Raw genomic sequence first — 85,208 nt, 5'->3', positions numbered from 1 at the left:
TGATTCACGTTGAGCCATGATTTAGTTTTGAGAGAATCCTTCTCTTACACAGGTCCGGTGGCCATAGCAAAGAGGTCACACCCGTTCCCATGCCGAACACGGCCGTTAAGCTCTTTTGCGTCGATGGTAGTTGGGGGCTTCCCCCTGCGAGAGTAGAACGTTGCCGGGCTTACATATTTCGTTCCACAGTAGCTCAGTGGTAGAGCTATCGGCTGTTAACCGATCGGTCGCAGGTTCGAATCCTGCCTGTGGAGCCATTTTTTGTGCTTCCATAGCTCAGCCGGTAGAGCACTTCCATGGTAAGGAAGGGGTCAGCGGTTCAAGTCCGCTTGGAAGCTTAGCTGAAAACGTTGATACATAAGGGTTTCTCCGGTGATGGAGGAGCTTATTTTTTTGGTTAAAAAGAGGTTTGCAAACAAATTGCAAACCTTTACTGGGATAAAGTGTTGAAAGATTCTATCGCGCAATTAGGAACTGTGCGGTTATATTTAACTCAGGGGTCCTACCAACAAAACGCGGAAAATATACGCTAGTGGTGCGTCAAGAAAATGTAGATTTACAACGCTAAGGAAAATTGTAACAAAAAATCTATTCCCAAACGTAAAGAAATCGATTTTTTATCTAGCTTGTTTCGCTAACTAAGGAGTTTCCTTAAAATATTAAAAAACCGCCTCATTGGTATATCAAGCCTTATTTCATAGCATTAATAGACACGTTCAATATCGTATCTTTTTTCCTCCGAGTTCGCTTGGGATACTTGGATCAATCACAACGTGTAAAGATCCGACTATACAAAAATAGGTCTGTCCACTGTCATTTTGTAAGATTTCATCAAGTTTGTTTGCCATATTAATATTGCGAGTGTCGTTCATCTCTAGTCGGTATTCTTCATTTGTATTCTCGAAACTATCTGATATCTGGTTAACGCGTGAACCTGGATTGCTATTGCCGTGCACCCAGTTATATCCTAATTGGTTTAACCAATCAGCTTGCTCCTCATCTGTCTTTATATAAGCTTCTAGATTTTGAACTTGTGTGTCCATACTAAAGCCACTTAGGACTTCATATTGCTTCTCAACCGTTTCTAATTCAATGATTTCTTTATCTTCTTCTAAAGCCTTTGGCGATGTCGAGGCTAATAACGGGATTCATTGCTGATATTAGTTCCTTTTCTGTACTTGCCGGTGCCCCTAAAACTGCCTTGCCGTGTCATAGCTTCGCTTGTGATACGGGATCGCTGTCCCAACCAGCCTCAAACATGCTTGGACAAGTAGGGGGGGTGAACAGTATTGCGGACGGGGTCTATGCCCCACGGGCGCGAACGTTCTACCCCGGCTACCTCTTTCATTAAATGAACCTAAAAAGAGTTCAACCAGAAAGGATCTGGTGAACTCATAATACGAACGGGTGCGATTAGTGACTAAAGAATTGCAGTAATGAACTGACTTTTTTATGGTCTGTACCACAGGAACCAGAAGGGGAATTCCGAGTATGAATGGTTTTTTCAATTTGTTTTTTTATTATTAACCGTATATTCTACACACTATTCAAGAAGGTTTATGACTTCTTCGGTTGCTCTTGCAATGAGCTCATCGTTATAGTCGGCGTCCTCTTGGTCTTTATTAGAAAGAACAGAGAGAAAAATAGGGTCTTCGTTTGGTGGCCAAATAATTGCGATAGCATTTCGTGTCCCATACGATGCTGCACCCGTTCTATCACCAACTTCCCAATCCTCTGGTACGCCTGCTCGAATCAAAGGATCTCCGGTTGTATTTTGTTTCAGCCAATCCGTCAATAATTCCTGCTTCTCTTGTGGCAAGGCGTCTCCGATTGTGAACTTTTGTAAGCTGTGTGCAAGCGCCTCAGGGGTACTTGTGTCATGGGTCTCATCAGGTATAAATTCATTTAATTCGGGTTCTATTCTTTTAGGGTGGGTCACACCATCCCCCATATCACGAAGCGCTTCTTTAAAGCCTTCAGGACCACCTATCTGTTCCAGAATTAGGTTACCAGCAGTGTTATCACTATAACGCATCGAAGCTTCGCTCAGTTCCTTCAGTGTCATTTCTTCACCGACATAATTCTCGGTGATCGGATTATAATTCACAAGGTCATCTTTTGTGATACCGATTGTTTGATCTAGTTCATCGACATCATTCTGCTGCAACAGTACACCCGCGGCGAGCGCTTTATGTGTAGAAGCATAGGCGAAACGCTCATCCTCTCGATAGGAAATGATTTGATTTGTGCCGGTATTTAGTGCGTAAATACCGAGGTTGGCGTCGTATTCCTCCTCAAGTTGACTGAACACATTGTTCGTGTCTTCTATAGACTCGTCAACACTCGGATCTGATTCCTCTTGGTCTGCACAACCCATAAGAATAACAAAAGTAAAAAGAAAAGAACCAGCCATTTTCGTAATCCTTATCATATTCATAAAACCTCACATCATAATTTTGATTTGTTCGCCTAAACATCATTGGAAAATGGAAAAAGAATTACTTCATTGTCATTCACCTCTTTCTTGTCGTGTTATTATCGTGTAAAATCAGAAGTGAAAGATTAAGATTACACGTGTAGTTTAATATTACATATGTAGTCTTAATGTGTCAATGACAAATAATACTCTAGAAGATTTGATGATTTTTGGAGAGAGGGAGAGATCGCGTGTTTTTTTTACTTATGGTTCTGTCGTTTGTGTTTTCTACAGCTACGATAGCCATTATCCTGTTGATAAAAAAATTTTATGGAAGCAAATTAGATGTTAAGTGGAAGTATTATATGTGGTTTTTTCTTCTCTTCTCACTAACGGTCCCCTTTCTGCCCATCCAATATATAGATTGGAACCATTCGGTTCCTCAAGTTAATAATCAAGGCACGGGTACCTCCGGATTTTCAGAAACGAATACTTTGGTTAACAACGGGAACTGGTTGAATGACTTCAGTTACTCTGTCAACCGTCTAGACTTCACAATCATAAGTGATACTATATTCTATGGATGGGTGATAGGCACGGTTTTCTTCGGGGTTTTTACCGTTCTAGCGCTAGTCAGGCTGAATCGGATAAAAAATGCTTCTACAACCATTGATAATAAAGAAGTCCATCATTTGTTTGCCAGATGTAAGAGAAGTTTGGGTATTAACCAAGACTTAGTGATGAAAGAGTCCCCCTTCGTTACATCTCCGACTACGTTCGGATTCTTCAAAACGTATATTCTGTTGCCACAAGACCTTGATCAAAATGTTTCCCTAAGGGAAATCGAATTGATTTTGTTGCATGAATTGCATCATTTCAAAAGCAACCATGTACACGTTAATTATATATTTGTGGTGTATCAGATCGTGTATTGGTTTCATCCCTTTGTTTGGTGGGCTTTTAAAGAAATGAAACTGGATCGTGAAATCGCATGTGACGCTGCTGTCTTGCATTCACTGGACCGGCAATCGTACAAAGATTATGGCCATACACTGATAAATTTTGCTCATCGGAATGCGCGGTTTCCGTACTTCCATTTGACGAACCAATTCTTTGGTTCAAAACCTCATTTAAAGAAACGAATTGAAAATATTGCAGATTATAACGAGAAATATTTGCCGAAAAAAGGGAAGGGTATTATCACCTTTATACTTTTGAGTATACTTATTTCAATCCAAGTGCCCATTACAGCTGTAACGGCTGAACCTAATGACTATTATGATGTTGACCATGATCGAGCCGTCTATGAAGATTTGAGCGATTATTTTGGAGGATATGAAGGTAGTTTTGTGCTTTACAGTATGGAGAATGATAACTATTACATTCATAATGAAAAGAAAAGTACGCAAAGAATGTCCCCGAATTCCACTTACAAACCATTTAGCGCATTATTCGCTCTTGAGCAAAACATTATCAGCATCGATCAGTCAACGTTAAGCTGGAATGATCAACAATTTGCGTACAATGAATGGAACAGAGATCAAGACCTACCTTCGGCTATGCAACATTCTGTGACCTGGTATTTTCAGGAACTAGACAGACAAATGAATAAAGAGAATATCCAAGCCTATTTAGACAAAGTTGAATATGGGAACCGCGATCTTAGTGGGGGTGCTGAAGAGTACTGGTTAGAATCATCGCTTGAAATATCGTTAATTGAACAAGTGCAATTACTGCGAGATGTTTACACCAATCGGTTTGAATTTGAAGAAGAGCATATACAGTTTCTGAAAGATGTTATGATGCTTGAAGAGAATAGCAATGGGACATTGTACGGCAAAACGGGAACAGGTGCTATTAACGAAAAGCTCAGGAATGGGTTATTTATCGGATTTGTAGAGACTCCAAATGATACGTTTTTCTTTGCTACACATATAGAAGAAAACAATCATGCGACCGGGAGTAAAGCAGCAGAAATAACGTTGGAAATCTTAAATCAGAAAAAAGTATATTAACGAGGGAAGGGAGGACAATGAAATGACGCGTAAAGTACCAAGTATTTCTCAATCAGAATGGGAAGTGATGAAGATGCTTTGGGGAAATGCACCCCAAACAGCAAATGAAGTCATCGCCTCCATTCGTGAACAAACCGATTGGAGCCCTAAAACTATTCGCACATTATTAGATCGCCTTACGAAGAAAGAGGTTATTGATGTCAATAAGGAGAAGAAGGTTTATACCTTTTTCCCCTTATATTCTGAAGACGAATGCCAACGTGCTGAAACCCAGTCTTTAATCAAAAAAATACATGGTGGAACGATGAAGTCTATGCTGATTCAATTTATTGAGGAAGACTCTTTTTCAGAAGAAGAAATCCAAGAGTTACGATCCATTTTGGATAAAAAGGGTAAATAAGAGAAAAACGCTGATACATTAAAGTATCAAGATAGGCAAGATGTTCTGCACTGGACAGTGAAAAGTTCTCTCCTCTTGCAGGAAAAATAACCCTTTTAAAAGAAGATACTGAAGGGGCGGGGACGTCCTCGAAAAAAAGGGGGAAGCCGTCAAACTCATGGCGTTGTTTCAATCCCGTGCGGATGACTTTCAATCGGCTACGGTGAGGATGTACGGCGAGGAAGAAACCGTGCACTATCTATGTCTCGGTTTGTTGTAGGGGCAAGGGTTCTATCAAGCACTGCGCTTTGTCTTAGTTCAGTACGGCGATCAGTTGTACATTTTGGTAAGCACCGATCGAACCCTTACGGCAACGGATATCATCCACTTATACGGGCACCGCTTCTAGATCGAATGACCTTTTAGATTATGTTTGAAGCACGTGCTATCTTCCTGAAACGGACGCAATTTTGAAATAACATAGATTTGTACTCTCTTCAAGAATAGGAACATATTGTTGGTACGAAACGTTTCTGACTCAAATAAAATGAGGTCACACAATTTCGGTAAAGGTCAGGCAGTTAATCGTGCAAGGCAATTCTTTATCGGTTAATTAGGTTTCCGTAAGACTAAAAGAGGTTCACCTTCCACGGAAGGCTCCAACTTATTAAAACGGAAGGATTGAGGCACACTCACAAAATGCCGATGGTTAAATGGAATTGGATTCGTTGGCATGACGTATGCGGTGAAAGTCTTACGTGCGGTGTAAACAGGGGAAAAGGGAGCGATAACTTCAAGCCCTTACCTATTTGTATAAGAAAAACATGGGTGTTTATTTTTGGTCAATGTGCTGGGAAATATCAACGAAGTGATCATTTCCAGTTTTCAGGGAGATATTGAAATGGCAATCGTAAAGACCGACTATCTATGGATTATGTTTTATCCCTGTTTGTACTTTTTTGCGATGTGGGATGCTTACAACCCAGATTTCGCGGTGAGAGCATACATTCCACTAAATGCTATCCTATGAAGAGTTGTCTATGGGGGTAATTTCAGCGATCGTGATTCCATTTAACGAAAATTCGATGCCGTTCTCGTCCGTTCGACACGAAAAGCGCAAACGGATGCCCGGTTCAAGGTTACGGGCTATTCATTTCGACAGCTTTTGAGCTTCTTGGCTAGGTATAAATCCTTGCATCCATGCCTAACAATTCGAGAATGCGTGGCAATTGCGGCTCCACATCCTTCGGGAAGAACCGCTTCCGCTGGCCATCGATTTCCATTTGCATGATGTCGACCGTATCCAGCAGCTCCAGAACGGCTTCCCCTGTGGGACGAAAACTTTTTCGACCGCCGCCACCGACTAAATTCAGCGGTTCGGAGGCGCCTTCCATGTTTTGCGAATGAGGTATTCAAAGAGGCTGTACACCATAACACTGATCTTCATCACGCAGGCAAATGCCTCGACGCGATGGGGTTTTGACAGGAAGACCCGTCCGAAAAAGAAAAGATTCTTGAGAAAACGAAAGCGGTTTTCCACGGTCTGCTGCCCTTTATAAGCTTTTAACATTTCATCGACGGTCTCAAAGGAATCACCTCATGGCTTGGGTTCCTTTAACCTTTGATAAGCGAAGGACAAATCCCTGCCCAAAAATAAAAAATGTGCCTAAACAGGCGCGAAATATGGGTTTTATTGTGTAAGTAAAACAAATAAATTTTAAAGAGGGATAAAATGATATTTTTTGATATAGATGGTACCATACTTAATCATGATAAAGCGGAAGAATTAGGTTCTATAGACTTCTTTAACTTGTATGTAGAAGATATAAATTATAGCAAACAAGAGTTCATAAAAAAATGGAACTATTTATCGGTAAAGTATTTTAATAAATATCTAAGTAAGGAACTTTCATTTAGAGAACAAAGAAGAATGCGTATTCGAGAGTTATTTAATTATGACTTGAGTGGAGAACAAGCTGACGAAAAATTCAATGGTTATTTGGAGTTGTATAGAAATAGATGGAGAGTCTACGATGACGTCATTCCCTGCCTAGAATTTTTAAAAAGTAATGGGTATAGATTAGGGGTAATTAGCAATGGCGATCTTTCTCAACAGCTAGAAAAACTAAATAATATAGGGGTAAAAAAATACTTTAACAATATCTATGCTTCTAGTGAAATTGGTGTGTCTAAACCAAATCCAGAAATATTTCTTGAAGCTTGTAAACAAGCAAATGCAAAAGTAGGCGAATGTTAATATATAGGAGATAGGCTGGACACTGATGCAATAGGAAGTTCTAAAGCAGGCTTAAAGGGAGTTTGGTTAAATCGAAAAGATAAAAAAGTCCATAAAGATGTAAATGTTATACATAGCCTTAAAAAAGTAGAACGTCTATAACCAATGATTAAATAGAGTGGGGAACTCTGCGTAACTTTATCTGGAGTGGCAGGCATGATAGCCTGGTCGGCTCAGCCAGTTTTCCTAAAAACCTGGCTTCCTGGCTGGGGGTCATGCCTGCAGAGGCTCCATGTCAAGTTGCAAAACGCTCGCCTTCGAATCTTCGGTCATTTGTTTAAACGCTTAAGTGAGCTAGCTCCTCCTGGAAGTATTCTTCTGATGTTCGATACTTTTAAATGAAATAAAAGAAAACATTAGAAAAGTAAATAAGGAGAACCTATTCGATGAGGTAACAATTAGGAATAATATAGTAGAATCTGATTGGAACTTATTACTTCTGAAATTTGATTAAATTAAAAATGGAGGTTTAGGATGCTGATTAAGCACTATAAAGGAGTAGATATCGAATTAAGCGAGGACCATGATTTTTCTTGGTTGGATTATTATGACGATGTTTTTTGCGTTTTTGATAAACAAGACTCTGGTAATATTTCATTCGGGGTAAAGACAAATGGAGAAAAAAGATTTATTAAATATGCTGGTGCGAAAAATATGTTATTTAATGGAGATGTAAAAAAGGCAGTTATAAATCTAAAGAAATCGAAACAGGTTTATTATGATTTAAAAAAGCAATCATTAATAAAATTATACGATTCATTTGAAACCAAGAAAGGGTTTGGACTGGTTTTCGAGTGGTTTGATGGCATTAACCTGTATCCTCACTGGACTTTTGATGATTACGATAGATATAGAGATCCTAAATCATCTTATTATCAAAGTAGGCATTTGACTTTTAGAGAGAAATGTTCAATTTTTGATGTTATGTTTGATTTCTTGATTCATGTTGAAAACAAGGGATATACAGCTGTAGATTTCTATGATGGTAGTTTGATGTACAATGTAAAAAAAGGAATAACAAAGGTAATCGACATTGATTATTTCAAAGAAAGTAATATTCGAAATGATATAGGGGAGTCATTTTGGGGCTCTTCAAGAACAAAGGCTCCTGAAGAACGTATAATTGGAAGTGAAATTGATCAACGTACGACTGTTTATACTGCAGGTAAAATTATTATGGAAGTAATATCAACTCATGAGATTCCCGACTTAAATCAGTTGAATTTAAACAAACAAATGAGAGGGATTATAAATAAGGCAACTCAAAGCGAAAAAAGCAAAAGGTACCAAAGTGTAGAAGAATTTTATAAGGAGTGGAGTAAAGAAGTCAGGGTATAGAGTTTGTCGACTTATTATTTATGATTCAATAAGAGTGTGATAGTTAACATTACAAGATGAAAAAGAGCTTCTCGTAGAGCCTCGATTTTTTCAGGCACCAGAAAAAGCATCGCTTTCTTAACAAACAAGCGAAGATCAATCCCATTCTGAGCATCGGACAAGGAAGAGGTATGACAGTATGGTGTATGATGAAGCTAAAGAGGCGCTTTCTTGACATAAAGACTTGAGAATAAAGGAATTTTTTCGTTTACAAGAAGGCTGGATGGAGTTTGAGTGTTTACTTAAGCAGGTGCAAGAAAGATGTGTGTGTCAACCAACACGAATATTTTTTACTAAAAGTATGTTAGAATGAAAGTGTTCGGTTAAGTGCCCGCTCTAGTTTTCTCAACCGGTTGTAACTAACGCTAAGGAGTTTATGATTCATGAGAGGCACGTGCCGATTTTGTGCCGATGGCGTTTAAAACCTCTTAACATACCTTGAAAAGCTGATAGTCAGGAAAACTGATTAAACAAGGGTTTTAAAGATTGATGATGAATCTTGAAACCCTTGATTAATCAAGTTCGAAATGGAAGGTTCAATCGGGTAATGTATTTACGGAATCGGTTCTTCCTTATTGTATAGTCGGTAGCAATGAGAATTAAAGAATGGTCATGGTAACTGCAAACCAAATGCAAACACAATAAATACAACTGAGCGGAAACAAAGCAACTTGCGCACATCACTCCTTGGAATTTACCTTTACTTATAGACTATACGGAACACTTACTATTTACTAACGAGTACCACACAGAAATGGTAAGGAAGGGGTCAGCGGTTCAAGTCCGCTTGGAAGCTTAGCTGAAAACGTTGATACATAAGAGTTTCTCCGGTGGTGGGGAAGCTTATTTTTTGTTTAAATGGGCACTGTAGCACAGTTGTTAAGCTAATACCATCTATTTAAAAAGCTGACCTACATTGGGTCAGCTTTTTAGAAACCTATTGATGGTAAAAAGGAGATCTGAGTGGTTGCTTCTCAGGTTTTTCTCGTATGAACTCTTTACTTGCTCTTTTTAGATCACCCAATAAACGCTCCCTTAATCCTTTGCCTCTATCACTCTTATAATCCTTGCGGGGTTGCCGCCTATGATCACGTTGTCGGGGACGTCTTTTGTGACAACAGCCCCTGAGGCGATCACGACGTTGTTGCCAATCGTCACGCCGGGGTTAATAATGGCTCTTCCGCCAATCCATACATCGTTTCCGATGGTGACGGGTTTGCCAAATTCTACGCCAGATGACCGTTCCATTGGGTCAATGGGGTGTGTCGCTGTGTAAATGTGTACGCCTGGGGCGATGAAGCAGTTGTTGCCAATGCGAATGTCACATACATCTAAAAAGACAGCATCAAAATTCGCATAGAAATGTTCACCTACATGAATATTCGTGCCATAATCGCAGCGGAACGGGGGTTCCATCGACAAGTGTTGCCCGGTTGAACCAAATAACTCTTTTAACAAGTCCATTCTTTTTTCCGATTCTGTCTCGTCGGTTTGGTTGTATTGTCGTGTTAAGCTGCGGGCTTTTAATCTTCCTTTAACTAGCGTTGCATCTTCGGGGTTGTATAATTCGCCGTTTACCATTTTTTCTGTTTCTGTTTTCATTGGGATCTCCTCCTCTAGTAGTCATTTTTGCAGGTCACTCATTGGAATGGGTGAGTTCAATCGTCACGTTGTTTTGTTTTAGAAGGTCTTTATACTTATCGGAAGGCGCTTCGTTCATGATTAAGGTGTCGATGTCTTTGAAAGAAAACCCCTTATAGTGGCTGGGCTGATGAAATTTTTGAGCGTCGGTTAGTAAAAAAACCTTTCTCGCTCGCTTGGCGATGATTTGTTTGATCGAAGCATCTTCACGATTGACAAAGTACACGCCGTCCTCAGACACCCCTGCGGCTCCGAAAAAAGCTTTATCAAAGTAGATAGCACCTAGCTGCTGGGAAGAGAGCGTGAAGTCATGGAAAAAACGGTTGTTGTGATTTAACTTTCCTCCAAGCAAGTGGACGGTGATTTCCTTTTTTGTTGATAAGACCTCTGCGTTGTCGAGCGAATGGGTGTAGACGGTTAGAGGGCCTTTTAACGACTCGCATAGAAATTGGACAGTGGTGGACACATCAAGGAAGCACAGGTCATCGTCTTGAACGTATGCGAACGCTGCTTGCGCGATGGCTAACTTCTGTTTGGAAGCGGTCGTCAGCCGTTCTTTGTAGGCTTTCTCTTTATAAGCTTTGATTTCTTCCTTATAAGAAGGCGAGGCGATTCCGCCGTGTGTTCGGATGGCGGCCCCTTCTTCGACCAATTTAATAATGTCTCTTCTTGCGGTATCTCTTGATACATTCAACAATGTACATATGTTTTGATTAGAGATGGTGCTATGGCGGTCGAGGTAATCTAAAATTTTAACTAAACGTTCCTCTTGGTACATCGCAAACACCTGCCTTTTTAAAAGGATTGGCTTAAGTGGTTTTTGCATCTTTCTCTTGATCCGAAGCGTTTTTCTTTTTTGTTAACGTAAAAAAGGCGACAAAACCAATAGCAGAGGTACTAAACAATATGACCCCCATGGGGACGGCTGATTCCTCATTAATTCCGGCTAGCGGTGAGAAGATGGAACCCAGCAGCAGCGGGAGCATCCCTAACAAGGCACTTGCACTGCCCGCCCGGTGTTTTTGATTTTCCATGCCAAGCGTAAACGAACTAGTGACAATCATCCCCATGGATGTCATGTAGATGAAAATGGTGATGACGAGTGTAAACAAAGGCCCTTTAATGATGGTCATCAGAAGTAAAAGGGCCGTTGCAGATACGGCGGTAATAACGGCAGTTCGAAGCAGACTTCTTTCATGAATCTTCCCGCTAAGACGGCCGATCGAGTAACTCCCCATAATAATTGCGAGTCCATTAATACCGAAGAGGATACTAAAGGTTTGAGGAGAGACGTTGTAAATGTCTTGATACACAAAAGGGGTTCCGGATACATAGGCAAAGCTGCCTCCGTGGATAAACCCTACCACTAAGGCATACCCCAAAAAAGAGCGGTCTTTCAATAAATCGCCCATTGTGCGAATAGAATGGCCAATGGAGCTCGGCGTTCGTTTCTCTGGCGGCAACGTTTCTTGGAGGCGCATGCCAATAACCAATACAATAAGAAGACCAATGATAGCCAAAGCAAAGAAAATGGTGTGCCAACTTGCAAAAGGCAACAGCAAGATGCCTCCGCCTGCGATAGGAGCGGCCATTGGGGCGACCGCGTTAATAACCATGAGGAGAGCGAAGAATTTCGTCAGCTCTCGTCCACTAAACACATCGCTCACCACGGCCCTAGAAAGAACAACACCCGCTGAGGCCGTAAAGCCCTGTAAGAAGCGAGCGACGATCAGTGTAGTAATATTGGGGGCGAGGGCACATAAAAGCGACGATACAGCAAATAAAGAAATGGAAATAAGTAAAGGCTTTTTTCTGCCTTTAGCGTCACTGATCGGTCCAACCACAAGCTGGCCAATGGCAAGTCCTAGTAAAGTTGCTGTTAAACTGAGCTGGACGAGCGAGGCACTTGTATTTAAATCGCTTGCGATGTCAGGAAAGCTTGGCAAATACATATCAATGTTAAGCGGGCCTAGCATGGCAAGCAAACTAAGAAGAAGGACTAAGCCTAGACGCTCTTTTCCCTGTGGGTTATGAAGCACGACGTGATGATTTTTTTGTGAAATAGATAACACCTCCTTGCATTTGCTATTGTAAGCTTATTTGCATGGTTTGTTAAGTGGTTTTAAGTGATTTTTGTTTTCGTTCTCTTATTCAGATGTTGGTAACGGATTTTTGAATCATGTTTAAAGGCAAGCGGGATGAGGATGAAGAATAGGAGAAGAGCGGGGAGGAAAGGGTTATGTGGTTTATTTGGGCAATCGCTAGTGCACTTGTGTTTGGTCTCGCTTCCTTTTTTATGAAAGTGAACTCGTTCTGGTCGCTTCCCACGATGTCGTTTCTAACAGGACTTTATGCGAGCGGGACCGCCGGGTTTCTGCTGGTGGCCATCTTGGAACATAGCTTGGAGATCAACGTTTGGATTCTTATAGCGGGGGTCGTTATTGGGCTGGGCTCCACGTATGGCAATCTTCTTTTCATGAGGGCTCTTGAGTACGGACCGGCCAGCTTAACGTCGCCGCTTGTGAATACGAACATCCTGCTTATTGTGCTTTTTGGCGTCCTTCTTTATGGGGAGCAGCTGAGTGTCTGGCAGTATAGTGGAATTGCTCTTGTGTGTGTGGCAATTTTCACGTTGCCATTTGATCCGAATGAAGGGATATCGATTAAAGGGAATGTATGGTATGCATTGGTTTTCTTAGCGACAGCCCTTATGTTTTTGCGTAACGGAGGGTTAAAGGCGACGGAAGAGGCCAGTCTTGCGAATACTCCTATATTGATGGTGGCTTATGCGTTCGGGCTGCTGGTTTCAATTATATTGGTGAGGCAGTCTAAGGAAAAAAGCAGTGCTGGCAAAGGAAAAGGGTTTGCATGGGGGCTTGTGGCGGGCCTGTTTTCTTTTGGCGGCATGCAGCTGTATGCGATCGCTCTGCGAGACGGGCCTGTGAGTATTGTCTCGCCGCTTTTTGCTGCTCATGCGCTATTTGTTGCGGTATTATCGATGCTGTATTTAAAAGAAAGGATTTCGAAGTATCAGGCCGCATCGCTTGTCTTGGTGGTGATTGGCATTGTGTTGTTACGAGGGGAGGGATGATCTGAGGAGAAGCGGAGGGATATCCTGCGGTGGCTCGCATAATAAAGCCGCATCGTTGCCATTAGGCAACGATGCGGCTTTATGTCTAGCTCCGGCGGGTAGAACTAGCCTGCGCTTTTTACATTAATTCCGGATCAGGTAGTCAAACGCTCCAAGAGAAGCGGTGGCTCCTGAACCCATGGAAATCACGATTTGATTGTAGGCACTGTCTGTGCAGTCCCCGGCAGCAAAGAGCCCAGGAACGCTTGTCGCGCCTTGCTTATCCACAACGACCTCGCCGATGCGCGTACGTTCAACAGATTCATCCAACCACTCGGTGTTTGGAACAAGCCCAATTTGGACGAACACGCCTTCCAATGGGATATGACGCTCTTCGTCTGTCGCACGGTCTTTGTACGTAATGCCATTGACATTGTCCGTACCGGTAATTTCCGTTGTTTGTGCGTTGGTGATAATGGTTACATTTGGCAGGCTGTGTGCGCGATCTTGCAAGACGCCGTCTGCTTTTAGTTCTGGCGCAAATTCAAGCACAGTCACGTGTTTGACAATCCCTGCAAGGTCGATGGCCGCTTCAATCCCAGAGTTTCCTCCGCCGATCACCGCCACATCTCTTCCTTCAAACAACGGCCCATCACAGTGAGGGCAGTATGCAACGCCTTTGTTTTTTAATTCTTGTTCACCAGGTACGCCGACATTTCTCCAACGGGCACCGGTAGAGAGAATGATCGTTTTCGCTTTGAGAACCGCATCGTTCTCAAGCGTTAATTCAAAAAGGTCCTTTTTCTCTAATCTCTTAGCGGTCTGCAAGTTCATTACATCAACGTCGTACGTTTTCACATGTTCTTCAAGGCTCGCAGCGAGCTTAGGCCCTTCTGTACGTGGCACACTGATGAAGTTTTCGATGCTTAACGTATCAAGAACTTGTCCACCGAAGCGGTCAGCGACGACGCCTGTCCGAATGCCTTTACGTGCTGCATAAATGGCTGCGCTTGAGCCAGCTGGACCGCCGCCAACCACAAGAACGTCAAACGGGTCTTTGCTTGTAAGTTCCTCTGCATCGACGCCAATGCCCATTTTCCCAATGATTTCTTCGGTACTCATGCGGCCGCTTCCGAAAGGTTGGCCGTTTAAAAACACGGTTGGCACAGCCATGATGTTTTGGCCGTCGACTTCCTCTTTAAAGGACGCCCCATCAATCATGGTATGAGTGATATTGGGGTTGAGTACGCTCATCGTGTTCAGAGACTGGACCACGTCCGGACAGTTGTGACAGGTCAGGCTGATATAGGATTCAAAGTGGTACTCACCTTCAATGCCTTTGATTTGATCGATCAATGATTGATCGACTTTCGGTGGTCTGCCGCTCACTTGGAGCAACGCCAATACAAGTGAAGTGAACTCATGACCTAAAGGAACACCGGCGAATGTGACACCGGTGTCCTCTCCGACACGATTTACACTGAAGCTTGGCGTTCTTGGCAGAGCAGCTTTTTCAACCGTAATTTTAGAAGACATCGCTGTAAGCTCGTCAAGAAGAGCAAGCATATCGGTGGATACCTTGTCCTCACCTGCGTTGGCTTTAATGACGATGTCGTTCTCTAATAGCTGCATGTATTGCTGTAATTGTGACTTAATCTCTGCATCAAGAACCATTTCGTTGCACTCCTTAAATTTTACCTACTAGATCAAGGCTTGGTGTAAGTGTATCTGTTCCTTCTTCCCATTTTGCTGGGCAAACTTCACCAGGGTTGTTGCGAACGTATTGCGCTGCTTTGATTTTGTTTACAAGAATGCTTGCGTCACGGCCGATGCCATCCGCATTAATTTCAACCGTTTGGATCACACCGTCTGGGTCAATGATGAATGTGCCGCGGTCCGCAAGACCAGATGCTTCGTTAAGCACTTGGAAGTTGCGAGAGATGGTTTGAGAAGGGTCGCCAATCATCGCATACGTGATCTTGCCGATTTTCTCAGAAGCGTCGTGCCATCCTTTGTGTACGAAGTGGGTATCTGTAGAAACAGAGTATACTTCAGCCCCGAGTTCTTGTAAGCTTTCATATTGGCCTTGCAAGTCTTCAAGTTCTGTTGGGCATACAAAGCTGAAGTCAGCTGGGTAGAAGCAAACAACGCTCCACTTTCCTTTTAGGTTTTCTTCCGTGACTTCGATGAAATCACCGTTTTTGTACGCTTGTGCTGTGAATGGTTGTACTTCAGTACCGATTAGTGACATAAAAGAAATCCTCCTAGTGATTATTAAGCGAGTGCTTAATTTATAGTAATTATAATCATGTACCCATTATTAATTAATCATGAGTATTTGTCAATGCAGTTTCTAGGCAAATAGGGAAACGTCACGTTTTATTCATAAACGCTGCTTTACCTGTACCCTTTTTTGGTTTATCAAAACCTCCCTAACTTTCTCAATTAACTTCTGTCACTTCTTTAAGATCGATGTAATGATATGCTGTGAGTCCCATTGGCCATTTGAAAGCGTGATGATAGGGTATTTACGCGGAAAAAGACGCTGTTGAATTTCGTTGACTGTAAGGCCTTGTTGGTGGAAATGCCAAACGTCCGTGTCGATTTGTCTCAGGTAGTCGAGCTTATCGTGCAGGTGCTGTCTGCCATTCGGAAGATACCCTGCATGGCTACAAAAGACTTCAGTAAAATTGTAGGTTAGCAGGTGTTCAAGAGAATCAATGATTTCAGGAATCGATTCGCTTTCCATGATCACCTTTGTTTTTGTTTGAACATACAAATCACCGGAAAATAGCTGTCCGGTTGTTTGGTTTAAGAAAGCTGTATGGTCAGCGGAATGGCCAGGAGTGAATAGGCTGACCCAATCGCTATGGCGTGATTGGAAACGTTCGGGAAGAGGGGACGGCTGGAAAGCTTTTCTTGTTCCCCAGAAAAGCTTTCGATAGAGTGGATATCTTCCGTCCTTTAAGGCTTCTTTTATCGACGTTTCATTTAAGTAAACGGGCACGTTCAGTTGTTGGTGAAACCAATCGGCGCACCCCGTGTGGTCCTCGTGGATGTGGGTACAGTATAGGGCGTCCACAGGCTGCTCTTGCCAAAAGTCGAGAAACAGTTTCTTTAAAGATACGGCGCCCGCATCGATGACGATTCCGTCAGTAACGAAGCTATAGACATTCAGGTGGACCGACTGAAACCTGACTGAACCGTTGGCCATATGGACATCGCTGACAGTATTCTTCTCTAGATTCTTTTCAAGTAGCAAAGCAAGGCCTCCGTTCCATCTTATGAATGAACAACCATTCATTTAACGTTCCTTCATTATACATCACGTTTGCGGTTGCTGGCAAAAGGGAATCACGGCGTGAGCCTAGTGCCAAAACGATCACATTGCTTCAAGACATACTTGAGACGCGGCTTATAAAACCACTCCGTCCTGTTTGAATGGAGCAATTAGAACGGAAGCGGCTGGACGGTGTATGCTGGTAAGACGGTACTCGGCGGTGGGAGTGATTAACTATGTATACATGCTTTCAAGCTCGCGCAGCGTTGTGGTGCTGGTGAACGGATTGAAGGGGGAAAGTCTTTGGACAAGCCGAAAGAGCGCCTGCTTAAAAACAGGCACTTCCCAGCTGCATTTTACGCGTTGCTGCGGCTCGCATACCTCTATGGTGTGATTATCTCACATATGCGGCGCCGATGATGATAAGAAGGATGAATAGAACGACGATTAGCGCAAATCCGCCGCCAGCGCCGTAACCAGCGCCACCAACTGGACCGTAGCCATAGCCGCCGTAGCCGGCACCATAACCTCCTCCGTAGTAACCCATGTGTACACACCACCTTTATGCTAGGATTACTATACCCTATGCAAATCCGTGGGATTGGCGACAAAAGTGGGCGTCTCGTTGTGTATAATGAGCAAGCGTTTGCGTCTACAGGGGAATGGGCCGGACGTTGGAGATATTTCGGGCAAAGATCGCGAAAAAATTTGCAGCGTTTCTTACAAAAAGGCTTGCGTTTCAATTAGTCTTTTGTTAATATATTGGTTGTCAGTGAGAACGGCCCGTTGGTCAAGTGGTTAAGACACCGCCCTTTCACGGCGGTAACACGGGTTCGAATCCCGTACGGGTCATTTTTTCGTTGGTTGTTTTACTGACTCTTCGTCCGGTGGCAATAGCAAAGAGGTCACACCCGTTCCCATGCCGAACACGGCCGTTAAGTTCTTTTGCGTCGATGGTAGTTGGGGGCTTCCCCCTGTGAGAGTAGAACGTTGCCGGGCTCTTTCTCTTTAGGTGAAAGGGAGCCGATACATATTCATGTTACGAGAGGACATGCTACGGAGGATTAGCTCAGCTGGGAGAGCACCTGCCTTACAAGCAGGGGGTCGGCGGTTCGATCCCGTCATCCTCCACCATATCGACTTTCCATTCGTGGAGGGGTAGCGAAGTGGCTAAACGCGGCGGACTGTAAATCCGCTCCCTCCGGGTTCGGCGGTTCGAATCCGTCCCCCTCCACCATCTTTTGTGTTGGGCTATAGCCAAGCGGTAAGGCAACGGATTTTGATTCCGTCATGCGCTGGTTCGAATCCAGCTAGCCCAGCCATAGGAGCCATTAGCTCAGTTGGTAGAGCATCTGACTTTTAATCAGAGGGTCGAAGGTTCGAATCCTTCATGGCTCATACGATCAACGGAACAAGGAGTGTGCGAAAACCAATCGCACACTCCTTGTTTGTTTAGCTTCTGCGGGTAGGAGCTCGGGATTTTTCAGTCCTGGCCTAAAATCCAAAACCGGGATTTCTGGTCCAGGCCTTCCAAAATCCTCGCTCCTGACCAACCCGCCTGTGCTTTTCGGNGCGGGTAGGAGCTCGGGATTTTTCAGTCCTGGCCCAAAATCCAAAACCGGGATTTCTGGTCCAGGCCTTCCAAAATCCTCGCTCCTGACCAACCCGCCTGTGCTTTTCGGGTTGTCTAGCTCCGGCGGGTAGGAGCTCGGGATTTTTCAGTCCTGGCCTAAAATCCAAAACCGGGATTTCTGGTCCAGGCCTTCCAAAATCCTCGCTCCTAACCAACCCGCCTGCGCTTTTCGGGTTATATATTCATTTTTCTCGTCTCGGTTAGGGTTGTGTACTCGTTCAGCAAATGATCGAGCTCTCGGCTTAAAGAAATGACACGCTCTGAGCTTAATGGATGGGTAGAAGCAGCACTGTTCAACTGCATCCGAACAAGCTCAATGCAGTTTGATAAGCACTGGATGTTCTGTGAATGCGACATGACCCTACCTCCTTTTTGTTATAGTACGATACACGCCTTTAAAAACCCTTTATTTTTCTAGGGAAAAGTGGAAAAATCATGGTATGATAACAACCAAGATGAAACTTTGCGTGACTGTATTCGTAAGAAGAGTGTAGGTAGGGGAAATCGCATGGATGGCTTAACAAATCGATTGATAAAAGAAATTAAAAAAGGAGACGATCAAGCCTTTGCCGAACTGGTAGACCTATACAAGGATAAGGTCTACCAAGTGTCGTATCGGATGGTTGGTCACGCTCATGACGCACAGGACATCGCGCAGGAGGCTTTCCTGCGAGCCTATACGAACCTTGATAAATTTGATACGAAGCGCAAGTTTTCGACGTGGTTGTTTCGGATTGCAACGAATGTAGCGATTGACCGTTTGCGCAAGCGTAAGCCTGACTTCCATTTGCAGGATGTGGTGAAGGGCACGGACGGGGTGACGTATGAATCTCAATTGGAAGCAAATGAGGATCTGCCTGAGGAGCAGGTGATCACGCTTGAGCTGCAGGAATGGATTCAGGGCGAGATTATTAAGCTGCCGCCGAAGTACCGATCAGCCATTATTTTAAAATATATTGAAGACCTTTCTCTTAAGGAAATTAGCGACATTCTCGATTTGCCGGTCCCTACGGTGAAAACACGAATTCATCGCGGACGTGAGGCTTTGCGGAAGAGGATGCGCAATGTTTAAGATCGGAGGGACGAAGCATGAGTGATTGTCATTCTCACGACGACTTAATTCACCGTTATTTAGACGGGAATATCACCAAGGCTGAAAAAGAGCAATTATACGAGCATGTAGAAAGCTGTGAAGCGTGTGCCGATCATTTGCAGGAACTTAAAAAAGCGATCGCTTTTGTTCAGAGCTCCTCTCATATTGAAGCGCCTCAAGGCTTTTCCACGTCTGTAATGAGCAAGCTTCCACAAAGGAACTCGACTGCGAAATGGAAGCTCGCCCTACGAAGGCATCCTCTATTTGTTGCTGCGGCGATATTCGTTCTTATGATGGGCGCCGCTGTTCTGTCGGCGTGGAATGATAGTGGCCAGGTGACGGTAGATGGAAGCGGACACTTTGTGGTGGATCAGGAGTCGGGACAAGTTGTTGTTCCCGAGGGAGAGGTGATTCAGGGGGATTTGGTTGTTCGCAATGGCGAGCTCCACCTGGAAGGAGAAGTGGAGGGCGACGTACTTCTGCTTAATAGTGAGCCTTATTTTGCCTCCCCGCAGCGGGTATCAGGCGAGATTGAAGAGGTCAATCAGGCGCTTGAGTGGGTCTGGTACCATATCAAAGGCTTCTTTGGCGACGTGGTCTCTGTTTTTAATGAAGAGGATGAAGGCGCTACGTAGAGCTCTTGTGGAAGGCAAGGGCTCTCTTTAATTTTCTAATGATTTAATGGTATAATAGAGGACGTGTAATGTTTGGAAGCTCCTTTTTTTGGTAATCGTAAAAAAAGAGGTGGAGGCCCTGGAGGCGACCAACGATTTGTGGAGAATTGGCTCCGCTGAAGAAAGTTTTACGCTATGGAGGAACAATTATGTTTTCCTTTGAGTTTGAAGGACTGCCCTGGTTGACGTATGTCGGGCAAGTGATTGATATTTTGCTTGTGACATACGTGGTGTATAAACTCATGATGATTATACGGGGCACAAGAGCGGTTCAGTTGGTGAAAGGGATCGCGGTTATTTTTGTGATCTGGTTTGTTAGTAATTTCTTTGGTTTAAGCACGCTTGAATTTCTAGTGAGGCAAACAGCCACGTTTGGGTTGCTTGCCGTTATTATCATCTTCCAGCCAGAACTGCGTCGTGGCTTGGAACAGCTCGGTCGAAGCCGCTTATTCACAAGTCGTTCCGCACCTAAAAATAACAACGCCCAGTCAATGGTGGATGCCATTGTCAAGGCGGCTACATACATGGGAAAGCGTCGGATCGGGGCGCTGGTTTCGATTGAACGGGAAACAGGTCTGAACGATTATGCGGAAACTGGGATTAAGATGAATGCGGAGCTTTCCTCAGAGCTCTTGATCAATGTCTTTATCCCAAACACGCCGCTTCACGATGGAGCGGTGGTGTTAAGAGAGGACAAGATCGTCGCTGCAGGGTGCTACCTGCCCCTGTCGCAGGATTCAACGATTTCAAAAGACTTAGGGACACGCCACCGGGCAGCGCTTGGCGTCAGCGAGGTGACGGACTGTCTAACGTTAATTGTGTCCGAAGAGACGGGAAGCATCTCGGTTTCAAAAAACGGGACGCTCTACCGTGAGTTAACGGACACGCAGCTTCGAGAAATGCTGGAGCAAGACCTTGTTTCAGAGCCTCGCCAGGCGGGGACGCGCTGGCATTGGGGTGGGAAGAAAAATGGATAAACTGTTTAATAGCCGTTGGTTTGTGCGGATCATGGCCTTTTTCATTGCTCTGATGTTATTTGCGGCAGTCAACCAAGAAAACTTGGGATCTCCGTCCCTTCTGCCGCCTGCGAATGATGTCTCGTATACGCTAGAGGATGTTGAGCTTGAGGTGCATTACAACGAAGATCGGTATGAACTCATCGATCAACCGGAGACCGTGCGTGTGCAGCTAGAGGGCTCTCAAGTGGCGCTTGCGATATTTCAGGCCTCCTTTAGCCAGTCGTATGAAGTCTTTGTGGATGCAACGGAGGAAACGGAAGGAGAGCACGCCATTGCCATCCAAACCAGAGGCTTTCCGAGCGATTTGACCGTTAGCGTCGTTCCTCAGGTGGCCCGGATTGAACTGCAGGAAAAAGAGACGAGATCTTTGCCTGTGCGCGTGGAATTGATGAACACAGACGGCATTGAGGAAGGCTATACCGAAGGGTCACCGGTCGTGACACCTGTCAATGTTGATGTAACAGCAGGCCGAGATATCGTCGAACAAGTCGCCGAGGCCAAAGTGTTTGTCGATATGGACGGGGCAAGTGAAACGGTTGACGATGAGTACCCGGTCCGTTTGTTTAATGAATTAGGGGACGAAATGGAGCTCTCCCCAGAACCCGCTTTCGTTAATGTGAATGTGCCGGTCACAAGCCCCAATACGCTTGTTCCAGTGAGGATGATGAGGGAAGGCGAGATGCCGGATGGACTGGCGATTGACGAGGTAACGATTGAGCCGAGCGAAGTCACTGTCTACGGCCCAGCTGATGAATTAGAAGAGGTGGAATTCGTGGAGAGTGAGCCCGTTTCCCTTGAAGAGATCGAGGAATCTGGCGATGTGGACGTCCCGCTTACCGTGCCAGATGAAATGGAGCGAGTCGAGCCTGAAGAGGTGACGGCTAGCGTGAGCGTGGAGGATGAAGAGGAACGAACATTCCCGAACGTTCCCATTACGATCACAGGAGAGGGCAGCAATGAAAACGTTACGTTTTCAGAAGCATCGACGGTAACGGTGACCGCCTATGGTTCTTCGGCAAGACTCGAGCGTATGAACCCTAGCGACATCCAGGCTTATGCGGACGTTAGTGAAGAAGACAACGGGGAGGCCGATGTGCCGATTGAGTTCAATGGCCCCTCCCATATTCGATTTGAAGCAGAAGAAAATCAAGTGTCTCTCAGTATCGAGGAGAGCACACCATAAGGAGAGATGAACCATGGGTAAATATTTTGGTACCGACGGGGTCAGGGGGGTAGCAAATACCGAACTGACACCGGAACTTGCCTTTAAACTAGGGCGTGCTGGCGGGTATGTGTTGACCAAAGAGGCCGATCAGCCGCGCGTGCTCATTGGTCGTGATACGCGAATCTCTGGGGAGATGCTTGAAGCGGCGCTTGTCGCAGGTCTTTTGTCCATTGGTGTAGAAGTGATGCGCATCGGCGTGATTTCTACCCCCGGGGTCGCTTTTTTAACCAAAAAGCTAAGCGCCACGGCCGGCATTATGATCTCGGCCTCCCATAATCCAGTAGAGGACAACGGAATTAAATTCTTTGGCTCAGACGGATTTAAACTTGCGGATGCGCAGGAAGCAGAAATTGAGGCGCTGATTGATGGCGAGGATACGATGCCTCGTCCGGTGGCCGGCGACCTCGGCGTATTGAATGACTACTATGAGGGCGGGCAGAAGTACTTGCAATTCTTGAAACAAACGGTGGAAAGCGATTTTACAGGGATTCATGTCGCGCTTGACTGTGCGCACGGAGCGGCTTCTTCTCTTGCGACACACGTCTTTGCGGACTTAGAAGCGGATATCTCAAGCATTGGGTCCTCTCCAGATGGAACCAATATTAATGACAATTGTGGCTCTACGCACCCAGAGGAGCTGGCCAAATTTGTGGTGGAGAAAGAGGCCGATGTGGGCTTAGCCTTCGATGGCGATGCCGATCGCCTCATTGCCATTGATGAACAAGGCAATATCGTGGATGGCGATAAAATCATGTACATTATTGCGACGTACTGGAAGGAACAAGGACGGCTCAACAACAATACCGTGGTTTCCACAGTGATGAGCAATCTTGGTTTTTACAAGGCGCTGGAGGAAGAGTACATTGATACAAAGCAGACGGCTGTTGGCGACCGTTACGTGATGGAAGAGATGCGCAAGGGCAACTTCAATCTGGGTGGAGAGCAATCGGGCCATATTATTTTGCTCGACTATAACACCACAGGGGACGGTCTGCTTTCGGGATTGCAGCTGGTGAATATTATGAACGAAACCAAGAAGCCACTCTCAGAGCTGGCCGCCAAGATGCCAACCTATCCGCAGTCGCTTGTTAATGTCCGTGTTACCGATAGAAATGCCGTCACGACGAACGAGCAAGTAGCCGTAACCATCGCCAAGGTGGAGGCGGAGATGAACGGAGAAGGGCGTGTGCTCGTCCGTCCGTCGGGGACAGAGCCGCTTGTGCGTGTAATGGTGGAAGCCGCAACCGAAGAACTGTGTGAGGAGTACGTAAATCGGATCGTTGCTGTGGTGAAGAAAGAACTTGGAGCTTAAGGAGAAACGCCCAGAGTGCCGGAACACTCTGGGCGTTTTTTGTTCTGGAAGAGATGAGGTGCACATGAACGTCGCAGGTACATATACTGCACTAAGAACGTCACAGGATTTTCATTGACGCTCTTTCTTTCATCAGGTATGCTTATCCATGTATCTTGGAAAAAGATACGGCACGACCCACAGCGCCAGGGCTGACAGTGAGTCAGTTGACGAGGAGAGGGCTAATCGAAGTTTCGGCGGATTCCCTCCGGTTGCCGCATGACAGCCGTAAGATTCTGTAAAAAACAAAGGGGCGACCCTTTGCACAAAAGCAGAATGTTTCATGCATCAAAAACAAAGAGTGGGGGCAAGTCTGCCCCTGCGCACGCACTTGCCTCCACGTCCAGGAGGATACGACTATGTGTGGAATTGTTGGGTACATTGGAACAGAAGATGCGAAGGAGATTTTGCTTCGCGGTCTAGAGAAGCTTGAATACCGCGGCTACGACTCAGCTGGAATTGCCGTAAGAGCGGACGACGTGACGCACGTATTCAAGGAAAAGGGCCGCATTGCCACTCTCCGTGAAGCCGTCGCGGACGACGTTGCGGCAAGCGTCGGCATTGGGCATACACGCTGGGCAACCCACGGGGTGCCGAGCCAGCTCAACGCGCATCCGCATCAGAGTTCAACTGAGCGCTTTACGCTTGTTCATAATGGCGTCATTGAAAACTATGAACAACTGCAGCGTGAGCACCTTTGCAATGTGCACGTACAAAGTGACACGGACACGGAAATCATTGTTCAGCTGATTGAACAATTTTCAGGAGACGGACTAACCACAGAAGAAGCGGTTCGCAAAGCACTCTCGTTGATGAAGGGTTCTTATGCGATTGCTCTTCTTGATAAAGACGATCCTGAAACCATTTTTGTCGGAAAGAATAAGAGCCCGCTCCTCATCGGTGTCGGAGACGGGGTCAATGTCATTGCGTCTGACGCCATGGCGATGCTCTCGGTCACAGATGAATTTGTGGAGATCATGGATGAGGAACTTGTTCTCGTTCAGCGCGAAGGCATTACGATTCAAACGCTGGACGGGAAAGAGCAAACGCGCGATTCTTACCGCGCCGAGCTCGATGCGAGCGACATTGAAAAAGGCACGTATCCCCACTTTATGCTGAAGGAAATTGATGAGCAGCCGTTCGTCATTCGTAACATTGTGCAAAAGTACCAGCATGAAGACGGGAGCACGCGTCTTGATGGCGACATTCGTGCCGCGATGCAGCAAAGCGACCGCATCTACATCATTGCGGCGGGAACGAGCTACCACGCCGGCCTTGTCGGCAAGCAGCTCCTCGAGCGCATTGCTGGAAAGCCGGTCGAGGTGCACATCGCGAGTGAGTTTCTCTACAATATGCCGCTTCTTTCCGACAACCCACTCTTTGTCTTTATTTCACAAAGCGGAGAGACCGCCGATTCACGCGGCGTTCTTGTCAACGTGAAAAAGCAAGGCCATCGAACCTTAACGATTACCAATGTTCCAGGCTCCACACTCTCCCGTGAAGCCGACTACACCTTGCACACATTTGCAGGACCAGAAATTGCTGTTGCCTCGACAAAAGCGTATACCGCACAAATGGCCGTTCTAACGCTTCTTGCCGTTGATACCGCTCATGCAGCAGGCATCGAACTCGACTTTGACCCGCTGCAAGAACTCGGCATCGTCGCAAACGCGATGGAAGCACTGTGTGATCAGAAAGAAGAGCTTGAGCAAATTGCCCGTGAGTATCTATCTGTGACGCGCAACGCCTTTTTCATCGGCCGCGCCGTCGATTATTATGTGGCAATGGAGGGAGCCCTCAAGCTTAAGGAGATTTCTTATATTCAGGCGGAAGGGTTCGCAGGCGGAGAGCTGAAGCATGGCACCATCGCTTTAATTGAAGAAGGCACGCCGGTTCTCGCGTTAGCGACACAGTCTGAGGTTCACTGGAGCATCCGCGGGAACGTGAAGGAAGTCGCCGCACGCGGTGCAGCCCCTGTGATTATTTCCATGGAAGGTCACGAGCAGGAAGGCGACGCCCTTGTGTTGCCGCGTGTCCATGAATTGCTCGCCCCACTTGTCTCCGTTATCCCGACGCAGCTGATTGCGTACTATGCAGCGCTGCACCGTGGATGTGACGTTGATAAGCCAAGGAATTTGGCGAAGAGCGTGACGGTGGAGTAGAGGGTTTGAGAGGGTAAATTCAGGTGTGGATTTGAAATAAAGATCGATAATTTATAATAAAGTTTGATAAAAACACTCCCTTGCGATAGTATGTTCGTAAGGGAGTGTTTTATATTTTGGTGAATTATCGTCGTTTTTAAACAAGGTGGGGAGGAAAGTATATGAAGAAGTTACCTTTAAATGATGAAATTTCTGTTGCGATTTCACAAGTAGTAGACGATGCCTCAGTAGTAACTCGTAAACCTAGTCATGCCGACCTAGATAATATTATCCTTCGTAACAAATTGGATAAAGGTGACCCGAAATTAATTGGTCAAAATACCAATGTTGGTAAAGTCAAAAGAGTAAATGCCGTATTAAACTGGGCTTTGGAATACAATCATGAAACTGGAGAAACCTTTGTTAGTTCCCTTCTTTCTTTAATTAGGGGACATGATGGATTTCGGGAAGATTCTCCGAATTTTGTAGGTCACGAATCTATTCGGAACCTTCGAAGTTCGTTAAAAGCTGAAGGAATTGTATTATCAAGTGATGGGATGGTTACCCCAATTGTATTGGACAACCTTACTGATTTAGAAATGGAAGAAGCTTTAATGGGTTATACCCGTCGCAAAGGTGCATCGAATGCAGCATTGTTAACTGGAACTAGTAAAGACTTATTAGAAGCTGTTGTAGCACATGTTATAACAAGGATGCTAGGCGAGTATAAGCAAAGTAATTTTCCAACCCTATTGGGACTTGCTTTTCATCGTCTACCCCAAAAATTTCTAAAGAAATACGCAGGGGATTTGTCTAATTATGAAATGAACTTGGCAAGGATTATTTTAGACAACTTTACTTCTGTTGAAACATCTAGTTGCGTTGGGGGGAGAAGGGGTAAACTTATCGCTAGTTTAGTAACCGAGCATGGTGATTCAGTAGATGGAGAGTTTTCATTAGGTGAAACCTCTGAAGTAATAACTGAAGATCAAATCAATCGTCTTTCGCAATTAACTGTAAAAAACTTCAGGGGATTCTCTGATGAACATATCTTTGAATTTAAAAATCCCTATACTTTTGTTTACGGTCCTAATGGAAGTGGAAAATCGAGTTTCTGTGAAGCCCTTGAATATGCACTTTTAGGGACAATTCATGAGGCAGATGCAAAGCGAATTGGACTTGATAAATATATTAAGGATGCATATACAGGGCAATCGGAACTTCCTATTTTGAAAGGTGTAAATTCGAGGGATAGTGAAGTTGTTGTACATCCAATGCCCCAAGTTAATGAATTTTGCTTCATAAAAGAAATCGTATAGAAGGGTTTGCCCGGGTCTCCGCTAATACACCACAGGCTCAACAGCAACGACTTGCTGCTTTATTTGGATTAGAGGATTTTAATACCTTTGTTGCGAATTTTAAATGAACGGTTTGATAATAATCTTGATTGTGAAGGAAAGCTTGCAAAGAAACTTTCTGAAGAAGAGAAGAAAATCGAATTACATAAACAAAATTTAGAAACTTCACCTCAAAAAAGAGAAGAGGTACAGCAACAGACAGCTGAATTACTTAGCAAGTATCCTGATGTTAATACTTTAGAGGAATTAAAAGAAAAATTATCAGGAACAGAAGAAGAGGGACTTGTACAAAAAATAATGCACACATTGCGAGCTTAGGGAACTTAAAAGATATACCAGACCCTGGTGTTGGAAAGTTGATGGTAGATTCACTAATAAAAGAGCGTAATGAGGCAATGGAGTCTTTACAGGATTATAAAGATCAAATATCTTTAAAAGATCTGTATACTGATATTTTGCAAAATAAAGATATATTTCAAGATGTTTGTCCAGCGTGTGAATCAGAGTTATATATAGTCGGGAACCGTGCAGTTCCTTTAAACCCTTATCTTAATCATCGAAATCATCCCCTTTTAGTGTTTACATTTCTTTAAGTGAACTCGCACCAGTTTGGCAAGGTTGATAAAATCTTTGACTTTTGATAACAAGCTGGTTATAATACTATATGTATATCTGAATTTTAAATTGTTTTAAGGAGGATTATTAAAAAATGATGCATGCGATAAGACTTCGATTCCTAACTTTGAACCAGTAATTAAATACGTTCAAAGGCTCTGTTTGTGAAAACAGGGTAAACGGGATTAGTCTGTCCTTTTTTAATAATCTTCATTTCATATTTTAAAATTACTTGTTCGTCCGATAGGAGCAGCATGCTCTTCTAGCAACCAACTTTGCTAATGGGCTTTTTATTGCTTGCTTTAATTGGACTCTAATATGTAATGGATAGAAAGGTGGTGGTCTGTTCTGCCTTTCTTTATTTTTGTCTAATTTACCTCTCTTTGTGCAGCAAAGGCAGGTTTATTTACTATAGTGTTTGACAAACACATAAATAAGGATAGGTTTTTCCCTTTTACTCTAAAGTCACAGGCAGATGCTTGTGATTTTTTTATTGCAGAAAGGGAGAAAAAACATGAAGCCAAAGGAAAAAAGTGCTGAAACAGTAAAAGAAATTGCGGATGTTTTGAGATGTCCGCTTTGTCATCATCCAATGAAGGTTTTTGCCTTAAAAAGCCTCGTTTGCAAGAACAATCATACATTTGATTTTGCAAAACAGGGATATGTCAACATGATGACTCGTCCTTCAAGAAGTCATTACGACAAAATGTTATTTGAAGCAAGACAAAAAATAATCATGGAAAGTAACTTATACGAATTGTTGCATAAGAAAATTTCAGAAGTGATCGAGGAATATTTGGAAGGCTCACATGACCCAACTATCATTCTTGATGCAGGTTGTGGAGAGGGATCTCATTTACAAAGAATATTGAAGGAGTGTAATGACAATACAATGACTGGGATTGGGTTAGATATCTCAAAAGAAGGCATTGTAATGGCAGCAAAGCATTATCGGACTCCCGTTTGGCTGGTTGGTGATTTAGCAAATTCGCCATTAGCGAGTCAATCATGCCACTACATTTTAAATATTTTATCGCCTGCTAATTACCAAGAATTTCAGAGAATGATGGTTCCAGGCGGTCTTATGATAAAAGTTGTTCCTCGTAGGAATTATTTAAATGAATTGCGGGAGGTATTGTTCGACGATACAGATAAAAAGACGTATGAAAATAATGATACCGTATCACTTTTTAAACAACATTTTCATTTGATGGATCATTTTACGATCAACTATACCAAATCGTTAAGTCAAATAGCTTTAAAGGATCTTATGCAAATGTCCCCACTTGCTTGGCACGCAAAACAGCACAATGTAGATGCAGTTCTGAATCATTGTTTACCTGAAGTGACCATTGATTTAGATATTTTAATTGGGACAAATAAGTAAACCGTAGGAGATGAGATGAATGGAAAATGTATGTGTTGAGTTGGAAAATATAGAACTCTCTTATTTGGATCGTACTGTACTGAATATCCCAAGACTTGCAGTGCATCAGTTTGACCGGATTGGTGTTGTTGGAAAAAACGGATCGGGCAAAAGTACACTTTTGAAACTTATTGCTGGCCACATAACGCCGGATCAAGGAAAAGTGAATCGATTGATTGATTTTGCCTACTTTGATCAATTGGAATTAACGGATGAATATGATGCCAATTATGATTTAATCGGTAAACTGTCCATCCCGGAAAGAGCCATTGAAAAATTTAGCGGTGGAGAGCAGACAAGACTAAAGCTTGCACGTCTTTTTTCAAATTATCATGAAGGGTTGTTAATTGACGAGCCAACGACCCATCTTGATGAAGAAGGAAGGAAATTTTTTCTGGATGAATTGGCTTACTACTATGGGGCACTTGTGTTAGTCAGCCACGACCGGTATGTATTGGATCGGCTGGTAACGAAAATATGGGAAATAGAGGATGGAAGCATAACAGAATATCCAGGTAATTATTCTGATTACGTGTCGCAAAAGGAATTTTCCAAAGCGCAACAGCAAGAACAGCATGAAAAATATTTGAAAGAGAAGACACGACTAATGAAAGCTGCAGAAGAAAAGATGAAGAAAGCTGATAAAGTGACACAAGCAAGTAAGCATGTTTCAAAAAAAGAAGCAAAAGCAAAAGCGAATAAAATGTTTATGACAAAATCAAAGGATACAAGCCAAAAAGGAATTCAAAGAGCCGCAAAAGCACTTGAGCAGAGAGTGGAACAACTGGAAGCAGTTGAAGCACCAAAAGCAGAAAATATCATTCGTTTCAACCAACCAAAGTCACTTCAACTGCACAATAAGTTTCCGATCATGGCAGACCAATTAACGCTCTCAGCTGGAGATAAACTGCTTCTCGACAAGGTTAGATTCCAATTTCCATTAGGACGAACTATTGCCATTACGGGGGGGAATGGTTCAGGGAAAACAACGTTACTTCATCATATTTTACAAAGGGGCGAAGGACTTACAATTTCTCCGAAGGCTGTATTTGGGGCTTATGAACAGATGGATTATCAATTTACGGAAGATAAAACCGTACTAGGATATATGAAGGAAAAAAGCGATGATCATCATAGCAAAATTCGGTCTGTTCTTGATAAAATGGATTTTAAAGATAATGATTTAGAAAAGAATGTCCGTCATTTAAGTGGTGGAGAGGCTATTAGACTTGTTTTATGCCAACTTTTCTTAGGAAGATATAATATACTAGTTTTGGATGAGCCAACAAACTTTCTGGATGTTTTTTGCATTGAGGCATTAGAACAATTTTTGCAAGGATACGAAGGAACAGTTCTTCTTGTATCACACGACCGGACTTTTATTGAGCGGGTTTCCGATGATGTATATGTGCTAGCGAATCAAAAATTGGAGTTAAAAGACTGATAATGAAAAAGCAGGATTATCCTGCTTTTTCATATTTAAAACAGCTAACTAGGAGTATCGCCACGATTTATATGCCCACTTTGGTCAATCGATGTCATATCATATTGACGTTGCCTATCGGGCCCTTTAACGAAATAACCCAAGCAGAAAATGATCAAACTTTTTTATAAAAATTCAGCGGAACGAAATACACTGAGAGCTTGTTTTGATAAATCTTTTTTTAAAAAGCAGGCTCCGATCTATTTATTAAATCAAGCTTTATAACCCAATTTTGATCAAACTTTATTTCAAACCAACATCAGGTGTTGAGTGACAATGAAGTCGTTTAATGACAAATAAAGTGGTTTAAAAAACACACGTTATCGATTACAATTATAGGAATCAAACGTGTGTTTTCTATAGAAGCCAAGGAATTTGAAACCTTTACAAAGAATTTGAGTACCGGGTTATAAAAATGAAAAGATAAACATAAAGAGGTGCAGCGATTGAAAAGCATAAATCTTAAAGAGTTGGATAATTTCATATCGCAAAGAAAGAATGAAGTGGAGAGAAAAATGCTGCGTGCCCGTCCATCTGGAGAAAGACGCCGCATGAGGCCGCGGGATCCCGATGAAATAAAAATACTTGATCATTTGCCAACAAAAGTGGAAAGAAGCTGAAATCTCTGGAAAAGTGATCGGGTGTGGTATTATGAGTTCGATTGAACAGGCAAAACAAAAGCTGGATGATTTAAAAAGTAAACGTACGGAGGACAAACAAAAGGTTTTTGTCATTGGTGTAGAGGATATAATTCTAGACCGTTTACGTGCATGTGTGCATTGGAAATCATCTTCAGACTGCGAATGGGGAATGAATCCGTTTTGATAAACTTTATTACAAAGCCACAGTTAACGAGTTTAGAGATAGTATGTTGGAATTATCAACAATCGAATGTTGAGCATTATCCAGCCGTATATACACCTCATGTTTCGTATGCCTTGTAAAATTTGTGATATAATTAACTGTAAATATCAATGCGAATGGAGGCGAAAGACATGGCACATCACTTCAATCAAGATGATATTGAATCAATTTTAGATAAAATCAGACAAAAGATTATTGATAAAATGAATGATGACCAATTGACGAATCTGGAGTTGCATGATAAAGAGAACGCTATCATATTGGACTTCAAAACTAAAAAAACTGTTGTTGAGAAGAAACGACTTCTTAATGAACTTGCAGGTAGTGGTCTTAAACATGGTTCGGAAGTAATTGAAGATGCTATTGGAGTAGCAAATCGCGAAGAGGAGGACGATAGGGAGGACTTAAATATTGGCTAATATCATTTTTGATACAAATATTTATATCTTTCATTCATTTAGCTACCCCGATGCTCTTCAAATATGGAACGACAATGTTACAGATAAAAACGCTATTTTACTGTCAACGATACAAATATCAGAATTAATGTCTTATCACAAAGTTGATACTGTTCCGAAACTGAAAAAACAAAGGGAAAAATACATTTCTTTAGCAGATAGAATTGTTGATGTTGATATTCATATTGCCAATAAAGCGGCGGAATTAAAACGCTCTTGGAAAACACACACTGGCAAATCACTAAAACTGCCAGATGCAATAATTGCAGCAACTGCCATAGTAAACGATGCAAAACTTTTTAGCCATAATGATAGAGATTTTGTTTTCTTGAAAGAACATCATCATTTAGACTATATCAACCCCATTCAAAACAAAGAAAATTTGAGCTATTTCATTGAGGATATTAAGAAAAAATCGGATTAAGGATTATCATGTTTTCTAATCGCCTATTACACAAATGCAACTCTGTGGTTTTCAGGGAATCGGGTGCTTTAACGAAATAACACAAGTAGAAAAATTGATCAAACTTTTTTATGAAAGCGCGGAAAGTCGGACTATTTGTACAACGGTAGTTCCTTGCCTTTCTAGGGGCAAGGAGCTTTTTGTGCGTGCGACAACATAGGCACTTGCGAGTGTAAGTCACGTCTACGGTCGAGCGTTAACGAAGATATAAAATGATCAAACTTTATTTCAAAGCAACAGTTGCGAAGCTTTACCCCTTTGGATATGATGGTCTAAAGGGGTTTTTGTGGTGGAAGAAAAAGAACATCCATAGGTGATAAGCGGATGGAGCAGCTGGGCGTTAAGCTAAGGGGTAATTCAGGAGGTGTCTCTCATGAGTATGAATCGACCGCATGTTAAGAAAATAACATGCGCTGAATATCTAACATGGCCTGAAGAGCCACGTTATGAAATCATCGATGGGATTCCCTATCTGCAGGCTGCACATCACGCCTACATCAACGGATTGTCACCCAGCTCACAGGAGAATTATATGCCTTATTAACGGGTAAACCATGCGAGGTATACGTTGCTCCTTTTGATGTGAGATTATCAGCGGCAGAGGATGAACAAGAATATCAGGTCGTACAGCCCGATATTAGTGTGATATGGGACGTAAGAAAATTAGACGATAGAGGATGCAAAGGGGCTCCAGATCTCATAGTAGAGGTACTATCTCCCGCCACTTGGCAAAGAGATCGCATTGAGAAGCTGAATCAGTATCAGAAACATGGTGTGAGAGAGTTTTTATTAATCTATCCCAATGAGAGGATGTTGGAGCAGTATATCCTTGGAGAAAACGGGATGTATTCAACTCCTTACATTTACAATGAAGAGAGTACCTTCCGTTCTGATCTTTTCCCGGAACTAAAACTAGCATTGAATGTTATTTTTTCTTAAGACACCTGCCTGAGAGTGATACGGCCCTCAGCTGGAATCTGAATACAGGTGGGGATAGTTGACGCTTACATTCGATTTGACTATACCACCATATAGTACAATCCCGTATTAACATGTTGATTTTGAATATATAGTGTATCGTAACATTAAGTGATGTAATGAAATAAACTATTCATGGAAGAGGTGATCATTACATAAATACAGCTAAGGATCGTTTGCTTAAAATTATTGATGAAATACCTGAACAAGAAGTGGATAAAATTCTGGATTTTGCAGAATATTTAAAAGCCAAAAGAGATAAAAAGATATCTCAGGATTTAACAAAAGCTAGTGAGAGTAGCCTGAGTTTTTGGGATAATGATATCGATGACGAGGTTTGGAACGATGTATAAACAAGGTGACATTGTTTTAATTCCAGTCCCATCCAGTGATTTAAAGCATCAAAAGCAACGTCCTGTCCTGATTATTTCAAGCGATAGATTACTGTCCAGTTAAGTGTAGATTATTCACACCTTATATTTACAATGGAGAGAGTGCCTTCCGTCCTGATCTTTTCCCGGGATTAAAACTAGCCATGAACGTTATTTTTTCTGAAGACATCTTTCAAATTATCTTAAGGAGTCCATTCTATGAGAATTGAAACAGGCCGGCTATTGATTAGCCCCTTTGAAACACATCATTTGAATGATGTATATGAAATTTATAATGATGGTGCAACGTGTCAATATCTCTTGCATGACAAATGGACACAAGAGGATAAAGAAAGTGAGTTCGAAAAGAAATTGGAAAATAATCAATTAACAAAGGAAAGCGCCTTGAGCTTAGCTGTTTTAGTGAATGCTAGAGCAATCGGCGATCTTTCTGTGTGGTACACAGGTATGAAAGATACCGTTGAAATTGGTTATACGTTTTCAAACTCTGTGTTCGGAAAAGGATATGCAACAGAGGCTGTCCAAGCACTGATCCATTATTTATTTGAAACGGTAAACGTCCACCGGATTCAAGCGAATCTAGATGCACGAAATATCACATCACAAAGATTATGTAGAAGGGTGGGAATGAGAAAGGAAGCTCACTTTACAAGATCTCTGGAATAAAAACGAGTGGACGGATAGTATTGTATTCGGGATGTTAAGAGCTGATTTTGATAAACTCAAGTGAGATAACAGAGAGTGTGGGATCATCATATTGATGGCTGGAGTTTTTTAGTTCCGCAATCCGGCGATTTAACGGAATAAAAGACATTGTGATTTTTTACCTACCATAGAGAATAGTACAACAGTTAGATAGTGTATATTTACTTTAGGGGGTGTAACAGTGATGCTAAAATTGTCTTTAATAATTGGTTTTTTGGTTTTATCTTCCACTATCCTAGTATTGCTTTTAAACGCTTCAAATTTGAGCGATATTACATGGGGAACTTTTATTACAGCCTCTATAATCATGGCAATTACTCCTGGTCCAAATCAAATTTTATCGTTAAGGAATGGCTATAACCGAGGTATTAAATTGGCAATGAGTGCTGTGAGTGGTCGGTTTAGTGCTTTTCTTATAATGGTTACTGCGGTGGCTTTAGGTTTAGGAACACTTTTAACAGCATCGTCGGTCTTCTTTCAGATCGTAAAATGGATCGGTGTAGTGTACTTAATTTATTTAGGTATACAAATGCTACGTAAAAGTGACGCAACTAAAGGTGAAGAGGAGATTCAATCAGTTAAAAAGGCGATTAAACAAGAATTTATTGTGGCAATGTCTAACCCTAAGGCCTATATATTGTTTGCGGTATTTTTACCCCAGTTTATTAGTGTTCAAGCTAGCAATATTCCTATATTAATCTTAATTACAGGCATTTCTTATATCTTTATTGAATTAGTTTGTGCCTGGATTTATGCATTTGCTGGTTGGTTACTCTCAAAAAATATAGGTTCTTTCAATAAAGATAAACTAATGAATCAATTATCAGGATTGACGATGATTGGGTTGGGAGCGTGGCTTGCAATAGAAAGACCACCAAGATAATAATTTATCCAGCAATTGAGCACTTTAATGAAATAACAAAAGCAAAAAATAACCAAACCCTATAACAAAAATTCTCCTAAACAAAATTTTCTAAGAGCCTCAATCTTTTTTCCAAAATCAGGCTCTAATCTTTTTGATGATTGGGTCTCTATGTAATTATCCATTTAGCTGTTGCTACGAATTATCCATAGCAACAGCTTTTCTATATTCTTAAGGAATACACAAGACCGAATCCTTAAACAACCGGACAAAACAACCTAAGCCTCCCCATAGCTCCCAAAAAAGCAATTCAGCAATGATTCCCCTGTTTAAGCCCCCCCTTTCTCTGGGAACAGGTCTACAGATGATGAAAGAAGGAGGGATAGCCAGTGGCACTATTATTTAAGATGGCAGAATATTGGGGGAGGATCCGTCAGGTAAAAGCAAGAATGGAAGAGCATGGGGTGGATGTTCTTTTGATCTCAGATCCTTCCAACATTAATTACCTGTCCGGTTATGACGCGTATTCCTTCTACGTCGTGCAAGCATTAATTGTAAGCCAAGAGGAAGACCAGCCGATTTGGGTTGGAAGGGAAGAAGACGCGGGCGGGGCAAGGTTAACCACCTGGCTTGATGATGACCACATTTACTCCTATCCAGACCACTATCTCCATTCAACGTCCAAGCACCCAATTGATTTTATCAGTGACCTCTTCGTTCAACGGAACCAAGATCAGAGGAGAATCGGTCTTGAAATGGGCAGTTATTATTTGTCGGCGTTGGATTATGAACAGTTACGAAAAGGGCTGCCTGATGCCACAGTGATCAATACAACCACCTTAGTGGGCCATGTACGGCTAATTAAGTCTGATCAAGAGCTGCACTATATGAGAAATGCTGCCGCTAACGCTGAGCACGCGATGGCAACCGGAATTGCTTCTATACAACAAGGTGTAAGCGAAAACAAAGTGGTCGCTGATGTTTACCATGCTCAAATAGACGGTGCGGAGGGGATTGGTGGAGATTACCCGTCCATTGTCCCGTTTTTGCTGTCAGGTGTGAAAACATCTAGCCCTCATTTAACATGGGACGACGTGCTTTTTAAAGGAGATGAGCTTGTCACTCTTGAGCTGGCTGGTGTCTATCAGCGTTATCACTCTCCTTTGGCAAGGACGATTAAGTTGGGAGCGTTTACGGCAAAAGAGAAACGGCTGGCGGACGCTGTATATGAAGGAATCAATGAGACCCTCGCTGCCGTAAAACCTGGGAAAACAAGTGAAGAAGTCGCCAATGTGTGGAGTGATACGATTCGTCAACATGGCTTTGAGAAAAATGAAAGACTCGGGTACTCTGTCGGCTTAAGTTATCCTCCCAACTGGAGTGAGAACACTGCCAACATCCGTCAGGGGGATCAAACGATTTTACAACCTAACATGACGTTTCATCTGATTCCGGCCCTTTGGGATGAAGATTGCGGTGTTGAAATTAGTGAAACGTTTGTTGTGACTGAAAATGGCTGCGAAACACTTGCTAACTATCCACGTGAACCTATGGTTAAGCAAGACATGGAAACAACGTCCCAAGGGGGAACACCGTTAATGGAGGGAGTAGTTGATTGTCAGTGGAACACAGCCGAACAAAACGAGGTGAAGCGCGGATGAGGACAGAGACAGAGGGAAAAAAGATGTTGATTGCCGGTAGGTGGAAAGGGAGCGAACAGACCATTGACGTGCGTGACCCGGAAGATAACAGTCTGATTGACACGATCCCTGCCGCCACGGCCAGCGATGTGAACGAAGCGATTGAACAGGGAAAGCTGGCAATGGAGTCAAGACTGCCCGTTCATAAACGGATCGACATCTTAACCACCGCAGCGAATAACGTCCGTACACGCAAAGAAACCTTTGCGACCATCATCGCCAAGGAAGGAAGTAAGACGATTACCGAGGCGCGCGATGAAGTCGATCGAACGATTGAAATTCTACGCATTAGCGCAGAAGAGGCGAGAAGAATCCAAGGGGAAACCATTTCCTTCGATCAAGTACCGGGGAGTGAAAATCGTGTTGGGTATTACACTCATTTTCCCGTAGGTGTCGTTGGGGCGATCACTGCCTTTAATGATCCGTTAAATCTGGTTGCGCATAAAGTTGGTCCGGCCCTGGCAGGCGGGAATGCAGTAGTTGTTAAGCCGACAAGCTTAACGCCGTTAAGTGCCCTCTATTTGGCGGAAGCATTGGCGGACGCGGGACTGCCTTCAGGATTGCTCTCAGTTGTGACAGGAAAAGGAAGCGAACTCGGTGATCCACTCGTTCAACATCCCGATGTCCGAATGGTTTCGTTTACCGGTGGCCTTGAAACAGGAGAAGAAGTGGCCGGAAAATCCGGTGTTAAAACGCTCAGGATGGAATTAGGGTCGAACTCGGCCGTGATTGTATTAAACGATGCGGACATCGAACGCGCGGTCGAAAATGCGGTCAGCGGAGCCTTTGCCGCTGCCGGACAAAACTGTATTGGCGTCCAGCGTGTGTTGATCGAAAAAGATGTCGTGGACACTTTTGCCGAACAGTTTGTGCATCAAACGGGTCAGCTTAAGATGGGAAAGAAACTCTCCGAAGACACCGATATGGGATCGATGATTAGTGAAAAAGAGGCCAAACGCATTGAACAATGGGTGAATGAAGCGGTCGAAGAAGGGGCAGAAATTCTCATCGGAGGCGAGCGTCAAGGCGCTTACTATCAACCCACGGTGTTAACTAACGTCCCCATCCATTGCAAAATCGCCCGTGAGGAAGCCTTTGCGCCCGTCGTTTCCCTATTTGCGATAGAGAGTTTGCAAGAGGGGATTGAACAAGCGAATGCTGTGAACTACGGGCTACAAGCCGGCATTTTCACCCGTACCATCAATCACGCGTATGAGGCCATTGAAAAACTAGAGGTCGGCGGCGTGATGGTGAATGACAGCAGCGACTACCGCGTGGATGCAATGCCATTCGGCGGCGTCAAAGGCTCAGGCATCGGACGGGAGGGCATTAAATTCGCGATTGAAGCCATGACGGAAAAGAAGGTCGTTTGTTTTAACCTGTGAATGAATTAACAGCCATAAGAAAAAGAACGGGGAGAGGTTCCTCGTTCTTTTTTCGTCTAGCTTCGGCGAGTAGAAGCTCGGGATTTTTCAGTCCAGGCCCGAAATCCAAACCCGGGATTTCTAGTCCAGGCCTTCCAAAATCCTCGCTTCTGGACAACCCGCCTGCGCTTTTCGGTATAAATTATGACGTGTGCAAGACTCGTTGAATCACCAAGTTGGTCAGGTTTGGCACGACTTCAAAGGAATAGGTCGCCTCCACCCGCTCTAATCGTTTGTGACCATCCATCCCGTAGGGCCCAACATTAATAACCGGCACATTAATATCGCGGATCGCCTGATAGTCCACGTAATGCTTGGTCCCCCATCCGGGATTATTGTTCTCAACTGCTTCAATCCCGGCAGCATCATCACTGATCGCGACAAAACTTGCATCCGAAATGTACGGGAAAAAGTTCCTCACAGCGATCGGGTGTTCATAGTTGGGCTGAATCTCGTCCACGGCATGTTCAAGGGCGTCGATAAGCACTTGTTCGTTTTTCGTTTTCCCGGTTAATTCAATCCTTGGGGAGTAGAGAGAGGAATAGAACATCATGATGGCCGGACTTTTATCCTCCATCCATTTCCAAGATTCCTCAACCACCCGTGCAGCAAACATCCGGGTATCCAAGGTGTCATCATTCAATAGCCCCTGCTTAAAGTCATTCATATGCTGGATAAATGGATCCCCATGTGCGTCAATCAGCAGTTGTTCCATTTCCTCATAAAGAAAAACACGCGGCTGCCACGGGAGTTTCTTATAGGGCTGATGATTGATTTGACAAAAGGCACGGTACCTTTCTTCAAATAAGTTAAGCGCATTGGTGAAGGCTATATAGGCTTGTTCCTTCAGTTTTTCCAACACTTCTTTTGGAGACCAGGAATGGATAAAGAAGTTATAATAAACATAGGCGGACAAGGCTGTTTGGACGGTATAGGTGGGTTTCAAATCTGTTTGTTTTAAAGCCACAGGGGGCACCGTAATCTCTCCCAATGCTTCGTTACAGAGATCTGGATTATAGCTGATTTGCCTTGTCAATTCAGCGGCGATGAAGTTTGGATCAAGTCCTTCAAACACATCCCCGACATGCGTCTCTGCCCCAGTTATAAAAAAGGAAGGAAGAAGCTTTCCGGCTGCTCCTTTGTAGACATAGCGGTTCTCGTCTCCCTCAGAACGCGGGGAAACAAAATCACTATTAATCGCAGCAACATAATCAAACTGGTGCTCCTTTTTCCAGTCCGCAAGCGTTGTAAGCGCAGACAGAATGCCATGAGAGCCGTCCTCTTCATCACACTCGGCCACAAACACAAGGTTCCCTTCTAATTCCTCTGGGTGTGCTGCATAATATTTGAGCAAATAGATATGACTGGCCAGCCCGCTCTTCATGTCAAGCGCACCCCTCCCGAAGAGCCAATCACCGGATTGTAGCTGATCTTTGATCGTTGCGGGGAGGTCTTCGTTTGTTAATCGATCCATCCAGTCATCCGGCAAAAAAGCATACTCACGGGACTGATTGAAATCATCGACGCCAACCGTATCCATGTGCCCCATTAGGATAACGGTCCGATTGCTTGGACGCTTGGTCCCTTTCACAAACGCCAGTACATTATACCGCTCGATTTCATCATTGGTCGTTTGTTCGATCGTTACATGTGAAGGATTCGATGTGAAATAGGGAAGGGAGGAAAGCAATGTATGTAAAGAATAGGCAATCACCTTTTCTCCTTCTGTTCTTACGATGCTTTGGATACCGACAAGCTGCTTTGTCAGCTCGAGCACTTCTTCACGGGATTCCATTAAGTTCACTTGTGATTGGTCCACTCGAGTGCCTCCTTTTCGTTATTCTCGTACTATCTTACTACAGTTAAATGTATAAATCCTTCTAAGTTTAGAATTTTGGACGATAATGCGGGAGGGCAAAAAAAGCGAGTCACCATAAGGTGCTCGCTTTTGTACGTCATGCCAGTCATTCTCTCCTTCTTGTTCCCTTTTTTAATGCAAGGTGTTTTATTGAGGCGAGTTGGGGAAGGCCAGGAACTTTTTACTGCAATACAACGCTAGGAAAGTTTGGGTTTCACTCGGTTTTGATCAATGCTATTCTATTAAATCAATGGGTGTGAGAAATTCACAGTTCAGGCTTTTGAAATCTTTTTTATCCCAAGTTAATACATGGACGTTTCTTTTACATTTAACGCTAAGTAAAGCATCAGCGAAATCAACATTTTTTTCTGAATATATCCGTAATGCCTCTATTGCCATATCTTCCTCTGCTTCCACATTTTCAGATTCAATAATATCAATTAAATACTGACTGACCAAATGTTTTTCCAGTTTATAAAATGACTTTAATAGCCAACAGCATTCAGCAATGACGATGGTGGGCACTATTAGAGTCATTTCATTGGTTTCAATTTTTTTCACCAATTTCACAATAGCATTAAATTTTGATTCGTCATCCTTAACAATTAGTCTAATAAGCACGTTTGTATCAACTAGGAATTTAATCATCTTGTTCATCCATTTCTTCAGAGAATAGTTCTTTGGCTATTTTTTCTTGTACAATCCCCCTCATTTTTTGTAAATCAATAGGCTCAGTCGCTGTAATTCTTCCAATAGCATTACTTAGTAATTTCTTCTTAATAGGTTCGATTTTTATGTTATCTTCGCTAATCAAGAATCGAAATTGATCGCCTTCATTTACGTTCAATTTATCTCTGATCTCTTTAGGGATTGTAATTTGACCTTTACTGGTCATTTTACCACTAATCAATTCCATTATAGTCACCTCTTACTTTATTTTTAGTATTACCATAATTATATGTAATACTAGGTGTGGAGTCAACTATGTGATTCAAGACAAGTTCGGCTGCCATCTCCGTCATGATGTAGAAGATTCAATCGTTTGTCACAAATAAGAAGGGACCTTTCGTTCAGGTTTTCTTTCTTTGGCTTTGGCGAACGAAAAGAAGTAAACTGGATTTTATGAATATGCAACACTAGTGGTGTTTTAAAAGTCTCTATTGACAACTCTAAAAAAGGTGCTTAATATATAATTATTGTAAACGATTTCATAACAGGAAGTAGGCGATGGAATGGGTTCAATCCATGAGGTTGCCAAGCATGCCGGGGTTTCGGTAGCCACTGTTTCACGAGTCATCAACAATAGTACCAGGGTGACGGAAAAAACGAAATCCCGTGTAGACAAGGCAATTGAAGAGTTAAATTATGAACCGAGCATCCTTGGGCGCAACCTCAGGACATCGGAGAGCAAACTCATCCTCGTGCTCCTGCCGAGTGTGGCCAATCCTTTCTATACAGAGATTATTAGCGGTATAGAGGATACAGCGATCAGCCGGGGCTATCATATTTTGTTGTGTGAGACAGATTCCAATCCGGAGCGAGAGGCCATTTATTTCAACTTAATCAGGAAGCACGTTGCGGATGGGGTTATCTCTATGGATCCGACCGTGAATAAGGAAAGACTGGCAGAACTGTCCGCTGATCATCCGATTGTCCAGTGCAGCGAATATGATGAGGAAGGAACCATTCCTCATGTCACGATTGATAATGAACTGGCGGCCTACCAGGCAGTGAAGCACCTGATTAAATTGGGACAGGAGCGAATTGCCCTGATCAATTCAGATGAAAAGTTTCTCTATGCCAGGGAGCGTAGGCGCGGTTATGAAAAAGCACTGGTAGAGTATGGCCTGGCAGTAAAAAAGGAATGGATTTACAATGCCAATAAATTAGAATTCCAAAGCGGCCAGCTGGCCGTAAGAAATTTGCTGAGTCAGGGTGAAAAACCGACAGCCATTTTCGCCGTCTCCGATATATTTGCTATCGGTGCATTGAAGGAAATGAACATAAAAGGGATGCGGGTGCCGGAGGATATGGCGATTATTGGCTTTGACAAAGTTAGTTTCTCCAACATGACCCATCCCCCGCTCACGACAGTAGCCCAGCCGATGTACCGGATGGGCAGCATTTCTGCCGACATGATCATCAATAAAATTTGTGGCAAGGAAGTGGAAAGCATCATTTTGGACCATGAATTGATCATTCGCGATTCCACATAGGGGGGGGAAGAATTGAAAAAATCCACAGCGTTAGTGACAGGAGTAAGTCATGAGAATGGGATTGGTGCTGCCATATGCCGGGAGCTGGCTACGGCGGGAAGGAATATCTTTTTTGCCCACTGGCAGGCGGAAGAGGCTTGGCCGGAGACCTTTCGGCAGGAGTTGGAGCAAATGGGGATAAGAGCTGCTCACATGGAGGTCGATCTCTCTCGAAAAGGGACGTATGTTGAGGTGTTGGACCGGGTAGAAGAGGCCATAGGACTTCCATCGATCCTCGTAAATAACGCTGCCTATTCCACGCGGGATGGGTATGAACGACTGTCCGCGGAAACGTTGGATGAGCACTACAAGGTCAACATGCGTGCTACCTTTTTGCTAAGCACTGAATTTGCGCTTCGACTAAATGAAAACTCTCGAAAATCTGGTAGGATCATTAGCATGACTTCCGGGCAAGGGCAGGGGCCGATGATGGGAGAGCTCGCTTATGTGGCAACAAAAGGGGCCATATCAGCGTTTACACTTTCTTTGTCGGCAGAATTAGCCCCACTAGGGATCACCGTTAATGCTGTGAATCCCGGGCCGACCAATACCGGATGGATGACGGAGGGAATCAAACGGAAGCTTCAATCTAAGCTTCTAATGGGACGAATGGGCCAGCCAGGGGATGCCGCCCGTCTCGTGAAATTCCTTGTTAGTGAAGAGGCGGGATGGATCACTGGACAGGTCATCCATTCGGAGGGGGGATTTTATAGGGGCTAAAAATAATGGCATTATCACGTATACGTGTACGTACGGAAAGAGGATTTATTTGGAGCAACAATGACAACAACGAGGACTTGTACGATAAATGCAAATTTTCTTTTTGCGAACAAAGAAGTCATTGACAAGCGCAGTTTATTCCGTATAATGATAATAAATGAAAACGATTTCAAAAAACGGCTATTTTCTCATCTGCAACACTGCCCGCATCAATGAAATCGTTACAAAAAAAGGAGGAAGTCAGATGAAGTTGAGCAAACGTTTGTTGTGGAACTCAATGGCTGTTTCGCTGGCAGTTTTCGTTGCCGCATGCAGCGACTCAGGGGAGGAGTCAACAGCCGGGAGTGAAGGGGCAGAGGGTTCCGCCGAAAATGAAGGTGGAGAAGCAGTAGAAAATGAGGAAGAGGTCACCATTGTATATGCAAGAGGTACGGACACCACTCCTGGAACAGACGCAGTGGTGGAAGCCTTTGAAGAAAAGTTCCCGCATATTACGGTGGAGCAGCGCGAAATGCCTGCAGATACAGGCCAGTCCCATGACCAATATGTAACCGCATTCAGTTCGCAGAGTACGGAAATTGATGTCTTTAATGCCGACGTCATTTGGCCAGCGGAATTCGCCCAGGCGAATTATGCCTTGGAACTTGACCGTTTCATCGAACAAGATGGGATTGACATGGATGCCTATTTCCCGGGTACCGTTGCTGCGGGAAATTTTAACGGAAGACAGTGGGCAATGCCGCAATACACGGATGCCGGAGTATTCTACTACCGCACCGACATTGTCGAAGAGCCTCCCGCAACTTGGGATGAACTGATTGAGCAGGCAAGCGAGCTGCAAGGGGAAGAAGGAACTGATTTTGGTTACTTGATGCAGGCAGCGCAATATGAAGGTTTGGTTACCAATGCCATTGAATTTATTTCCTCCTACGGCGGAGAGGTTGTTGATGAAGACAATAATGTAGTGGTCGACAGCCCAGAGACAGTTAAAGCGATTGAGAAAATGCAGGAGATTGTTGGCTCCGAATTCGTTCCAAGTAATATTCTTAACTTCCAGGAAATCGAAACAGAAAATGCTTGGATTGAAGGAAATGCCGTATTTGCCCGTAACTGGCCATACATGATGTCTTCTTCCAATGATGAAGAGCGCTCGGAAATTGTTGATAATGTGGAAATGGCCACGTTGCCGGAAGGGGACGAAGGAAGTGCAGCCACACTTGGTGGCTGGATGACCATGATTAACCGTTATTCGGAGCACCCGGAAGCTGCATGGGAGTTTGTTAAATTTATTTCCGGACCAGAAGGACAGAAGATTACCGCAGTCGAAGGGGGCCGTGCTCCAACCTTGGAAGCATTGTACGATGACCCTGAAGTGCAAGAGGTAAGTTCTCTGTTTGCCAATCCAGAATTTAGGGATGTATTGCAGACGGCAGTTCCAAGACCGGTAACACCAATTTATCCAGAGATTTCTGACATCTTGCAAATCGAACTATCGACTGCCCTAACAGGTGACCAAACTGCTGAAGAAGCCGCCAGAAACATGCAGGAGAGAATGGAAGCAGCGATGGGAGAGTAATAATCGTTGAAGTGCTAAAAGAAGGCAAGATGGGGGCTCTCATCTTGCCTTTCTATTAACCTTTAAATCATGATTTTCGTGCGAGGGGGTTACATAATGAATAATCGAAATAGGCGCCAATTTCAACTGAGTGAAAAACAACTCGGGTATGCCATGGTGATCCCATCACTTATTCTGGTGTTTGCGGTTGTACTTTGGCCGGTGGCGCAATCGTTTTACAACAGCCTTTTTGACTATAGGCTCAATGATCCGACGAGATCTCAGCTAATGCTGGGCGCTACCGTTGACCTTGAGCGGTATGCCGATAATTATTTCTACATTGAGGGACAGCTGGAAGGCTTGGAAAGTACCGCTGAATCGGGAGAAGACGTCAGTGCAGTGTCGGCAATCCAGGAAGGCGTAGCACAGCATCATTCAGACCTTTTGAGTGATGAGGAAATCGCTCAGAAAGTGGAACAAATAGATGAGTTGCTGATGAGCTACACACCGGTAACGGATAACGACTTGAAATACGCGCAGGTCGACAATGATTTCGCCTCCTCGTACAGGGAATTATTGCAAGAGTATGAAGCGGAACTAATGGAAATGGCTGCATCTACAGAAAACGAACAGAATGAACAGCAATTCCAACAGACAGCAGACTTGCTTGGTGCAACAGCCGATAATATTCTGGAGTCCAATTTTGTGGGACTGTCCAATTACGGAAAATATTTACAAGATGCCCGTATGTGGGCTTCCTTATGGAATACTACTTTCTTTACCGTCGTGACCGTCGCTTTTGAATTGGCACTTGGACTTGGAATTGCCCTTCTCATCAACCGGGCCTTTAAGGGGCGGGGGATTGTCCGCGCTTCTGTCCTAATCCCATGGGCGATTCCGACAGCTGTGGCTGCAATGATGTGGGGGTTCCTATATGATGGTCAGTCTGGGATTGTCGCGCATTATTTGGCGCAGCTAAATATCATCCCAGAGAATTCCTGGCTCCTTTCTACTGCAAGTGGCGGCATGTTTTCTATCATTGTAGCGGACATCTGGAAAACCACACCATACATGGCGTTGCTGCTATTGGCCGGGTTGCAGACCATACCAGAGTCTCTGTATGAGGCCTCTGAGGTAGATGGTGCGAATAAATGGCAGCAATTTTGGAAAGTCACGTTGCCGTTACTAAAATCCAGCATCTTAGTCGCATTACTTTTCCGTACGCTTGATGCGTTCAGGGTATTCGACCTCATTTACGTTCTAACAGGGGGAGGGCCAGCAAACGCCACCGAGTCGATTTCCGTATACGCTTATAAGACCTTATTCGCCCAACAGAATTTCGGAGAGGGATCAGTGCTCTCTGTAATCGTTTTCCTTTGTGTCGGTATAATCAGCTTTGCCTATGTCAAATTAATTGGATCTGATCTTTTTGCAGGTCGCACGAAGTGAGGAGGGAGCTAGATGAATAAACGAGCAGGAATAGGTTTTTATATATTTTTGGCCATCTTTGTATTTCTTGTCATGTTCCCGTTTATTTGGGTATTCTTGACGTCTATCAAACCTGTCGGGGAGATCTTCTCCTCCTTCCGATGGTTCACCACGAACCCGACCCTTGCTTCGTATGAAGCTGCACTGACGAATCGGCCATTGCTCCGCTACATGCTGAACAGTTTCGTCGTCTCGGGGCTAACAACAGTGCTCTCCCTAGCGTTTGCGTCCTTTACAGCTTATGCCGTAACGAGGCTACCGATTAAGGGGAAGGGACTCATTCTCGGGCTTGTGCTGGCATCATCCATGTTTCCACAGATCGCCATCATCTCCCCAATTTTTAACTTGGTCACAGACCTCGGTCTGCGGAACAGTTATATTGGTCTTGTGATTCCATATATAACAATCAGTTTGCCACTCGCGATATGGATTTTAGCCACTTTTTTTAAGAAAATTCCATTTGAGCTAGAGGAATCAGCCAAGCTTGACGGGGCAAGCCCATTCCAAACGTTCCGGAAAATCATTTTCCCGCTTGCTGCCCCAGGAATCTTCACGACCGGCATCCTAATATTCATCGCAGCTTGGAATGAATACTTATTTGCATTGACCATCAACAGTGATGACGTATGGCGCACCGTACCGGTCGGTATTTCTATGTACCAGAGCCAGTATTCCGTGCCATGGGGGGACATCTCTGCTGCTACTGTACTTGTCACCATCCCAATCGTAGTTCTTGTCCTCTTCTTCCAGAAGCGGATTGTCTCCGGATTAACATCAGGTTCAGTAAAGGAGTAATAGCTTTTGAGGGGCGCAGTGACCGATAGGAACTGCGCCTTGTTGTGCTCATTTCGAAGCCCAACGAGGTGTGGTCGACACCCCCTGCAATGAGTTGAGTGCACACAGCAAAATGAGCCCCACTACTACTTCGGGGAACAGTGTGGTGCTCTCTGGTGGTTTAGTACAAAAAAGCAAGGTGGGGGGCATTCATTCCATTGAGGAAGATGGATAGATGAAAGATAGGGAGCAGTTAATTACAGCAATAGAACAGCTTTTATTTATTGGGAATATTTTTAAAACTATTGCCGAAGTCCTGGTTCTACTTATATAATGGTCAGTAGAAAAGCTTTTGACCGCATAATTGGAGGTGAGGAGGGAGAAGAATGAACTACATAGCCGAAATGAACGCATTCCACACAAAGCAGGAGACCAATCCTTGTAGCCCGAAAGCGAGCGTTCTTTGGTTTGTGTTGATGGATGTGTGCAACTCAACAGGTTGGAGGAAGCAATTTTCTGTAGCCGTTGCTGTACTTACTGTTAAGTCACGCCTCACGGAGGATCAGGTTTTTAAAGCTCGCCAAGAGTTAGTAGAAAAAGGCTATATCGAAGTCACCCATCCTTTAGAAAGAGTCGCCGAGTACCGCATGCACTCGTTACTTATTGACGATGTTTACACGAAATCACACCAAGATCACTCCTCAACAATTCTAAGAGAGGAAGCGAACGAGCTTTCTGAAAATTACTCAGAAGATACCCATTTAGATAGACCAAATCGCCCGTTATGTAATCAATCGTCTGTTAAAACAACTGATTGCTTGCCGGACGAAGATATGGACGGAGTCTCGGATAGGGTTCCGGCCAGAGTGCCCGACGGACTTTCGGACAGGCTTTCGGACACATTAGTTAAACAAAACCATACAACACCAAACCCTACAAAAGCAGCCGCCGCTCTTTTAAGAGAGGAGCTCCGCTATGACGAGTCGCAAGCGTATGAAAAATTCATTCGGCTGATCAGAAAGCGACGCGAGGTTGGCGTGTTTTCCATGGCTCTGGGGCGCCTGAAACCGTCGTATTCAACGATTCGTCGTAATGTGGAGTGGGGTTGTCTAGGAAAGCCCTTCACCTCTAGTGAATCAGCTCCCCTCTGAACTTTGTCTCAAAGAAGAGCTTCGTTGCCAGGCGCTTAGTCCAATACGCGGTTATTCTCATCTACTGAAAATGGCTTGGTGGGTTCAGTGCTCTCCCCTGGGGAAAGGATGCCGTCCCCGCCACATACGCTGCACCCGTACTGCCAGTTTTCATCATCGGCTAACAAGCCGGTTCCGTTGCACGCTTTACACGTCTGATTGGTATCAGCCATCCGTTACGCTCCTTCCCGTTTATGATTGCCGGTCTTTCACCCAGTTGATCAGTCCGCCTTTTAACATCATGTCCACCTGACGATCGGACAGGGCGTGGGTGACGTTGATCGTCTTCTGTTTTCCCTTTATAGCAATGCTGAATTCCTTTCCTTGTGGGAGCTGTGTTCTTACGTTGCGCAGTTCAAGAACATCTCCTTCTTCCAATTGATGGTAGTCTGACTCATCACTGAAGGTGAGTGGAAGCACGCCAAAGTTCACGAGGTTTTGCCAATGAATGCGGGCAAAATCTTTCACCAAAGCCACACGTAAGCCAAGATACCTTGGGGCGAGAGCGGCGTGTTCTCGGCTAGACCCTTGACCATAATTGTAGCCGCCAACAACGGCATGTCCTCCTGCTTGCATCGCTCGATCATTGTACGTTTCGTCGATGATTTCAAAGCAAAAGGTGCTGATTTTTGGGAGATTGCTTCGGTAGGGAAGCACCCGGGCACCGCCGGCAAGGATTTCATCCGTTGAAATATTGTCCCCCATTTTTAATAACACAGGGAGGTCGAATTCATCCGGAAGGGCGTCCATTTCTGGAATCGAGGCGATATTTGGTCCTTTGACCAGTTCGACCTTTCGAGCGTCTTCCAGAGGAAGAGGGGGATCGAGCATCGTATCGTCAACGGTTGGATGGTCAGGTTCTTTCACATTTGGATAGTCCATATCCAGCATCCTCGGGTCCGTAATCTTCCCTGTTAATGCGGAAGCAGCGGCGGTTTCGGGACTGCAGAGAAAGACGCTATCTTCCCGCGTCCCTGATCGCCCGGGGAAATTACGCGGGGTGGTTCGCAAGCTATTGCGGCTGGAAGCCGGTGCTTGTCCCATACCGATACAGCCGTTACAGCCAGCTTGGTGCAAACGGGCCCCAGCGGAAATCAGACTTCCAATGTGACCATCGTCGACAAGATCGGTCAGCATTTGCCTTGACGTAGGGTTGATGTCAAACGAAATTCCGTTGGCAATCTTTTTGCCTTTGACGATTTCAGCCGTGATCGCAAAGTCGCGGTAGCCTGGGTTGGCCGAGGAGCCGACATAGGATTGATAGATTGCTTCTCCGGCGACTTCTTTAACAGGAACGACATTTCCAGGGCTCGACGGTTTCGCAATGAGCGGTTCCAGTTCAGAAAGGTTGATTTCTTCATGCAAATCATAGCTAGCCCCTTCGTCTGCGAGCAGTTCTGTCCAGTCTTCCTCTCTATGTTGGCTTTTTAAAAATGTACGGACCTCTTCGTCTGACGGAAAAACGGTCCCGGTCGCTCCAAGTTCTGCGCCCATGTTGGCAATCACATGCCGGTCCATGGCATTTAAGTTTCTGAGGCCAGGTCCGTAGTATTCCATGATTTTGCCAACACCGCCTTTCACATCATAGCGACGAAGCAATTCAAAGATCACGTCTTTGGCACTTACCCAATCAGGGAGCTCTCCGGTTAGTTTGATTCCCCAAATCTCGGGCATTTTCACGTGAAACGGTTCTCCAGCAATGGCCATGGCGACATCAATGCCTCCAGCCCCCATCGCGAGCATGCCCATACACCCATTGGCACAGGTGTGACTATCTGAACCCAGCAATGTCTTTCCCGGCTTCGCTAAACGCTGCATATGAACCGGGTGGCTCACCCCGTTCCCGGGACGACTATAGTACAGCCCAAATTTCCTTGTTGCACTTTGTAAAAATAAGTGGTCATCGGGATTCTTGCTGTCCTCTTGAATGATGTTGTGGTCCACGTACTGGGCCGACGCCTCTGTTTTGGCACGGTCCAGCTTCATCGCTTCAAGTTCAAGCATAACCATGGTGCCTGTGGCGTCCTGGGTCAGGGTTTGATCAATTTTTAATCCGATCTCTTTCCCAGGCGTCATCTCGCCTGAGACTAAATGGTCTTTAATGAGTTTCTGAGAGACATTGTATGGCATTTAATTCACCCCCACATAAAGTAAAGTCCTTCCTTGGCAACGTCGATTTATATAGCTGCTCCTTAGTTTGGTGGACGGCTGAAAAAATATACGACAAAACGACGGAAGGTTCGACAAAATCGGTTGGACAAGGGCGAAAAAAAGCGCAAAAAGAGTGTTGACATTCAAATTGGGGAGGAGTAACATTCAATTTGAATTTAAGAACAGACGTTAAAAATGATGAACATTGGTGATGCTTGCGTTGCCATGTTTCTTTTTTTGGAAGGCCTAAAAAAGATAGAAAATGAAGTGGGGGTTGTGACAAATGGAGAGAGGCATTGCTTCTTTTGCGTACCAAGACAATAAAGTGGAATATTCAATTACGGGCGTCGGCGAGCCGATTCTCTACTTGCACGGCGATCACTCGAACTGTCATGAACAGCTCGGATTTCAAGAGCTGGTGGATCAAGGGTTCTCGATCATTGCCCCGTCTCGGGCAGGGTACGGAGAAACATCGAAGGAAATTGGAAAAAGTCTTGCGAAAGCTTGTAGCTTCTACGTGGAGCTACTGAATGAGTTAGGCGTGGAGTCAGCGCATGTAATCGCTGTTTCGACAGGCGGACCGTCTGGGATTTACCTGGCCAGTCATTACCCAGAGCGGGTGAAATCACTAACGCTGCAAGGCGCTGTGACGAAGACGTGGCTAACCCCAGATGATAAAGAGTATAAAACGGGGAAACTCTTGTATCGTCCATTTATTGAAAAAGCCTTTTGGAAAAGCATGGCGCTTTTGACGAGTGTGAATCCCGATTATGCGTTTAAAAAAATCGCACCAAGCTACAGCACGATGCCTTATTCCAAAATTAAGGGACGCATGCTTGCGAGAGACTGGTATTTGTTTCGGAAGATGATGGAGATTCAACGTTCCAAGCATGGCTTTTTAATCGATTTATATCAAACCAATCAAATTGCGTTAGCGGACCTTGAAAGCATCGCTTCGCCAACGCTTATTATTCATAGCACCAACGACGCAGTGGTGTCGACGGAACATGCCAATCATGCCAATAAGCACATCCAACAATCGAAACTCGTGCTCTCCAATACGTGGGGACATGTGCTTTGTCTTGGAGAAGGATCAGAAGAGAATACAAAAGAAACGATCGATTTTTTGAAAAGCTGTTCGTCGTCCATGCGGCAGAGTGGGTGATTGAAAAGGAGGCTATTCCTCAGTCATTTTGTGACTTGACGGGATAGCCTCATCTTTTTAGGCAAGGCCCTACTAGGCTTGAACTTGTCTATTCTTATAGTACAAGTTGAATTCCTTTTGCTTGTTGGGAGGAGAGAATCCTCGGGATTTTCGCGTATCCTGTCGGAATGATGTTCCTCTATTTTCTTTTTAAATTTGATCCGATAAAGGGGTGTATTATCCTAAAATAAAAGATACAATAAGGGAAGTTGTCGGTTGTGCAGTTTTCCACGGATTTTATCGAAAATGGACGAATGTGCTAGCGAACGAGAATCTTCCTCCTGAGCAAAGAGGCGTTCGTCCACTGGAAAGGGGATAGGAAATGAAACCCGTCTATTTCAACCATGACGGCGGTGTCGATGACCTCGTATCGGTTCTGTTGCTGACACAAATGGAAACGGTTCACTTGCTGGGGATCTCAGTCATTCCGGCAGACTCCTATTTGGAGCCTGCGGTCTCCGCTACAGAGAAGATTGTGAATGTATTTGGCAAGGAGCCTGTTGAAGTGGCTGCGTCCACCTCCAGAGGTGTGAATCCGTTTCCTTCTGAATGGAGGCTGCATCCGTATTATGTTGATGCGCTGCCGGTCTTAAATGAAACCGACGATCAGCCGTCGTTAGTTGTCGATGAGCCTGCGCATAAGCATATGATTCGCAAGATCCATGAGGCCAGTGAACCTGTGACGCTCGTTTTCACGGGTCCGCTCACCGATTTGGCGCGAGCATTGGACCGCGATCCAACGATTGAGGACAAGATTGAACGATTGTACTGGATGGGTGGAACCTTTAAAGAAAAAGGCAATGTGCAGGAACCGCATCACGACAGTACGGCTGAATGGAATGCTTTCTGGGACCCTGTGTCTACGGATCGTGTCTGGAAAAGCAGCCTTGATATTCTTCTCGTTTCTCTTGAGAGCACCGATGAGCTGCCGCTTACGAATGCGAGACGCAAGGAGTGGGCGAAGCTTCGAAACCATGAAAAGATTGATTTTCTCGGGCAATGCTACGCATCGGTACCGCCGCTGGTATTCTCGGAAACGAATTCCACCTATTATTTATGGGATGTCTTCACAGCGGCCATGGCAGGCAAGCCGTCGTTTGCGACAGAAAAAGAAGTAACCTGCATTGTGCATACAGAAGGCGCGAGTCAGGGACGAATCGAAAAAAGTCCAACTGCCCGTTCGGTTCATTACGTGGACAGCGTCGATGCAGATGCCTTTTTTCGCTACATGATTGAGCTGTTGAAATAGGGAGGCGATCCAATGAAAAAGGTGATACTGGACACAGATACGGCTGGCGATGATACGCTTGCGATCTTAACGGTGCTCGACAGCCCGGAACTTGAGCTGCTGGGGCTCACGATTGCAGGGGGCAACGTCCAGTTTGAGCAGCAGGTTGAAAATGCGCTCTATACATTAGAAATCGCGGGTGTCTCAGGGAAGGTCCCTGTGTACAAAGGCCACGCCCAAGCAATGATGGGAGACCATCAAACGGTGGAAGAAGTGCATGGCGATGACGGAATGGGCAATGCCTATTTTCCGAAAGCTGTTCAGCGCGCGGAAGAGGACAAGCATGCGGTCGATTTCATTATTGAACAAGCCCACAAGCATCCGGGGGAGCTGACGCTTCTAGCGATCGCGCCACTGACGAACATTGCGATGGCTCTTCTGAAGGACCCATCAATTGTTAAGAAAATTGAGCACCTCTACATCATGGGTGGCACGAATAATGCTCTTGGCAATGTGACGCCAGCGGCAGAATTCAACTTTCTCGTTGACCCAGAAGCCGCAAAAATTGTCATGCATGCAGGCCTTCCGATTACAATGGTCGGTTGGGAAATGGCGACGCGTTATTCGGTCATGACGGAAGAGGACCACCGACAGGTACGCGAGCTTGGCACAAAGGGGGCAACGTTTTTTACGGACATCAACAAAGTCGTTGAGCAGTTTAACACCGATGTCCATCGTTTGCCAGGAACCACGCATCCGGATTCGCTCCTTGTGGCGATTGCCGGAAACCCTAAGATTATGACCGATTCTCATCGCTATTATGTGGATGTTGAAACGAAAGGCGAGCTGACCCGCGGGTATAGCCTCGTGGATGTGAACGGGCGTCTTGGAAAAGAGCCCAACGTCCACGTCTGTGAAATGGTCGATGTACGCTTATTTAAAGATACGTTACTGAACGCGTTAAAGAATATTACGTAGGGGGATGAACATGGATTTTCTTTGGGGTTTCATCGCGATTATTGTTTTGCTTGGGATCGCCGTGCTTTTTTCGAGTAACCGAAAAGCGATTCGTGTGCGTACGGTGGTTGGGGCATTTGCCTTGCAGTTCCTGTTTGCGGTTCTTGTGCTTTATACAACATGGGGCCAAGCGACGCTCGAGTTTGTGACAGGCGTGGTGTCTCAGGCGATCGGCACTTCCTCTGCAGGAATTGATTTCTTGTTTGGCGGGGTGTATCAGGCGGAAGGCATTGTTTCTGTTTTTGCTTTTGAAGTGTTGCCAGTCATCATTTTCTTCTCTGCCCTTATTAGCATTCTATATCATTTTGGCATTATGCAGTTGGTTGTTCGATTTCTTGGCGGCGGTATTTCCAAAGTACTCAAAACAAGCAAAGTCGAATCGATTGGTGCTAGCGCGAACATTTTCGTTGGCATGACGGAGGCGCCTCTGGCCATCAAGCCCTATATTAAAAACATGACTGCTTCCGAGATGTTTGCGATTATGGTTGGTGGGATGTCAACGGTCGCGGGTTCGGTGATGGTCGGAATCGCAGCAATGGGGATCCCGCTTGACTATTTGATTGCCGCTAGCTTCATGTCCGCACCTGCTGGACTGCTTATGGCCAAAATTATGATGCCTGAGACAGAACTTAGCGAAACGAGGAATGAAATCAGTCTTGAACGCGACAAAAGCGCTGCAAATTTCATTGATGCTGCTTCGAAGGGGACGACCGATGGGTTGAAGCTGGCGGCGAACGTGGGCGCGATGCTGATTGCGTTTATCTCACTGATTGCGCTTGTGAACCTTTTCCTTGGCTTTTTGGGTGGTCTGATGGGAGTAGGGGATCTTTCGCTTGAGATGATGCTTGGTTATGTGTTCGCTCCCCTAGCTTTTCTCGTCGGGGTCCCGTGGCAAGAAGCCGTAATGGCAGGTTCCTTCATCGGTCAAAAGACAATCGTCAATGAATTTGTTGGTTTCGCCGCCTTATCAGAAGCGATCGACCTGGGGAATGTATCGCCGAGAACGGAGGTAATCGCGAGTTTTGCCCTTTGTGGCTTTGCCAACCTTAGTTCCATTGCGATTTTGCTTGGAGGGCTAGGTGGACTGGCGCCAGAAAGACGCCCGTTTATTGCTAAATACGGACCAAAAGCACTCCTTGCGGCTACACTTGTTAACTTGATGAACGCCGCGATTGCAGGGATGCTTGTCGGGTAAGTTTGTCCAACGTGGTAGATCCTCTCCTGAAATGGGGAGGATCTTTCAATTGGTGGTAGTTAGCCCTTCAAGGGAGGGTACCTGCCAATATGAAAAAACCACCTGCAACCAGGGAGAATCCTTGCAATGCAATCATTTGAGTGAGTTAAGAACAAGCGATAAAATGAGTGTGAGCCAACGCTTGCGTTCTCTCGCAAACTACTAGCATAGACAAAGGGGAAGCAAAGAGAGAGCACCCTTTTTAAAGAGCAGGGAGTGAAGACATTGAATTCCATTGAACAAGCAAATCTAGCAGATGCCGAAGCGATCCTGAGCCTGCAGAAAAAGGCGTATGTCAGTGAGGCGGAGATCTACAATGATTTTACGATCCAGCCGCTTCATGAGAGCTTGGAATCGATGAAGCAAGCCTTCCGTGAACATCTCGTTTTAAAATACGTCGAAGAGGGCGTTATCGTCGGGTCGGTTCGTGCCAGACAGGAGGGAGACACCTGCTATGTGGGAAAGCTAATGGTCCATCCAGACAAGCGGAACAGTGGCATTGGGCGAAAACTGATGCATGCGATTGAAGGAATGTTTGAAGGCGTCCGCTTTGAACTTTTCACGGGAAGCGAAAGCAGCAAAAACATCGCGTTCTATGAGAGCTTGGGTTACCAGGAGTACAAAACCGAGAAACTGGAGCGGGAGGAAACGGTGTTTGTGTTTATGGAAAAGGAAGGCCAATAGCTATGAAAGCGCGAGGCGGCTGGAACATGGTTCGAGTCGTTTTGGTTTTTTTAAAACATAGGTTGTTTTTCAGAGGCCTCCTCTTCTTTCTTTAGTAAGCGATCGAACAATCGCTAATCTAGAAAGAAATGGGGAATCATTCATGACCTATGTACCTGCGACACCTTATTACGGGAAAAGCATTTCCCAACCAGAGGCGGTGCTTGCTGCCTACCCAGACCCTGATGTCGTGTTCGGGACGCCAGCCTTCAAGCGGGAAGAAGGAGCCTTTACCACGCAGGAGGAGATGTGGTCGTTTCTTTCCGACTTAAACGCGAAGACAAAGGAAATGTCGCTTACGACCCTTGGCTATTCGCAAGAAGGACGAGCCATCCCGTTTGTCTATTTTACGAAAGATGCCCTGCCACATTCTGAGAGTGCAAAGGCCAAGCCGACCGTTTGGCTTCAGGCGGAAATTCACGGCAATGAACCGGCCTCTGGCGAATCGGCGCTTGTGATTGCGCAAGAATTGGCAGAGGGCGAACTGAAGTCGGTGCTCGATGAGATCCACGTGGTCATCGTTCCACGCATTAATCCGGATGGCTCCTACCACTTTGTGCGCCAAGTTGCTAATGGGCTTGATGCCAACCGTGACCATATGAATCTATTGACGCCGGAGACGCAGGTCCTTCATGCAGCGTTTCAAAACTATGAAGCGGCAGTCGTAATTGACGCGCACGAATACGGCTTGAATGCAGGAACCTTCCAAGATGTCGGAGCCGAGGGAGGCTACAGCTACTATGACATGCTGCTGCTCTCTGGGAAGAACTTGAATATTCCTGCCGATGTCCGCCTGTATTCGGACTATCTGTTCCTAGAGAATGCCTTTAGCCATCTCGCTGACGCTGGTCTGTCCAGTCATCTCTACTTTACGTCAAGCCGCAATGAGGACGGGGTGACGGTCAATGAGGGCGGTACGCAAGGGTCGATTGGCCGCAACGCCTTTGGCTTAAAACCAGCCTTCTCCTTTCTAACGGAAAGCCGTGGCATTGGCATCGGGCGAGAGAACTTCAAGCGCCGTGTGCTTGGACAGGTAATCACCCATACGAGCATTTTGAAAACAACAGCGACCAACGCCGCGCTGGTAAAGACGTTTATTCAGAACGCCCGAGAAGAGGTAGCGAATTCGTCCCAGCCCGTCGTGGTTCAAAGTGAAAGCGTGACGCTGCCGAATCAAACCGTTTTCGCCACGGACATCGAGACAGGGGCGAAAACAGAAGTGCCGGTGACTTATCAAAGCGAGACGTTTGCTCGTCCCACCCTTGAGCGCACGCGCCCGGATTTTTACTTGCTTCCGCCTGCCTATACTCCGGTTGCGAACCAGATTGAAAATCAGGGGATTGAAGTGAAGGCGACGCAAATCGAAGAGACCTTTGAAGTCGAGACGTTTGTTGCAGGAGAAGAAGGGGTAGTGACAACGAACAAAGACGTCACCTTCCCAAGCGGCAGCTATATCTTTTCGATGAAGCAGTCGGGTGCAGGGGCCTTGCCTGTCTTGCTTGAAGCCGACTCCGAACATGGGGTAATTGAGGAGGGAATGCTCACTGTTCCGGCAGGGAGGGAAATTCCGATTTATCGTGTGATTCAATAAAAGATCTCGAAAAGCGCCTGTGGCTCGCAGGCGCTTTTCATGTCTAGCATTTTTCATCCTGACACCGAAATCCAAATTCGAGATTTTTTTGTCAGGTCTCCAAAATTCTCGCTCCTAAGCGACCCGCCTCCGCTTTTCGGAATAGAGGAGGAGAAGGGGACACAAGCGTCGAAGGAAGAGATGGAAGGCGCGGTTCCAAACGAGGAAATTAGATAGAAGCCAAACGCTCTGCATATACTATATCAGAGAAACCGAATGACTAAAGGAGCCGTCCATGAGCCATCAACTTTTTTATAATCTTCAAGAGCAAGAAATGACGTTCGATGATGTGTTTAATCGGATTGCGACGTTCATGCACAAGCAGCCTGCGGCAGAATACCGGCTGATGATAGGGACGGACTCGCAAGTGCATGCGGACCATACCCGTTTTATCTCTGGTGTTGTGATCCAGAGAATGGGTAAAGGGGCGTGGGCCTGTGCCAAGAAAACGGTGGTCAAGCGGAAGATGAACAATCTTCATGAACGGATCTCTTTTGAAACGACGCTCACCGAAGAGATTGCCTCGCTGTTCACAGAAACCGACAAAACGACATTAATTAACATTGTCCTTCCCCATATTTACAAGGGTGCGACCTTTTCGATTGAAGGTCATATTGATATTGGCTCAGAAAAAAAGAATCGCACACGAGAATTCGTAAACGAGATGGTCGCACGGATTGAGTCGACTGGATTTGAGCCGAAAATCAAGCCAGAGTCGTTTGTGGCGAGTAGCTATGCGAATCGGTATACGAAATAGAATGCGCTCAAATTTTGTAATTCTCTAAAACGAGCACTAAAACTATGAAGATTCGCTGATTCTCTTGTCTGAAACTCCCCCATCATGGTAAATTGACAGTAAGTCAGACTTGTAGTTGAGGAGGCTTTTATGAGTAAGGTCATGGATGTTCAACTATCGGTTGTGAACGTAGAGGTAACGGACGAAGACACGGAACCGTTATCGAAACTAATTATGAACAGCTTAGAACAAGAGAAGCAGACATCAACAGATCATATATCGATCCATAATGTAGTAAGTCGAGGACTCGCAGCGGGAGGAAACGGAAACGGCAAGAAGTTTACCGTTGTTGCGAGCATCGGGAAAGGGTAATAGGCAAACACAGCTCGTAGGGGCTGTGTTTTTTGTGCGACGGGCAGTCGCACCGTCACACGCAAAAGCGTGTGACGTTCCTCCATTAAGCGAATTTGTACACGTTACAGTGTAAAACGGTATGTAAAAACGCAGAACGAGGAACGCCACGAAGGTGAGAAACCTTCCTTGGAGCTGCTCATAAAATCCAAGAAGCCTAATCTAGGGCATTGTCGTGAGGCATTGTCTGAAGGAGATGCGGATAATCGAGAGACCCGCAGGCGAATGTGCAGACCCGAATGGGAAACCTGTAAAACACAAAGGCGGCGGGACAGACGGGCGACCGTGCGAAAAAAAACTGGGAAGCCTCTATTTATAGACCTTTCGTCAAAGAAATGAGCCGACAAAAAGGCGTCTGACACGTGATGGTGTTGGGTATGTACAGATAGGGCGGTGCGATGACCCCGTGAGGACTCTACCTTACCTAGGGTACAAGGGCACGATTCTATAAGGGACACCCGAAATGAATCGTGTGGGTAGAGTAGTCAGACGTTCTCATAGTACGGAAGTAAGAGGATGACCAAACATTCTCTGAACGGAAGGGGAACGACCTGTGGCCTTACGGTCCTGTAAACATGTGTAATGGAAACAGTCACGTTACGGAGTAAAACGGACTGGAAGTACATATTGAAAGGAAGTAAGATATACATGAACCAAGAATTAAAATTAAAATGGCACAGTTTCTATGGACAAATTCTGAAGTACGAAAAACTGGAAACAGCATGGAAACAAGTAAAAGCAAATAAAGGAGCCCCCGGAATCGATGGGGAAACCATCAAGGAATACGACAGACACTCTTACAAAAATTTGCATGCCCTTCTAGAAAAACTGAAGAAAAAGGAATACCTTCCGTCTCCGGCGAGAAGAGTCTATATCCCAAAGAAAAATGGCAAGAAGCGACCACTGGGAATACCAACAGTAGAAGACCGCATTGTTCAACAAGCAGTAGTCAATGCCCTACAACCCAAATTCGAGGCTCACATCTTTCATAAATGGTCATGTGGATACAGACCAAACAGAGGAATGGAACGAGTCTTACAAATCATTATGGCAAACATCGAACAAGGGTACAACTATATATACGACTGCGATATCAAAGGGTTCTTTGATAACATCCCCCACAAAAAGCTAGATCGGATCGTACGCAAGTATATAGCAGATGGAACGGTGTTGAAAATGATTTGGAAATGGCTAAAAGCAGGTTACATGGAAGACGGGAACTATCTACATGGAGATTCCGGCACTCCGCAAGGCGGGGTCATCTCGCCATTGCTTGCGAACATTTACCTCAATGAACTGGATTGGATTCTATCGAAAGCCAACATTCGGTTTGTCCGGTATGCAGATGATTTCCTCTTATTTGCGAAAACAGAAGAGGATATCAAAAAAGCAGAAATGCTCACACACAAAGTGATAGAAAATCTTGGGTTGGAAATCTCTATAGAGAAAACAAAAGTGGTTAATTTCAATGAAGAGGATTTTGACTTTGTAGGATACACCTTCGAACACTGGAGAAAGCGCAAAAGAGATGGAAAGCCATATTACATCGCCAAACCGAAAGAAACGGTCTGGGAAGATTTCCGACAAAAGATCAAGAGGAAAACCAGGAAAACCCACACCAAAAGCCAGGATGAATGGGTAAAGGAAGTGAACCCAGTCATACGGGGGAAGATCAACCATTACCTCAATCTATGGAAAGCAACAGAAGCAAACAAACAATTTGGGATCCCGAGTAGTTGCTATTTTAACGTGTGTTACAAAGAACTACTAGCCATCGACGGTTATATACGCCGACGATTGAGAGTGGCTATGATACACCGGAACCCTACACAGCGCAAGGGAATGGCCATGAATTTGAGATGGAATATTGAGTTTTTCACGAAGATAGGGCTTGTATCCGCCTTCCAGCATTACTACGGAAAGCAATTTGGACATACGATAGAAGATTACATCGAGTATATGAAAAACAAAGGAAAGAAGAAGTTAAGAAGAGCAAAGAAACGTGCTGAAGAAAAAGGCGAAGTTTATTACAATGAATATAGACTCCGCAAAATGAAAAACGCAAGTACCATAAAAACTTCTTGACGTCATGGAACACAGGGAAAGCCGTATGCCTTAGTAGGGCACGTGCGGTTTATACGAGGGGGCAGCCACGAAAGTGGGTGCCCTACTCTCTTAGTTGGAGTGGTTTTAAACTATATAAAAAATGACGAGTGGGGGGACTCGTCATTATCTTTATTATAAGAACAAAGCGTTATTTAGAGCAAGAGGGTCGAGGTTGGGAAAATTGATTTAGTGAAAAGTAGAGCTTTGTAGGCCAAGCTTGACTTTGATGAGGAAAAAATCCCCTCGATTGGTGTGGAGTTTGAAAAGGACCATTACGTTCGGAAAGGGATTGCTGGGCATGGTTTTTCAAGGTTGATTTATTTAGCCGGATTCAGTGGATTTTACGGCGAAAAACATAAAATAAAGAAGCAGGCGCAGGGGCTAACGTATATACAGAATAGAAACATAATAAAAACCGCTGAATTTATAGATTTCAAATACTCAGCGGCCCCCCATACCATGTATACTAGAAGCATACTTCAAAGGGGGAGACAGATGAGGAAATCTTTACAAATTGGCAGCGCTTTTATCGGAGTAATTGTAGGCGCAGGCTTTGCTTCTGGGCAAGAAGTCTTGCAATATTTTACAAGTTTCGGGTTGTTGGGGATATTAGGTGCGATTCTTGCGACCGCTTTGTTCAGTTACATAGGAATGACGCTTGTATGGCTGGGTAGCCGTACACAGACAACATCACATAAAGAAGTCATTTATAAAATTAGTGGCAAGTATTTAGGAAGAGTGATTGATTATATCCTTATCTTTACGGTATTTGGAGTGGGGGTTGTCATGATTGCCGGGGCCGGGGCGAACCTTAACCAGCAGTTTGACATCCCTCATGTAGTTGGGACGAGCCTTATGACCATTCTCGTGATCGTAACAGGTATGTTAAAGGTAGACCGTGTTGTTGCCATTATCGGTAGTATAACGCCATTTCTTATTCTCTTTGTTTTGCTAATTTCCGTTTATAGTTTTGTTACGATGGATGGATCCATAACAGCCCTTGACGGTATTGCTAGAGAGCAGACCAGTACATTGCCAAACTGGTTTGTGTCCGCGGTCAACTATGTTTCCTTTAATACGGCCGTTGGAGCAGCCATGGCACTTGTCATGGGTGGGGCAGAGAAAAACAGAAAAACGGCGGCTGTAGGTGGTTTACTAGGTGGTCTTGGGCTTGGTGTTCTGATTCTATTAAGTCATCTGGCTATATTTGCAAGAATCGAAGACGTAGCGATGCTCGAGATGCCAATGTTAGGCATCGTCAATAATATTTCTCCGATATTAGGTTTCATTATGTCGCTTGTTCTATTCGGCATGATTTTCAATACCGCCGTAAGTATGTTTTTCTCATTTGGAGCAAGGTTCCTGCCTTTAGGTACAAAGAACTTTAAACAATTTCTTGTTGTGACCATGATCGTGGCATTTGCCGCAAGCTTTGTCGGCTTTACCGATCTCGTTAGCTACTTTTATCCGCTCATAGGCTATCTCGGGCTAGTCCTGATTGCTGTCCTAATCATCACACCGTTTCGACTGAAAAACATTGAACTAGAGAAAGAGTAAGGAAGAGGTGCTTTGTTACCCTAGCACGTCACAGTCCCAGACACACCAAAAAACCGACTCACGAGTCGGTTTTTTGTCATATTTTCTTACGGCTCGTAAAAAATTGGTGCATTTGGACCAAGGTCGAGACCTGTGAAAATCCAAATAACGATGAAGATGGTCCAGGCGATTAAGAAAAAGATCGAGAATGGCAACATCACGGAAATCAAGGTGCCAATGCCCATTTTCTTATCGTACTTCTGTGCAAAGGCGATGATAATCGCGAAATACGTCATCAGCGGTGTAATGATATTCGTTGATGAATCAGCAACCCTATAAAGGGCCTGGGTTAATTCAGGTGAATAGCCGACCTGCATCAAGATAGGTACGAAAACAGGTGCCAACATCGCCCATTTGGCGGATGCACTTCCTACGAATAAGTTAATAAATGCCGTAAGCAGAATAAAGCCGATGATTACAGCGATTCCATCCATATTCAGATTGCTCAGAAGTTCCCCGCCATATATGCCCATGACTAACCCTAAGTTTGTCTCACTAAAATAGGCAACGAACTGACCAGCCGTAAAGGCAAGGACAATGAACATCCCCATAGAGGCCATGGTATCGGACATTTGACCCGCAACGTCTTTATCGCTGCGAATTTCTTTTGTCACGATTCCGTAGACAAGGCCAGGGATTAAAAAGAGAAGCAAGATGATCACGACAAGTGAATCCATGAATGGCGATTCAACAATCGGTCGTTCGCCGACGCCGCGCATGGGTCCCCACTCTGGAGCAACGAGCAAACTCATCAGTCCAGCTGAGATAACGAGCGAGACAACAGCCCAGGTCATTCCTTTCTTTTCAATCGGCTTCAAGGTTTGAAGATCCCCAGTGTAATCGCCCTTGTAGGAGCCAAGGCGTGGTTCGACCACTTTTTCTGAAACCCATGTACCGATGATGGTAAGTAGGAAGGTTGAAGCGATGATAAACCACCAGTTCATGGCAATATTCATCTGATCTGCATAAGCTGGGTCGATGGTGGCTGCTGCGGCCATCGTTAACTCCCCGAGCATTGGATCTGTTGCTGACAGGAGTAGATTGGCGCTAAACCCGGCCGAAACACCAGCAAAAGCTGTCGCAAGACCTGCAAGCGGGTGGCGGCCGAGTGCTGCGTAGATCACGGCCCCAAGCGGCGGAAGGACCACATACCCTGCATCGGAAGCAACACTGGACATGATGGCCGCGAACATAAGCCCCGCGGTGATCAGACGATTAGGAATCGAGAGGACGAAGCCTCTTAAGGCGGCACTGATTAAGCCGCTTCGCTCACAGACACCAATCCCAATCATCGTCGCAAGCACAACGCCAAGCGGAGCAAAGCCGATGAAGTTATCCACCATACTGGAAAATATATAAGAAATACCCTCACCCGAAAGCAAGTTCGTGACTTCCACTGTTTCCCCAGGGTTTGCCGGGTCTTCTACGGAGACACCGAAACTCGACACAACGGCGGAGGCGATGATGACGAACAGGGACAGAATCGCAAATAGAGTAACCGGGTGCGGAAGCTTGTTGCCCACCCGTTCGATCATATCAAGGAAGCGTTGAAACAAGCTTGACTTTTTGACCGTATCGGCCATAGGTTCATCCCTCTTTTCTGTTTACATAAGTGTAGGAGATAAGATAATTTTCTAACGAGTAGAGTTTACCATAGCTTGTGGAAAGATGAAACGAAACTCAAATAATAAAACTATTCCAAAATAAAGTGAGTGATGATGGGTGCGAGCCGTCTACACTCACTCCTCGACAATTAACCAACTGTTCTTCTTTGGGTTTGTTTCACTGGATACTCCGGCTCCTTAGAAAGGAATAAATTCATGCCGATCACTCCACCGATCACTAAAAGAAGACCAAGGACTTTGACAACATCCATTGCTTCATCAAATACTAGGAGTCCGATAACAGCTGTTAGCGCTGTCCCCGTCCCAGCCCAGATGGCGTAGGCAAACGACAAAGGCAGAACAACGAGTGCTTTTGACAATAAGAAAAACGCAGTTCCAAAGCCAACGACCACCATAATGGAAGGAACAACATTTGTGAACCCTTCTGAAAGTTTTAGACTGGTCGTTCCAATCACTTCAAAAATAATCGCAAGTGCTAACAACCCCATGGCTTTTCCCATCCTGCCCCCTCCTTGCTAAATATTTAATAAGACTATTCCAAGAATAATGGCGCCCATACAGGCCACGACGGGCCCGTTTGGCCTTTCTTTAAAGAGTACGATTCCAGCAATGGCCGTTAGAATAACCCCAAGACCACTCCAGGAAGCGTAACCGAGGCCGAGGGGCATAACTGTTAGGACGACGCCGAACAGATAAAAGGCATGCAAATACACAAGAGCTGCCCCAATCGATGGACCAAGCTTTGTGAAACCATGAGATTTTTTTAAAAAAGCATCTCCCACAGAAGCAACGACTGTGGAAACAATGAGCAATACGAATATCATCTCGATTTACCTCCTGATAAAACCGTCTAGACGGTTTTATTTGACCGAAAAAAGAACCGGTAACCGGCCTTCTTATGAACCCTTATTCGTTAATTCCTGCACAAATGTTGTAAGCCTTTGTTTTTGCTCGTCTGTGAGTGGTTCTAAGTCGAACAAGTCCGAGAACCAAAGTCCGTCACAAATCAATCGAAGGACGACCACGGTATCAGGGTCATTTCCGTCCGCTTCAAGTTCCTGCATCCATTGTTTGAACTTCTCTTGGATAGGGGCCAAAAGCTCGCGTTGATAGGTTCTAGCGGCGACCATGGTCGTATTCATTTGTGCAAAACGATCGCTTTCAGCCGCTTTGTAGGAAGAAAGAAAGTAGCGCATGGTAAAACTCATTTCTTGATCCTGATGCAAAAATTCATCCCAACTGTGGGTGACACCTTCGACCATCCCTTCCAGCAAGGCTTCTTTGGAAGGAAAATGATAAAGCAAGCCGCCCTTGCTGACAGCCGCCCGCTTTGCGACTTTTTCAAGCGTGAGATTCAAAATATTGTCTTCAGCTACAATTTGATAGGCTGCATCGAGTAATTTTTGCCTTGTGGACATCCAACCACCTCTTCTAAATCAACTGTACCATCTGGACGGTTTGTTAGCAAGAGGAGAGTGAGTCTCTTCGCTTATTTCGTTAAAATGCGGTTTTGGATGGAGGAACAAGGGTATGGATCTTAAAAGAGATCGGGAGGGTTTGACGTGATCGAACGTGACAACGAAACGGAAGAATTCATAAAATCATTGCCTCAGGCAGAGATTTACTTTTTTATGGAAGGCGAATACAACCGCCTCACTCACTTTGGCGAGAACTATGACGCCGATATCCACGACCAGCAAGTGGCCGAACGTGCCGCGAAGGAGTTTGATCTAACGGAAGATGAAGCAGGGCAGCTGTATGCGGACTTTGGCATGAGAATTGCTGAGTTCTGGGAGGAGCGGGAACATAGAAACTCGTTATCATAGCAAGAAAAGGCGTTCATCCATGAGCGCCTTTTCTTTATGCACCTAAGTATCATGTGATGAAAGTTGGCTTAACGAAGATCGGGGGGAGTCACGGGAAGAGCCTTCCCATCCATGTGTTGCTACTAGATAGAACACGGAATTTGAAAAAAGCACAGGGGCATAACGAGAGATACGAAGAGAGTCTTCTTTGGTAACTTATTCCTCTTTTAGAAGGGAAAGGAAGGGATGCCGATTGTTCTTGTTATTAAAAAAGCAGTGGGATGTCAAACGCCCCACTGCTTTTCTCTTTCTAACAAAACGAATCTCTCGATTTTGGCACCGATAGTCCAAACAACGGCCGCAAGTAAAGGGCCAGGAACGTGCCGCCAAGAGCCAAAATGCCCCAGATGTAGCCGTGGGCACTAAAGGAAGCAATGCCGCTAAAGTAAGCGCCGATGTTGCAGCCGAACGCCAGACGAGCACCGTAGCCCATTAAGAGCCCGCCAATGACGGAGGCGGCGGCGTTGCCGGCTGTAATTTTGCTGAATTTGAACAGCCCGCCAGCCGCAGAAGCAAGAAATGCTCCGAGAATAACGCCAAAGTTAAGGACAGTCGTCGTGTCTGCAAAGATGGAAGAGTGCAGGGCAGCCGTATTGTCGGCCCAGTAGCCCCAGCTCTCCACGTTAAAGCCGAGCGCTTCCGCAGCTTTCGATCCCCACAAGGTGAACGCGGAGGTGACGCCCCAGGGGGTTTCGCGCGTGAGCAACGTGACGGCATTCAAAACAGCCAAGACAATGGCAGCTGTAAACAATGGCCATGATCCGCGAAAAATTCGCTTCCAGCCTTTTTCAGAAGGAACGGTTGCCATTTTCGGGGGCTTTCGTTTTTTCTCGATGCGAACGGTGATCCAGGCAATGAGGGCAAAAATCGCTAACGAGACCGCCCAAGCTCCTCCGAAGCCAAGTCCAGTGGATGTAGCGAGGGAGAAGGGCTCGGCCGCTGGCATATCGTCCATCCAAAAGGTGGAGTGAGCGGCGCCAATCGTGGAGCCAACGATAAAGAATAAAAGCGTGATGAACATCACCGAGCGGCCTCCACCTACGGCATAAAGCGTGCCGGAAGCACAGCCGCCGCCGAGCTGCATGCCAATGCCAAATAGAAATGCGCCGACAAGCAAACTAACGCCAACGGGAGAAACAAACCCGGAAGCTTCGCCGCCAAAAAAGGCATAGCCTGTAGCCAGTATTGGCGCGAACAACGTACACGCCACGGCGAGCATCAACATATGAGCGCGAAGAGACTGGCCGTTCCCGACGGAGGCAAGCCGGCGGAACGCGGACGTGAAGCCAAAGCGCGCGTGAAAGAGTGTATATCCGAGTAGTAATCCTATATTGAGCAATAACGGCTGAACAATATCTTGAGTCACCGCTAGAAAAATCGTCAAACCAAGTGCAACAACCAATCCGCCACCAACCAGACCTTTCTGCGGACGATTGAGGGTCGAAGTGTCTTTGGTGAGGCTTTGCTGTTCTGAAACCGGTTGTGCATACGTAGACATGTTTTCACCTCGTATCCTTATTCATTTGGTCGGAATAGAATCATATTCTAAGCGATTCATGAAAAATTGTCAATGGGAAATTACTCAGGGAGTGGGGATAACCGTTATACCCCACAAATTCGAGTGGAAAAAGAGAATTTACTCACGCCCGTGGTTGGCACTTTATACAATAATGAAGAAAGCAGGAAAATGAATTGTGTGAAAAAAACTTCATTGACAGTTACGGCTATTCCGGGTAGAATTCTATTAAAACTTATCGATTTCCTAGGAATTAAGAAACGTAATTGTCAGGTAAAAGAAACGTTGAACAAGTAACGAGATGTGTAGTGATTTTTATTCATTAAGAAACAGTGTCTTCATTTTACTAGAAAGGGGCTGAGCAACGTGGCTTATGTCTACAAGGAACTAAGCGATCGTGACTACGAGGAATTGAACGAGACGCTTAAAAAGTCCGACAGTCTTGATGTGTTAAAGTGGGCTGCACAGACGTATGGAAACAAGCTCGTTTATGCCTGCAGCTTTGGAGCGGAAGCGATGGTGCTGCTTGATCTGCTCTCAAAGGTGCAGCGGAAGGCTCACATCCTGTTCCTTGACACCGATTTTCATTTTAAAGAGACGTATGAGTTGATTGACCGTGTGAAAGAGCGCTACCCAGACTTTGTGATCCAGATGGCAAGGCCGGAGCTGACGCCAGAGGAGCAAGCGGCGAAGTACGGAGAAGCACTATGGGAGAGCGATCCAAATAAGTGTTGCCAGATTCGTAAGCTTGATGTGTTAGAGAGAGGGCTGGCACCCTATGACGCATGGCTTTCTGGTTTAAGGCGAGCACAGTCGCCAACTCGGGCGAACACGGAGTTTGTCAATCGCGACGATCGTTTTCAAGCGGTCAAAATCTGTCCGCTAATACATTGGACAGAGGAAGAGGTTTGGATGTATATACAGCTTCACAATCTTCCATACAATGAGTTGCATGATCAAAGTTATCCAAGCATTGGCTGCACATACTGCACCCAAGCAGTCGCTGCTGGTGAGGATGCCAGAAGCGGACGCTGGTCAAACCACACAAAAACAGAATGCGGGTTGCACGCACCCGTGAAAGGAGAATAAGCATGGGAATTTCAGCACATGGAGGAACGTTAGTGAACGCTTTTGATCCAGCCTACGATACGGCGAGTGTCCAGGAGGAAATTGAGCTCGATGCGTTTGCGCTTTCTGATCTCGAGCTTATTGGGATTGGCGCATTCAGCCCGTTAACAGGGTTCTTAAATAGAGCGGATTATGAGTCAGTGGTTCACTCGATGAGGCTAGCCGGGGGAGAGGCTTGGAGCATTCCCATAACGCTTCCTGTAGGCAAGGAAAAAGCAGCATCACTTTCCGTTGGCACAAAGGCAAAGCTGGTCAACGAAGGCCAAGTGTACGGCGTGATCAAGATCAGTGATGTCTACGCGCCTGACAAAGAAGTGGAAGCGAAGCAGGTCTACCGTACGGAGGATATCGAGCACCCGGGGGTGGCGAAGCTGCATGAGCGAGCACCGTTCTATGTTGGGGGAGAGATTGTGCTTACACGCCGGGTCGAGCGGGAACGCTTTGCTCCTTATTATTTAGATCCAGCGGAGACAAGAGCCGCTTTTGCAGAAAAAGGTTGGAAGACGGTGGTTGGTTTTCAAACGAGGAACCCTGTACACCGAGCGCATGAATACATTCAAAAGACGGCGCTGGAGACTGTGGACGGCTTGTTTTTAAACCCGCTTGTCGGTGAAACGAAGGCAGGGGACATTCCGGCAGAAGTGCGGATGGAGAGCTATGAAATCCTGCTTGAACGTTACTATCCGGAAAACCGTGTGTTTCTATCCGTATTCCCGGCGGCGATGCGCTATGCGGGACCGCGAGAAGCAATTTTTCATGCACTTGTACGAAAGAATTACGGCTGCACGCACTTCATTGTCGGTCGAGACCACGCAGGGGTGGGCGATTATTATGGTACGTACGATGCCCAGAAAATCTTCTCTGAATTTACAGAGGAAGAACTCGGAATTAAGCCGCTATTCTTTGAACACAGCTTCTATTGCAACGCGTGCGGAAACATGGCTTCTAAAAAAACATGTCCGCATGAGGACAGTGAGCACGTGGTTTTGTCGGGAACAAAGGTAAGAGCGATGTTGAAAGAAAACATCCACCCACCAAAAGAGTTTAGCCGAAAAGAAGTGGTCGAAGTCTTAATTAAAGGAATGAGCGAACAAGAAAATACGCTTCATGCTTAAGGGGAGAAAGAGGAAAAGAGGTCGTGGAACATGCTTGAGGTAGCTGCGTTGGTGATTGCCTTTTTCTTTGCAATGAATATTGGCGCAAGTGGAACGGCGGCAGCGATGGGCCCGGCCTACGGGAGCGAGGCGGTGAAAAGCAAGCGTGTGGCCATGCTCCTTGTTGGGGTCTTTGCTTGGGCGGGTGCGCTTGCTGGAGGGGAAGTCGTTCGCACCATTGGCGGAGGCATTATCCCTGAGAGTACCATGCAAGTCGATGTGGTTGTTATTGTGCTTGCGGCGGCCTGCCTCACGCTCTTTATCGCCAATATCATTGGCATCCCGCTTTCCACAAGTGAAGTGGTGGTCGGCTCTCTCGTTGGCGCGGGCCTTGCTTTTCAAGCGTTGTACGTAGAACGGCTCCTTGTGATTGTCAGTTTTTGGATCGTGATCCCGGTGGTTTCGTTTGCGTTAGCCTTTGTTTTCGGAAAGCTCATTCAGAGGCTGGAAAAAAAGTACCCCCAGCTCTCAGGGGTCGGGAAGTGGCGCAGACCACTTGCCATCCTGCTCGTCATATGTGGGTGTCTTGAAGCGTTTGCCGCAGGAATGAATAATGTTGCCAATGCGGTCGGACCGCTGGTCGGTGCGGGACTGCTTGATGTGGGGACGGCGGTTGTGGCCGGAGGATTCTTTGTGGCCGCAGGCGCGCTCGTTCTCGGAGGCAAAGTGCTTGAGACGAATGGAAAACATATCACCAATCTGTCGCTGATTCAAGGAAGCACGGTCTCGTTTACGGGAGGATCTCTGGTCGTAGGTGCCTCTATACTGGGACTTCCGGTTCCGCTCACGCAAGTAACCACGGCGGCGATTGTCGGTATCGGCACAGCGGAAAACGGCTTTGCGCTCTGGCAAAAAGCGGTGATTGGCCGAATTCTAAAAGTCTGGGTTGTCTCTCCGCTGTTTGCGCTTGCGGTGTCTTATAGCTTAATTTTGCTTTTTAATTCAGGGGATTATTACACACTCGTCGTCATCGTTAGTGTGTTGGTCGCAACCATCGGCTCCTACAACCTGTACCGCTCTGTGCGCAGAGATCGAGGGACAACGATGAGGGACGGAGAAGGCATTTAACAAGAGAGGAGAGGGAATATGTCGGAAACGAAATCAGAGATTGTCTGGCACGAGGCTGCGGTTCAAAAGGAAGAGCGGCAGAAACGAAACGCTCATAAAAGCTGTGTTCTATGGTTCACAGGACTTTCAGGGGCAGGGAAATCAACGCTAGCGAACGCTTTAGATACAACGTTATTTGCTCAAGGAGCGACGACGTATGTGTTGGATGGAGACAATATACGCCACGGTCTGAATCACGACCTGGGCTTCTCCAATGAGGACAGGCAAGAGAATATTCGTCGGATTGGCGAGGTGGCGAAGCTGTTTGTCGACGCTGGCACGATTGTTTCGACTGCATTCATTTCGCCATTTCAAGAAGATCGTGATTCGGTACGCGAAAAACTGGGGGAAGGTGAGTTTATTGAGGTGTTCGTGAAGTGCAGCCTAGACGAATGCGAACGCCGCGATGTCAAAGGCCTGTATGAAAAAGCACGCAGCGGTAAGATTCCAAGCTTTACCGGCATCAGTTCGCCGTATGAAGAGCCGAGTCAGCCTGAGCTAGTGATTGAAACCGATCAACAGACGGTGGAGGAATCGGTGGAAGAAATATTACGCTACTTACAGTCGAAAGAGATGATAAACTAGGTTTTGTGATGAACGTCAACCCGGATGGACATGGGAATTGCGGGCTTGGCGTTAAGCCCTGTCGAACGCTGATGATTTCCGGGGAAATAATCAAGACAAATGTCGAAACCAAGAGAATTAAGAGCGTCCCCTTCAATTGACCGTAAGTGGGGCGTCTTTATTCTTCGGCAGATCGAGAGAAAGCGAGGAAGTCAACAATGTCCAGAAACGGCCATGTCTATCTAGTGGGTGCGGGGCCTGGAGACGCGGGACTGCTGACAGCCAAAGGGGTAGCATGCTTACAAAAGGCAGATGTCGTCCTCTATGACCGGCTGGTTAATCCCCTTCTGCTTGAGGAGACGAAACCAGAAGCAAAGCTGATCTATGCAGGGAAGCTACCGAAGCGCCATCATCTGCGCCAAGAGGTGATTCACGATGAGCTTGTGCGTCATGCACTGGCAGGCAAGAGCGTCGTCCGTTTGAAAGGCGGCGATCCAAGCGTCTTCGGGCGTGTTGGCGAAGAGGCGGAATTTCTGGACCGGTATGAGATTAGCTACGACATTGTGCCAGGCGTCACTTCTGGTATTGCTGCCCCTGCCTATGCAGGCGTCCCCGTGACTCATCGAGAACACGGCGCTTCGTTTGCCGTGGCGACCGGTCACAGCAAAACGACTAGTGGTGAACCAGAACTCGACTGGGAAGGGCTTGCGAAAATCGATACCGTAGCCTTTTATATGGGCGTGAAAAATTTGCCGACGATTTCCGAGAAGCTCATGGAGCAGGGGCGAGACGCTGACGAGCCAGTGATGCTGATTCAATGGGGCTCGACGAGTAAGCAACGCACACTCCTTGGGACGCTTTCGACGATTGCAGAAAAAGTGAGAGAAACTGGTTTTGAAAACCCGGCGATTACGCTCGTTGGCCAAGTGGGCCAGCTTTATCAAAAGAAGAGTTGGTTTGAGCGAAAGCCTCTCTTTGGCCACCATGTTCTGGTCGCAAGAGGTGGAGCAGCAAGTGAACATCTGGCAGAGCGTCTGCAAGAAGAAGGAGCCGAGGTGTTTCATTACCCTCGGGTGGAAACCATCGCGTCTACCCCTCCCACTATCAACTGGGAAGAATACGAAGCCCTTGCTTTTGAACAAGCCAAGGATGTTCAGTGTTTCTTCTCCTGGTTGCAGCAGACGGGGGTCGATATTCGTACCATTTCAGCACGCTTTGAAGCGCTCAGCGCGGAGGCAGAGGTAGAGCTGTCGCAAAGGGGGCTGGTGGTCGAAAAGAATCCTGAGTTGGACGTGAAAAGGCTTTTCCTTGGCTCTGCGGAGTTCCCATCTTCTGAAAGGACGGTTATTCAGACTCATGTCTCCACCCCGGTTTCATCCTCCAACACGACGTGCCGTCGACTCCTGGAGGAAGGGCGCATCGATCAAATCCTTTTTACAGATGCCGAGTCTGTGAAAACCCTGCTCCGTGCGTTAGCGGAAGACAGTGATCTTGAGCAACGGCTTGCCCCTGTACCGAAAATCTGTGTTACGATGGAAGCAAGACTTGCAGCGTCGCAAGCAGGACTCACAGCTGTGCGGGCAGAGCGCTCGTCTGCAAATCCTGTAGAAAACTGGCTTGAGGCGTTCGCGGACAGCGAGGTGAAGGTGAGTGCAGGCCATTCTGTACGTCGGCCATGGGAGCCGTGTGAACAAGGGGAATGAGCAGTTCAGAGCTTTTATCGAAAGCGTAAAAAGACAGCGGGACGAGCCGATTCAGGAACTGGCTTACATTGAACTGACTTCTCCAACCATCTTAGAAGGAATTGAAGCGTGTGCTCGACAGGGAGCGACGCGTGTGGCTGTCGTTCCTGTGCTGTTGTTAACAGCGTACCACGCAAATGTCGACATTCCGCGTGAGCTCGAGCAGGCCACAAAGAAGTTTCCGAACATTACCTTTTCGTACGGCCGTCCATTCGGCATTGAAAACGATGTGATTGATGTCGCTGTGGAGCGACTCGTACGTGCAGGTTTGCCCGAGCTTGCGGAGGGGCACACGCGTGAGGACTGCACCGTTTTGGTTGTCGGAAGAGGCTCGAGTGATGGCAACCAGCCGAGTGACTTGGCGAAGATTGCTCGACTTATCTATGAGCGCGTGGCCTGCAACAATGTCGAAACTTGTTTTTTAGCAGCGACCACACCAACCGTAGCAGAGGGTCTAGCAAAAGTGGAAAAGCTGGAAGCCCCTCATGTGCATGTGCTTCCTTACTTGCTGTTCACCGGCGTTTTAATGAAGGAATTGAAAGGAATGCTTGAGGAACGTGAAGGTCAGACCAACACGAGCTACACACTTTGCGACTTCTTAGGGTTTGACGACGGCTTGAACAGCGTCTTGATGCGCCGCACGGATGAAACCCTCCGTGAAGAAGCGAGGATTCAGCGATGAGCGCGCTCCCCTTTATGCTGGAGATGAGTGGGTTGCGCGCGGTGGTTGTCGGCGGCGGGAGCGTGGCTGCTCGGCGCGTTCAACCGCTGGTGGAAGCTGGGGCTGAAGTCTTCGTAGTGGCACCCTCACTGAATGAGGAATTGCAGCAACTTGAGCGAGAGGGACGGTTTGCCTGGCAGCAACGCCTGGCCGTGCCGTCGGAATCCTTTTTAAGTGAGCTGGTATTCTTATGCACGAATCAGCCTGATCTCCATGTAGCCATCAACGAGGGCAAAGCGCCCAGGCAGCTCGTCTACTTCTGTGACGACGCCCAGAACGGGGATTTCTACATACCGGCACGCCTGAATCATGGACTGCTTACGGTCAGCATTTCCACAGCCGGTGCCAGTCCTTCGTATACGAAACGAGTGAAACAAGAGATAGAGCAAATCATTCCCGAACGGGCGGAAGAGGAACTGGCTTTCTTGCAACAGGCGCGTGCGAAGGTCTTGCAAGAAGACGTGGCCAAAACGAGGAAGTTAGCGTTGTTAAAAGAAATGGCAGCGCCTGACTTTTTGCAGCATCCGCACAGAGAGGCGCTATTCGAACAAAAAATGGTAGAGCTCAGGGACCCTTCTCGTTGATGAAGCTCTTAGTGTTTGTATGCTAAGGGCTTTTTGGCGTGGGAGGGTGTCTGGTCGTGCCCCCTCCGTATTTGAGGTAGGTTCAAGCCTTGGCTGGATGAAAAAAGAAGAGGGACTTCCAATTGATTGGAGTTCCTCTTCACGGCCTGTGAAGACCATTCTCCCTCACTTCACCCACCCCTTCTCCTTCCCCAGAGTCATCGCCTCAATCCGGTTTTTAACCGCTAATTTGTCCAGGATCATAGAGACGTAGTTACGGACAGTGCCAATGGTAATGTTGAGCTCTGCGGCAATTTCTTTTGTCGATTTCCCGTCCGCCACAAGCTGCAACACTTCTTTTTCCCGCTCGGTTAAAGGGTTGACCTCGCCGTACATATCATCCATCAGTTCCGGGGCGTAAAGGCGTTTGCCGGCCATCGTGCTGCGAATCGCATCGGCCAGTTCTTCGCTTGGGCTGTCTTTTAACAGATAACCACTGACGCCAGCTTGGAGGGCGCGCTGAAAATAGCCGGAGCGTGCGAAGGTGGTGAGGATGATGGTTTTGCAATCGGTCTCTTTTAATTCTTCAGCGGCTTCAAGGCCACTTTTCACAGGCATTTCAATGTCCAAAATGCAGATATCGGGCTGGTGCTCCTTGACAAAGTGTACCGCCTCTTCTCCATTCGAGCCTTTGCCGACGACTTCCATATCCTCTTCCAGATTGAGCAAGGATCCAAGCGCGCCTAGAAGCAGTTGCTGATCTTCTGCGATGTAGATGGAGATCATTTAACCATCATCCTTCGGGTTAATTTTTAAATCATTGTAGACGTTGATTCGTATTGATGTTCCATTCGTTGTGTCGATCGACAAGTTGCCGTTGATAAAGTCAAGACGTTCTTTCATCCCTGGCAGGCCATTGCCGACTGTGACATCATCGTTCGTTGCTTTAAAAATCCCGTCGTCTCGCACGGTGAGGACGACTTCATTCAGTCGTTGCACGATGGAGAGATGGCAAGCGCTCGCGCCACTATGTTTGACCACATTGTTCACCGCTTCCTTTAAGCACATGCTCAGTATGTTTTCTGTAAGCAAAGAGACATTGCTTAACGGACGTTCTTGTTCATAGGTGAAGTCAATTTCAGCGGCTTCCAGGATTTGCTTAACACGTGCAACTTCGTCTTTGAGCTTGGTGCCGCGCATAGAAGAAACCATTTTTCGGACTTCGTTGAGCGACGTTCGCGCCGTTTGCTGCACGCCTTTCAATTCAACGCGGGCTTGCTCGGGGTCTTTATAGATGAGCTTTCGCGCGAGGTCACTTTTAAGACCGATGAGGGAAAGCTTTTGGCCGAGCGTGTCATGAAGGTCACGAGCGATACGCTGTCGTTCCTCTAATTTAACAAGGTCGGAAATTCGCTCATTGGCGACCTCCAGCTTCTCTTCCAGATGTTCTCGTTCCTTTTTATTAAAGATGCTAAAAGGGAGAAGAATAACGCTAATCCATGTGACAATGACAAAGGGAAACTGTGTGAGAAGCACTTCATCTTGCATAATAAGGCCATAGTTAATGGACACCGAGGTGCTCACTAATTGTAAAAAATACAAGATGTAGAAGGCGACCCGGTTTCGAATGTTGCCGATAAAATACGCAACGAAAAAGGCAAAATAAATATAGCTGAAAACCGTAATGGACGTTGTTGAAAGGCCAATCAACAAAATCGCCCACGGGAAAACGTACCATCCCCGGAAGGCAAACGCGACTCTGTAGAAAATAAAGAACAAGATCGTTAGAATAAGTCCAGTAATGGTTCCAGCCGTTGATGTGGACCGGAAGATAAAATAAAAGGGAAGGATGAAGAATATCGCCCAAATATAAGGCGATATTCCTCTATATGTTTGGAAACTCATAAATTTTTTAGCCATCAAAAGAACCTCGTTTTAAAATGGGAAGTGTCTTTCCCTCCCTATCTTACCACTCCCCCTCGTTGCTTGCACGAATGCTTACAACCAACGAGGAGGAGCGTAGCGTCATGCGGATCACTTAATGACGGGCAACAACTTGCTTTCTTTAAAGCTAACAAACTGCTTGCCTTGCTCGTCCCAGAGGCGGAATTTCAACGACCGCAAGCTGGTCGCAAGCGTAATCGTTGGAACATTCTCCAGTGGTTTCGTGTTGCTATGAACCGCTTCGAGCTTATAGTTGGGTACCTTTGGGCTCAAGTGATGGACGTGGTGAAAACCAATGTTTCCAGTCAACCACTGAACGATTTTAGGAAGTTTGTAATACGAGCTGCCTTCGACGGCTGCTTTGACAAACTCCCAGTTCTCATCTTCTTCAAAATAAGAGTCTTCAAACGTATGCTGCACATAGAAGAGCCAGATGCCCACAGAGCCGGAAATGAAAAAGATCGGGCCTTGAACCATCAGGAAGGACTGCCAACCAAGAAGATAGCAGAACAAGGCGATGAAACCAACAATGGCCACATTAATCAAGTATGTGTTCATGCGTTCTTTCAAGCGAGCGTCTTTGCGGTTAAAGCGGTTTTTAATGAGAAACTCATAAAAAGGACCAATGCCAAACAAAACGAATGGATTCCGGTAAATGCGGTAAGCGATTTTTCGTGAAAGCGGAGCGGAACGGTATTCATCGACCGTAAGAACCCAGATGTCTCCCGTCCCCCGCTTATCCAAATTGCTGCTGGTCGCATGGTGAACCGAATGGCTATGGCGCCACTGCAAGTACGGGAACAGGGTCATGATTCCACATATGGTTCCCAGCAAAAAATTCGCGCGTTTGTTTGAAAAGAACGACTGATGGCAGCAGTCATGGAAGATGATAAAGATGCGTGTGAGAAATCCAGCAGCAACGACCGTGAAAAGCAATGTGAGGAGATAGGAAACGCTTAAACTGTAGTAAGCGAGGACCCACAATGCAAAAAACGGGACAAATGTATTGACCAGCTGCATGAGGCTATGTTTTGTATCAGGACGAGCGTATGGCATGACTTGTTTTAGTAAGTGTCTATGTTTCTGTGCATGGTTCCGATTGGTCATGGGAATAGGTCCCCCCTTATATCGATCTTTTTACTATAGACGTTTTGGAGGAGGTGGAATAGTAGTATCTGTCATGAAGGAGGTATGACAGGTGTCATGGGTTGGGGGAGTTTTTCTTACCACACAAGCAGATAGCCTGTCTAGGTATATAATAAAGCTTGTCCAAATCTTCAGCTGGTTATTCAAGAAGAGGGAGAGGTGGGGGGGTGTATAGGATGAATTTTTTACTGAGCAAAGTACGTAGATTATGTTGGACGCAAGACATTCTTCACAAATGAAGACATACTGAAACAGCTGTATAAAGGGGGTGAAAGTCTACCAGTTGAGTGATCCTCAACAATTTGGCGGCTACCCAGGAAAAGAGGGGGCAACGATTTTGCATGTTTTTAAAAGGAAGTGCTTGTATGAAAGGAGAATTATACTGGCAGACGTTAATTTTTAAGGGGGTGCCAACATGATAAAAGGAAGGAACGTATATTTAAGACCCATTAGTGATGCAGATATGGATAGTATTTATGTCGGTTGTCAGGAAGAAGAAGGACTTTATATGACTGGTACTCGTAAGGTCTTTACAAAGGATGAGATTATTAGCGCTTATAACAAGTTTAGACAAGATCCAACTCGCCATGATTTTGCCATCTGCTTAATGAATACGAATCAAATCATAGGTGATCTAGCGATTCTAGAAATCGATCACAACAATAACAAGGCAATGTTTAGAATAGCTCTTCATAGTAAAACTGTTTACAGTAAAGGTTATGGGACTGAGGCAACCCAACTTGCTCAAACGTTTGCTTTTGAGGAACTTAACTTAAATCGCTTGGAGTTACAGGTTTTCTCTCATAATATTCGTGGAATTAAGGCGTATGAAAAAGCAGGTTTTAAAAAAGAAGGCACGTTGAGGCAATCGCTTTATATGAATAACAGATATTCCGACGAAGTGATCATGGCGATTCTTAAGGAAGAGTACTTTAAACAGTATAATACTAAATAGTGGAGTGTTTCCAATGATGAATTTTTTTCAGTATAATTGGCAGGTAAGAGATAAATGGTTGGACTGGTGTAAACAATTAACAACCGAAGATTTGTTAAAAGACCGTATTGGCGGAGTAGGAAGTATCTTATATACCCTCTTTCATATCATTGATGCGGAGTATAGTTGGCTTCGTGCTATCGAAGGCAAAGAAGATGTGGTCGTTCGGTTTGATGATTATAATACCCTGGAAAAAGTTAAGACTCTGTCAGATACATTTCGCCAAGACATCGTTACGTTTATACAAACAACTTCAGATGAATTAAATGATCAACTTGTTTCGGTTCCTTGGGATGAAGATCAGTATACAAGAAGTGAAATAGTACATCACATAGTTGCTCACGAAATTCATCATGTTGGTCAACTTTCTGTTTGGGCAAGAGAATTAGGCTTACGTCCAGTCCCAGCTAATTTTGTAGGAAGAGACTTTAAACCTGGTTAATGGCTTCTGCTGGAAAGGGTGCGCAACAATTGCAGAATTCTTTGATGGAAGATCGAATGAAAAATGAGCTACCATGAATTTTGAGTTAATCTGTATGTTCTACAGGGGATGGTTTTATGATTGATCACTTAGAAAGTGAAAGAGTGATTCTTCGAGAAATGGAAGAAAAAGATTGGATCGATGTTCATAAATATGCTTCGCAAGAAAGGGTCTGCGAGTATCAGCCGTGGGGCCCAAACTCCGAGAAAGAATCGGGAGGTTTTGTGAAACAAGTTCTGATAGATGCCAACCAGGAACCGAGGAGCCGATTCGTCTTTTCCATAACTTTAAGAGAAAGCAGAGAAATGATTGGTGCAGGCGAGTTTAACATCCGAGACCACACCAATAAAGTTGGTGAAATTGCTTACATCGTTAACCCGAAATATTGGGGAATGGGGTTTGCTACAGAGGTAGCAAAACTGTTAATCGCCTATGGCTTTCATGAGTGCAATTTACATCGTATTTTTGCGACTTGTGATCCGAGAAATATCGGTTCATCAAGGGTTTTAGAAAAAGTGGGAATGACTAAGGAAGGTCGAATACGTGAGCATTTATTGATAAAAGACGGCTGACGTGATTCTCTTTTGTATGGCATTTTAGAACGAGAATGGGTGAAACCGTGAACGGGGAGGTGAGAAATAATTTGATTGCTAGAGAAATAAACATTTCTGATGCGGAAAACTTTGTCCGTCACACTCAGCAAGTGGAGGCAAGTTCCGAATATATGCTTTCGGAGGCAGGGGGGAAGAAAAATTCAACCCGAACAACAAGAAAAGATGATAGAGAGTATGAGGGAAAGCGAGAACTCGACTATAGTTGTGGTTGAAAAGAAGATAGGATTTGAAATCGAAGGGACAAAAAGGCATTGAAGCTACATAATTGAGGAAATTGAAGGTAATAAACCAATTGGCGTCACATCGCTTATTAACATTGATTATGGAAGCCGTAACGCTGAATGTATTATAGACATCGGCGACAAAAATTACTGGAGCAAAGGTTTCGGACAGGAAGCGTTTCGGCTTCTGTTGGATTTTGCTTTTCATGAGCTGAATCTGCATAAAGTGTATGTACGGGTATTTTCTTTCAACGAACGGGCCATTAAGTTATATCAAAAACTTGGGTTTAATGAAGAAGGAGAATTAAAAGAACAATTTTACCGGGCCGGCGCTTGGCATAATGTCATTTTCATGGGTCTTTTGAAAAGAAATTATGAAAAATGATCTGTCGGTGCTCTTCCGTAAGTATTGGAAAATAACACATTCTCGTTCTTTTTTCCGACTTACATTAAGCGATCCGTTTTTGGATGAGTTTGAGTATGCTTTAAATAAAAGTATACGATTGGGGCTGTCCTATCCTAGGTTTCTCGCTATAAAAGACCCGCACCAATTCCAGCGCGGGTCTCGCTCGATTCAATTCTGCGCTTCTCTCCCCATTCCAATCCCCGTATACCCATAAACCAATGTAAATACCGGCGACAAGAAGAGGAAAAAAGCATAAGGGAGATAGTCTACCACAGGGACACCAAGCGTCTGCGCAAAGAATGCGCCACTCACCCCCCAAGGAATAAGTGGGTTCACGAGTGTGCCTGCATCTTCTAGCGTGCGAGAGAGGTTTTTCATTTGCAGCCCAAGCTTTTCATAGTACGACTGAAAGGTTTTCCCCGGCAGCAAGATCGACAAATACTGCTCACCGGTCATTAAATTTACGCTGATTGAGCCAGCGGCCGTGGAGGCAATCAAGTGCCCACGCTTGGATAGGAACCTTGATAAGTGCTGGAAAAGGGATTCAATCAAGCCAATTTTCTGTGCGACGCCTCCTAAGGCAAGCGCAATGAAGATCAAGGAAATTGACCACATCATCGACTGGAGTCCACCGGCTTGCACAATCTCATCGATAAGCTCATTTCCAGTCTCCCTTTCAAAGCCTGACTGCATCACGTTAAAGACCGAGCCTAGCGAATATTCCCCTTGAAGAAACATTGCCGTCAAGAGCCCTGTGACAATCCCTGCGACGAGCACTGGTAGAACGGGATAGCGCTTCGCGGCAAGAACCACAACAAGGAGCGGGGAGAGCAAAGCAAGCGCACTAACCGTGAAGCTTGCTTCCAAAGACGAAAGCATCGCCGAAACATTGGGAAGGTCTCCGGAACCGCCTTGCCCCAAGAATAGAAACAGCAGGTAGGTGATCGCAAGTGCCGGTACCGTTGTCCAGAGCAAATGACGAATATGGGCAAACAGCTCCACCCCGACAATCCCAGGGGCAAAGTTTGTCGTATCCGAAAGTGGGGACATTTTATCCCCGAAGCACGCACCACAAATAATCGCTCCTGCTGCAAGCGCCGGGTTCACGCCAAGTGCTGCCCCGATTCCCATCATTGCCACACCAATCGTTCCAATCGTCGTGAAGGAACTGCCAGTAAAGGTTGATACAAAAATGCAAACGGTGAGCGCACTGACGGCGAACCACTCAGGCGAAATGAGCTGCAGTCCGTAAAACAACAGTGTTGGAACGGTTCCACTCATCATCCAAACCGCAATCACAACGCCCACTAGCATGAGAATTAGCATCGGCTTGATGCCGGTTTGAATACCTGTAAGTAACCCCTCTTCAAGCTGCTCCCATTTGTATCCGAGCCGTTTTGCCGCACCCAGTATCAGCACCAGCGAGACGATTAGAGGCATATGAGGATCAGTCTGTAGAAGGAACATGCTCACAATCATGACGCCAACGAAGAGCACAAAGAAGGAAGAAGCAAATAAAAAAGATGGCTGATTTTGTTCCATGCAGGTAGCCTACTTTCTAAATAGTCTTAGTATCTATTACACTTTAACGCGTTTAAGTAATAAGTTTCAAGATGTATGGAAAGCGTACGTGGAAATGGGGGCAGCGTCAAGTGTTAGTTGATGGGAGAGTGTAGAAAATCAGGAGAACCACACCGGGCGGGAGCGAAATTCACCTGAGGGTTGGGTGCTACATTCCATCTTATGATTGCCTCCGGCTGTCCTGTCACTCACGTCGCCACTTTTCTACAAGAAATGATAGAATGATCTTGCCACAACCATGATAGAAGGAGATGCCTACGTGAGAAAAACAACCCTTCCACTCAGATATCAAATGATGCTTTATTCGAGCGGACTTATCTGCCTGGCCTTGCTTGTGACAGGAGTGATGATTGCGCTGTCTCAAGCTGATCAGACGAGAGAAGCACTTGCCAGTCAGGCACGCCTAAGTGCAAGTCATTTTGCCGAGACGCCTCTTGTCGCTGAAGCCCTTGCGACAGAAGGGGCGCATGAGGAGTTGCGCCAGTTGGCAGAGGACGTGCGCGTGCAAAACGGCCTTCAGTACATCGTCGTTATGAATATGGAGGGCATTCGGCTCACGCATCCGGTGCCAGAAAGGGTTGGTCAGCACTTTGTTGGCGGGGATGTGCAAGAGGTGCTCCAAGGTCAAACATATACGTCCGAGGCTGTCGGAACGCTAGGGCCGTCCATGCGAGCCTTTCAACCCGTCTACGACGACGGCGTTCAAGTGGGGGCTGTTTCTGTAGGGATTTCCACGGAAGTGATAGACGGGGCTGTCTGGGACAGTCAGCGCATGGTTTTTATCGGCACAGGGGTAAGCCTGGCGCTTGGAATCATCGGTTCGTATTTTTTGGCAAGAAGATTAAAGAAAACGCTTCGTGGGCTGGAGCCAAAAGAGATTTCGCAGCTGGTTCAGGAGCGGGAAGCGATGCTCGAAGGTGTACGTGAAGGAATTATGGCTACGGACGCCAAAGGGGAAATCGTCGTCGCCAACAAAACGGCCACCACGATTTTAAAAAGAGCCGGCTATACAGCAACTGTCACCGGGGAACGGATCGAGAATGTCTGGCCGTCCCTTTCTCTTGACTCTCAGCTAGCGAGCAAGGAAGCCGCCTACGATGAGCAGAAGCACCTCGGGGAGCTAGAGATGGTTGCCAGCCGCGTGCCGGTGATTGTTGACGGGCACTGCGTGGGTGCCCTCGTAACCTTCCGTGACCGCAACGAGCTGAGTGCATTGATGAAGAAACTGACCGGAGTCGAGACATACGCTCAGACGCTGAGGGCGCAGACACATGAGTTTATGAACAAACTGCATATTATAGGGGCAATGGTCTATACCGAGTCGTATGAGGAGCTAGCAGACTATGTAGAAAGCTTATCCCTCGTTTATCAGCGAGATACAGGTAGGATTGCTGAGCATATGGAAGATGTGACGATTGCGGGGTACTTGCTTACTCAACTGGAGCGCTTCGAACAAGCCGGTGTGGAGGTGACATTGTTTGGAAAGAAATGGCCGAGGCTGGAGCATCCCACGCTCATGGATACTTGGATTACGGTTATGGGCAACAGTTTGGAAAATGCCTATGAAGCCATGCTTGGCAAAGAGCAGAAAGCCCTCAAGCTGACCTTTGACCAGGAAGAGGACGAGCTGGTGTATACGATTGAGGACAACGGGGAAGGGTTCTCTGAAGCGGACCTTCCGTTGCTGATCCAAAAGGGGTATTCGACCAAAGGGCCGCATCGAGGGTACGGGTTATCGATTATGGCAAATGCTATTCATGAAGCTGATGGCAGCTATGATGTGTCGTCAACGCCCGGTCAGGGAACCGTTCTTCAAGTACGTCTGCCACTGAAGCAAGGAGGAGGGGAAGAAACATGATCAAGGTCGCTGTTGTCGAGGATGACCCCCTTGTGGCCAAATTTCATCGCATCTACCTCGAAAAGCTTGAGGGCTTTAAATGGGTCGGGCTTGCGGATACGTTTGCCAAAGCAGAAACGCTTCTCAAGGAGGAGAAATCTTTTGATTTGTTGCTGCTTGATGTCTATCTCCATGAGAGGAGTGGGCTTGAGTTATTAAAGCATATTCGCGCGGAAGAACTAAACGTGGATGTGATCTTGATTACATCAGCGAATGATCAGCGGTCGGTGCAAGTTGGCTACAGATACGGGGTGATTGACTATTTAATTAAGCCGTTTACGTTTGAACGGTTTCAGGAATCACTGCTTCGCTACAAAAAAAAGATGGCGCAGCAGCCGCCCTCTTTTCGGCAGGAAGAAGTGGATCGGTTGTTTCATTCGCAAAAAGACAAGCGAAGTGCGTATGCCTTGCCAAAAGGGATTACGAAAGAAACGAAACTGCGCATTTTGAAAGCCATTCAAAGGAAAGGCGACTGGGTGACGGCGGCCGAGCTAAGCAGTTTCACCACTATCTCTCACGTTTCTCTTCGTAAATATTTGCACTACTTTGAAGAGAACGGGTGGGTAAGAAAGGACGTCGTCTATCAACGTTCGGGTCGCCCTCTGCAGCAATACAGAATGACACCGGATGGAACCAAATTATTCGAGGAAAATGATTTCGTTTAGTTAAAAAAGCTGTACGTGCTAACGCAAATGATGGAGAATGACGGAAAGCGTTTTCAGTAAGGGGGGTCATTTGATGAAAGCTATAGCGAAATCAACATGGCAAGGGCTTTGGCGTCAGCATCAACGGACGAAAAGCCTCTTGAATGTGTTCTCATTTAGCAAGGAAAGCAGCGCGGCAGCCAAGAAGCAAGAGCCGAGCCACTCAATGGACAATGCGAGCAAACCGGAGAAGCCGCCCAATAAGCCGTATTCTCGGGCACAGCTCGTTGGTTTGATCCTAGGGCCAACACTGTTCCTGTTAACGATGTTGTTTTTTCAACCAGAGGGGTTGACCACAGAGGGACGATCGGTTCTTGCCGTAACGCTGTGGATCGCAACCTGGTGGATTACCGAAGCGTTGCCTATTCCGGCAACATCTCTCTTGCCACTGATCTTGCTACCAATAACAGGTGCGTTGGAAGGAAGCGAAGTGGCTTCCTCGTACGGAGATGACATTATCTTCTTGTTTTTGGGGGGCTTTTTCATCGCCACCGCCATGGAAAAATGGAATTTGCATAAGCGGTTGGCCCTATTCATCATTTCCATTATTGGGACGAGTACACAGCGCATTCTTCTCGGGTTTATGGTGGCAACGGGCTTCTTGTCCATGTGGGTCTCCAACACAGCCGCCGTGATGATGATGGTACCAATGGGGCTTGCCATTACCGCGCAAGTGGCCGATGTGTTAAAAGGGAAACCGGAGGAAGCGGAACTTCCCAAATTTGAGAAATCGCTCATTTTCGCCATCGGTTACGCGGGAACGATTGGTGGGGTTGGTACGCTTATTGGAACACCACCGAACATTATTCTGGCCGGACAAATGGAGCAATTATTTGATATTCAAGTATCGTTCGCCTTATGGATGGTGTTCGCTGTTCCTGTCGTCATCCTTTTGCTAGCGTTTGCATGGTTGTATTTAGGAAGGGTGGCCTTTAAAACAAGCATTACACAGCTGCCTGGCGGAAGGGAACTGATTCAGAAAGAACGAAAAGGACTTGGAAAGACGTCGTACGAAGAAGGC

80 protein-coding genes, 7 tRNA genes, 2 rRNA genes and 2 pseudogenes (1 of these 91 cut by a window edge) are annotated in these 85,208 nt (G+C 45.6%); 66 read left to right on the top strand and 25 right to left on the bottom strand.

Annotated elements, in window-relative coordinates; all coding sequences use genetic code 11:
* The first annotated feature begins 53 nt into the window (after positions 1 to 53).
* The 3 genes from rrf (AVZ68_RS03800) to AVZ68_RS03790 all read left to right on the top strand — a co-directional run bounded on the left by rrf (AVZ68_RS03800) (position 54) and on the right by AVZ68_RS03790 (position 338).
* A 5S ribosomal RNA gene (gene rrf, locus AVZ68_RS03800) occupies positions 54 to 169 on the top strand.
* A 13-nt stretch (positions 170 to 182) separates the two neighbouring features.
* Positions 183 to 257 (top strand) — tRNA-Asn (locus tag AVZ68_RS03795).
* A gap of 8 nt (positions 258 to 265) precedes the next feature.
* Positions 266 to 338: transfer RNA gene (locus AVZ68_RS03790), tRNA-Thr, on the top strand.
* Between the two features lie 378 nt (positions 339 to 716).
* Here AVZ68_RS03790 and AVZ68_RS03785 read toward each other — a convergent pair.
* Complete coding sequence (locus AVZ68_RS03785; RefSeq protein ID WP_245628051.1) at positions 717 to 1,094, bottom strand: TraB/GumN family protein; 378 nt, start codon at positions 1,092 to 1,094, stop codon at positions 717 to 719.
* A gap of 449 nt (positions 1,095 to 1,543) precedes the next feature.
* On the bottom strand, positions 1,544 to 2,413 hold the full coding sequence (gene bla, locus AVZ68_RS03780; RefSeq protein WP_437182673.1) for a class A beta-lactamase: 870 nt from the start codon (positions 2,411 to 2,413) through the stop codon (positions 1,544 to 1,546).
* Positions 2,414 to 2,667: 254 nt separating this feature from the next.
* Between bla and AVZ68_RS03775 the strand changes: the two genes are divergently transcribed.
* Positions 2,668 to 4,431, top strand: coding sequence for a BlaR1 family beta-lactam sensor/signal transducer (locus AVZ68_RS03775; RefSeq protein ID WP_059103199.1), 1,764 nt, complete (start codon positions 2,668 to 2,670; stop codon positions 4,429 to 4,431).
* Between the two features lie 22 nt (positions 4,432 to 4,453).
* The gene (gene blaI, locus AVZ68_RS03770; protein ID WP_059103198.1) at positions 4,454 to 4,831 is read left to right on the top strand and encodes a penicillinase repressor BlaI; all 378 of its coding nucleotides are present in this window, start codon (positions 4,454 to 4,456) and stop codon (positions 4,829 to 4,831) included.
* Between the two features lie 1,157 nt (positions 4,832 to 5,988).
* Here the strand turns inward: blaI and AVZ68_RS21140 are convergent.
* Positions 5,989 to 6,383, bottom strand: a pseudogene (locus AVZ68_RS21140) (IS1634 family transposase); the annotation flags it as partial.
* Between the two features lie 159 nt (positions 6,384 to 6,542).
* Here AVZ68_RS21140 and AVZ68_RS03760 point away from each other — a divergent pair.
* On the top strand, positions 6,543 to 7,067 hold the full coding sequence (locus AVZ68_RS03760; protein ID WP_059103196.1) for an HAD family hydrolase: 525 nt from the start codon (positions 6,543 to 6,545) through the stop codon (positions 7,065 to 7,067).
* A 513-nt stretch (positions 7,068 to 7,580) separates the two neighbouring features.
* Complete coding sequence (locus AVZ68_RS03750; RefSeq protein ID WP_059103194.1) at positions 7,581 to 8,444, top strand: hypothetical protein; 864 nt, start codon at positions 7,581 to 7,583, stop codon at positions 8,442 to 8,444.
* Between the two features lie 1,074 nt (positions 8,445 to 9,518).
* Here the strand turns inward: AVZ68_RS03750 and AVZ68_RS03745 are convergent.
* Genes AVZ68_RS03745 through AVZ68_RS03735 form a run of 3 tightly spaced genes read right to left on the bottom strand, consistent with a single transcriptional unit; the run spans position 9,519 to position 12,163 of the window.
* A complete protein-coding gene (locus tag AVZ68_RS03745) occupies positions 9,519 to 10,085 on the bottom strand; it encodes a sugar O-acetyltransferase (protein WP_059103193.1) in 567 nt (188 codons plus the stop codon).
* Positions 10,086 to 10,119: 34 nt separating this feature from the next.
* Positions 10,120 to 10,902, bottom strand: a complete 783-nt coding sequence (locus AVZ68_RS03740) for a DeoR/GlpR family DNA-binding transcription regulator (protein ID WP_082676290.1) — start codon at positions 10,900 to 10,902, stop codon at positions 10,120 to 10,122.
* 31 nt (positions 10,903 to 10,933) lie between these two features.
* Entirely contained in the window at positions 10,934 to 12,163 is a 1,230-nt protein-coding gene (locus AVZ68_RS03735) for a Bcr/CflA family efflux MFS transporter (protein ID WP_059103191.1), read from the bottom strand.
* Positions 12,164 to 12,363: 200 nt separating this feature from the next.
* Here AVZ68_RS03735 and AVZ68_RS03730 point away from each other — a divergent pair, with 200 nt between their 5' ends.
* Entirely contained in the window at positions 12,364 to 13,215 is an 852-nt protein-coding gene (locus AVZ68_RS03730; protein ID WP_059103190.1) for a DMT family transporter, read from the top strand.
* Between the two features lie 123 nt (positions 13,216 to 13,338).
* Here AVZ68_RS03730 and ahpF read toward each other — a convergent pair whose 3' ends face one another.
* The 4 genes from ahpF to AVZ68_RS19635 form a co-directional block, all read right to left on the bottom strand.
* Complete coding sequence (ahpF, locus tag AVZ68_RS03725) at positions 13,339 to 14,868, bottom strand: alkyl hydroperoxide reductase subunit F (RefSeq protein WP_059103189.1); 1,530 nt, start codon at positions 14,866 to 14,868, stop codon at positions 13,339 to 13,341.
* A 13-nt stretch (positions 14,869 to 14,881) separates the two neighbouring features.
* Positions 14,882 to 15,445, bottom strand: coding sequence for an alkyl hydroperoxide reductase subunit C (gene ahpC / locus AVZ68_RS03720; protein ID WP_059103188.1), 564 nt, complete (start codon positions 15,443 to 15,445; stop codon positions 14,882 to 14,884).
* Positions 15,446 to 15,649: 204 nt separating this feature from the next.
* Positions 15,650 to 16,456: an MBL fold metallo-hydrolase gene (locus AVZ68_RS03715; protein ID WP_059103215.1), complete on the bottom strand. Its 807-nt coding sequence runs from the start codon at positions 16,454 to 16,456 to the stop codon at positions 15,650 to 15,652.
* 412 nt (positions 16,457 to 16,868) lie between these two features.
* The gene (locus AVZ68_RS19635) at positions 16,869 to 17,021 is read right to left on the bottom strand and encodes a YjcZ family sporulation protein (RefSeq protein ID WP_082676280.1); all 153 of its coding nucleotides are present in this window, start codon (positions 17,019 to 17,021) and stop codon (positions 16,869 to 16,871) included.
* Between the two features lie 233 nt (positions 17,022 to 17,254).
* Between AVZ68_RS19635 and AVZ68_RS03710 the strand changes: the two genes are divergently transcribed.
* From AVZ68_RS03710 to AVZ68_RS03685, 6 genes are all read left to right on the top strand, one after another.
* A tRNA-Glu gene (locus tag AVZ68_RS03710) sits at positions 17,255 to 17,326 on the top strand.
* Positions 17,327 to 17,357: 31 nt separating this feature from the next.
* Positions 17,358 to 17,473 (top strand): 5S ribosomal RNA (gene rrf, locus AVZ68_RS03705).
* Between the two features lie 59 nt (positions 17,474 to 17,532).
* Positions 17,533 to 17,608: transfer RNA gene (locus tag AVZ68_RS03700), tRNA-Val, on the top strand.
* 18 nt (positions 17,609 to 17,626) lie between these two features.
* Positions 17,627 to 17,711: transfer RNA gene (locus tag AVZ68_RS03695), tRNA-Tyr, on the top strand.
* Between the two features lie 10 nt (positions 17,712 to 17,721).
* Positions 17,722 to 17,796 (top strand) — tRNA-Gln (locus AVZ68_RS03690).
* A 3-nt stretch (positions 17,797 to 17,799) separates the two neighbouring features.
* Positions 17,800 to 17,872, top strand: a tRNA-Lys gene (locus AVZ68_RS03685).
* Between the two features lie 409 nt (positions 17,873 to 18,281).
* Here the strand turns inward: AVZ68_RS03685 and AVZ68_RS03680 are convergent.
* A complete protein-coding gene (locus AVZ68_RS03680; protein WP_059103187.1) occupies positions 18,282 to 18,464 on the bottom strand; it encodes an aspartyl-phosphate phosphatase Spo0E family protein in 183 nt (60 codons plus the stop codon).
* A 151-nt stretch (positions 18,465 to 18,615) separates the two neighbouring features.
* Between AVZ68_RS03680 and sigW the strand changes: the two genes are divergently transcribed.
* From sigW to AVZ68_RS03585, 21 genes and pseudogenes are all read left to right on the top strand, one after another.
* On the top strand, positions 18,616 to 19,179 hold the full coding sequence (gene sigW / locus AVZ68_RS03675; RefSeq protein ID WP_059103186.1) for an RNA polymerase sigma factor SigW: 564 nt from the start codon (positions 18,616 to 18,618) through the stop codon (positions 19,177 to 19,179).
* A 17-nt stretch (positions 19,180 to 19,196) separates the two neighbouring features.
* Positions 19,197 to 19,835 carry an anti-sigma factor family protein gene (locus tag AVZ68_RS03670; protein WP_059103185.1) on the top strand — a complete coding sequence of 213 codons (639 nt, stop codon included), beginning with the start codon at positions 19,197 to 19,199 and terminating at the stop codon, positions 19,833 to 19,835.
* Between the two features lie 188 nt (positions 19,836 to 20,023).
* The gene (gene cdaA / locus AVZ68_RS03665) at positions 20,024 to 20,851 is read left to right on the top strand and encodes a diadenylate cyclase CdaA (protein ID WP_059103184.1); all 828 of its coding nucleotides are present in this window, start codon (positions 20,024 to 20,026) and stop codon (positions 20,849 to 20,851) included.
* Entirely contained in the window at positions 20,844 to 22,076 is a 1,233-nt protein-coding gene (locus tag AVZ68_RS03660) for a CdaR family protein (protein WP_059103183.1), read from the top strand. Before cdaA ends, AVZ68_RS03660 begins: the two co-directional genes overlap by 8 nt.
* 13 nt (positions 22,077 to 22,089) lie before the next feature.
* Positions 22,090 to 23,430 carry a phosphoglucosamine mutase gene (gene glmM, locus AVZ68_RS03655; protein ID WP_059103182.1) on the top strand — a complete coding sequence of 447 codons (1,341 nt, stop codon included), beginning with the start codon at positions 22,090 to 22,092 and terminating at the stop codon, positions 23,428 to 23,430.
* 398 nt (positions 23,431 to 23,828) lie between these two features.
* Positions 23,829 to 25,631, top strand: coding sequence for a glutamine--fructose-6-phosphate transaminase (isomerizing) (gene glmS / locus AVZ68_RS03650; protein WP_059103181.1), 1,803 nt, complete (start codon positions 23,829 to 23,831; stop codon positions 25,629 to 25,631).
* Positions 25,632 to 25,792: 161 nt separating this feature from the next.
* A complete protein-coding gene (locus tag AVZ68_RS19630) occupies positions 25,793 to 26,929 on the top strand; it encodes an AAA family ATPase (RefSeq protein ID WP_082676279.1) in 1,137 nt (378 codons plus the stop codon).
* A gap of 87 nt (positions 26,930 to 27,016) precedes the next feature.
* Positions 27,017 to 27,286 carry a hypothetical protein gene (locus AVZ68_RS03640; RefSeq protein WP_059103180.1) on the top strand — a complete coding sequence of 90 codons (270 nt, stop codon included), beginning with the start codon at positions 27,017 to 27,019 and terminating at the stop codon, positions 27,284 to 27,286.
* Positions 27,287 to 28,097: 811 nt separating this feature from the next.
* Positions 28,098 to 28,970, top strand: a complete 873-nt coding sequence (locus AVZ68_RS03635) for a putative RNA methyltransferase (protein WP_059103214.1) — start codon at positions 28,098 to 28,100, stop codon at positions 28,968 to 28,970.
* Between the two features lie 19 nt (positions 28,971 to 28,989).
* Positions 28,990 to 30,453, top strand: a complete 1,464-nt coding sequence (locus AVZ68_RS03630; protein WP_059103179.1) for an Msr family ABC-F type ribosomal protection protein — start codon at positions 28,990 to 28,992, stop codon at positions 30,451 to 30,453.
* A 690-nt stretch (positions 30,454 to 31,143) separates the two neighbouring features.
* Positions 31,144 to 31,317, top strand: coding sequence for a hypothetical protein (locus tag AVZ68_RS03625; protein ID WP_157404568.1), 174 nt, complete (start codon positions 31,144 to 31,146; stop codon positions 31,315 to 31,317).
* A 170-nt stretch (positions 31,318 to 31,487) separates the two neighbouring features.
* Positions 31,488 to 31,775, top strand: coding sequence for a hypothetical protein (locus tag AVZ68_RS03620; RefSeq protein WP_059103177.1), 288 nt, complete (start codon positions 31,488 to 31,490; stop codon positions 31,773 to 31,775).
* Positions 31,768 to 32,238: a PIN domain-containing protein gene (locus AVZ68_RS03615; RefSeq protein WP_059103176.1), complete on the top strand. Its 471-nt coding sequence runs from the start codon at positions 31,768 to 31,770 to the stop codon at positions 32,236 to 32,238. The genes AVZ68_RS03620 and AVZ68_RS03615 overlap by 8 nt, the downstream gene beginning before the upstream one ends.
* A gap of 412 nt (positions 32,239 to 32,650) precedes the next feature.
* Positions 32,651 to 32,821, top strand: a complete 171-nt coding sequence (locus AVZ68_RS20110; RefSeq protein ID WP_157404567.1) for a hypothetical protein — start codon at positions 32,651 to 32,653, stop codon at positions 32,819 to 32,821.
* Entirely contained in the window at positions 32,782 to 33,216 is a 435-nt protein-coding gene (locus AVZ68_RS21010; RefSeq protein ID WP_082676277.1) for a Uma2 family endonuclease, read from the top strand. The genes AVZ68_RS20110 and AVZ68_RS21010 overlap by 40 nt, the downstream gene beginning before the upstream one ends.
* A 215-nt stretch (positions 33,217 to 33,431) precedes the next feature.
* On the top strand, positions 33,432 to 33,608 hold the full coding sequence (locus AVZ68_RS03605; protein WP_367576323.1) for a DUF2281 domain-containing protein: 177 nt from the start codon (positions 33,432 to 33,434) through the stop codon (positions 33,606 to 33,608).
* Entirely contained in the window at positions 33,574 to 33,711 is a 138-nt protein-coding gene (locus tag AVZ68_RS20105; RefSeq protein ID WP_367576322.1) for a type II toxin-antitoxin system PemK/MazF family toxin, read from the top strand. The genes AVZ68_RS03605 and AVZ68_RS20105 overlap by 35 nt, the downstream gene beginning before the upstream one ends.
* Positions 33,712 to 33,845: 134 nt before the next feature.
* Positions 33,846 to 34,377 (top strand): annotated as a pseudogene (locus tag AVZ68_RS03600) (GNAT family N-acetyltransferase).
* A gap of 159 nt (positions 34,378 to 34,536) precedes the next feature.
* Entirely contained in the window at positions 34,537 to 35,235 is a 699-nt protein-coding gene (locus AVZ68_RS03595; RefSeq protein WP_059103174.1) for a LysE family translocator, read from the top strand.
* Positions 35,236 to 35,603: 368 nt separating this feature from the next.
* Entirely contained in the window at positions 35,604 to 36,875 is a 1,272-nt protein-coding gene (locus tag AVZ68_RS03590; protein ID WP_367576321.1) for a M24 family metallopeptidase, read from the top strand.
* A complete protein-coding gene (locus AVZ68_RS03585; RefSeq protein WP_059103173.1) occupies positions 36,872 to 38,299 on the top strand; it encodes an aldehyde dehydrogenase family protein in 1,428 nt (475 codons plus the stop codon). Before AVZ68_RS03590 ends, AVZ68_RS03585 begins: the two co-directional genes overlap by 4 nt.
* 181 nt (positions 38,300 to 38,480) lie before the next feature.
* Here AVZ68_RS03585 and AVZ68_RS03580 read toward each other — a convergent pair whose 3' ends face one another.
* The 3 genes from AVZ68_RS03580 to AVZ68_RS03570 all read right to left on the bottom strand — a co-directional run bounded on the left by AVZ68_RS03580 (position 38,481) and on the right by AVZ68_RS03570 (position 41,112).
* Positions 38,481 to 40,133 (bottom strand): M20/M25/M40 family metallo-hydrolase, encoded by a 1,653-nt coding sequence (locus tag AVZ68_RS03580; RefSeq protein ID WP_059103213.1) that lies wholly within the window; start codon positions 40,131 to 40,133, stop codon positions 38,481 to 38,483.
* 297 nt (positions 40,134 to 40,430) lie between these two features.
* Positions 40,431 to 40,844 carry a type II toxin-antitoxin system VapC family toxin gene (locus AVZ68_RS03575; RefSeq protein WP_059103172.1) on the bottom strand — a complete coding sequence of 138 codons (414 nt, stop codon included), beginning with the start codon at positions 40,842 to 40,844 and terminating at the stop codon, positions 40,431 to 40,433.
* Positions 40,837 to 41,112, bottom strand: coding sequence for an AbrB/MazE/SpoVT family DNA-binding domain-containing protein (locus AVZ68_RS03570; RefSeq protein WP_059103171.1), 276 nt, complete (start codon positions 41,110 to 41,112; stop codon positions 40,837 to 40,839). The genes AVZ68_RS03575 and AVZ68_RS03570 overlap by 8 nt, the downstream gene beginning before the upstream one ends.
* A gap of 316 nt (positions 41,113 to 41,428) precedes the next feature.
* Between AVZ68_RS03570 and AVZ68_RS03565 the strand changes: the two genes are divergently transcribed.
* The 6 genes from AVZ68_RS03565 to AVZ68_RS03540 all read left to right on the top strand — a co-directional run bounded on the left by AVZ68_RS03565 (position 41,429) and on the right by AVZ68_RS03540 (position 48,139).
* Positions 41,429 to 42,412, top strand: coding sequence for a LacI family DNA-binding transcriptional regulator (locus AVZ68_RS03565; RefSeq protein WP_059103170.1), 984 nt, complete (start codon positions 41,429 to 41,431; stop codon positions 42,410 to 42,412).
* 12 nt (positions 42,413 to 42,424) lie between these two features.
* Complete coding sequence (locus tag AVZ68_RS03560; RefSeq protein WP_059103169.1) at positions 42,425 to 43,171, top strand: SDR family oxidoreductase; 747 nt, start codon at positions 42,425 to 42,427, stop codon at positions 43,169 to 43,171.
* Positions 43,172 to 43,415: 244 nt separating this feature from the next.
* On the top strand, positions 43,416 to 44,747 hold the full coding sequence (locus AVZ68_RS03555; RefSeq protein ID WP_059103168.1) for an ABC transporter substrate-binding protein: 1,332 nt from the start codon (positions 43,416 to 43,418) through the stop codon (positions 44,745 to 44,747).
* A 96-nt stretch (positions 44,748 to 44,843) separates the two neighbouring features.
* Positions 44,844 to 46,175 carry a carbohydrate ABC transporter permease gene (locus tag AVZ68_RS03550; protein WP_059103167.1) on the top strand — a complete coding sequence of 444 codons (1,332 nt, stop codon included), beginning with the start codon at positions 44,844 to 44,846 and terminating at the stop codon, positions 46,173 to 46,175.
* 12 nt (positions 46,176 to 46,187) lie between these two features.
* Complete coding sequence (locus AVZ68_RS03545) at positions 46,188 to 47,009, top strand: carbohydrate ABC transporter permease (RefSeq protein WP_059103166.1); 822 nt, start codon at positions 46,188 to 46,190, stop codon at positions 47,007 to 47,009.
* 365 nt (positions 47,010 to 47,374) lie between these two features.
* Positions 47,375 to 48,139 (top strand): hypothetical protein, encoded by a 765-nt coding sequence (locus AVZ68_RS03540; protein WP_059103165.1) that lies wholly within the window; start codon positions 47,375 to 47,377, stop codon positions 48,137 to 48,139.
* Positions 48,140 to 48,174: 35 nt separating this feature from the next.
* On the opposite strand, the gene AVZ68_RS20460 is transcribed toward AVZ68_RS03540, so the two are convergent.
* Together AVZ68_RS20460 and AVZ68_RS03535 are read right to left on the bottom strand one after the other, a co-directional pair.
* The gene (locus tag AVZ68_RS20460; RefSeq protein ID WP_180316666.1) at positions 48,175 to 48,351 is read right to left on the bottom strand and encodes a hypothetical protein; all 177 of its coding nucleotides are present in this window, start codon (positions 48,349 to 48,351) and stop codon (positions 48,175 to 48,177) included.
* 19 nt (positions 48,352 to 48,370) lie between these two features.
* The gene (locus AVZ68_RS03535; RefSeq protein WP_059103164.1) at positions 48,371 to 50,308 is read right to left on the bottom strand and encodes an aconitate hydratase; all 1,938 of its coding nucleotides are present in this window, start codon (positions 50,306 to 50,308) and stop codon (positions 48,371 to 48,373) included.
* Positions 50,309 to 50,612: 304 nt separating this feature from the next.
* Between AVZ68_RS03535 and AVZ68_RS03530 the strand changes: the two genes are divergently transcribed.
* From AVZ68_RS03530 to AVZ68_RS03485, 10 genes are all read left to right on the top strand, one after another.
* A complete protein-coding gene (locus AVZ68_RS03530) occupies positions 50,613 to 51,494 on the top strand; it encodes an alpha/beta fold hydrolase (protein WP_059103163.1) in 882 nt (293 codons plus the stop codon).
* Between the two features lie 361 nt (positions 51,495 to 51,855).
* The gene (locus AVZ68_RS03525) at positions 51,856 to 52,782 is read left to right on the top strand and encodes a nucleoside hydrolase (RefSeq protein ID WP_059103162.1); all 927 of its coding nucleotides are present in this window, start codon (positions 51,856 to 51,858) and stop codon (positions 52,780 to 52,782) included.
* A gap of 12 nt (positions 52,783 to 52,794) precedes the next feature.
* The gene (locus AVZ68_RS03520) at positions 52,795 to 53,739 is read left to right on the top strand and encodes a nucleoside hydrolase (RefSeq protein ID WP_059103161.1); all 945 of its coding nucleotides are present in this window, start codon (positions 52,795 to 52,797) and stop codon (positions 53,737 to 53,739) included.
* 10 nt (positions 53,740 to 53,749) lie between these two features.
* Positions 53,750 to 54,973 (top strand): NupC/NupG family nucleoside CNT transporter, encoded by a 1,224-nt coding sequence (locus AVZ68_RS03515; protein ID WP_059103160.1) that lies wholly within the window; start codon positions 53,750 to 53,752, stop codon positions 54,971 to 54,973.
* Between the two features lie 264 nt (positions 54,974 to 55,237).
* Positions 55,238 to 55,696: a GNAT family N-acetyltransferase gene (locus tag AVZ68_RS03510; protein WP_059103159.1), complete on the top strand. Its 459-nt coding sequence runs from the start codon at positions 55,238 to 55,240 to the stop codon at positions 55,694 to 55,696.
* 142 nt (positions 55,697 to 55,838) lie between these two features.
* Positions 55,839 to 57,326, top strand: coding sequence for a M14 family metallopeptidase (locus AVZ68_RS03505; RefSeq protein ID WP_059103158.1), 1,488 nt, complete (start codon positions 55,839 to 55,841; stop codon positions 57,324 to 57,326).
* A gap of 274 nt (positions 57,327 to 57,600) precedes the next feature.
* A complete protein-coding gene (locus AVZ68_RS03500) occupies positions 57,601 to 58,122 on the top strand; it encodes a ribonuclease H-like YkuK family protein (RefSeq protein ID WP_059103157.1) in 522 nt (173 codons plus the stop codon).
* A 129-nt stretch (positions 58,123 to 58,251) separates the two neighbouring features.
* Positions 58,252 to 58,473, top strand: coding sequence for a hypothetical protein (locus tag AVZ68_RS03495; protein WP_059103156.1), 222 nt, complete (start codon positions 58,252 to 58,254; stop codon positions 58,471 to 58,473).
* Between the two features lie 687 nt (positions 58,474 to 59,160).
* Positions 59,161 to 60,597: a group II intron reverse transcriptase/maturase gene (gene ltrA / locus AVZ68_RS03490; RefSeq protein ID WP_059103155.1), complete on the top strand. Its 1,437-nt coding sequence runs from the start codon at positions 59,161 to 59,163 to the stop codon at positions 60,595 to 60,597.
* A gap of 516 nt (positions 60,598 to 61,113) precedes the next feature.
* Complete coding sequence (locus AVZ68_RS03485) at positions 61,114 to 62,175, top strand: YkvI family membrane protein (RefSeq protein WP_059103154.1); 1,062 nt, start codon at positions 61,114 to 61,116, stop codon at positions 62,173 to 62,175.
* An 86-nt stretch (positions 62,176 to 62,261) separates the two neighbouring features.
* Here the strand turns inward: AVZ68_RS03485 and AVZ68_RS03480 are convergent, their stop codons facing one another.
* From AVZ68_RS03480 to AVZ68_RS03465, 4 genes are all read right to left on the bottom strand, one after another.
* Positions 62,262 to 63,797: an AbgT family transporter gene (locus AVZ68_RS03480; protein WP_059103153.1), complete on the bottom strand. Its 1,536-nt coding sequence runs from the start codon at positions 63,795 to 63,797 to the stop codon at positions 62,262 to 62,264.
* 170 nt (positions 63,798 to 63,967) lie between these two features.
* Positions 63,968 to 64,339 (bottom strand): DMT family transporter, encoded by a 372-nt coding sequence (locus AVZ68_RS03475; protein ID WP_082676275.1) that lies wholly within the window; start codon positions 64,337 to 64,339, stop codon positions 63,968 to 63,970.
* Positions 64,340 to 64,354: 15 nt separating this feature from the next.
* On the bottom strand, positions 64,355 to 64,663 hold the full coding sequence (locus tag AVZ68_RS03470) for a DMT family transporter (RefSeq protein WP_059103152.1): 309 nt from the start codon (positions 64,661 to 64,663) through the stop codon (positions 64,355 to 64,357).
* 72 nt (positions 64,664 to 64,735) lie between these two features.
* Positions 64,736 to 65,257, bottom strand: a complete 522-nt coding sequence (locus AVZ68_RS03465) for a TetR/AcrR family transcriptional regulator (protein WP_059103151.1) — start codon at positions 65,255 to 65,257, stop codon at positions 64,736 to 64,738.
* Positions 65,258 to 65,401: 144 nt separating this feature from the next.
* Here AVZ68_RS03465 and AVZ68_RS03460 point away from each other — a divergent pair, with 144 nt between their 5' ends.
* Positions 65,402 to 65,665 carry a hypothetical protein gene (locus AVZ68_RS03460; RefSeq protein ID WP_059103150.1) on the top strand — a complete coding sequence of 88 codons (264 nt, stop codon included), beginning with the start codon at positions 65,402 to 65,404 and terminating at the stop codon, positions 65,663 to 65,665.
* 289 nt (positions 65,666 to 65,954) lie between these two features.
* On the opposite strand, the gene AVZ68_RS03455 is transcribed toward AVZ68_RS03460, so the two are convergent.
* Entirely contained in the window at positions 65,955 to 67,202 is a 1,248-nt protein-coding gene (locus AVZ68_RS03455) for a YeeE/YedE family protein (RefSeq protein WP_059103149.1), read from the bottom strand.
* Positions 67,203 to 67,586: 384 nt separating this feature from the next.
* On the opposite strand from AVZ68_RS03455, the gene AVZ68_RS03450 reads away from it, so the two are divergent.
* From AVZ68_RS03450 to AVZ68_RS03420, 7 genes are all read left to right on the top strand, one after another.
* Positions 67,587 to 68,309: a phosphoadenylyl-sulfate reductase gene (locus AVZ68_RS03450; protein ID WP_059103148.1), complete on the top strand. Its 723-nt coding sequence runs from the start codon at positions 67,587 to 67,589 to the stop codon at positions 68,307 to 68,309.
* Between the two features lie 2 nt (positions 68,310 to 68,311).
* On the top strand, positions 68,312 to 69,463 hold the full coding sequence (sat, locus tag AVZ68_RS03445) for a sulfate adenylyltransferase (RefSeq protein ID WP_059103147.1): 1,152 nt from the start codon (positions 68,312 to 68,314) through the stop codon (positions 69,461 to 69,463).
* A 30-nt stretch (positions 69,464 to 69,493) separates the two neighbouring features.
* Positions 69,494 to 70,570, top strand: coding sequence for a sulfate permease (gene cysP / locus AVZ68_RS03440; RefSeq protein WP_059103146.1), 1,077 nt, complete (start codon positions 69,494 to 69,496; stop codon positions 70,568 to 70,570).
* A gap of 18 nt (positions 70,571 to 70,588) precedes the next feature.
* Entirely contained in the window at positions 70,589 to 71,194 is a 606-nt protein-coding gene (cysC, locus tag AVZ68_RS03435; RefSeq protein ID WP_059103145.1) for an adenylyl-sulfate kinase, read from the top strand.
* Positions 71,195 to 71,391: 197 nt separating this feature from the next.
* A complete protein-coding gene (gene cobA / locus AVZ68_RS03430) occupies positions 71,392 to 72,876 on the top strand; it encodes a uroporphyrinogen-III C-methyltransferase (RefSeq protein ID WP_059103144.1) in 1,485 nt (494 codons plus the stop codon).
* Positions 72,824 to 73,597, top strand: a complete 774-nt coding sequence (locus tag AVZ68_RS03425; protein ID WP_059103143.1) for a sirohydrochlorin chelatase — start codon at positions 72,824 to 72,826, stop codon at positions 73,595 to 73,597. The genes cobA and AVZ68_RS03425 overlap by 53 nt, the downstream gene beginning before the upstream one ends.
* Positions 73,594 to 74,220: a precorrin-2 dehydrogenase/sirohydrochlorin ferrochelatase family protein gene (locus AVZ68_RS03420; protein ID WP_059103142.1), complete on the top strand. Its 627-nt coding sequence runs from the start codon at positions 73,594 to 73,596 to the stop codon at positions 74,218 to 74,220. The genes AVZ68_RS03425 and AVZ68_RS03420 overlap by 4 nt, the downstream gene beginning before the upstream one ends.
* A 165-nt stretch (positions 74,221 to 74,385) precedes the next feature.
* Here AVZ68_RS03420 and AVZ68_RS03415 read toward each other — a convergent pair whose 3' ends face one another.
* The 3 genes from AVZ68_RS03415 to desA form a co-directional block, all read right to left on the bottom strand.
* On the bottom strand, positions 74,386 to 74,985 hold the full coding sequence (locus AVZ68_RS03415; RefSeq protein WP_059103141.1) for a response regulator transcription factor: 600 nt from the start codon (positions 74,983 to 74,985) through the stop codon (positions 74,386 to 74,388).
* A complete protein-coding gene (locus AVZ68_RS03410; RefSeq protein ID WP_059103140.1) occupies positions 74,986 to 76,119 on the bottom strand; it encodes a sensor histidine kinase in 1,134 nt (377 codons plus the stop codon).
* Between the two features lie 114 nt (positions 76,120 to 76,233).
* Positions 76,234 to 77,250, bottom strand: coding sequence for a Delta(5) desaturase DesA (gene desA / locus AVZ68_RS03405; protein ID WP_059103139.1), 1,017 nt, complete (start codon positions 77,248 to 77,250; stop codon positions 76,234 to 76,236).
* Between the two features lie 454 nt (positions 77,251 to 77,704).
* On the opposite strand from desA, the gene AVZ68_RS03400 reads away from it, so the two are divergent.
* The 4 genes from AVZ68_RS03400 (at position 77,705) to AVZ68_RS03380 (ending at position 79,984) form a co-directional block, all read left to right on the top strand.
* Positions 77,705 to 78,244, top strand: coding sequence for a GNAT family N-acetyltransferase (locus AVZ68_RS03400; protein WP_059103138.1), 540 nt, complete (start codon positions 77,705 to 77,707; stop codon positions 78,242 to 78,244).
* A gap of 13 nt (positions 78,245 to 78,257) precedes the next feature.
* Positions 78,258 to 78,725: a DinB family protein gene (locus AVZ68_RS03395; protein WP_157404565.1), complete on the top strand. Its 468-nt coding sequence runs from the start codon at positions 78,258 to 78,260 to the stop codon at positions 78,723 to 78,725.
* A 116-nt stretch (positions 78,726 to 78,841) separates the two neighbouring features.
* Positions 78,842 to 79,336: a GNAT family N-acetyltransferase gene (locus AVZ68_RS03390; protein ID WP_059103137.1), complete on the top strand. Its 495-nt coding sequence runs from the start codon at positions 78,842 to 78,844 to the stop codon at positions 79,334 to 79,336.
* A 303-nt stretch (positions 79,337 to 79,639) separates the two neighbouring features.
* Entirely contained in the window at positions 79,640 to 79,984 is a 345-nt protein-coding gene (locus tag AVZ68_RS03380; RefSeq protein WP_082676274.1) for a GNAT family N-acetyltransferase, read from the top strand.
* Positions 79,985 to 80,173: 189 nt separating this feature from the next.
* On the opposite strand, the gene nhaC is transcribed toward AVZ68_RS03380, so the two are convergent.
* The gene (nhaC, locus tag AVZ68_RS03375) at positions 80,174 to 81,547 is read right to left on the bottom strand and encodes a Na+/H+ antiporter NhaC (RefSeq protein WP_059103135.1); all 1,374 of its coding nucleotides are present in this window, start codon (positions 81,545 to 81,547) and stop codon (positions 80,174 to 80,176) included.
* A 298-nt stretch (positions 81,548 to 81,845) separates the two neighbouring features.
* On the opposite strand from nhaC, the gene AVZ68_RS03370 reads away from it, so the two are divergent.
* From AVZ68_RS03370 to AVZ68_RS03360, 3 genes are all read left to right on the top strand, one after another.
* Positions 81,846 to 83,444 carry an ATP-binding protein gene (locus tag AVZ68_RS03370; RefSeq protein WP_059103134.1) on the top strand — a complete coding sequence of 533 codons (1,599 nt, stop codon included), beginning with the start codon at positions 81,846 to 81,848 and terminating at the stop codon, positions 83,442 to 83,444.
* Positions 83,441 to 84,148: a response regulator gene (locus AVZ68_RS03365; RefSeq protein WP_059103133.1), complete on the top strand. Its 708-nt coding sequence runs from the start codon at positions 83,441 to 83,443 to the stop codon at positions 84,146 to 84,148. Before AVZ68_RS03370 ends, AVZ68_RS03365 begins: the two co-directional genes overlap by 4 nt.
* Positions 84,149 to 84,221: 73 nt before the next feature.
* A protein-coding gene (locus tag AVZ68_RS03360; protein WP_059103132.1) for an SLC13 family permease crosses the window boundary here: on the top strand, positions 84,222 to 85,208 show its 5' portion. 672 nt of this gene lie beyond the right edge of the window; the window shows 987 of its 1,659 coding nt (coding positions 1–987); its start codon is at positions 84,222 to 84,224; the stop codon falls past the right edge of the window.

It is taken from the genome of Shouchella shacheensis (assembly GCF_001484965.1).
Lineage (GTDB): Bacteria > Bacillota > Bacilli > Bacillales > Bacillaceae_D > Shouchella > Shouchella shacheensis.
Note: the sequence above shows the minus strand (reverse complement) of the source record. Positions and strands in the feature narration are given on the sequence as shown.

Bases quoted from the DNA above. Each gene is read 5' to 3' on its own strand.
- ahpC (WP_059103188.1), bottom strand. From the start codon at position 15,445: ATGTCACTAATCGGTACTGAAGTACAACCATTCACAGCACAAGCGTAC.
- AVZ68_RS03750 (WP_059103194.1), top strand. From the start codon at position 7,581: ATGCTGATTAAGCACTATAAAGGAGTAGATATCGAATTAAGCGAGGAC.
- blaI (WP_059103198.1), top strand. From the start codon at position 4,454: ATGACGCGTAAAGTACCAAGTATTTCTCAATCAGAATGGGAAGTGATG.
- AVZ68_RS03670 (WP_059103185.1), top strand. From the start codon at position 19,197: ATGAGTGATTGTCATTCTCACGACGACTTAATTCACCGTTATTTAGAC.
- AVZ68_RS19635 (WP_082676280.1), bottom strand. From the start codon at position 17,021: ATGGGTTACTACGGAGGAGGTTATGGTGCCGGCTACGGCGGCTATGGC.
- AVZ68_RS03465 (WP_059103151.1), bottom strand. From the start codon at position 65,257: ATGTCCACAAGGCAAAAATTACTCGATGCAGCCTATCAAATTGTAGCT.
- nhaC (WP_059103135.1), bottom strand. From the start codon at position 81,547: ATGGAACAAAATCAGCCATCTTTTTTATTTGCTTCTTCCTTCTTTGTG.
- AVZ68_RS03625 (WP_157404568.1), top strand. From the start codon at position 31,144: ATGAGTTCGATTGAACAGGCAAAACAAAAGCTGGATGATTTAAAAAGT.
- sat (WP_059103147.1), top strand. From the start codon at position 68,312: ATGGGAATTTCAGCACATGGAGGAACGTTAGTGAACGCTTTTGATCCA.
- glmS (WP_059103181.1), top strand. From the start codon at position 23,829: ATGTGTGGAATTGTTGGGTACATTGGAACAGAAGATGCGAAGGAGATT.
- AVZ68_RS03525 (WP_059103162.1), top strand. From the start codon at position 51,856: ATGAAACCCGTCTATTTCAACCATGACGGCGGTGTCGATGACCTCGTA.
- ltrA (WP_059103155.1), top strand. From the start codon at position 59,161: ATGAACCAAGAATTAAAATTAAAATGGCACAGTTTCTATGGACAAATT.
- AVZ68_RS03400 (WP_059103138.1), top strand. From the start codon at position 77,705: ATGATAAAAGGAAGGAACGTATATTTAAGACCCATTAGTGATGCAGAT.
- AVZ68_RS03565 (WP_059103170.1), top strand. From the start codon at position 41,429: ATGGGTTCAATCCATGAGGTTGCCAAGCATGCCGGGGTTTCGGTAGCC.
- cdaA (WP_059103184.1), top strand. From the start codon at position 20,024: ATGTTTTCCTTTGAGTTTGAAGGACTGCCCTGGTTGACGTATGTCGGG.
- AVZ68_RS03740 (WP_082676290.1), bottom strand. From the start codon at position 10,902: ATGTACCAAGAGGAACGTTTAGTTAAAATTTTAGATTACCTCGACCGC.
- AVZ68_RS03395 (WP_157404565.1), top strand. From the start codon at position 78,258: ATGATGAATTTTTTTCAGTATAATTGGCAGGTAAGAGATAAATGGTTG.
- AVZ68_RS03415 (WP_059103141.1), bottom strand. From the start codon at position 74,985: ATGATCTCCATCTACATCGCAGAAGATCAGCAACTGCTTCTAGGCGCG.
- AVZ68_RS03660 (WP_059103183.1), top strand. From the start codon at position 20,844: ATGGATAAACTGTTTAATAGCCGTTGGTTTGTGCGGATCATGGCCTTT.
- AVZ68_RS03365 (WP_059103133.1), top strand. From the start codon at position 83,441: ATGATCAAGGTCGCTGTTGTCGAGGATGACCCCCTTGTGGCCAAATTT.
- AVZ68_RS19630 (WP_082676279.1), top strand. From the start codon at position 25,793: ATGAAGAAGTTACCTTTAAATGATGAAATTTCTGTTGCGATTTCACAA.
- AVZ68_RS20110 (WP_157404567.1), top strand. From the start codon at position 32,651: ATGAGTATGAATCGACCGCATGTTAAGAAAATAACATGCGCTGAATAT.
- AVZ68_RS03485 (WP_059103154.1), top strand. From the start codon at position 61,114: ATGAGGAAATCTTTACAAATTGGCAGCGCTTTTATCGGAGTAATTGTA.
- AVZ68_RS03620 (WP_059103177.1), top strand. From the start codon at position 31,488: ATGGCACATCACTTCAATCAAGATGATATTGAATCAATTTTAGATAAA.
- AVZ68_RS03635 (WP_059103214.1), top strand. From the start codon at position 28,098: ATGAAGCCAAAGGAAAAAAGTGCTGAAACAGTAAAAGAAATTGCGGAT.
- AVZ68_RS03580 (WP_059103213.1), bottom strand. From the start codon at position 40,133: ATGGAATCCCGTGAAGAAGTGCTCGAGCTGACAAAGCAGCTTGTCGGT.
- AVZ68_RS03390 (WP_059103137.1), top strand. From the start codon at position 78,842: ATGATTGATCACTTAGAAAGTGAAAGAGTGATTCTTCGAGAAATGGAA.
- AVZ68_RS03570 (WP_059103171.1), bottom strand. From the start codon at position 41,112: ATGGAATTGATTAGTGGTAAAATGACCAGTAAAGGTCAAATTACAATC.
- AVZ68_RS03730 (WP_059103190.1), top strand. From the start codon at position 12,364: ATGTGGTTTATTTGGGCAATCGCTAGTGCACTTGTGTTTGGTCTCGCT.
- AVZ68_RS20460 (WP_180316666.1), bottom strand. From the start codon at position 48,351: ATGGCTGATACCAATCAGACGTGTAAAGCGTGCAACGGAACCGGCTTG.
- sigW (WP_059103186.1), top strand. From the start codon at position 18,616: ATGGATGGCTTAACAAATCGATTGATAAAAGAAATTAAAAAAGGAGAC.
- AVZ68_RS03540 (WP_059103165.1), top strand. From the start codon at position 47,375: ATGAACTACATAGCCGAAATGAACGCATTCCACACAAAGCAGGAGACC.
- cysC (WP_059103145.1), top strand. From the start codon at position 70,589: ATGTCGGAAACGAAATCAGAGATTGTCTGGCACGAGGCTGCGGTTCAA.
- AVZ68_RS03410 (WP_059103140.1), bottom strand. From the start codon at position 76,119: ATGGCTAAAAAATTTATGAGTTTCCAAACATATAGAGGAATATCGCCT.
- AVZ68_RS03585 (WP_059103173.1), top strand. From the start codon at position 36,872: ATGAGGACAGAGACAGAGGGAAAAAAGATGTTGATTGCCGGTAGGTGG.
- AVZ68_RS03575 (WP_059103172.1), bottom strand. From the start codon at position 40,844: ATGATTAAATTCCTAGTTGATACAAACGTGCTTATTAGACTAATTGTT.
- cobA (WP_059103144.1), top strand. From the start codon at position 71,392: ATGTCCAGAAACGGCCATGTCTATCTAGTGGGTGCGGGGCCTGGAGAC.
- AVZ68_RS03760 (WP_059103196.1), top strand. From the start codon at position 6,543: ATGATATTTTTTGATATAGATGGTACCATACTTAATCATGATAAAGCG.
- AVZ68_RS03505 (WP_059103158.1), top strand. From the start codon at position 55,839: ATGACCTATGTACCTGCGACACCTTATTACGGGAAAAGCATTTCCCAA.
- AVZ68_RS03745 (WP_059103193.1), bottom strand. From the start codon at position 10,085: ATGAAAACAGAAACAGAAAAAATGGTAAACGGCGAATTATACAACCCC.
- AVZ68_RS03680 (WP_059103187.1), bottom strand. From the start codon at position 18,464: ATGTCGCATTCACAGAACATCCAGTGCTTATCAAACTGCATTGAGCTT.
- desA (WP_059103139.1), bottom strand. From the start codon at position 77,250: ATGACCAATCGGAACCATGCACAGAAACATAGACACTTACTAAAACAA.
- AVZ68_RS03530 (WP_059103163.1), top strand. From the start codon at position 50,613: ATGGAGAGAGGCATTGCTTCTTTTGCGTACCAAGACAATAAAGTGGAA.
- AVZ68_RS03480 (WP_059103153.1), bottom strand. From the start codon at position 63,797: ATGGCCGATACGGTCAAAAAGTCAAGCTTGTTTCAACGCTTCCTTGAT.
- AVZ68_RS03545 (WP_059103166.1), top strand. From the start codon at position 46,188: ATGAATAAACGAGCAGGAATAGGTTTTTATATATTTTTGGCCATCTTT.
- ahpF (WP_059103189.1), bottom strand. From the start codon at position 14,868: ATGGTTCTTGATGCAGAGATTAAGTCACAATTACAGCAATACATGCAG.
- AVZ68_RS03470 (WP_059103152.1), bottom strand. From the start codon at position 64,663: ATGATATTCGTATTGCTCATTGTTTCCACAGTCGTTGCTTCTGTGGGA.
- AVZ68_RS03500 (WP_059103157.1), top strand. From the start codon at position 57,601: ATGAGCCATCAACTTTTTTATAATCTTCAAGAGCAAGAAATGACGTTC.
- AVZ68_RS03555 (WP_059103168.1), top strand. From the start codon at position 43,416: ATGAAGTTGAGCAAACGTTTGTTGTGGAACTCAATGGCTGTTTCGCTG.
- AVZ68_RS03595 (WP_059103174.1), top strand. From the start codon at position 34,537: ATGCTAAAATTGTCTTTAATAATTGGTTTTTTGGTTTTATCTTCCACT.
- AVZ68_RS03420 (WP_059103142.1), top strand. From the start codon at position 73,594: ATGAGCGCGCTCCCCTTTATGCTGGAGATGAGTGGGTTGCGCGCGGTG.
- glmM (WP_059103182.1), top strand. From the start codon at position 22,090: ATGGGTAAATATTTTGGTACCGACGGGGTCAGGGGGGTAGCAAATACC.
- AVZ68_RS20105 (WP_367576322.1), top strand. From the start codon at position 33,574: ATGATATCGATGACGAGGTTTGGAACGATGTATAAACAAGGTGACATT.
- bla (WP_437182673.1), bottom strand. From the start codon at position 2,413: ATGGCTGGTTCTTTTCTTTTTACTTTTGTTATTCTTATGGGTTGTGCA.
- AVZ68_RS03515 (WP_059103160.1), top strand. From the start codon at position 53,750: ATGGATTTTCTTTGGGGTTTCATCGCGATTATTGTTTTGCTTGGGATC.
- cysP (WP_059103146.1), top strand. From the start codon at position 69,494: ATGCTTGAGGTAGCTGCGTTGGTGATTGCCTTTTTCTTTGCAATGAAT.
- AVZ68_RS03630 (WP_059103179.1), top strand. From the start codon at position 28,990: ATGGAAAATGTATGTGTTGAGTTGGAAAATATAGAACTCTCTTATTTG.
- AVZ68_RS03520 (WP_059103161.1), top strand. From the start codon at position 52,795: ATGAAAAAGGTGATACTGGACACAGATACGGCTGGCGATGATACGCTT.
- AVZ68_RS03475 (WP_082676275.1), bottom strand. From the start codon at position 64,339: ATGGGAAAAGCCATGGGGTTGTTAGCACTTGCGATTATTTTTGAAGTG.
- AVZ68_RS03495 (WP_059103156.1), top strand. From the start codon at position 58,252: ATGAGTAAGGTCATGGATGTTCAACTATCGGTTGTGAACGTAGAGGTA.
- AVZ68_RS03550 (WP_059103167.1), top strand. From the start codon at position 44,844: ATGAATAATCGAAATAGGCGCCAATTTCAACTGAGTGAAAAACAACTC.
- AVZ68_RS03535 (WP_059103164.1), bottom strand. From the start codon at position 50,308: ATGCCATACAATGTCTCTCAGAAACTCATTAAAGACCATTTAGTCTCA.
- AVZ68_RS03455 (WP_059103149.1), bottom strand. From the start codon at position 67,202: ATGTCTACGTATGCACAACCGGTTTCAGAACAGCAAAGCCTCACCAAA.